Origin of the sequence: Amycolatopsis sacchari, assembly GCF_900114035.1 — a bacterium.
In the GTDB taxonomy this organism is placed as follows: domain Bacteria; phylum Actinomycetota; class Actinomycetes; order Mycobacteriales; family Pseudonocardiaceae; genus Amycolatopsis_E; species Amycolatopsis_E sacchari.
Window position 1 is genome coordinate 1 of the sequence record NZ_FORP01000008.1, and the last position, 110289, is coordinate 110289.

Consider the following 110289-nt stretch of genomic DNA (forward strand, 5'->3'; position numbering starts at 1 on the left):
AACGTCCTCTACGCGCTCCTGCGCACCCGCCAGCCTTACCAGGCCGACTACCGACACACCACGGCTACCGCTGCTTGACATAAACATTAGGCAGCACCCTCCTACTGGTGAGTAAACCCCAGCATGGCACAAGCCGAGGCCGCACTCACCACCCCGAGCGCCCGGTGCACGCGCCGACCACCGCGACCCCGCCGAGCAACCCGGCCCAGCCGAGGTCCAGCACGACGACCGTGCCGCCGACGACGAATCCGCCGAGCAGCAGCACCGCCTGCCCTGCCCAGCAGCGTGCGGAACCCGCCGCTCAGCCCGCCCGCGACGAGGCCGGGCAGCACCACGAGCGTGAGCAGGGCGGGTGACCCGCTGCGGCTCACGACCACCAGCGCGGTCAGCGTGACCCCCGCGGACGCGAGCAGGAGGGTGAGCCCGCGGGCCGGGCCGATGCGGTCGAGCAGGCGGCCGGTGAGCGCCGTGGCGAGCAGGGTGAAGGCCAGCGGCGCCATCGCCGAGGGCAGCCGGGCCAGCTGCATCCCCGCCGACCACCGCCAGTAGGCACGGGAAAGCGTCATACGACGACTCTCGCGAAACCCCGCGCGGTGCGATACCGCCGAACCGATCGTGGCGCGGCCCTCCCGGCGGGCCTACCCTGAACCGCGACTCACGCAGAGGAGCGAATTCATGCGAATCGTCCACTATGGACACGCCTGTGTGCTGCTGGAGACCGACGGCGCGCGGATCCTGCTCGACCCGGGTTCGTTCTCACAGGGGTTCGAGAACGAGCGCGAGCTGGACGCCGTGTTCATCACGCACCAGCACTTCGACCACATCGACTCGGAGAAGCTGCCCGGCCTGCTCGAAGCGAACCCCGGTGCGCAGCTGATCGTCGACCCCGGCACCGCGGACACCGTCACGAAGCTGGGCCTGGAGTTCCGCGTCGCCAACCCCGGTGACGCCTTCGACATCGCGGGCACCGCGGTCAACGCCGTCGGCGGGCAGCACGCCGTGATCCACCAGGACATCCCGGTCATCCCGAACGTCGGCTTCCTGTTCGACCACGGCGCCTTCTACCACCCCGGCGACTCGTTCCACGTGCCCGAGCAGAAGGTCGACGTGCTCGGCCTGCCCACCGGCGCGCCCTGGCTCAAGGCGGGTGAGGCGGTCGACTTCCTCCGCGCCGTCTCCCCGCGCGTGGCGGTGCCGATCCACGAGGCGGTGCTCGCGAACCCGGCCATGCACTACGGCTTGTTCACCAACCTCGCGCCCGAGGGGTCCGAGGTGCGCGTCGCGCCGCGCGGCGAGGCCGTCAAGCTCTGATAGGTGCTGCCGAAGGCCCGGTTCTCCAGCGCCACGTCGACCGCGTCGAGCAGTGCCTGCCGGAGGCCGGGCCGCGTGAGGTCGGCCGCGTCCACGCCCAGCCGGACCAGGCCGCCACGCCGTGCCGCGCGGGCGGACGCGAGCACGAGCGCGAAGCACCGCAGTGTCTCGGTGCGGTGCGGCTGGTTCGCGAAATCGTGCACGCGGGCGCGCAGCACCCTCCTGGCGTCCAGGACGTGCACCGCGTTCGCGTCGGCGCAGAGCCGGAAACCCTGCGCCCGCACGGCGTCCAGCGTGCCGCGGGACGCGAGCCACCGCGGCGGCGCGAACCCGTCGGCGACGAGCCCGGCCCGCTCGAACGCGCTCTGCGCCGCGATCAGCCGCAGCCTCGCCTCGTGGGCGGGCAGCGCGGCGAACTCGGCCTTGCGCCCGAAATGCGCGCGGTGCGCGGGCGCCACGCGGTGGTCGAACCCGTGCAGCAGCAGGCTGTCGCCGGTGCGGACGCGGGTGCGCACCCACTCCGTCACCGCCTCCGTGCCGGCCAGCTGCGGGGTGAACAGCAGGGACAGCGGGACCTTCCGCCGGTCGAGCTCGGCGGCGAGGTCCGCGCAGCGGTGCAGTGTCCGGGGGCCGATGCCGGAGAGCGAGACCAGCAGACGGGCGTCCATGTCCCCATTGGGACAGATCGAGGTGGCGGTGTGCTTACCGTGAGGTGACGGTCCGCCACCGACCGCGCTACAGGATGGGCGCCGGCACGTAGTTCGTGGCCTCGGGGAACCGCGCCAGCACGCTCTCCACCTGCTTCGCCACGCTCGCCACCTGCTCGGCCGCCACGCCGGTGAACGACAGCTTGTCCGCGAGCAGCCGGTCCAGGTCCTCGCGGCTCAGCGGCAACCGCTCGTCGGCGGCGAGCCGGTCGAGGAGGTCGTTGTGCGTCAGCCCCTCCTCGCGCATCGCGAGCGCCACCGCGACCGCGTTCTCCTTGATCGCCTCGTGTGCCGTCTCCCGGCCCACCCCGGCGCGCACCGACGCCATCAGCACCTTGGTGGTGGCGAGGAACGGCAGGTAGCGGTCGAGCTCCCGCGCGACGACGGCGGGGAACGCGCCGAACTCGGTGAGCACGGTCAGGAACGTCTCCAGCAGGCCGTCGAGCGCGAAGAACGCGTCCGGCAGCGCGACCCGGCGCACCACCGAATCCGAGACGTCACCCTCGTTCCACTGGTCGCCCGCCAGCTCGCCGGTCATCGACAGGTAGCCGCGCAGCACCACGGCCAGCCCGTTGACCCGCTCGCACGAGCGCGTGTTCATCTTGTGCGGCATCGCCGACGAACCGACCTGGCCGGGCTTGAAGCCCTCGGTCACCAGCTCGTGGCCCGCCATCAGGCGGATCGTCTTCGCCAGGCTCGACGGCGCGGCGGCCAGCTGCACGAGCGTGGAGAGCACGTCGAAGTCCAGCGACCGCGGGTACACCTGGCCGACGCTGGTGAACGTGCGGGAGAAGCCGAGGTGCTCGGCGATGCGCCGCTCCAGCAGGTCCAGCGTGGCCTGGCTGCCGAGCAGGTCCAGCATGTCCTGCGCCGTGCCGACCGGCCCCTTGATGCCCCGCAACGGGTACCGGCCGATCAGGTCGTCGAGCCGCTCGAACGCGACGAGCAGCTCGTCGGCGGCGGTGGCGAACCGCTTGCCCAGCGTCGTCGCCTGCGCGGCCACGTTGTGCGAACGGCCCGCCATCACCAGGTCGGAGTGCTCGACGGCCAGCGCGGCGAGCCGCGCCAGCACCGCCGCGACCCGGCCGCGGATCAGCTCCAGCGACCGGCGGACCTGCAGCTGCTCGACGTTCTCGGTGAGGTCGCGCGACGTCATGCCCTTGTGCACGTGCTCGTGCCCGGCGAGCGCGTTGAACTCCTCGATGCGGGCCTTCACGTCGTGCCGCGTGACGCGCTCCCGCTCGGCGATCGAGGCGAGGTCCACCTGGCCGAGGACCCGTTCGTAGTCCTCGACCACGCCGTCCGGCACCTCGACACCCAGCTCCCGCTGCGCCTTCAGCACCGCGAGCCACAGCTCGCGCTCCAGCACCACCTTGCGTTCCGGCGACCACAGGGCGACCAGCTCGGCGGAGGCGTAGCGGGAGGCGAGCACGTTGGGAATGCGGGGCTTGTCCGTCACGCGTCCAGCCTAATGGGTTAAAAGGAGAGGTTCGGATCGGTGGCCAGCTGCAGGAACGCCGACTCGGGCACCCCCGCCCACTCCGTGGCGTCGTCGTTCCAGCGGTTGACCTCGACGAGGCTGCCGTCGGTCCGGAAGTGCGCCGCGGACAGCCCCATCTCCCACTTCGCGAACACGGTGACACTGCCGTCCGCCAGGGTCTGGCGGTTGTAGCACTGCCACCGCGCGCAGGCGCTGTCCACGCCCTCGCTGTGCGTCGGCGCGCTGATGACCAGCTCCAGCGGGTTCTCGTGCCCCTCGACCTTGACCCTGATGCCGAGCACCGGATCCCCTTCGACGCCACCCATGCCCGTCACCGACTCGACCCGCACACCGGTGAGCACCTGCGGCGCGTGCGTCCGCTCGTAGTCCACGAGCTCCTGCTCACGGCGGTTGGGCACTCGCGAGGCGGGTGCGGGTTGCGTGACGGTGACGGTGGCCTTCGGCGAGTCGGCGACCGGCAGCGCGGGCTCCTCGTCGTGGCCTGGTGCGACGATCACCGCCGTCGTCGCGACCGCCACCACCGCGGCGCCGGTTGCCCAGGTAGCCCGCCGCCGCTTCGCGGTGCGCTTGGCGTGGGCGATCAGCCGGTCGGGGTCGATCGCCAGCGGCGGCTCGTCCCGCACGGCGACCCGCAGCGCGTGGCCCAGTTCCTGCTCGTTCATGCGATCTTCAGCCCCTTCCCCGGTTCCAGCCGGTCGACGATCCGCGCGAGCGCGGCCAGCCCACGGGCCGTCTGGCTCTTCACATTCCCCTCGGAGCAGCCGAGGACCGCGGCCGTCTCGGCGACCGAAAGCTCGTCGAAGTACCGCAGCACCAGCACGGCGCGTTGTTTCGGCGGCACCTCGAGCAGCCCGCGCTGCACAACCGTCCTGGCCCACAGCCGCTCCGCCCGCGCCGCCGGGTCGAGGGTCCCGTCCGCCACCTCGGGCACCACGTCGTGCCCGGATTCCCGGCGCCGCCACGGTTTGCGCTTCTCGTCCAGCCACGTCCGCAGCAGTGTGCGGCGCACGTAGTGGGCGATCGCCTCGTCGTGCCGCAGCTTCCGCCAGGAGCGGTAGATCTTCAGCAGCGTCGTCTGCGTGAGGTCCTCGGCGAGGTGCCAGTCACCGCACAGCAGGTAGGCGAACCGCCGCAGGCCGGCGGCGGAGGTCGTGGCGAAGTCCCGGAAGCCCGCTTCGGCCGAGTCGTCCATCGGCTCCCCCTTTCACCCGATTACTCACGACGCCGGGGGTGCCGGGGTTGCACGCGTCAGCTCAGGGCATCCCGCAGCATGGCGCCCGCCGCGGCTCGCGGATCCGGATCGGCCTCGATCAGGGCGTTCACCACGGCTCCGTCGACCAGCGCGACGAGCTGCTTGAGGCGCGGCAGGTCGATCGGCATGCCGGAGCGCGCGAAGATCTCGGTGAGCAGCTCGTACAGCTCACCCTGCATCGCCCGCGTCAGTGGGCGGAGGTAGGGGCGGCGGCCGGTGGTGATCAGCCCCTCGTACCGCAGCAGCACCGCCTCGAACGCCCTGTCCTCACCCAGCAGCTGGTCCAGCACGAGCTCGACCAGCGCGTCCACGCTGCGCGGCTCGGCGCTGAGGTGCGCGAGCTGCTCCCAGCCCCGCGCCAGCTCCGCCCGGCCGCGGTGCTCGACGGCCGCGGTGATGAGGTCTTCCAGCGAGTCGAAGTAGTACGTCGTCGAGGCCAGCGGCAGCCCCGCCCGCTCGGCGACCGCGCGGTGCCGGATCGCGTCGAAGCCACCCTCGGCGAGCAGTTCGGCGGCGGCCACCACGAGAGCGGCCCGCCTGCGCTCGCCCTTCGGCGTGCTGGCGGCGGTCATCCCCAGAAGATAACCGCGACGCGCGGCGTCTCCGTGAGGGGTGGCGGTCGGACCTAAAAACTGCTTGACAACGCCAGCGCGATGCCCGGCAGCCGCGTTTCCAGCGGCGGCGCACTGCCCGGATCCGGCGTGCTCAACACGACCAGAGTCCCGCCACTCGCCGTGCGTTGCTCGACCGGGATCGAGCCGTCCCTGAGCGAGGGAAGCCGCATGGCCATCCCGGCGGGGGACAGCGTCACCGACACGAACCCGCTTCGATCACCATCCGTGACGTGGAACCCCACCGATCGGGTGGCCGTCGGACAGAGGGGGCCAGGCGAAGGCCCGGTCACCCCGGTCGCCGGGAGCTCGCCAGCGAGGGCAGTGGCGAGCTCCCGGTCGACCTTTTCGCACCCGGAGGTGCCTTCGGCCCGAGGGCCGTCCTTCCCGTTCCCGCCACTTCCCTGCAAGGACGAGGGAACGGGAAAGGTCTGTGGAGGACGCTCCGGGGCCGCCACCGGTTGCGCCGGTCCGGAAGTCGTAGACCGAAAGTAGGACACTCCGGCGATCCCGGCAGCGCCGAGCACGACGACCAGGCACGCGACGGTCAGCAGCACCGCGGACCGGCGCCGCGCGGTCGCCCTGGCGGAGGCCGCGGTCACGTCGCCGAGCGTGAAGCCGGGTGGCGGCGGCTCGCCCGGCGCGGCCCGGAACAGGGCCCGCAGCTCCTTCTCATCCACGCGTCTCCACCTCCTCGCCGAGTGCCGCGCGCAGGTGTGTCAGCCCCCGCGCCGTCTGGCTCTTCACGTTCCCTTCGCTGCAGCCCAGCGCCTTCGCGACCCCGGCGACGTCCAGCCCCTCGAAGTACCGCAGGACCAGCACCGCCCGCTGCTTCGGTGGCACCTGCCGCAGCGCGGCCAGCAGGTCCGCCCGCAGCGCCACCTGCTCGTCGAGCCGCTCGGCCGCCGGCTCCGGCTCCGGCAGCCGGTCGACCTGCTGCTCCCTTCGCCAGGGCCGCCGGGACTCGTCGATCGAGGCCCGCACCAGGGTCCTGCGCACGTAGGCGTCGAGCGCACCGCGGTCACGGATGCGGCTCCACCTGCGGTGCAGCGCGACGAACGCCGTCTGGGCGAGATCGTCCGCGCGGTGCCAGTCCCCGCACAGCAGGTACGCGGTCCGGCGCACGGAGTCCCGCCGAGCGGCGAAGTACTCCGCGAACTCCTGCTCCTCGTGCTCGTCCACCGGCCTCCCGGACGTCTCACTGTGTTGGACGGAAGCACTGCCCCTTACGGTTGCACGGCGCCTTGTAGATCAACTGGGGCATGTGATGTGATCTAACCGTGACCTCACACGACACCGCTTCGCTCGATTTCCGCTCGGACACCGTCACCCAGCCGGATGAGGCGATGCGGAGAGCGATGGCGTCCGCTGAGGTCGGGGACAACGTCCTCGACGGGGATCCGACCATCAAGGCGCTGGAAGAGCGCGCGGCCGCCGTGCTCGGCATGCCGGCCGCGCTCTGGACGCCCAGCGGGACGATGGCGAACCTCATCGCCTTGAGTGTCCACCTCCAGCGTGGTGACCGCTTCCTCGCGCCGAAGGGCGCCCACGTGCTGGTCAACGAGCTCGGCTCGGCCGCGTGGCTCGCCGGCGGCATGCCCGACCCGCTGGAACACGACGCGGGCCCCGGCAGGCCGACCCCGGAAACGCTCGCCGCCGCGATCGGCCCCCGCAGCGGCCCGTACTTCACGCTGCGCACCACGCTGTTGTGCCTGGAAAACACCCACAACGCCTCGGGCGGCGCGGTCATCCCCCCGCACGAACACGCCCAGCTGCTGTCCACCGCGCGGCAGGCGGGCCTGCGCGTCCACCTCGACGGCGCGCGCCTGTGGCACGCGGCCGCGGCGCTCGGGTTGCCGCCCGCGGCGCTCACGGTCGGCGTCGACACGGTGTCGGCCTGCTTCAGCAAGGGCCTCGGCGCGCCTGTCGGTTCGGTCGTGGCGGGCAGTGCGAACTTCGTCGAGCGCGCCAAGCGGATGCGGCAGATGCTCGGCGGCGGCGTGCGGCAGGGCGGGGTGCTCGCCGCGGCCGCGCTGGTGGCCCTCGACCGCGTCGGTGACCTGGCCGAGGACCACGAGAAGGCCCGCAAGCTCGCCGCCGGGCTGGCCGACCTCGGCTGGGAGGTCAACACCCCCGAGACGAACATCGTGCTGGCGAGGGTCGCGGACCTCGAAGTGACCCTCGCGTCCCTCGGTGCACAAGGCATCCTGGCGTCGACGCTCGGCGGGAAAGTACGGTTCGTGACGCACCGCGACCTGTCGATGGCGGACGTCGAGGAGGCGTTGCGCCGGATCAAGGCTGGGGGACATCCGTGACCTGGTACGTCTTCGACTACGGCGAGGTCATCTGCGGCCGGACGGACGCGCTGCCGGAGCTGGCCGCCACGCTGGGCGCGGACCTCGCCGAGTTCGAGCCCCACTACTGGGCGCACCGCGACGCCTACGACCGCGGCGCGAGCGACCTCGAATACTGGGGCGCCGTCGGCGAAGCGCTCGGCGTGCCCGTGGACGAGTCCACTTCGGACACTCTGACGCGCATCGACATCGAGGGCTGGTCCCGCCTCGACCCCGCGTCGCTGGAACTCGTCACGTCACTGGCGGAATCCGGTGCGTCACTGGCCTTGCTGTCCAACGCGCCGTCGTCGTTCGCCCGGTTCGCCGAACGGCAGGACTGGGCGCGGCACTTCCGGGTGCGCGTGTTCTCCGGTGACGTCGGCGTCGCCAAGCCGGACGAGGAGATCTTCGAACTGCTGCTCGCCCGCCTGGACGCGCAGGCGGGCGAGTGCGTGTTCTTCGACGACCGGCAGTCCAATGTGGACGGCGCGAAGGCGGTCGGGTTGCGGGCGCACCTGTGGCAGGGCACCGAAACCGCGGTCAGGGCAGGCGCTTCGGTTCCTTCCGCCCCTTGATCGCCCCGTAGGCGGCGCTGCCGAGGAACACCGCGCCACCGATGATCGCGACCCAGACCAGGGCCTTGACCAGGAAACCGACCACCGACCCGATCACCATGAACGCCAGCCAGGCGACGATGAGTGCCCCGACGATCTTCCAGAACATGGCATCCCTCCGGTTACCGCGCGAGCCGTGCGGCCCGCTACGAGCCAGACTCCCACCTTCTGGGTCGTGAAGCCCGCTGTCTGGCGAACGTTCAGGGGAAGACCGGGGTTCCCCCTGACTCGAGCCAGGCCCCGAGCCGCCGCACGCCCTCGGAGACGTCCTCGCTCGCGCCCGCGAAGGAAAACCGCACGTATTCGCCGCCGTGCACGGGGTCGAAGTCGATGCCCGGCGTGATGGCGAGCCCGGTGTCGGCCAGCAGCCGCTGGCACCAGCCGAGGCTTTCGGTGGTGTGCTTCGAGACGTCCACGTACGCGTAGAAAGCGCCGTCCACGGGCGCGACGCGGTCCAGCCCGATGCCGCGCAGGCCGTCGAGCAGCAGGTCCCGGTTGGCGCGGTAGTGGGCGACGTGCCCGTCCAGCTCGGCGTAGGACTCGGGCTCGAACGCGGCGACGGCGGCGTGCTGCGCGAGCGCGGGCGCGCAGATGTTGAGGTTGCCGGTGAGCACGTCGACGGCGCGGTGCAGCCGCCGCGGCACCAGCATCCAGCCCAGCCGCCAGCCGGTCATCGCGAAGTACTTGGAGAACGAGCCGAGGACGATGGCCTCGGGTGAGCTCTGCCAGGCGCAGCCGAGCTCGGCCTCGTAGGAGATGCCGTGGTAGATCTCGTCGCTGATCAGCTGCACGCCGCGGGCGGAGCACCAGCCCGCGATGGCGGCCAGCTCGCCGGGCGGCAGCACCGTGCCCGCCGGGTTGGTCGGGCTGGCGACGACGAGCCCCGCGATCGGACCGAGCTCGTCGAGCTGCTCGACGGTCGGCTGGAAGCGGGTGTTCTCGTCGGTCTGGAACTCGACGACCTCACATCCCAGCGCTGACAACAGGTTCCGGTAAGCCGGGTAGCCGGGCCGCGCCATGGCGACGCGGTCCCCGGCGTCGAAGGCGGCGAGGAACGACAGCTGGAAGCCGCCGGAGGAACCGGTCGTGACGATGACGTCCTCCGGGCTGACGTCCAGCCCGTAGCGGCGGTCGTAGTGTCCGGCGATGGCCTCCCGCAGTTCGGGGATGCCGAGCTGCACGGTGTAGCCCAGGTTCCGCTCGCGCAAGGCTCGCTCGGCTGCCTCCAGCACCGGCCGGGGCGCCCCGGCGGTGGGCTGCCCGGCGGCGAGCGAGATCACGTCCCCGTGCGTCCGCCGCCGGGCTTCCGCGGCGGACAACACCTCCATGACGTGGAAAGGCGCGACGTCCGCACGCCGCGACGGACCGGGGAAGGTGGGGGTCTGAGCCATACCCTGAGATTAGGACGTACGCGAACGACGCACGACGCATGTGGTGAAAAGCGCTGGTCCCGGCCCCGGTGTGAGGGCTACGGTGCCGGGGACTCCCTGGGGCGAGCGGAGGAGGCACCCCGTGTCGTGGGACTTCGTCATCGGAACCGACCACCCGGACGGATCGCGGTACACGGTGTACTGGAACGTCTCGTCGGGGGTCGGCAGCTGGGTGCTCGAGCAGATCTACGAGGGTGTCACCGACGAGGAGCTGAAGGCAGAGCTGCGGCCGTTCGTCGAGGGCCGGTACGGGTACATCCCGCTCGGCGCGTTCGGTGAGCCCCAGCTCGAGCAGATCGTCGCCGTCATCCTCGGGCCGCTGTCGAACGCCGCACGCCGGGAATGGCCGCCCGACGAGGATCCCTTCGCCCTGGCCGACCACATCGAAGAGCTGATCGCCGACACGCGCGACTGGCTGGAGGCGGTCAACGCCCACCGCCGTGCCGAGGGACGCGCGGAACTGCGTCCTTCCCCCGGCCCGGCGCCGGACCGCACGGCCTAGTACCCCACGTAACCGCCGCCGTGGGCCATGGCCTGCAGGCCCGGCGTGTTGGCGATGCTGCCGTAGCGGCTGATCGTGTACCGGACACCCGCGATGATGTTGTCCACCGGGTTGTAGATGTCGTCGTGCCCCGGCAGCTTGTGCGCGTTGAACGTCGAGTCGATGCACTGCATGAGCCCCTTGGACGGGTGCCCGGCGGCGGCATTTGAGTTCCCGGTGAGGAAGACGTGGTCGTCCTCCCGCGCCGTCCACGTGCCCAGCTCGGTCGTCACGCACCAGACGTCCGCCCGCCCGGCGTGCGCCAGTTCGAGGAAGGCACCGGTGACGACCGGGTTGTTGCCGTGCACCGACGCTTCCGCCTGCCAGCTTTCGGGCGCGTTCGACCGGCGGCTGTACAGCACTCGCGGGCGGCGGCCGGACAGGTACACGGCGACGGTGATCGCTTCGAGCACCGAGCCGGGTGCCTGGTAGATCGCGACGCGTGAGCCCCCGCTGCGGGTGCCTTCGGCGTCGGTCACGGCCTCCAGCCAAGCCGCGCGCTGGTCCGTCGACATCGCGAGGACCTGGGACAGCGCGTCGGCCTTCGGGTGGCCGGCGCGGGCGAGCAGGTCCTGGGCGTACTCGTGGTCGAGCCGGAACTGGTGCCGCGGCCCGCAGCCGCCCCGGTCGTCGACGTACAGCGCGTGCGGAACGCCGTCGAGCAGTTCGCGCAGTTTCGCGGCGAGGTGCGGCTTCGACTGGGCGATCGTCATCGTCGGCCGGTGCTTGCGGCGCTCCACGTGACCGTCACCCGCGATCCAGCCCAGGATCGCGGCTTCGCGGACCGAGATGTCGAGCCCGGCGGGTGTCTCGGCAGGCGCGGCGAGCACGAGCCGGTCCCGGCTGCGGACGTCCTGCGTCCGCACGAACGACGGTTCTGTCGAATACTCGTTGCGCTGCTCCGGGCACGTGGTGGGCCCGGCGGGGCCGAGCACGTGCCTGCGCGGCAGGTTGACCCACTTGTGGTTCGGCGTGGTCGTCGCGTGCCAGCGCGAGTTGTGCAGCCGCACGAGCGGCGCGTCCGCGTGGTGGACGACGCGGGTGATCGGGGTCCACTCGCTGCGGCCGGTCGCGGGGTTGAAGCCGATCGTGCGGTCACCCACCACGACCTCGTCGTGCTTGAGCCAGCCGCGCTGGGTCAGGATCGCGGTGTCGAGCGGCACGCAGTCCCACAGGTTGATCGCGTGCGGGTTGCCGCCCGACTCGTGCTGGATGATGGCCCAGATGTTCTTGATGTCGGCTTCCGAGACGTTCACCCCGGCGGCCTGCAGCTCCTTGATGGCCTCCTCGATCCACTGCTGCACGTTGCCGGGCGGCTGACCGACGGGCGGGCCGCCGCTGGGGCCGAGGCCACCGGCGCCACCGCCCCCACCGCCGCCTCCGCCACCGCCGCCGGAGTGGTGTGACGAACCACCGCCACCGCCGTGGATGCCGCCCGTGCTCTTCATCGCCTGCGGGGTGGTGCCCAGCGGCGGCACGGACGAGTACCCGCCCTCGACGTCCTTCTGCACCAGGCCCATCACGCGCTGGATCTCCTGGTTGGCGGCGTTGAGCTTGTCGCTGATCTGGCTCGCCGCCTCGCTCGCGACCGCGCTCGTCGCCTGCGTGTTCTCGGCGATGATCTGGTCCGGCGTCTTGGCGGGCGGGGCGGCGCCCTCCTTGTGCGCGGCCACCGCGTCCAGCTGCGCCTGCGCCGCGTCGGCGGCCGACTGCGCCTGCTGGTTCATCCCCTCGATCTTGCCGTGCGCGTCGTCGCGGAGCTGCTGGACCTCCTTCTGCGTGCGGTCCAGGAAGGACTGCAGCGTGCCCAGCTCGTTCGCGACCTCGTCGAGGTGGTCGTTGACCTTCTGGCCCGCGTCACCGATCTTCTTGACGTAGTCGAAGAACGCGTCGGCCTGCGGGCCGGTCCACGTGCCGCCGCCCAGTACCGCCGTGGCGTTGCGCAGGGCGGCGCTGTGGTCCGCCGAATCCTTCGACGCCTGCCGGAACTGGTCCGCGACCCCCTGGATCGCGGCCGGGCGCACGTTCTCGACCTGCTGCGTCTTCGTCTCGACGTCGTTCCAGTTCGGGGGGAACTCTGCCTTGGCCATCAGTCGAGGCTTCCGTCCTTGACGGTGATGCTGTCCGCGGCGGCGGCCTCGGTCTCCCGCAGCACCCGCGCCGCCTCGCGCAACGCGCCACCGGTCGAGTTCATCAGGTGGGCCGCCGCGTCGAACTGGCCGTGCATGCGGTCGCGGAACGAGTGCAGCGCGTTGACCGCGTGCTCGGACGGGTGCGGCTCACCGGGCCGCTCGTCCGGGTGCCGGATGTCGCCGAAGGGGTTCGGGCCGGCGACGCCGACCATCTTGTCCTTCGACTGCTTGAAGTGGTCGTGCAGGGCCTCGACCCTGCCCGCGACGTGCTCCAACGAGTCCGGATCGTTCTGCGGCACCTCGTCATCCCCCTTCGCGAAGCCTCGTTCCGCCTGTTCGGACGCCTGCCCGGGGCCAGCGGTTCCCCGATCTTCCCAGCACCGCTCAGACCTCGTCGAGCAACTCCCAGATGCGCGCCGCGAGCAGCTGGTTGTCCGCCGGCGCGACGGTCACCCAGTCCTGGCCGTCACCGCCGCCGCCGAGCTGCACCAGGTACCGCCCGGCGTCCGTGTCGGAGAAGCCGATCACGCGCCCGGCCCGGTGCATGACGCCGTCGCGGCCGAGCCGCTCCACCCCGAACTGCCCGCGGGCGACGAGGCCGACCATCATCCCCGCCAGCTCCTGCGCCTGCCACAGCTCCACCCCCCGGTCCTCCAGTGCGGTGACCAGCGCTTTCGGGTCGCCCTGCGCGTCGGCGTCGGCGGCACGCAGGACGTGGTGCGGCACGCTCACCGACCGGCCGACACCGGCGGGCAGCTCCCCGGCGACCGACACCGCGGACTCCGGCAGCGACGTGTCACGCGCCGGGATCAGCCACACCTCGTCGCGGTCCACGACGCCCAGCAGCGCCTGCCTGCCCGTGCTGACCGCGAGCCCCTTGATCTCGCGGTCGGTCCACACCCACACGTCGATGGACACCTTGGGCTGCGCCAGCAGGTTCAGCTGGTCGACCAGCCCGGCCGAAGCGCGGCCGCCGGCGGCCAGCCCGCGTGCCTCCAGCGACCGCCACGCCTGCTCGACGAGCGCGCGGCGTTCGGTGTGCGTGCGGCCGGGGCTCGGTACGCGCAGCGCCGGGTGCAGTGGAGGCAGCCGTTCGGCCTCCCACAGCACGTCGAACTCCAATGTGGACAGCACCAGGCTGCCGCGCGTGCTCACTCTTCCGGCAGGGGCTTGCCGCCGATGAGGTCCGTGGAGACCTCACGCGGGTCGCTGAACAGGTCGCGGTCGTCCACGCCGTACCGCCGCACGTGCAGTGCGTCCTCGTCGCCGTCCTGCGTGGCGGCGGGTTCGAGGATCGAGCGGGTGTGCTCCGCGCTGGGCGGCTCCGGCGCGGCCTTGCGGGCGAGCAGCGCCTCCTCTTCCTCGGGCAGGTCGCCCACCGGCAGCTGCCGCACGCGCTTCCCCGCCTGGTTGCGGCCGGGGCGGCGGTCCCGTTCCCGCTCACCGCTCGTGGCACCGGCCGCGCCCGCCGCGCCGATCGCGGGCGCACCCTCGGCGAGCGCGCTCACCCCGCCCGCGGCCCGCACGTTCGCGAGCCCGGGGCCGACGTTGACGCCGCCGCTCGCGCCGCCCGGCACGGAACCGAACACCTTTCCCTTGCCCAGCACGGCTTCCCCGCCCGCCGCCGGGCCTCGCGCCGTGCCTTCGACGGCGCCTGGACGACCCGGCGATCCGGCCGTCCGGTCCCCGCCCGCGGGCGCTCCCGCCGTCCGGTCCCCGGCGCGGGTTTGTGGTTGCTCGGCGGTCGATCCGGGCACGCCGGTGGCCGAGGGCGGCAGGGCGGTGGCCGATCCCGGGCGGGCGAAGGACTCCTGCTGCTGTTGGCTCTGCTGCGCCGAGCGCTGGTGCCCGACGACGTTCGGCAGCGGCTCCGTGATCGGCGCTCGTGCGGCCGGGGAGGTGGAGCTGGGGGTGGTCACCTGCGAAGGCGGGGTGACCACGGCCGCGCTGCGGTGCGCGGCGGGGATGCCGAGCGGCGGGGTCGGCGCGGACGCCGCGGCGGGCGGCGGGGCCGCCGCCGCGACGGGGGCGTGGTGCGCGGGGGCGTTGCGGACTGGCGCGTCCTTCGCGCCCGCCGCGATCGTCGGATCGGCGTCGGGCACTGACGAGACCGGCGGCACCTGCGTGAGGTTCGGGCCCGCGACGGACTCGACGCCGCCGCCGAGCGAGGTGTGCAGGTCCATCGACTGCGGGTCCTCGACGGGCTGCGACGCGGCCAGGTAGTTCCCGCTGTCGTGGGCGTAGGCGTTCAGCGCGTCGATCGCCTGCGCCTTCGCCTCCAAGCCCTGCCGCACGCTCGCCGCGTGGTCGGTCTCGAAGCCGAACAGGCTGAAGAACGAGTCCGCCATGGTGAAGTGGCCGTCGCCCTGCCGCAGCGCCTCGGGGTCGGGCAGCTTGTTCTTGGTGCGGTTGAACGCCTCGCCCTGCTCGAAGATCAGCTGGGCGGCCTCGGCGACCTTGGTGTTGGCGTCCGCGGAGAACCCGGCCTGCCCGGCGAGGACGGTGCTGGCCTGCCCGCCCGCCTTGCTCTGCCAGGAAACGCCGAGCGCGCCGAGCTGCTCGCGCAGCGTCGTGTCGGTTTCGGAGAGCGCGGCCGCGATCCGCTTGAGCGCGTCCACCGCGTCACCCATGGCCGCGGTGCCGCCGCCGGCGCGGAACTTCTCGACCTCGGCCGCGAGCGAGGCCGCGTCGTAGCCGTCGAACCGCTGGTCGCGGAGTTTCTCCACGAGCGTCGGCACGTCGTAGCGGCTGCTGTCGAAGGTGCTCACTTCACCGTCTCCAAGGTCTCGACCGCCATCTTCGCCACGGTGGTGGCCATGTCGCACAACTGCCACTGCGGGAACGACCCGTCGTCCGGCGCGACCTGGGCCCGCAGCGTCTGCCCGTCGGCGACGCCGACGAGCGTCTCGCAGCCCTCGTCGCCGGGAGCGTAGTTCAGCAGGGCGGGGAAACCCGGCACGTCGGCCGGTTCCCGCACCAGGCTGGACCGGTGGTGCGCGCCGGTGAGCCAGTCCCGGATGTCGGCGGTGGGGATGGTTTCGAGGTAGTAGGTGTACGTCGGGGTACGGGCGTCGACGTCGAAGGCGCACGTCGGGCCGTCCCGCTGCACGTCCTCGGCGAGCTGCCGCGGGGCGCCGTTCTCGCCCAGCTGGTCGAGCTGAGCCGGCGTGAGCAGCGCACACGGATCTTTGCCCAGCAGGGAGAGGTCCTTGGCGCGCGGAGGCAGCTCCGGGGTGCGCGACGTGGACGGCGCCGGCGCGGCGACGCCGCCGATGCTCGACGTGCAACCACTCAGCGTGAGCATCGCGAGGAACACCGCACTACCTCTCGGCGGCATGGCGGTCCCCGAGCGCCGCGACCTTCTCGTCCTCGCCCGCCTGGTACGTCTCGGCGGCCTTGCGCAGCTGCGTGGCGAGCTTGCGCAGCTGTTCGATGTAGTGCCGGACCCTGGCGGCGTACGAACCGTCGCCGTGAGCGACCAGCCTGTTCCACGCGTCGACCGCGGTGGCGCTGACCACGTCCTGCGCCGGGGGTTCGAGCGTCAGCGCGCCCAGCGACTGGTTCACGCGGTCGGCGAGCGCGTCGGCCTGGTCGTTGATGATCTTGGCGACCTTGAGCACGTCGTCCGGGTCGATCGTGAGGTCCATCGCCCCGGGCACTCCGGGCACGGACGTGCTCAACGCGCTCACGGTGCTGTCTGCCATGGTGCGCACTCTCCCGGGTACGGACGGTAGCCGTCTCCAGCAGGCTACCAACGTCACGCCGGTCGTGGGCCCGGTTCCGGCGATCAGGCCGGGACGGTCACGCCGCCCTCGGCCGCCCGCAACGCGATGTCCGTGCGGTGGTGGGAACCGGCGAGGTGCACCTTCGCGACGCGCTCGTACGCCTGAGCCCGGGCCGCGGCGAGGTCCGGCCCGGTGCCGACGACCGACAGCACGCGGCCACCGTGGGCGACCACCGCTCCGTCGTCGCGACGGCGGGTGCCCGCGTGCAGCACGCCCTCGGCCTCCGCGCCGGTGATCACGTCACCCGCGCGCGGCACGCCGGGGTAGCCGTCGGCGGCGACCACGACGGTGACCGCGGCGCCGGGGTGCCACTCCAGCGGCGGGTGCTCGGCGAGCGTGCCGGTGGCGGTGGCGTGCAGCAGCCCGGCGAGCGGCGTGGCCAGCAGCGCCAGCACCACCTGGGTCTCGGGGTCGCCGAAGCGGCAGTTGAACTCGATGACCTGCGGGCCGTCGGCGGTGAGCACCAGCCCGGCGTAGAGCAGGCCGGAGAACGGGGTGTCCCGTGCGGCGAGCTCGTCGACGACGGGCTGCACGATGTCGGCGACGATCCGCTCGGCGAGGCCTTCGGGCGCCCACGGCAGCGGCGCGTAGGCGCCCATCCCGCCGGTGTTGGGGCCGGTGTCGCCGTCGCCGACGCGCTTGAAGTCCTGCGCGGGCAGCAGCGGCACCACGGTGCGGCCGTCGACGAGGCAGAACAGCGACACCTCCGGACCGTCCAGGTAGGACTCCAGCAGGACGGGGTGGCCGCCGTCGAGCAGGGTCATGGCGTGTGCGCGGGCGGCGTCGTAGTCGCTCGTGACGACCACGCCCTTGCCGGCGGCGAGCCCGTCGTCCTTGACCACCCAGACCGGGCCGAAGCGGCCGAGCGCGTTGTCGAGGCGGGCGGGGTTGTCCACGGTCTCGCTGTGCGCGGTGGCGACCCCGGCGGCGGCCATCACGTCCTTGGCGAAGGACTTCGAGCCCTCGATGCGGGCGGCGGCCGCGGACGGGCCGAAGCACGCGATGCCGGCCTTGCGCACGGCGTCGGCGGCACCGGCGACGAGCGGCACCTCGGGGCCGATCACGACGAGGTCGGCACGCCAGCTCTGGGCGAGCGCGGCGACGGCGTCCGGGTCGGCCACGTCCACGCCGAGCTGCTCGGCCACCGCCGCCGTACCCGCGTTGCCGGGGGCGCACGCGAGCGCGGTCACCGCCGGGTCGTGGGACGCGGCGAGGACAAGGGCATGTTCGCGGGCACCGGACCCGATGACTAGGACACGCACGCCCAGAGACTACTGGGCGCGGAGCGCCTCGATGAGGGGTGGCGGTCGGGCGACGGGTGGGCCTAGCCAGCGGCATTCCGCACGTTCCGTTCACCCGCCCGACAACACGACGTCGGCCCGTTGTGCCGTGCCCGACGCCATCCCCCGCCAGAGTGGCGCGATGAAGATGCGGAAACGAATGGTGGTGGCGCTGTTGTCCGGGCTCGCGCTGGTGGGCGTGGCCAGTCCGTCGAGCGGCGCCGTGGAGGTCACCCGCAGCGGGGATTCGGGCCCGGTCGTCGTGGGTCACCGCGGCGCCCCCGGTTACCGCCCCGAGCACACGCTCGCGTCCTACGAGCTCGCGTTCCGGCAGGGTGTGAACTGGGTGGACGTCGACCTCGTGCCGACGAAGGACGGCCAGCTCGTCGCGCGGCACGAGAACGAGATCGGCGGCACCACGGACGTCGCGCGGCACCCGGAGTTCGCGTCGCGGAAGACCACGAAGGTCATCGACGGGGTCAGCCTCACGGGCTGGTTCACGGAGGACTTCACGCTCGCCGAGCTGAAGACCCTGCGGGCCACCGAGCGCATCCCGGACGTGCGCCCGCACAACACGATCTACAACGGACGGTGGCAGATCGCCACGTACCAGGAGGTCCTGGACCTGACGCGGCGACTGGGCCGCGAACTGCACCGGACGCTCGGCACCTACCCGGAGGTCAAGCACTCCACGTACTTCAGCTCCATCGGCAACCCGACCGAGCCGAAGCTGGTGGCGCTGCTCAACCGCAACGGCCTCAACCGCCCGAACGCGCCGGTGGTCATCCAGTCGTTCGAGGTGAGCAACCTCAAGGCGCTGAGCAAGCAGGTGCGGGTGCCGCTGCTGCAGCTGACGTCCGCGACGGGCGCCCCGGCGGACTTCGTCGCGAAGGGCGACAAGCGCACGTACGCGGACCTCGTCACCCCCGCCGGTCTCAAGGAGATCTCCACGTACGCGGACTACCTCGGCCCGGACAAGAACCAGATCATCCCGCGCGACGCGGCCGGAAACCTCGCCGCACCCACGACGCTGGTCCGTGACGCGCATCACGCGGGCCTGAAAGTGGCGCCCTACACCTTCCGCAATGAAAACAGCTTCCTGCCCGCGAACCTGCGTTCGTCCGCGGACCCGGCGGAATGGGGCGACATCTTCGCCGAGGAATCCGCTTTCCTGGCAACGGGAATCGACGGTTTCTTCGCGGACCAGCCGGACACGGCGTTGCTGGCGGTGAGCGGTGCGTAGCGCTCGGTCCGGCGCTGCTGTCGCTCTCCGTGATGGATTCGTCGCGGAATCAGCTGCTCGCGAAATTCTGTAGCGTCTGCTTTTTCCGTTTCGATACCCTCAACGACAGTTGAGGGGGTTCGCAGGGCGGCGGTGCTTCTCATGGCCTGCCGCCCTGCCCTTTTTTCGTGACTCGGAACGGGATCTGATGACTACTGCTGAGCCAAGACCCGCGGACTCGGACAAGCTCGACTCCGGGGTGCTCAAGATCGCCGGGGTCGTGGTCCTCGGCGCCGTCATGGCGATTCTCGACACCACGGTCGTCAACGTCGCGATCCAGGCGCTGACACTCGAGTTCAAGACGTCGTTCGACACCATCCAGTGGGTCGTCACCGGCTACATGCTCGCGCTGGCGACCGTCATCCCGGTCACCGGCTGGGCGTGTGACCGGTTCGGCACCAAGCGGCTGTACCTGCTGTCGATCGGGCTGTTCCTGCTCGGCTCGATGCTCGCCGGCATGGCGTGGAACATCGAGTCGCTCATCGCCTTCCGCGTGCTGCAGGGGCTCGGCGGCGGCATGCTGATGCCCGCGGGCATGACGATCATGACCAAGGCCGCGGGCCCGCACCGGGTCGGCCGGGTGATGGCCGTGCTCGGCGTGCCGATGCTGCTGGGCCCGATCGGCGGCCCGATCCTCGGCGGCTGGCTGGTCGACGCCGTGAGCTGGCGCTGGATCTTCTACATCAACGTGCCGATCGGCGCGATCGCGTTCCTGCTGGCCCTGCGGCTGCTGCCCAAGGACGAGTCGCGTCCCGCGGAGAAGTTCGACTTCCCCGGCATGCTGATGCTCTCGCCCGGTCTCGCGCTGCTGATCTTCGGCGTGTCGAAGCTCCCGGCGGAGGGTGGCATCTCGTCGACGAGCGTGTGGCTGCCCGGGCTGCTGGGGATCGTGCTGATCGCGGTGTTCGTGCTGCGGGCCACCCGGATCGCGAACCCGCTCGTGGACCTGAAGCTGTTCAGGGACAGGACGTTCTCGACCGCGATGATCACGATGACGTTCTTCATGGCCGCCTTCCTCGGCGCGATGCTGCTGCTGCCCACGTACTTCGTGCTCGTGCGCGGGGAGTCCGCGCTGCAGGCGGGGCTGCTGATGGCGCCGCAGGGGCTCGGCGCGATGCTGACGATGCCCATCGGCGGCCGGCTGGCCGACAAGATCGGCGCGGGCAAGATCGTGGTGCCCGGCATCGTGGTGATCCTCGTGGGGCTCGCGTTGTTCACCCAGGTCGGCGCCGACACGCCGTACCCGCTGCTGATGGCCGGGCTGTTCGTGGTGGGCCTGGGCATGGGCTTCACGATGATGCCGATCAGCGCGGCGGCGCTGCAGACGCTCACCCAGCGCACGGTGGCCAAGGCGTCGACGACGATGAACATCGTCCAGCAGGCGGCGGGCGGTATCGGTTCGGCCGTGATGTCGGTTGTGCTGGCGAGCCTGCTCGCGGGCAAGTTCGGGGTCCCGACGAGCCAGGGCCAGCTGGCGGCCACGGCGCTGCTGATGAACCCGCAGACGCACGACACGGCGGCCGGCGCCTCGGCCGACGCGTTCGCCTCCACGTTCCTGTGGTCGCTGGTGCTGGTCGCGGTGTGCCTCGTCCCGGCGTTGTTCCTGCCGAAGCGCCCGCCGGTGCGCAAGGAGGACGACGAGCAGGTCGTCGCCCCCGTGCTGCACTGACTCCGTTCGCAACCCGCGGGTTTCCGCGGGGTGCGAACGCGTTTCCCTGGGTATGGGTCAGTGCATGGAACTCGTGACCCTGATGGCGGTGCTCGCCGGGGCCCTCGGGCTGACGGCCGTCGCGCGGCGGTACAACCTCTCGGCCCCGCTGCTGATCGTCGTGGTGGCGCTGGCGGTGTCGTACCTCCCCGGGGTGCCCCGGATCGAGCTCGAACCGGAGCTGATCCTCACGCTGGTCCTGCCGCCGCTGCTGTACTCGACGGCGCTGGACAGTTCCTTCGCGCAGTTCCGCGCCGCCTCCCGGCCCATCATCGCGCTCGGGGTCGTCCTGGTCGTCGTCACGGCGTTCGTCGTGGGGTTCGTGGTGCACCTGGTGCTGCCGGAGCTGCCGCTGGCCTCCGCGCTGGTGCTGGGTGCCGTGGTCGCCCCGCCCGACGCCGTCACCGCGGTCGCGATCGGGCGGCGGCTCGGGTTGCCACGCCGGCTGATGACCGTGCTCACCGGCGAAAGCCTCGTCAACGACGCCGCCGCGCTGACCCTGTACAAGATCACGCTGGCCGCCGTGCTGGGCGCCGCGGGCTCGATCGGCCACGGGTTCCTGATCTTCCTGGTCGCCGCGGTGCTCGGGATCGCCGTCGGGCTGGTGGCCGGGGTGCTCGTCGGCTTCATCCGCCGCAAGCTCGACGACCCGCTGATGGAGTCGGTGTTCGGGATCATCGTGCCGTTCGCCGTGTACGTCATCGCCGAGCACATCCACCCGTTCTCCGCCGACTTCAGCGGTTCGGGCGTGCTCGCCGTCGTCGCGGCCGGGCTGTACCTCGGCAACCAGTCCCTGCGGTCCGGTTCCGCGACGCGCGTGCAGGACTCGTCGGTGTGGGCGTCGCTCGACGTGCTGCTCGAAACGCTCGTGTTCGCGTTGATGGGCCTGCAACTGCCGTTCGTGCTGGAGAACATGGACAGCGCCGCGCCCAGCAACGGCGCGCTCGTGCTCGCGGCGGTCGTCGTGCTCGTGGTGACGATCGGGATCCGCATCCCGTACGTGTTCCTGACCGGTGTCCTGCCGCACGCGCTGCGCCTGTTCGGCGGCGAGCGCACGAGACCACCGCTGCGGTACTTCACGATCCTGTCGTGGACGGGGATGCGCGGCGTGGTGACCCTCGCCGCCGCCACCGGTGTGCCGCTCGTGACGAGCACCGGCGCCCCGTTCCCCGGCCGCGAGGAGATCCAGCTGTTCGCGTTCGTCGTCGCCGTCGGCACGTTGCTGATCCAGGGGCTGACGCTGCCCGTGTTGATCCGCCGGATCGGCATCGACCCGGAACTGGAGGCGGAACACGACGAGGAGCAGGAGAAGTACGCGAGGGAACAGGCGATGCACGCGGCGATGCGGCGCCTCGACGACCTGATGCCCGAGGTGCTGTCCAAAGTGGACATCCCGAAGGAGCGGGCGGACCGGCTCGTCGCGAGGCTGCGCGGGCTCGTCGAATCCCGTTACCAGGCCGCGATCGCCGGGATCTCGCTCAACAGCGAGGAACGCGAAGCCAGCCCGCACGCCGCGTTCGTCCGCGCGAGACGGGAACTCCTGCTGGCACAACGGGAAGCGGTCCTCGCGTGCCGGGAGGCCGGCGACCTGGACGACGACGTGCTCCGCAAGGTGCTGCGTGAACTGGACCTGGAGGAGCTCTCGCTGTCGGCGACGCTGAACCCGCGCCTCAGCTGAGGCCGACGAGCACGGCGTCCCACGACCTGGGAGCGCTGGCTTCCCACCGAGGACAGGCGCCATCGTGGGATTTCCGCGAACGGCCGAAGAACTGGAGCGACCATGTCCCTGACCGACGTCATCGAAGGCACCCGCCAGGCGACGGAAGCCGACCCCGCCAACGCCGCCGTCTCGTTCAGCGTGGCGAACGCCCTCGTGCCCGGCACGGCCACCCAGGTCGAGGTGCGGGTGCGCGACCACGGCTTCACCGTCGACGAACCCCAGCCCCTCGGCGGCACCGACGTGGCGGCCAACCCGGTCGAGTACGCGCTCGCCGCGCTCGGCTCCTGCCAGGTGATCACGTACCAGTTCTGGGCGGCGAAGCTCGGCGTCCCGCTGGAGGGCGTCAAGGTGACCGTGGACGGCGACCTCGACCTGCACGGGTTCTTCGGCTTCAACGGCACGCGCCCGGGCTTCACCGACGTCCGCGTCTCCGTCGAGCTGACCGGCCCGGCGGACCGCGAACGCTACGAGGACCTCAAGCGCCAGGTCGACGAGCACTGCCCGGTGCTCGACCTCTTCCGCAACCCGACGCCGGTGACGACGACGCTCAAATGAACTCGTGCCGGACGATGGTCTGATCGCGGCCGGGGCCGACGCCGATGGCGGAGATCCGGGCGCCCGACAGCTCCTCCAGGCGCTCGACGTACGCGCGGGCGTTCGCCGGGAGCTCCTCGAACGTGCGGCACTCCGACAGGTCCTCCCACCAGCCGGGCAGCTCCTCGTAGACCGGCACGGCGTGGTGGACGTCGGTCTGGGTCATCGGCATGTCCTCGGTGCGGAAGCCGTCCACCTCGTACGCGACGCACACCGGCACCTTCTCCAGCCCCGACAGCACGTCGAGCTTGGTGAGGAAGTAGTCGGTGATGCCGTTGACCCTGGCCGCGTACCGCGCGATCACCGCGTCGAACCAGCCCGTGCGCCGTGACCGGCCGGTGGTGACGCCGAACTCGCCACCGGCCTTGCGCAGGTGCTCGCCCATCTCGTCGTGCAGCTCGCTCGGGAACGGGCCCGAGCCGACACGCGTCGTGTACGCCTTGAGGATGCCCAGCACGGTCGTGATCCGCCCCGGCCCGATGCCGGACCCGGCGCTCGCGCCACCGGACGTCGGGTTCGACGAGGTCACGAACGGGTAAGTCCCGTGGTCCACGTCGAGCAGCGTGCCCTGCGAACCCTCCAGCAGCACGGTCTCGCCGCGCTCCAGCGCCTTGTTCAGCTGCAGCCGGGTGTCGGCGATGCGGTGCGCGAACTTCTCGCCCGCGGCCAGCACCTCGTCGGCCACCTGGTCGGCGTCGAGCGCCTTGCGGTTGTAGACCTTGACCAGCACCTGGTTCTTGAACTCCAGCGCGGCCTCGACCTTCTGGCGGAAGATCTTCTCGTCCAGCAGGTCCTGCACGCGCACGCCGACGCGCGCGACCTTGTCCTGGTAGCACGGCCCGATGCCGCGGCCGGTGGTGCCGATCTTGCGGCTGCCCAGGTACCGCTCGGTGACCTTATCGATCGCCACGTGGTACGGCATGATCAGATGGGCGTCGGCCGAGATGAGCAGGCGGCTGGTGTCGACGTCGCGCTTCTCCAGCCCGTCCAGCTCCTCCAGGAGCACCCCCGGGTCGACGACGACGCCGTTGCCGATCACGTTGGTCACCCCGGGGGTCAGGATGCCGGAAGGGATCAGGTGCAGGGCGAAGTTCTCACCGCCGGGCAGCACGACCGTGTGCCCGGCGTTGTTCCCGCCCTGGTAGCGGACGACCCACTGGACGCGGTCGCCGAGCAGGTCGGTGGCCTTGCCCTTGCCCTCGTCGCCCCATTGGGCACCGATCAGCACGATGGCCGGCATGTGACACTCCAGGTATTCGGCGAAGATTTGGCAATTGCCGATGCATGAGCGTAACGGAGGGCCGCGACGTGCGGGGACAGGTACTGGTTTGCGGTGCGTCGGCGCCGGAGCTGCCGGAGGTCGACGGGCTGACCGTGCACCGGGTCGGGGAGCGGCCGGGCAAGGACGTGGTCGACCCGCTGCTGGACGACGGGCAGCTCATCGTCGTCGGCACGGACGCCGACCTCGCCGCGGTCGCGCTTCGCTTGCTGCGCAAGGAAAAGCTCGCCACGACGCGCGTCGGTTTCGTGCCGGCGGACCCGGCGTCGGAGGTCGCCGCGCTGTGGGGGCTGCCGACCGATCCGGCCCGTGCGCTGAAGGTCGCGTTGCACGGTGACGCGGACCCCGTGCCGCTGATCCGCGACGACAACGGCGGCGTTTTAGTGGGGAGAGGCACATTCGGCGCCATCCGCGGCGTTGCTTACTGTGACGACGATGTAGCTCTGCGTGGGACGGCGCGCTCGATCGAGGTAACGCCGGACACCGAGGGCGGTCCCGGCCTGGTCGTGCGGGTGGTGAAGGGCCTGGTGTTCAAGCGCCCGATGACGCTGGCCGGCCGCGCGTTCCAGCTCGGCTGCGTGCCGACGCGCCCGACGAGCGACGGCGTGCCCTTCCCGCGCGCGATCACGCGCTGGACCTGGTACCGGCACACCGAGGACCTGCGACTGGTCCGCGGTCTCGGCTGACTACTGCTCGTAAACCTACGGACGTCGGTAAATCACCCACGGGTATTGCCGGTGTTCACCTGGTCCAGTCACGCTCGCCGCATGGCTGGTTCCCGTACGTTCACCGTCCTGCTCGCCGCCGCCGTCGTCACCGCCGGGCTCACCGGTACCGCGCTCGCCACCCCGCCCGGCATCCCCTCGGAGACCACCGCCCGTTCGGAGCTCGCCGCGCTGACCGTCAAGGCCGACGGTTCGCTCACCGGCTACTCACGCGACAAGTTCCCGCACTGGATCGACCAGGGCGGCAGCTGCAACACCCGTGAGGTCGTGCTGAAGCGCGACGGCACGAACGTCGTCACCGGCTCGGACTGCGCGCCCACGTCCGGCCGCTGGTACAGCCCCTACGACGGCGCGACGTGGACCGCCGCGTCGGACGTCGACATCGACCACGTCGTGCCGCTCGCCGACGCGTGGCGCACCGGCGCGTCGTCGTGGACCACGGCGCAGCGGCAGGCGTACGCGAACGACCTGTCCGACCCGCAGCTGATCGCCGTCACCGACAACGTCAACCAGGAGAAGGGCGACGCGTCGCCGGACGAGTGGAAGCCGCCGCTCACGAGCTACTGGTGCACCTACGCCGAGATGTGGATCGCGGTGAAGTACAGGTGGAAGCTGACGGTGAACTCCGCCGAGAAGGCGGCGCTCACGGACATGCTCGACCGCTGCTGACGACCAGCAGCCGCTTCCCCACCACCACCCTCAACGGACTCGCTTCGCGAGGCTGAGTATCTCTCGTGCCACGGCGTCGTTCTGCCGCAGTGGCAAGGCGTTGATCCGCGGTCGCGTGAACGCGGCGGCGGAGCGGGCGCTGGTGTGCGGGCCGAGGGAGAACCACCGCTCGTGCGGTGTGCCGTCCGGCTTGAGCAGCCTGCCGTCGGACAACCGCGTGTGTATGCGCCCGGAGGGCTGACCGAGGACCAGTTCCTCGGTCAGCTCCCCGGAATCGCGCAGTGTGCGGATGAGCTCGTCCGACGCGAGGCCGACGCTCGCGTTCGGCAGCCGCGCCTCGACGAGCGTCCGCGCCTCGAGTTCGCCGGGGAAGCTGCTGGTGGTCGCGACGAACCGGCCGCGTTCGGAGGTCACGCGCAGTTCCGCGCCCGCGAACGACACCACGCCCGCCTGCTCGAGCGCCAGCAGCTCCCGCAACCGCCGTGGCGGCGGGCCGCTGGCGTAGAAGCTGAAGAACCCGTGGAACCAGCCGTCCACATCGGACACCTGGGAGATCGGGTCGAGCCGCCCGGAGTCGGCGAGCCCCGGCAGGTGGTGGTAGACCGACAGCAGGGCCATGAACCCGCCGAGATCCGCGCTATAGGCCGGATCCGCGCGCCGCGCGAGGTCCGCCTCGACGTACTCGCGCAGGTGCTTGCCGAAGCTCTCCGCGTCCTCGAACCGCTCGCCCGCCAACGGCCGGTCGAGCCGGTTCAGGTCGAGCCGGTCCTCCTCGGCGGGCACCGCACCCTCGATCAGGGCGCGCATTTCCTCGCTGTCCCAACGGTGTTCGGCGAAGCGCTCGGCGAACTCGGGAAAGCCGAGCCGCACGCGGTCGGGATGCCCCGTCCACAGCTCGCTGTAGTAACCCCACGCGATTTCCTTGGCCACCAAGGGCCACACGTCGGCGAAGAAGTCGAGCGGCCCCTCCGGCAGCGCCTCGATCACGGCCGCGTCGAAGAACTTGGGCAGCTGCAACGGTTCGCCCTGCAGCCGGTACCCGGGCTTCGAGTGGTACGGCACGCCGCGCCGGGAACCCACGTGCAGCACGGGTTCCGCGCCGCTCGGCGTGTAGACCAGCGACCCGTCGTCCCGTTCGTCGAACCGGCCGCCGCGGCCCTCGGTGAGCAGCAGCATGAGGTCGACGAACGCCAGCCCGAACCCACGCACCAGCACGTGCTCGCCCGCCGGGATCGCCGAGTAGTCGATGTCGGCGGTGTACCCCGCGGGGTAGTAGGAAAGGCCGTGCTCGCGCGCGTACTCGACCAGCCCGGCCGACGCGGCGTCCGGCTCGGCGTCGAGGTGACCCACGGTCAGCAACAGCAGGTCCGCGGGGACGGAGGTGCCGTCGGCCAGCCGCACGTGGTCGTCCTCGACGCGCACCGCCCGCGCGCGGTGCTCCACGACCTCGATGCCTTCGGGCAGCTCGTCCAGCACGCGCCGGTACACCCACGCCAGGTAGGTGCTCTGCAGCCGCCGGGTCGGGAACGACGTGGTGAGCAGGGCGGCTAGCTCGTCGTGCAGGTCGGCGGCGATCTCGTGCCGCAGCTCGCCGCGCCGCAGCTGGTCCGCCCACTCGGCCAGCGAAGGCCCCGGCCGGACCGGGCCGTCCATCCGCACGGTCTCGTCGGTGAACATCGTGACGTCCTCGGTCATCGAGTTCATCCGCAGCAGCGGCGACTGCTCGTACCGCCAGATCCGGCCCGGCCCCGGCGGGAACGGGTCGATCAGGTGCACCACCAGGCGGGTGGTGCCGAGCAGCTCGGCCGCGTTCGCCGAGATCCGTTCCAGGACACCGACCCCACGCGGCCCCGCCCCCACGATCGCGAGGTGACACGGCGCCATGCTTCCGAAGTTACGGGGATCTCCCGCGCCGGGGGACGGGGTTCCGCGATGTGGACGTTGCGACGAAACCGCGACACGACCTGGACGCCGGTCGGACGGCGCCTGCCGACAGTGTGGTCCATGAAGACGAAAACACTGGTGGTCGCCACCGTGCTGGCGGGCTCACTGGCCGGGACCGGCAGTGCGTCCGCCACAGCGGGTCCGAGCGGTGACTTCGACGTCACCGGCTACGACATCACGATGGACTACCGGCCGGACAGCCGGAACCTGCAGGGTGTCACGGTGGTCAGCGCGGTGTCCGCCGAATCGTTGCGCAGCCTCACGCTCGCCCTCGACGGCCCACGCGTCCGTTCGGTCGAGATCGACTCGCAAGCGGCGCGGTACACGCAGAGCGGGGAGGACCTGGTCGTCGAGCCTGCGACGCCCATCGGCCGCGGCGCCCGGTTCACCGTCCGGATCTCCTACGACGGCACGCCCGGCGCCGCGTGGCTCCCCACCACGTCAGGCGGGGCGACGGCGTTCGAAGGCGGCTCCAGCGCTTGGTTCCCCGCGCACGAGGACGGCCACGACAAGGCCCGGTTCCACCTGGTGGCGACCGTGCCGGACGGCTGGGGCGTCGTGTCGATCGGGCGGGAGGGCGCGGTGCGGCACGAACCGGGCGCCACGACGTACGACTGGACGGAGCCGGCTGCCGACCCCGACTTCATCGCCGTGTCCGTCGACCGCTTCACCATCGACCGCTCGGCGCTGGCCGACGGGACCCCGGTGGTCAACGCGTACGCCCCCGGCCTGGAGGCGGCGACCAGACCACTGGCCGACCGCCTGCCCGAGATCCTCGGCTTCCTGTCCGGGAGGTTCGGCCCGTACCCGTTCGACGCGGCGGGCAACGTGTTCGTGGACGTCAACGACGACGGGCCCGGGACCTCGCCGCAGACCCGGCCGGTGTACCTCGGCGCGGGCAACAGCCAGTACATGAACATCCAGCAGGTCGTCCACGAGCAGGCCCACCAGTGGTACGGGGTGTCGGTCGCGCCCGGCCAGGCGGAGGACGGTTGCCTGGCCGAGTGCTTCGCGAGCTACGCGACGTGGCTGTGGGACGAGGCCGAAGGCGGCGCCGACCTGGACGCCCGGTACCGCGAGCAGGTCGAGGCCGCCAAGGGGGACAGCGCTTTCTGGCAGCCGCTCTACCGCCCGGGGCAGCTGCCGGGGCTGAACATGTACAGCAAGGGCCCGCTCGCCCTGCACGCACTGCGCCGGCAGATCGGCGACGAGGCGTTCGGCCGGCTGCTCAAGGGATGGGCGCAGGCGCACCGAGGTGAGTACGTCGGCTGGCCGGAGTTCGAAGCCTTCGCCGGGAGGATCTCCGGGCAGGACCTCACCGGCTTCTTCCAGGCCTGGTTCCGCGGCGCCACGGTCCCCGCGGACGGATACCTCTGACCCGGCGTCACCGCACCCGGTCGATGACCTCCGGGGTCTGGCCGTGCAGCCGCAGGACCCCGCCGATCGTGAACTCGGTGAGCAGGTCGATGAGCGCCTCGCGGTCGGGCGGTTCGCCCGGCCAGGACAGGTTGACCAGCGTCTCCGTCATCGCGAAGTACATGGCCACCAGCGCGACGTCCGCGCGGCCCGGCTCGACGCCGTACGCGGCCCAGCGCCGGGCGCTGGCCTCCTGGTAGACCTCGGCGAGCCGGGCGCGCAGCCGCGTCAACGCCGGGTTGCCCGCGCGCTCGGCCTCCTGCAGCAGGGGCATCGCCTCGGGGTGCTCGGCGACGAAGGCGAACAGGTTCGCGTAGTTCTTGCGCGCCCACGACTTCAGGTCGAGGTCGGCATCACCGGAACCGCGCTCGGCGATCGTGCGGTACGCCTGCTCTTCGAGGTCGGCGACCGCCTGCTCGAACAGGTGGGTCTTGTCGCCGAACAGCTCGTAGACCGCCTGCCTGCTCAGCCCGGCCTGGCGCGCGATCTGCTCGATCGTCGCGCCCTGCACCCCGGCGGTCGCGAACACCTGCCGGGCGGCGGCCAGCACCAGCGCGCGCTGGTCCTCCACGGGCAGCTTCCGCGGCCTGCCCGGACCACGCTTCCGGGGGATTGCCATCGCGGTGCCCTCACCTCGATCCTTTTTCCGACAGTGATGTCGGAAAATAGCTCACTGGGGAGCGAGCATGCGTCTGACCCTCCGCCGCGCGGTCGCGGCACTCCTGGTCCCGGTCATCGGCCTGGTCTCGCTGACTGTCGGCGCGGCACCGGCCGGTGCCGCGGATTTCTACGACCCGCCGTCGCCCCTGCCGGCGGGCTCACCCGGCGACATCATCCGTCACCAGGAGGCGCGGTTCTTCCTCGACCCGGCGAAGCTCGTGCCCGCCCCGGCGCGGGTGCAGCGGATCCTGTACCGCAGCACCGACACCCACGGGAACCCGGTCGCGGTCAGCGGCACGGTGCTCACACCGACCGTGCCGTGGACCGGGCCGGGGGTCCGCCCGATCATCGGCTACGCGGCCGGGACCCAGGGCCTCGGTGACCAGTGCGCCCCGTCGAAGGCGCTCGCGATGGGGCAGGAGTACGAGGGCCCGTTCCTCGCCGGCCTGCTCTCCCGCGGTTACGGCATCGCGATCACCGACTACGAGGGCCTCGGCACACCCGGCGTGCACACCTACGTCAACCGCAAGGCGGAGGCGTACGCCGTGCTCGACGCGATCCGCGCCGCGCAGCGGCTGCCCGAGGCGGGCCTGCCCGCCGGCGGTCCGGTGGCGCTCGCCGGGTACTCGCAGGGCGGTGGGGCCTCCGCGGCCGCGGCCGAACTGCAGGGCAGCTACGCCCCGGAACTGGACCTCAAGGCCGCCTACGCCGGCGCGCCGCCCGCCGATCTCGCCGCCGTCGCCGAGAACCTCGACGGGCACTACGCGGTGGGCTTCCTGATGTTCGCGGTGGCGGCCATCAACTACGCCTACCCCGAACTGGACATCCCGGCCGTGCTCAACGACAAGGGCCGGGCACTGGAGGAACAGGTCGAATCAGAGTGCACCGGGGACGCGATCCTCAAGCACGCCTTCACGCGCACCGCGGACCTCACCGCCGACGGGCGGCCGATCACGGCCTACCTCGGCGAGGAGCCCTACGCGTCGGCGGTGGCGGAGCAGCGGATCGGCACGATCCCGCCGAAGGCGCCGGTGCTGGTGCTGCACTCCGGGCTCGACGACATCGTGCCCTACGCGCAGGGCCGCGAAATGGCTCGCGACTGGTGCGCGGAGGGCGCGGCGGTGCGGTTCGAAACGCTCGCCGCACCGACGCACGTGGGAGGCGCCGTGGCCGCCTACCCCCTCGCCTACGCCTGGCTGGACGGGCGCCTGCACGGCGCCCCGGCCACCACCAACTGTGGAGACTTCTGATGGTCCGACTGACTTTTCACTTCAGCCCGGTGGCCTCCGCCGCCTCGGGGTCCGAGTCGGCGAGGAAGGTGCGGCAGCGCTCGTACTCCTCGGTCTCGCCGATGCGCTGGGCGGCGCGGCCGAGCGCGGCCAGCGCCCGCAGGAAGCCCTGGTTGGGGCGGTGGCTCCAGGGCACCGGGCCGAAGCCCTTCCAGCCGGAGCGGCGCAGCTGATCCAGGCCGCGGTGGTAGCCGGTGCGCGCGTAGGCGTAGGCGGCGACGATCTCGCCGGCCTCCAGCGCGCGCTCGGCCAGCGCCGCCCACGCCTCGCTGAAGTCCGGGTGCTCCGCGGCCACGTCGGCGGGGTCGGTCCCGGCGTCGAGCGCGGCCTGTGCGTCGGGGCGGTCGGGCAGCCGCGTCGGTTCGGGGCCCAGCAGGTTCGCGTGCGTCATGCTCCCATCCTGCCCCGGCTAGAAGATCAGGCTCGCCAGCACCCCGCTGCCCAGCAGCACGAGGCAGGCGACGAGGACCGCGGCGACCAAGCGTTTCGGCATCACGGGCCGACACCCTGCCCGGTCCGGGCCGCCCGGGGCAAGCCCGGTGCCGCCTCAGGGTGAACCCTGATTTCCGGACATACCCGTCCATGTCGCCGAAACGACAAGTCATGATGTGCCCATGACGAACGCGATCACCGTCCCCCGCGGCCCGGTGGCGAAGACCAGGCTGTTCTTCCGCACCCACTGGGAGCGGGGCGCACCGGGGCAGCCGACCCCGGCGTGGGTCCTGCGCTTCGCGTACATGACGTGGCTGGTGGCGTTCGCGTTCAAGCTGCTCGGCTCGTCGTGGGACGTGTCGTGGCACTTCAAGTTCATCCGCGACGACTTCGCGCCGCCGCACCTGATCAACACCGTGGGCACCGGGATCGTGATCGCGCTCGTCGCGATCCACACCTACACCGGCCTCGGCTGCGACCGCCGCTCGCTGCGGCTCATGCAGTGGGGGCTGGGCCTGTTCCTGATCGCGGCGCCGCTCGACGTGATCAACCACCGCGTCAACGGGCTCGACCTGACCGCGTGGAGCCCCACGCACCTGCTGCTCTACATCGGCACCGGGGTGATGCTCGCCGGGGTGATCGACGGGTGGCTGAAGTTCGCCGAGCCGGGCCGGGTGCGCACGCTCGTGCTGACCGGGCTGTGGGCGTTCTTCCTGGAAAACGCTTTCTTCCCGAACGGGCAACAGGAGTACGGCATCGTCGGCCTGCGGGCCTGGGAGCGCGGCGAGCCCGAGGCGGAGCCCTCGCTGCTGAACTTCGCGGCGCAGCAGATCGGGCACCCGGTCGACCGCGCGGCCGTCCTGCACTTCACGATGCCCATCGCGGACTGGGTGTACCCCCTGTGGGGCATCGGGATGTCAGCGGTGGTGCTGCTGCTGGCGCGCCGCACGATCGGCCACGCGTGGGCCGCCACCGCGGTGGCGGGCGCCTACGTGGCCTACCGGATGCTGATCTGGCCGCTACTGGTCGCGGGCACGTTCCCCGCCTCGACGATCCCGTTCTACCTGCTGTTCGTCGGCCTCGCGGTGGACCTCGCCGCCCGGCGCGGGGTGCTCACGGGCGTGCTCGTGGCCCTGCTCGGCTACGGCGTGCTGGAGGTGCAGAGCCTCCTCGGCATCGCCCCGCCGTTCGCCTGGTGGACGCTGCCGGTGGTCCTCGTCGCCGTCACCGCCGCGTGGTGGGTGACGGCGACGAGGAGCCGGATCAGAGCTTCTTCCCAGCCGACTTGAGGTGCTCGGCGGCCTCGACGACGCGCGCGGCCATCCCGGTCTCGGCCTTCTTGAGGTAGCTGCGCGGGTCGTAGGTCTTCTTGTTGCCGACCTCGCCGTCGATCTTGAGCACCCCGTCGTAGTTCTTGAAGAAGTGGTCCGCGACCGGGCGGGAGAACGCGTACTGCGTGTCGGTGTCGACGTTCATCTTCACCACGCCGTACGACACCGCCTCGTGGATCTCCTCCAGCAGCGAGCCGGACCCGCCGTGGAACACCAGCTCGAACGGCTTCGAGCCCTCGGGCAGGCCCAGCTTCTCCGCCGCGGCGGCCTGGCCGCGCTTGAGCACGTCCGGGCGCAGCTTGACGGCACCCGGCTTGTACGCGCCGTGCACGTTGCCGAAGGTGGCGGCGAGCAGGTAGCGGCCCTTGTCGCCCGAGCCGAGCGCGTCCACCGTCTTCAGGAAGTCGCCCTCGGCGGTGTACAGCTTCTCGTTGATCTCGTTCGAGACGCCGTCCTCCTCACCGCCGACGACGCCGATCTCGACCTCGAGGATGATCTTCGCCGCGGCCGCGCGCTCGAGCAGCTCGGCCGCGATCTTGAGGTTCTCGTCGAGGTCGATCGCCGAGCCGTCCCACATGTGCGACTGGAACAGCGGGTTCTCGCCCCGGTCCACCCGCTCCTGCGAGATCGCGATCAGCGGGTTGACGTAGGAGTCGAGCTTGTCCTTCGGGCAGTGGTCGGTGTGCAGCGCCACGTTCACCGGGTACTTCTTCGCGACCACGTGTGCGTACTCGGCCAGCGCGGTCGCGCCGGTCACCATGTCCTTGACGTGGAGACCGGACGCGAACTCCGCGCCGCCGGTGGACACCTGGATGATGCCGTCGCTCTCCGCGTCGGCGAACCCCTTCAGCGCCGCGTTGAGGGTCTCCGACGAGGTCACGTTGATGGCCGGGTAAGCGAACTCGCCTCCCTTGGCCCGGTCGAGCATCTCGGCATAGACCTCGGGGGTGGCGATGGGCATCGTTGGTCCTCCTAGCGGGTGGTCGCCTTCTTGCCCGAATCGTACGAGGTCCGCCGAGTCCCAGCTACGACAGCAGGGCCTCCGCCACAGCGCGGTACACGGGCAGCGGGTCCTCGTTGAGGACCTGGATGCAGACCTGGTCGGCACCCGCGTCCCAGTGCGCGCGCACGCCGTCGGCGATCTGCTCGGCCGTCCCGTGCAGGACCAGCGCGTCGACGAGGCGGTCGCTGCCGCCGTTGGCGAGGTCCTCGTCGGTCCAGCCGAGGCGCTTGAGGTTGCTGACGTAGTTGGTCAGGTGCAGGTACGGGTTCTCCACCCGGGGCCGCCCGATCGAGCGGGCGCGCTCGGGGTCGGTGTCGAGGACGACCTTGTGCTCGGGGACGAGCAGCTTGCCCTCACCGAGGATCTCGCGCGCCTGCCGGGTGTGCTCGGGCGTGGTCAGGTACGGGTGCGCGCCGGCGGAGCGCTCGGCGGACAGCTTCAGCACCTTCGGGCCGAGCGCGGCGAGCGCCCTGTCCTCGACCGGCACGCCGGCCTCGTCGAGCTGGTCGAGGTACTCGACGATCTTGTCGTAGGGCTTCTGGTAGACCTTCGTCGCTTCGGGGTGGCCGATGCCGACCCCCAGCAGGAACCGGCCGGGGTGCCTGCCCACGATCCGGTGGTAGGACTCGGCGACCGGCGCCGCGTCGTCCTTCCACATGTTGACGATGCCGGTCGCGACGACGACGCGGTCGGTGACCCCCAGGAGCCGGTCGACGTCGGAGAGGTCGGCGTCCGGCGAGCCCCCGAGCCAGATCGCGCCGTAGCCGAGTTTCTCCACCTCCTGGGCGAGCTCGTCGCTCACCAGTGAGGGATGTGCCCAGATGCCGAGTTTGCCGAGTGCGTTCACCATGCCCCGCACAACCCCGCCGACCCGCGGGGGCATTCCGGGTTAGCGTGGAATTCATGAAAATCGGGAACAGCGACCTGGACGTGTACGGGCTCAACCTCGGCGGGAACGTGTTCGGCTGGACGGCGGACGAGCAGCGGTCCTTCGAGGTCCTCGACGCCTACGTGGCGGCGGGCGGCAACTTCATCGACACCGCGGACTCGTACTTCCACCGCGCTCCCGGCAATTCGGGCGGGGAATCCGAAACCATCATCGGGAACTGGCTCGCGAAACGCGGCCGCCGCGACGACGTGGTGATCGCCACGAAGGTGGGCAGCTGGCCGAAGCGCCCCGGCGTCTCCGCGAAGAACATCCGCGAGGCGGCCGAGGACTCGCTGCGGCGCCTGCGCACCGACCACATCGACCTCTACTACGCGCACCGGGACGTCGCGGACGTGCCGCTGGAGGAGACGCTGGGCGCGTTCGACGAGCTCGTGCGCGCGGGCAAGGTCCGCTACCTCGGGGCGTCGAACTACAGCGCCGAGCGGCTCGCCGAGGCACTGTCCATTTCGGACCGCGAGGGCTTCGCCAGGTACGTGGCGGTGCAACCGCACTACAACCTGGTGGAGCGGGGCTTCGAGCAGGACCTGCTGCCGCTGGTGCGCGAGCAGGGGCTGTCCACGATGCCGTACTTCGGCCTGGCGAGGGGGTTCCTGACGGGCAAGTACCGCTCGCGGGAGACCGACACGGGCAGCCCGCGCACCGAAGCCGCCGTCGCCTACCTCGACCACCGGGGCGAGCGGGTGCTGGAGGCGCTCGACGACATCTCCGCCGCGTACGGCACGACGCCCGCCGCGGTCGCGCTCGCGTGGCTGGCCTCCCGGCCGACGGTCGCCGCCCCGATCGCGAGCGCCCGGAACGTCGAGCAGCTGGCCGACCTGCTGGCATCGGTCGAGCTGCGGCTCACCGAGGCCGACATCGCCGCGCTGGACGAGGCATCCTCCTGATCCTTACTCAGGAGTAGCTTACTCGCGGTAGGGTGCGGTACGGTGCTGGTCATGGCCAACGTAACAGGCAAGGTCGTGCTCATCACCGGAGCTGCGCGCGGCATCGGGGCCGGGCTGGCCGAACGGCTCGCCGCCCGTGGCGCCAAGGTCGCACTCGTCGGGCTCGAAGCCGAGGAACAGCGCAAGGTCGCCGAGCGCATCGGTGACGCGGCCCGCTCCTGGGAAGCCGACGTCACGGACTGGGACGCGCTCGAGAAGGCGACCGCCGGGGTGGTCGAGCACTTCGGCGGCATCGACATCGTCATCGCCAACGCGGGCATCGCCACCACCGGCTTCGTCCGCTCCATCGACCGCGAGGCGTTCGAGAAGGTCCTCGAAGTCGACCTGCTCGGCGTGTGGCGCACGTTCCGCGTGACGCTGCCGCACGTCATCGAGCGCAAGGGCTACCTGCTGGCGATCTCGTCGCTCGCGGCGATCACCCACGCGCCCGGCATGGCCAACTACGCCGCCGCCAAGGCCGGGGTCGAGGCGTTCTGCAACAGCCTGCGCGCCGAGGTCGCGCACCTCGGCGTGAAGGTCGGCGTCGCGCACCCCACCTGGATCCGCACGGACCTGGTGGAAAGCGCCGACGCGCACCCGGTGTTCGGCAAGCTGCGGGGCGGGATGCCGGGCTTCCTCGGCAAGACCTACCCGCTCGACGTCGCGCTGGACCACCTGGAGGCCGGCGTGCTCAAGCGGGCCAGGACCATCCACGTGCCCAAGTGGGTGCTGGCGATGAAGCTGCTGCGCGCGTTCCTGCCGCCGATCATCGAGCTGGGCTCTCGCACGCGCATCCCCGCCGCGGACCGGGCCGCGATCGAGGACATCGCGGCACGCGGGTCGAAGGCGGCCGCGGTCACCGGCCACGGCGGCCGCGCGGCCATCCGCTGACCGGTCAGGGCACCCAGGCGCCCAGCACGGGCTTGAACTCGCGCACCCTGCGCTCCTCCAGCGCGCCCTCCAGCGAGTACGGGTCGGCGTCGAGGAGTTTCGTCACCGCCTCCTCGTCGTCGGCCCGCACCAGGAACACGCCGCCGGACTCGTCGGCGAACGGGCCGGCCACCGCCACCACGCCCTGATCGGCCAGTTGCCCCAGGTACTCGCGGTGCCGCGGGCGCACGTCGCGGAACTTCTCCTGCACGTACCGCGTCTCGACCAGGAACCAGGCCACTGCGTTACCTCCCCGTACTCCGTTTACTGCCCGCAAGGTACCCGTTCGCAAGCTATGGCCGCCCCGGTGCAACCGGATACCCTGTGCGCGCGTGGAAGCAGTTGTGTTGACCAAGGCCGAGGACGGGCAGGACTACATGCCGGAAGGCAGCGCGGAGCGCAGCGTCGAGCGCACGCTCGGGCACTTGCGCACGATCGACGGGTTCGAGCAGGTCCCCGCACAGCCCTCTGCACCACTGACGCTCGAGGACCTCTACCGCACGCACCGCATGCGGCTGGTCCGGCTCGCGATCCTGCTGGTCGACGAGCCCGCGACGGCCGAGGACGTCGTGCAGGAGGCGTTCACCGGGCTGTACCGGAACTGGGGGAAGCTGCGGGACGCCGCGGCCGCCGTGGGCTACCTGCGCACGGCCGTCGTGAACGGCTCGCGCAGCGTGTTGCGGCGGCGCAAGACCGCCCGCGAGTACGTACCGCCGCACGCGGTCAACGCGCGCTCGGCGGAGAGCCTCGCCATGCTGTCCAGTGAGCACCAGGCGGTGGTGAGCGCGTTGTCGAAGCTGCCGCCGCGGCAGCGCGAGGTGCTGGTGTTGCGGTACTACGGCGGGTTGTCGGAGGCGGAGATCTCCGAGGCCGCCGGGATCTCGAAGGGCACGGTGAAATCGACCGCGAGCAGGGCGCTTGAATCGCTTCAGAAGGCGATGAGCGGCTGAGCGTTGCGAGATATGGTTTAGACCAATATATGCTGGAGCGCGTGACGGACTTCGTGCTGACCGGCGGCAGACTGGCGCTACCCGAAGGGCTCGTGGACGACGGCTGGCTGGCCGTGGCCGACGGGCGGATCTCCGGCATCGGCACCGGCACCCCGCCGCCGGGTGAGCACGTGGAGCTGGGCGGGGCGCTGGTCGTGCCCGGGTTCGTCGACACGCACTGCCACGGCGGTGGCGGCGGCTCCTTCTCCAGCGGGGACCCCAAGGAGATCGCGCGCGCGATCGCCGCGCACCGCCGTCACGGCACCACGACGATGCTGGCCAGCCTGGTGTCCGAGCCGATCCGCACGCTGGTGGACCAGCTGTCCGCGCTGCGTGAGCTGGTCGAGGACGGTGAGCTGGCCGGGGTCCACCTCGAAGGCCCGTTCATCGCCGAGGCCCGGTGCGGGGCCCACGACCCCGGCGTGCTGCTGGAGCCGGACACGGCGTCGGTCGACGCCTTGCTGCGGGCGGGGCACGGGCACGTCCGGATGGTGACGATCGCGCCCGAGCTGGCGGGCGGGGTCCGCGCGGTCCGGCAGCTGACGGAGGCCGGGGTCATCGCGGCGATCGGGCACACCGACGGCACGGAGGAGCAGATCCGCCCGGCGATCGACGCGGGTGCGACGGTCGGCACGCACCTGTTCAACGGGATGCGCCCGCTGCACCACCGCGAACCCGGCCCGATCGGCGCGCTGCTGGACGACGAGCGCATCACGGTCGAGCTGATCTGCGACCTCGTGCACGTCCACCCGACGGTGCTGCGGCTGGCCGCGAAGCACGCGGGCCGCGGCCGGACGGTGCTGATCACCGACGCCATGTCCGCCACCGACGCCGCCGACGGCCGCTACCACCTCGGGCGGCTGGAGGTGGACGTGCGCGACGGCGTCGCCACGCTCGCCGACACCGGCTCGCTGGCCGGCAGCACGCTGACCATGGACGTCGCCTTCCGCAACCTGGTGCGCGGCGCGGGCCTGAGCATCCCCGACGCCGTGCGCGCCACCTCCGGCCGCCCGGCCGAACTGCTCGGCATCGACGACCGCACGGGCTCGCTGGAAGCCGGGCTGGCCGCCGACCTCGTCATCCTCGACGACGACCTGCGGCTGAGCCGTGTCCTCCGGCAAGGGGAATGGCTGTCTTGACCAGATGCTAGTTGTGACTAGCATCTGCTGGTATGGATGAGCAACTGCTCGACTGGGTCGAGCGGGTCTCCGCGTTCCTCACCGAGCAGTACGGCCAGCCGCCGATCGCGGGCCGGATACTGGGCTGGCTCATGATCTGCGACCCGCCCGAGCAGTCCGCGGCGCAGATCGCCGGGGCGATCGCCGCCAGCCGCGCCTCGCTCACCAGCAACATGCGCCTGCTGGTGGGCGCCGGCCTGGTCAGCAAGCGCACCCGCCGGGGCGAGCGGACCACGTACTTCCGGATGGAGGACGACGCGTGGGAGCGCGTGATCCGGGCGCGGATCGCCTCGCTGGCGTCGTTCCGGCAGCTCACGAAGGCGGGGCTGGACCTCGCCGGGCGCGCTGACCCGGCGCGCCTGCGGGACGCGGACCGGGCGTTCGCCTGGATGGCCGAGGTCTTCGAGCAGGCGAAGGGGCCCGGCGATGCCTGACGCGGTGGTGGTCGGCGGCGGGATCGGCGGCCTCACGGCGGCCATCGCGCTGCGGCGGATCGGCTGGTCGGTGACCGTGCTGGAGCAGGCGGCCGAGCTGCGGGAGGTCGGGGCGGGGCTGTCGCTCGCGGAGAACGCGATGCGCGCGCTCGACGTGCTCGGCATCGGGGACCGGGTCCGCCGCCACGCGGCGTCCTCGCAGGTCACCGGCAACCAGCGGCTGCCGTCGGGCCGGTACCTGCGGCGGTTCCGCGAGGGGCGTGACGTCCCGCTCGCCGCCTTCCACCGCGCCGAGCTGCACCGGGTCCTGCTCGACGAACTGCCCGCGGACCGCATCCGGACGGGCCGGCGGGTGACGGCGGTGCCGGAGGCGGATCTCGTCGTGGCGGCGGACGGGGTGCACAGCACCTTCCGTGACCTGCTGTGGCCGGACGCGCCGCGGCCGCGCAAGCGGTACACCGCCTGGCGAGGTGTCGTGGCGGGGATCGACGTCGAAGGCAGCTTCACCTTCGGCCGCGGCCGGTACTTCATGATCCACCCGTTGCCCGGCGGCCGGGCGTGCTGGGCGCTCGGGTCGAGCTCGGGCGGTCCGGAAACGGTGCGGGGGTGGCATTCGCCGATCCCCGAACTGCTCGCCGCGACGGACGCGGTCCTGCGCAACGACATCCTCGACCTCGGCCCGCTGCCGGCCTACACGCACGGCAACGTCGTCCTGCTCGGCGACGCCGCCCACGCCGTCACCCCCGACCTCGGGCAGGGCGCGTGCCAGGCGATCGAGGACGCGGTCACCCTCGCGGCGGCCCTGCGGAGCGCGCCGGTGCCGGACGCGCTCGCCCGCTACGACCGGGAACGCCTGCCGCGCACCAGGAAGATCGCCCGCACGGCCCGCCGCAAGGGGCGCGTGTCGGTCTCGCCGAGCCCGCTCGTGCACCGCCTCGTCGTCGCCGGCACCCGGTGGGTCCCGGACGCGGCGGTGCGCCGAAGCACCGCAGGGGTCTGGGACTGGTGGCCACCCCGACTAAGCTGAAGGGGGTGAGCGACCGTCCCGATCCGGAGCGCCTGCTGGCCGAGGCGTTGCGTGCGCAGGCGAGGAGCGCGCCACCCGCCGCGCGCGCCCCCGAGCTGCCGCCGCAGTACGGCCTGCTGTCCGGCACCGGCGACGGCGCGCTGGCGCGTGAACAGGCCGCGCTGGAGCCGCCCACGGTGCGGCACCCCGCCGTCCGGCCCAAGCCGCAGCCGGGGTCGTTGCCGACGCACTGGATCCTGTTGCTGTCGGTGCTGCTGGGGCTGGCGACCGGCGCGGTGATCGGCCTCATCACGCTGCTCTGAAGCCCACACAGGCAACACAGGGTCACCCTGTACCGTTTTGGTGTGATCCTCGCCGAGACCACGACCACGCTCGCCCTGATGCCGAAGTGGTTCAACCCGGAGTACCTGCTGACCCAGTTCGGCGCGTACGTGATCGTCGGGCTGTGCCTGGTCATCTTCATCGAGAGCAGCATCTTCCCGGTGCTGCCGGGTGACTCGCTGCTGTTCACCGCCGGCCTGTTCGTCGCGCAGGGCTCGATCCACGCGCCGCTGTGGCTGGTGTGCCTGCTGGTGAGCGTCGCCGCGCTGCTGGGGAACGTGGTCGGGTACTTCATCGGCTACAAGGCGGGGCCCGCGTTGTTCAAGCGGCCCGACTCCCGCTTCTTCAAACAGGAGTACGTCGACAAGACGCACGCGTTCCTGGAGAAGCACGGCCCGAAGGCGGTCGTGCTGGCGCGGTTCGTGCCGTTCGTGCGCACGTTCATCACGTGGATCGCGGGCGTCGGCCGGATGGACGCGAAGAAGTACTTCACCTACACGATCATCGGCGGCATCCTGTGGGCGGGCGGGATCACCGCGCTGGGGCACGTGCTGGGCAACATCTCGTTCATCAAGAACAACATCGAGGCGATCTTCATCCTGATCGTGCTCGTGTCGGTGGTGCCGCTGGTCGTCGAGTACGCCCGCAACCGCCGCGAGCGCAAGCACGCGGCCGCGAAGGCGCCGGCGGAGTCGGACGCCGAGGTCACGCAGCGGATCCCGCGCGTCGAGCGCTGACCGACCACGCACGCGAAGGCCGCCGCACCAGCTCGGTGCGGCGGCCTTTTCGCGTCAGGCGCCCGGGCTGCGGGTTGGCAACCCGAGGGCCACCAACGCCGCCAAGCCGAGGCACACCATCAGTACCGTTCGTCGTCCCGCATCCGCCGGAGCAGTTCTCCGCTTCCTGGTCCGTCCTGAGCGGGCCCTTGGGACGGGGAACCGGCTCTACGCTGCGGGCGACCACGGAGCCCCGCCCCTACTCCATCGAGAACATCGAGCCCGGGTTGAACAGGTTGTCCGGGTCCAGCGCCCGCTTGATCTGCCGGTGCACGCGGATTCCCACCGGGCCGATCTCGCGTTCCAGCCACTCGCGCTTGATCTTGCCGACGCCGTGCTCCCCGGTGACCGTGCCGCCCAGCGACAGCCCCACCTCGAGGATGTCGTCGAACGCCTTGCGGGCCCGCGCGAACTCGTCCTCCGAATCGGGCGCGTAGACGATCGTCGGGTGCATGTTGCCGTCGCCCGCGTGGCCGACGACGGCGATGCGCAGCCCGACCTCCCGGCTGATCCGCTCGCACCCCTGGATCAGCTCGGCGATCCGCGTCCGCGGCACGGACACGTCGTCGGTGAGCCACACCCCGTACTCCTCCAGCGCGGTGAGCACGACGCGCCGGGCCTGCATCAGCATGCGGCCCTCGGCCAGGTCGTCGGTCGCGTACGCCATCGTGGCGCCGCAGTCGTTGCAGATCTGCTCGATCGCGCTCAGCTCCCGCTGCGCCACCTCGCCACCCGAGTCGGACTGGCACAGCAGCAGCGCCTGGCAGTCGGAACCGGCGCCGAGATCGGTGTTGAGGTAGTGCTCGGCGGCCTTGATGGAGCTGGCGTCCATGATCTCCATCAGCGACGGCACGAGCCCCTCGCGCACCACCCGCGCGACCGCTTCGCCCGCCTTGTCGGTGTGGTCGAAACCGGCGACGAGCGTGCCCGGCGCCTGGGGCAGCGGGCGCAGCGCGACGGTGGCCTGCGTGATCACGCCGAGCGTGCCTTCGCTGCCGATGAACAGCTTCGTCAGGTCGTAGCCCGCGACCCCCTTGACCGTCCGGCGCCCGGTCTTCAGCAGCGAGCCGTCGGCCAGCACGACCTCCAGCCCCAGCACCGAATCGGTGGTCACGCCGTACTTCACGCAGCACAGCCCGCCGGCGTTGGTGGAGAGGTTGCCGCCGATCGTGCACCAGTCGTAGCTCGACGGGTCGGGCGGGTAGAACAGCCCGTGCTTCTCCACGGCGTTGCGGAAGTCGAGGTTGACGACCCCAGGCTGGACGACGGCGAGCCGGTTGCCGGGGTCGACCTCGAGGATCTTGTCGAACTTGGTCATCACCAGCACGACGCAGCCGTCGATGGCGTTCGCGGCGCCGGACAGCCCGCTGCCGGCGCCGCGGGGCACGATCGGCACCCCCGCCTCCGCGCAGGCGCGCACCGTCGCCTGCACCCCTTCGACGTCGGAGGGCAACACCACCGCCAGCGGCCGCCCGGACGGTGCCAGCGGCATCATGTCGCGCGAGTAACTGTCGACCACGTCGGTGTCGGTGAGGACGGCGTCCTTCCCGAGCGCTTCACGGAGTTCCGTCAGCAGTGCGTCGTTGCCCATGGACTCATCGTAGGACGACGGAGTCCGCAGTGCGGAAGAAAATTTCCGAACTTCAGCGGACGAAGCCGATGACCCGCTCGACGGGGATGCGCAGCACGAGCCGCCGGTCGGCGACCATCGCCTCGCGGTACTCCGTCCAGTCGGGGTGCTCGCCCGCCACCCTCCGGTACAGCTCGACCAGCTCCTCGACGGTCGCGTCGTGCGGGTCGGCGGCGACCGGGGTCAGTTCGGCGGTGCCTTCGACCACCGCGTACGACCAGCCGTCGGTGCTGCTGACGTGGTAGGTGGCGCGCGGGTCCCGGCGCAGGTTCTTCGTCTTGGCGCGGCCGTCGGTGATCGACACCAGGATCCGCCGCGTTTCGGCGTCGAAGAAATGGGTCACATTGGACAGCTGGGGCCGGCCGTCGCGGCGGATGGTGGCGAGTACCCCGAACGGGCGGTTCGCGAGCAGGTCGAGCAGGGCGGGATCAGGCGTCATACCGAGATTGTCGTACCCCCGGTCTACCGTCGGCACCAGGCGCGAGGGGTGAACGGTGCGAAACGGACAGATCACCCCAGAGTAATTCACTTGCCTAAGGCAACTAAAGTGTTCTACGACACAGGACAGTTATTTGAGTGGCGCAACCAACCACTTCAGGTGCATCCTTGCTTAGGGCAACTAGTTGCAGCGGCCAATTAAGCGTGCGAAGAGAGTGATGACATGGCACCTGCCACGACGGAAGCGGCCCGCACCGCGGCCGAGCTCGACGTCGCCGACGAACTCGGGGTGCAGCTCGTCCGCTTCGTGCGGCTGATCAACAAGGCCAAGTCCCAGGTGGCCAAGCAGGGGCCCGACGGGATCGAGCGGGCGGCGTACGCCATCCTGTTCCACCTCATCCACGACGGTCCGCAGCGCACCAGCAAGCTGGCCGAGGCGCTGCACGCCGAGATCTCCACGATCAGCAGGCAGAGCAGCTCGCTGGTCCAGCACGGACTGGTCGAGCGCCAGTCCGACCCGGAGGACGGCCGCGCGTGCCTGCTGGCACCGACGGCAGAGGGGCTGCGGGTCTTCGAGGAGAACCGCAGGCAGCGCAACCGGTGGCTGGCCGACGTGCTGGCCGACTGGCCGGAGGAGGACCGGCAGACGCTCAACCGGCTGCTGGACCGGCTCAACTCCGGTATCGAGACAAGCATTCCGCAGGTGGCCGACCAGGGGTCGGCTCAGAGCAAGGGGGCTGACGCATGACGAGTTCCACCCGACAACCGGCGGCACCCACGGGGGGTGCGGTGCCCGCCGGCGAGGCGAGGCTGAGCCACCGGCAGATCATGACCGTGCTGAGCGGTCTGCTGCTGGGCATGTTCCTGGCCGCGCTCGACCAGAACATCGTGAGCGTGGCGATCGTGAAGATCGCCAATGACCTCAACGGGTTCAGCGAGCAGGCGTGGGCGACCACGGCGTACCTGATCACCGCGACCATCGCGACGCCGCTGTACGGCAAGCTGTCCGACATCTACGGCCGCAAGCCGTTCTACCTCACCGCGATCGCGTTGTTCGTGGTCGGTTCGGCGGCCTGCACGTTCGCCACCTCGATGTACGAGCTGGCCGCCTTCCGCGCGTTCCAGGGTCTCGGTGCCGGTGGCCTGATGTCGCTGGCGTTCACGATCATCGGCGACATCGTGCCGCCGCGTGAACGCGTGCGCTACCAGGGCTACTTCATGATGGTCTTCGGCTCGGCCACCGTGCTCGGCCCGGTGCTCGGCGGGTTCTTCTCCGGCTTCGAGACGCTCGGCGGGCTGCACGGCTGGCGCTGGGTCTTCCTGATCAACGTGCCGATCGGCGTCCTCGCGCTGTTCGTGGTCGCGCGGGTGCTCAACATCCCGCACCAGAAGCAGCCGCAGCGGATCGACTGGTTCGGCGCGATCGCGCTCGCGGTCGCCGTGGTGCCGCTGCTGCTGGTCGCCGAACAGGGCCGCACGTGGGGCTGGGGCTCCACCCGCGCGGTCATCTGCTACGCGGTGGCGGCGTTCGGCGTGGTGCTGTTCATCTTCGTCGAGTACGTCATGAAGGACGCGGCGCTCATCCCGCTGCGCCTGTTCCGGAACTCGACGTTCAGCGTGGTCATCGCGGGCGGCACGATCGTCGGTGTCGCGATGTTCGGTGGCATCACCATGGTCCCGCAGTACTTCCAGGTGGTGCGTGGTTACTCGCCCACCGAGGCGGGTCTGCTGATGCTGCCGCTCGTGCTCGGCATCATGATCGGCTCGCAGCTGTCGGGCCGGATCACCGCGAAGACGGGGCGGTACAAGTTCCTGCCGGTCGTCGGCACGCTGATCATCGCGATCGGCGCGGTGCTCTACGCGCAGGTCCACTTCGACAGCGCGCTCTGGCAGCCGCTGGTGTACGCGCTGATCATCGGGCTCGGCCTCGGTGGCTGCATGCAGACGCTGGTCATCGCGGCGCAGAACGCCGGCCCGCGCAGCGACATGGGTGTGTCCACCGCGTCGGCGACGTTCTTCCGCCAGATGGGCGGCACCCTGGGTGTCGCGGTGTTCCTGACGATCCTGTTCAACCTGCTGCCGGGCCGGATCGCGGACGCCTTCGGCGGCACCCTGCCGCCGCAGTTCAACGGGAACCAGCTCAACGCGCTGCAGTCGAACACGAGCGCGCTGGCGAACCTGCCCGAGGCCATCAAGAACCCGATCCTGACCGGGTTCACCAACTCGATGCACGGCGTGTTCTACGTGGCCGCCGGGTTCGCGCTGCTGGCGTGCCTCGTGCTGCTGTTCATGCGGGAGATCCCGCTGAGCGGCGGCCCGAGCCCGGCCGCGGCGCCGGCCGAGGGTGGCGCGGTGCCGCCGGAGGCGGCGCAGGCCGCGGCCGAGGCCGACAACGCGACCTGGGCCGACGCCGACGCGGCGCTCGAGGCGGAGGACCGTGAACCGGCGCTCGTCGGCGGCAGGCACGCCGCCCCGAGCGAGACCAACGGGCACGGCAACTACGAGCTGGCGGCCCAGACGGCGCCGTTCGCCACGGCGACGACCGGGATGAGCAGCCCCGTCGACACCGACGGCCAGCCCATCAGCGGGCACATCCGCCGCCAGGACGGTTCGTCCGTGCTCGGTGCGGCGCTCACGCTGATCGACCAGCGCGGCCGCCAGGTCGCGCGGGCCACGGCGGGTGCCGACGGCGGCTACACGATCAACGCGCCCGGCGCGGGCACGTACGTGCTGATCGTGTCGGCGGGCGGGCACCAGCCGCAGGCCTCCAGCGTCGTCGTCGGCCAGGGCCCGGCGCGGCTGGACCTGACGCTGATCGGCTCGGGTGAGGTGAGCGGCATCGTCCGGGTCGCCGGGCGGGAGACCCCGCTCGCCGGTGTGACGGTCACGCTGACCGACTCGCGGGGTGAGGTCACCGGTGCCTCCATCACCACCGCGGAGGGTGCGTACACCTTCCACGGCGTCGGTGCCGGGACGTACACGCTGGTCGCGAGCGCCGAGCGGATGCGCCCGGTCGCGTTGATGCTGACCGTGCCCGAAAGCGGCGTGCTGCGGCAGGACGTCGAGCTGGCCTCGGCGGTCGTGCTCGCCGGTACCGCCCGCACGGACGGCGACCGCGTCGTCCCCGACGCCCGCATCACCGTGCTGGACGCGGAGGGCAACGTCGCGGCGGTCGCCCGCACCGACTCGGAGGGCCGCTACGTGGTGAGCGACCTCCCGGAGGGTGATTACACCGTGGTCGCGAGCGGGTACCCCCCGGCGACCAGCCAGGTGAACCTGCTGGGCGGCGAGGCCACGCACGACGTGCGCCTCGGGTACGAGCAGGTGATCGACGAGTTCGGCGGCGAGCAGGCATGAGTAGCGGATTGCACGCGCAGATCCAGACGGCCGAGGGGTGGGCCGTGTCGGGTGCGGTGCTGACCGTCACCGACATGACCGGCCAGCAGGTCGCGAGGGCCGAGTCCGACGCGAAGGGAGTGGTGGACACCCCGCCGCTCCCGCCGGGCCTGTACACCGCGGTGCTCACCGCCGCGGGGTACAACCCGGTGGCGCGCACGGCGCAGATCGGCTCGGACGGCACCGGCTCGCTCGGGGAGATCCCCCTGGCGCCGATGGCCGGTTCGGTCGAGCTGCCCCCGGCGGGCCCGTGGACGATCGACCCGGTGCACTCCACCGTCGTCGCCACGGCCCGGCACCTGGGCATCGCGAGCATCCGGGCGCGCTTCTCCGAGGTCAGCGGCCGGATCGTGGTGAGCAGGCCGGTCGAGCAGTCCTCGGTGCACGCCGAGATCAAGGCGGCGAGCCTGGACAGCGGCATCAAAATGCGGGACGACCACCTGCGGTCGCCGGACTTCCTGGACGTCGAGTCGTACCCGACGATCGCGTTCGAGAGCACCGGCCTGCGGCAGCGGGGCACGGACAGCTGGAAGCTGGCCGGGTACCTGACGCTGCACGGCCAGCGCCGCGAGGTCGAGCTGGACCTGACGTACGGCGGCTGGGGCCCGGACCCGTGGGGCGGCGTCCGCGCCGCGTTCCACGCCGAGACCCAGCTGCACCGGAACGACTTCGCGATCAACTACAACGCGATGGTCCGCGCCGGGGTGGCCGCGATCGGCACCACGGTGAAGGTCGAAATCGACGTCGAAGCGGTGCAGGGCGAGTCGCTGCCGCAGATGTAGTACCTGGTGGGGCGCCCCGGACGAGCCGTCCGGGGCGCCTCGTCTTTGATAACGGATACCGCAATTCCACCCTTCGGCTGACTGCCGCTTGCGTTCGCCACGTAGGCTTCGCCGGGTGAGTTCCGTCTACGCCGCCTCCGAAGGCTTGGGTGTGAGCTGGCTGGACACCGCCGGCCCGGTGCTGGTGTGGGTGATCGTGCTCAGTTTCGTGTTCGTCGAATGCGCGCTGATCATCGGCCTGTTCCTCCCGGGCGACTCGCTGCTGTTCGCGGCGGGTGTCGTGCTGGCCTCCCACGGCGCCGACGCCAACGCCTGGCTGCTGTCCCTCGCGGCACTGGTCGTCGCGGTGGTGGGCAACCAGGTCGGCTACTACATCGGCAGGCACACCGGCACCCGGTTCATCGCCCGGCGCGGGGGGCGCGTGCTCAACCGCGGCAACCTGGAACGGGCGCGTGCCTTCCTGGACCGCAAGGGCTTCTTCGCGATCGTCGCCGCCCGCTGGATCCCGTGGGTGCGCACGCTGGCGCCGCTCATCGCGGGTGCCGCCAGGATGGATCCCCGCCGGTTCATGGCCGCGACGACGCTCGGCGGCCTGCTGTGGGTGCCGACGCTGGTGTTGCTGGGCTACTACGGCGCCGGCCTGCTCGACGCGCTGCCGTGGGTCAAGACGGTCGTCGTGTGGCTTTCGGTGGCGTTCTTCGTCGGCGGCACGGCGTTCGGCGTGATCCGCTACCGCCAGGAGATGCGCCGCCCCGTCGACGACCCCGGCCGCGGCGAACCCGGTTCCGAACTCCGCGAAGCCGCCTGAGGCTCGCGCCTGGGCAGCAGGAGCGGTGTGGCGAGCAGCAGGACGCCGGAGACGGCGATCGCCGCGAGCGCGCTGGTGAGCGTCGCGAGGACGCCCCAGACGACCATGAGCGCCGCCTGGGCGAGTTTGCCGCTGACACTCCACGCGGTGAGCACCCGTGCGGCGCGTTCCGCGGGCGTGCGCTGGAGGCGTTCCGTGGCGTAGAGGGGGTTGAACACCCCCATGCACGTGATCAGCAGCCCTTCGACGGCGATGACCGTGAGCAGGCCTGCGAGGCCCGGCCGCGTGAAGGCGAGCCCAAGCGGGGAGAGCGAGCGCAGCCACCCCGAGACGACCATGACCCGGTGCCTGCCGTAGCGGGTCACAAGGCGGGATGACAGGCGGGCGCCCGCGAACCCGCCGACGGCGGGCAGCCCGAAGGCGAGCCCGTACTGCCAGGCCGGGAAGTGGTACTCGCCCAGCAGCAGGACGGCCAGCAGCGGGAGGGTCGCCATGATCAACCCGCCGACGGCCACGGAGTTGAAGAACAGGCGCCGCAGCACGGCGTCGCGGAGGATGAACCGCCAGCCGTCCAGGAGTTCCGCCGCGCGCAGCCTGCCGTCCCGTGCCCTGGGTGCCGCGACGTCGCCGGCGCGGATGCGGAGGATGCCGAGCGCGGACAGCAGGTAGCTCACCGCGTCCGCGGCGACAGTGACGACCGGGCCGAACAGCCCGACCAGCGCGCCGCCCAGCGGCGGTCCCGCCGCGGTCGCCACCCAGCTCGTGCCCTCGAACCGGGCGTTCGCGACGAGCAGGTGATCGCGGTGGACGAGGTGCTTGAGGTACGCGCCGGACGCCGCGGTGAAGGCGATGTTCGCGGTCCCCGTGACGACCGAGACGAGCAGCAACTGGCCGTAGGACAGCAGGCCCAGCAGGTACGCGAGCGGCACGCTCGCCATCGCGAGGAAACGGAGCAGGTCCATCGTGATCATCACGGGGCGTTTGGCGCGGTGCTCCACCCACGGCCCGAGCGGGACCGCGGCGAGCGCCGCGACGGCGAGCCCCGCGGCTTCCAGGAGCGAGACGGCGAACGCGGGCGCGTCCAGGACGCGGACCGCGAGGAGCGGGAACGCGCCGAAGGCGATCCAGGTGCCGTAGGTGCTCACGGCGTAGGCCGACCACAGCAGGCCGAAGCCGGTCCCCAGTTTCACGTGCACAGTCCAGCAGTGAGCAGGAACCTGGATCAAACAACCGGCCCACCGGCGAGCCACAACCTCCAGTTGGGGCTTCTAAGCTCGCGGCGTGGACACCGAGGCGCTGCGGTCGTTCGTCAGGGCGGCCGAGCTGGGGCAGCTGCAGCACGCGGCCGACGAGCTGGGCGTGACGCAGCAGGCGGTCTCGAAGCGCATCGCGGCCCTGGAACGGGAGCTGGCGGTCCGCCTGTTCACCCGCACCGCGCGGGGTGTCGAGCTGACCTTCGACGGCCAGGCGTTCCTCCCCCACGCGCGGACCGTCGTCGCGGGCGTGGAGCGTGGCATCGCCGCGGTCAGACGGGAGTCGCGGGCGCTGCGGATCGACGTGCTCGGCTTCCGCAGCGCGCAGGCCGTCATCCTCCACGACTACTGGCGGGCACATCCCGAAACCGAACTCGACGTCGTCACCCTGCGGGCCGACGACCCGCACGTGGCGGTCGCCGCCGTGCGGGCAGGCGACATCGACGCCTCGTTCCGCAGCGTCACCGATCCGGCCACGCTGCCCCGCGACGTGCGGATGGTGCACGTGCTGGACTTCCCGCTGGAGCTGCTCGTCGGCCCGGCGCACCCGCTCGCCTCCGCGCGCACCCTCACCCCGGCGCAGCTGCGCGGGCACCGGATCTGGGTGCCGGGCATCGCGCCGCGCAGCGAGTGGGCGGAGTTCTACGAGGAACTGGCCGCCGACCTCGACCTCCCCATCGACGGCACCGGTCCGAACTTCGGCGTCGAAGTGCTGCTCGAAACCCTCGCCGATTCCCCGGAGGTGGCCACCCTCGTCGGCGCGCGCGACCGCCTCGTCTGGCCTGCGACCTACGGCCTGCGCCGCATCCCGGTCGAGCGGCCGACGATCGCGTACCCGCTCTCGCTCCTGTGCCGCAGGGCCGATCCGCACCCCGGGCTACGCGCGATCATCGACCACTTCCGCGGCCTGGCAACGGTTCCCGCACCGGCCTGGCGGCCGTCCTGGCGTGGCCGCTAGGACTCGGGATCCGCCCAGACCTCCAGCTGGATGCCGTCCGGATCGCGGAACACGACGACCGCGGACCCGGGCAGCGTGCGCGACGCCTTCGCCGGGGTGTACGTCACGCCGTACTCCGCCAGCCGGCTTTCCCACTCCTTCAGCTCCCCGTAGGAGTCCACGGTGAAGGCCACGTGGTCCAGGCCCGTGCGCCGCTCGTCGAAGTCACCGCGTTCGGTGTCGGGGTGCTGCACCAGCACCACGGAGAACTCACCGGGGCCACCGCGCAGCACGACCTTCCTGATGCCGGTTTCGGCGTCCTCGCGGCGGGCCACCTCCTTCAGATCCAGCACCCGCTCGTACCACGGGACACTGCGATCCACGTCCGTCACCGTGAGTGCCAGGTGGTGCACGCCGGTCAGCGTGGACATATCGGCAGCCGTCCTTTCTCTTCCCCACGGGCAAGGCTACCGAGGACGCCGAGCTGTAAACGCTTTCTCGCGGATCTGTGGACAACTCCGCGAATTACTCACATCTTGTGGACAACTTCAGCGTCCGCCGCCCACCGTCAGCACCGCCCCCGTGACGTACGAGGCCGCCGGGGACAGCAGCCACAGCACGGCTTCCGCGATCTCCCCGGGCTGCCCCGCCCGGCCGAGCGGGATCGTCGGCGCGAGGCGCGTGATCCGGTCCGGTAGGCCGGCCGCCGCGTGCAGGCCGGTGTCCACCAGCCCCGGAGCGACCGCGTTGACGCGGATGCCCTCGCGCGCCACCTCGTTCGCCAGGCCCACGGTGAGCGTCTCGACGGCGGCTTTGCTGGCGGCGTAGTGCGTCCACTCGCCCGGCGAACCCGTGCGAGCAGCCGTGGAGGACACGTTCACGATCACGCCACCGGAACCGCCGTACCGCGTGGACATCCGCCGCACGGCCTCCTGGCAGCTGAAGATCACGCCCGCCACGTTCACGTCCAGCACGCGGCGCACGACCTCGGGACTCTGTTCGTCCAGCCGTCCCGGCGTGTTCCCCGTGACAGCCGCGTTGTTGACCACGCCGGTCAGGGGGCCCAGCTCCGCCGCCGCGTCGAACAGCTCCGCCACGTCCTCCGCGGAGGCCACGTCGGCACGCACCGTCAACGCCTGCCGCCCGTGGGTGCGCACCGCGGCAGCCACCTCTTCCGCGGCCTGCCCGTCGGAGGCGTAGTTCAGCACCACGTCGTGCCCGCGTTCGGCCGCCAGCACCGCCAGCACCGCCAACGCCGCCCCGACGCCCCGGCTCGCGCCGGTGACCAGGAGCGTCATATGGCGAAGTTGACCAGCGGCATGTTCTCCAGCACGAGGTCCGCCCGCTGCGCGCTCGGCGCGATCAGGTCCGCGTTGCGCTGGTCGCTGCCCAGCGCGCGCTTGCGGGCCTCCACCAGCGAACGGCCGTACCGCCGGTGCCGCGTCACCAGGCGCTCGATGCGGTCGTGCTCGTCGGGCGCCAGGAACCACGCCTCGTCGAGCAGCGGGCGCACCCCGCTCCACGGCTCCTCGTCCAGCAGCAGGTAGTTGCCCTCGGTGATGACGAGCCGCACCTCCGGCGCCACCGGCACCGCACCGGCGATCGGCTCCTCGATCTCCCGCCGGAATTCGGGCGCGTACACCAGCTCGGTGCCCGCCTTGATCCGCGACAGCAGGTTGACGTAGCCGTGCGCGTCGAACGTGTCGGGCGCGCCCTTGCGGTCCGTGCGGCCCAGTCGGTGCAGTTCGGCCTGCGCCAGGTGGAACCCGTCCATCCCGACCACGGTCGCCCGGTTGCCGAGGGCGTTCGCCAGCCCCCACGCGAGCGTGGTCTTGCCCGAAGCCGGCGCCCCGACGATGCCCAGCACCGTCCGCCCGCCGCGCGCCACCAGCGCCTCGGCCCGCTCCAGCAGCTCTTCGAACGACGTCATCGCTTTCCCATCCTTCCCACCCACGCCCGCGGGCCGACGTGCCGCACCCGTTCGGCCGCGACCTCGTTGGCGTACCGGATCAGCTCCGGCAGTTCGAACCTCCCGACACCGTAAGCGAGTGCCCCGTGCCAGACGTCGCCTGCACCGAGCGTGTCCCGGGCATCGACCGCGGGCACCGGCACCTCGCCCGCACCCGTCGCCGTCCGCCAGCGCACCGGCTCCGGCCCCGCCGTGGTGATCACCGTGTGCACCCCGCGTTCGAGCAGGTCCGGCGCGGGGGCGCGGAAGTGCGCCGAGCACGCCGCGATGTCGACCAGCGGCAGCAGGTCGTCGAGCACCGGTTTCCAGCTGCCGGCGTCGAGCACCACGGGAATCCCGCGTGCCCGCGCCCACCGTGCGGTGCGCAGCGCCAGCGCCGGGTGGTGCCCGTCGACGAGCACCGCGCTGACCTCCTCGACCACCCACGGCTCGCCTGTCACGGCAGGACTGTGAGCCGCGTTGCGTGAAACGACCGTACGCTCGCCGTCGCGATCCCGGACGGCGACGGCGCTCAACGCGGGCGGCTCGGCGAAATCCGGGGCCACGTCGACGACCTCGACCCCGCACGCGGCGAGGTCCGCGCGGGCGAGACCGGCGAGCGGGTGCGAGCCGAGCACGGTCAGCAGCGTGGCCTTCCCGCCCAGCGCCGCGACCGTCACCGCCGCGTTCGTCGCCGGGCCGCCCGCCGCGACGGCCACCGACAGCGACTGGACCTTCTCGCCGGGTGCGGGCAGCTCGGCCACCCGCTGCACGACGTCGATCGTGCACAACCCGGCGAGCAGCACCGTCATGCCGACAGCCCCCGCGACACCGCCGACTCGACCACCTCGCCGTTCTCGTCGACCTCCAGCGCGCCGGTGATCAGCCCGACGACCTGGTTCATCGACGTCGTCTTCGGCGACACCACCGCGACCCGCCGCCCGAGGCGGTGCACGTGGATCCGGTCGGCGATGTCGAAGACGTGCGGCATGTTGTGGCTGATCAGCACGACCGGCAGCCCGCGCTCGCGGATGCGGTCGATCAGCGCGAGCACGCGCGCCGACTCGGCGACACCGAGTGCCGCCGTCGGCTCGTCCATGATCACGGCCTTGGTGCCGAAGGCGGCCGCGCGCGCCACCGCGACGCCCTGCCGCTGCCCGCCGGACAACGTCTCGACCGGCTGCGTGATCGACTTGATCTTGATGTCCAGCTCGTCGAGGACGCGCTGCGCCTCCGCGCGCATCTTCGCGGTGTCGAGCTTGCGGATCAGCCCGAGCGGCCCGCGGCGCCGGATCTCCCGCCCCAGGAACATGTTCGACGCGATGTCCTGCGCCGGGGACAGCGCGAGGTCCTGGTACACGGTCTCGATGCCGTAGCGGCGGGCGTCGATCGGCGTGCGGAAGTGCACGGTCTCGCCGTCCACCTTGATCTCACCGGCGTCGGGCACCAGTGCCCCCGACAACGCCTTGATCAGGCTGGACTTCCCGGCGCCGTTGTCGCCCACGACGGCCAGCACCTCGCCGGGCAGCAGGTCGAAGTCGGCGCCGTCGATCGCCGTCACGTGCCCGTAGCGCTTCACCAGGCCACGGGCGGAGAGGGTGGGAGTGGTCATCGCTGCCTCCTCGCGATCCGGTCGACGGCCACCGCGGCGATCACCAGCGCACCGGTCGCCAGGTCCTGGTACAGCGAGTCCACCCCCAGCTGGGACAGCCCGGACTGCAGCACCGTCACGATCAGCGCGCCGACCATCGTGCCCAGCACCGAACCACGCCCGCCGAACAGCGACGTGCCGCCCAGGACGACCGCCGTGATCGACTGCAGGTTGCCCAGCTGGAAGGCGTTCGGGTCGGCGTTGGGGATGCGCCCCAGCGCCTGCCACGCGGCGATCCCGAAGACCACCCCGGCGACGACGTACACCGAGATCAGCGTGCGGTTGACCTTGATGCCGGACAGCCGGGCCGCCTCGGCGTTGTCCCCGACGGCGTAGACGTGCTTGCCCCACGCCGTGCGGGTGAGCGCGTACCACACGCCCAGGTACATCAGCAGCGCCACGGTCATGCCGTAGGTGACCGGGATGCCGCCGAACAGGTAGCGCTGCGTCCCCAGCCAGGTGAGCACGCCGTGCTCGGTGACGGGCACGGCCTGGCCGCTCGCGACGAGCTTGTCGCCCGCGGTGAGCATCGTGAAGAAGCCCAGGGTGACGATGAACGGCGGCAGCTTGACCTTCGTGACCAGCGAGCCGATCACCAGCCCGAGGCCCAGCGTCACGAGGACCCCGATGACCAGCGCGAAGATGCCGGGCATCCCGCCGGCGAACAGCTTCGCCATGATCAGCGTCGCGAGCACCATCGCCGAGGCGTTGGACAGGTCGATGCCCGCGGTGAGGATGATCAGCGTCTGCCCGAGCGCGAGCGTGCCCACGACGAGCGCCTGGTTGACCATCAGCGACAGGTTGTCCAGTTCCAGGAACCGGTCCGTGGACACCGAGAATACGATCATCGCGACGACGAGCGCGAGCGCGGGCCCCGCGGCGGGCGCGCGCAGGAAGAACTCGCCGACGGTCTCCCGCTGCCGGACGGGTGCGGTGGTGGCGGTCATTTCGTCCCCCAGCAGTTCTCCAGGCCCCACGCCGTCGTCTGGCTGGGCACCCCTGGCATCGGCTTGTCCGTGATCACCGCGGAACCGGTGTCGATGAACCCGCTGGGCTTCTTGCCGGTCTTGGCGTACTCGATCGCCGCCTTGACGCCCTCCTCGGCCATCTTGCGCGGGAACTGCATGACTGTCGCGGCGTACTGCCCGTCACGCACGTTCTCCACGCCCTGGCAGCCGCCGTCGATGGAACCCATGACCACGTGCAGGCCGCGGGCCTGCAGCGCCGCGAAGGCGCCCCGCGCGGTCGGCTCGTTCATCGTGTAGACGGCGTTGATGTCGGTCGAGCGCTGCAGCAGGTTCTCCATCTTCTGCTGCGCGATGCTCTGGTCGCCGTTGGCGGGTTCGCGCCCGACGATCGCCGGGTCCCCGTCCTTGAGCCCGATCCCTTCGAGGAAACCGTTGTGGCGGTAGGTGTCCACGGTGCTGCCCGCGGTGCCGTCGATCATGATCAGCTTCGGCGGGGTGCCGCCGAGCGCCGCCTTCACGTACTGGCCCTGCTGCCTGCCGGCGGCGACGTTGTCGGTGGCGAACGTGGCGTCCACCGCGCTCGCCGGTTCCGTCGCCGTGTCCAGCGCGATCACGAGGATGCCGGCCTTGCGGGCGCGGTCGATGGCGTCGAGCACGCCGGTGGAGGAGTTGGGCGTGATCAGGATCGTGGTCGCGCCCTGCTGCATGAGGTTCTCGATCGCGCGGACCTGGCCGTCGTTGTCCCCGTCGAACTGGCCGGCGAGCGCGACGAAGTCGGCGCCCCCCGCCTGCGCGGCCGCGCTCGCGGCGTTGCGCAGTTCGACGAAGTACGGGTTCGTGTTGGTCTTGGTGACGAGGCCGACCTTGGCCTTGCCGCCGCCACCGCCACCGGAACTGCCGCCCCAGTGGCGCTCGACCGTGCACCCGCTCGTGGTCACCGCCAGCGTGGCGGCCACGAGCAGGCACAGGAGACTGCGGTGTCTCACGTGACCTCCCCATCGAGGCTGGACCTTGCTGAACCCGGAACCTAGAGATCTTTATGCTGTTCTCGCAAGCGTTTGCGCAAACGCTTGCCGGAAGATCTTGACAGGAGCACGGATGCCGCAGCCGAAGTCCGCGAGGCCGACCCAGCGGGACATCGCCGAGCTGGCCGGAGTTTCGATCACCACCGTCTCACACGTGGTGAACGGCACGCGTCCGGTGGCGCCGGAGACGAAGGCCGCGGTGCTCGCGGCGATCGAGAAGACGGGCTACACGGGTGACGCGATCGCCCGTTCCCTGGTCACGGGTGGCACGCGGTCGATCGGGGTGGCGATCTCCCTGTTCGCCAACCCGTACTTCGCGGCGCTGATGCAGGCCATCGAGCGCGAAGCCGCGTCGGCGGGGTACACGGTGCTGCTCGCCGACACGCACGACACGGTCGCCACGGAGCAGGACACCGTACGCACGCTTCGCTCGCGACGCGTCGAGGGCCTGCTTCTCACGCCGTCACCGGGCGACGGGGCGGTGATCAGCGAACTGGTGTCGCTCGGGGTGCCCGTGGTGCTGGTGGACCGGCTCACCACCCGCACCGACGTGGACCAGGTGGGGTCGGAGAACATCCAGGCGACGTCCGCGCTGACGGAGCACCTGGCGTCGCTGGGGCACCGGCGCATCGGGCTGGTCGCCGGCGCGCCGGGGCTGAGCACGAGCGAGGAGCGGACGCTGGGTTACCGGCTGGGGCTGGGGCGCGCCGGGTTGTCGTGGAACCCGGAACTGGTGGTGAGCGGCCAGTCCTCGAAGGCGGGTGGCTCGGCGGCGCTGCGGCGGCTGATGGAGCTGTCGGACCCGCCCACGGCGCTCGTGGTCGCCAACGACGTGATGATGGTCGGCGTGCTGCACGAGGCGCGGCAGCGGGACCTGCGCGTCGGCCGGGAGTTCGGCATCGTGGGCTACGACGACGCCGAGTGGGCGGATCTGGTCGAGCCGCCCCTGACGACGATGGCCCAGCCGATCGAGGAGATCGGCCGCCGCGCGGTGCGGTTGCTGCTGTCGCGGATCTCGGACCCGAACCGCCCGCCGGAGACGCTGCGCCTGCCGCCGCGCCTCATGCACCGCCACTCGTGCGGCTGCTGAGCGGAACGGCGAACGACGCCGCTCGACTGCGCGGCACCAGGACGAGCCGGATCGCGCCGGCCGGGTGGCGCCCGTGCTCGCTCGCCCACGCCCGGAACGCTTCGATGGCCGCCTCGGCGGCGGCCCCACCCTCGCCCACGCACGGCAGGAACGCCTCCTCGTGCGCGGCTTCCACGCGCAGCGTGAGATCCGGGAACTCCGCGGCGATGTCCCGCGCGTCGTCCGGCGGGACGGGCCAGCACCACTCGACCGGTCCGTCGCTGTCCTCGCTCACTTCGCCGTGGTAGATCAGGAAGGGGTCGCCGTCGCGCGGCACCCCACGGCGCAGCCGGGAGATGAACAGTTCCCGGCCCACGGGCACCAGTTCCGCCGGCCGCACGTGGCGGATGGACGTGAGCAGCGTGCGTGCGGGCAGCTCCCGGACGGTGACCTCGGGCATCTCGGTTTTCCTTCCGCGCAGGCGGTTCACGAGGTGACCGGCCAGCTCACGCCGTGCCGCGTGCTCGGCCTCGACGTCGCCCCAGTGCGCGGCGATCGCCTCGCCCGCTTCCGCCGTGCCGCGGCGTACCACCGGTAACCGCTTTCCGGCACGACGTGGGCGGAATGCTGCACATGACGTCACTGTGCGCCCTGCCCGAAGGGGAAGGTCAAGCCAGCGTCGCCGCTGCTTCGAACAGCAGCCACGCGCCCACCTGCACCGACAGGTCCCGCGAGTGCTCGTCCGGCGCGGGTTGTGACCACTCCGACGGGAACAGCGGGCCGCCCAGGGCTTCCGCCGCGTGTTCACGGCAGGCGCGCGCCGAGTCGAGCACGAGGGTCCTCGCCGCGTCGGCCTCGGGGCCCGTCAGTCGCTGAGCCGCGAGCGCCAGGTAGCGCGCCAGGATCCCGGCGAACAACCCGCCGTCGCCGCCGCCCTGTCCACGGAGGACACCGCCGGGCGCGCAGTGCGCGGCAACCGCGCGCACCGTCCGCGCGGCGGCGTCCACTTCGGACAGTTCCAGCGCGGCGCCGAGGAAAACTCCTTGGCAGTACGTGTAAATCGCCTTCACCAGTTCGTGGTCGTCCACCCGGAGGCCGTCCCACACCAGCCCCGTGTCCGGGTCCACGAGCGTGGAATCGAGCCAGGAGAACAACTCCCGCGCGCGCTCGGTCTCTCCGACACGGGCGTGCAGTATCGCGGCCGGACCGTTGGAAGGCGCGTTCTTGAAGCGATCCCCTTTTCGCCACCAGATCCCGCCGCCACCGTCCGGCGTCCAGGCGCTCCGCAGCTCGGCGAGGATCGGCTCGACGTCCCGGCCCGCGCGCTGCAACGCCAGCCCCAGCCACGCCATGTCGTCGTAGTAGTCGTTGGTCCACTTGCCGAAGTTGCGCAGCCGCACCGACGAGGAGAACCGCCCGATCACCGCGTCACGGGCGGGAGTGGGGTCACGGTGCTGGGCGTCGACCAGGCAGTCCAGCAGGTGCGCCTGCCACCAGTAGTTCCAGTGCCAGTGCACGCGCTGGTCCGGGGTCGGCGGCCAGCCGCTGCGGCCCAGGATCGTGCCCGGCAGCAGCCACACGCGCCGCAGGTGACGCGTGACGATCGCCCGTTCGGCTTCGGCGGCCCACTCGCGGTACATGCCCCCATCTCACCAGGAGCGGGACAGGTCCGCGTGCTGACGGATCCACGCGTGCATGACGATCCCGGCGGCCACCCCGGCGTTGATCGACCGCGTGGTGCCGAACTGGGCGATGGACACCACGAGCGACGCGGCCTCCTGCGCCTCCGCCGACAGCCCCGGCCCCTCCTGCCCGAACAACAGCACGCATTCCCGTGGCAGCTCGGCGGTTTCCACCGGGACCGAGCCGGGGGTGTTGTCCACGGCGACGACCGCCAGCCCGCGCCCGGCGGCGAACGCCGTCAGCGACGCGACGTCCGGGTGGTGTTCGAGGTGCTGGTAGCGGTCGGTCACCATCGCGCCGCGCCGGTTCCAGCGGCGGCGGCCGACGATGTGCACGGCGGCCGCGGCGAAGGCGTTGGCGGTGCGGACGACCGTGCCGATGTTGTGGTCGTGCTGGAAGTTCTCGATCGCGACGTGGAACGGGTGCCGCCGGGTGTCGACGTCCGCGACGATCGCCTCGCGCCGCCAGTAGCGGTACGCGTCGACGACGTTGCGGCGGTCACCGTTCGCGAGCAGCTCCGGGTCGTAGCGCTCGTCGTCCGGCCAGGGGCCCTGCCACGGGCCGACGCCGACCTCCTCGCGGGCGGTCCACTCGGTCGGCCCGGCCTCGTCCAGTTCCACCCCGCGATTTTCGCTCAGGCCTGGCGCATGCGGTGCGCCGGCGCGGAGTCGCGGTGCTTGTACCGGGTCCACGCGCCGACGTAGGAGAAGATCACGATGGCCAGCGCCGTCACCGCGACCAGCGGCAGCAACGAGCGCGGGATGACCGTGCCGTACAGGTAGTAGGCGTTGAACCCGCCGGGCAGCGGGCCCAGCCCCTGCAGGCCGCGGAAGTAGTCCTCGAGCGCGGTCAGCGGGCACGGGATCGGGAAGACGTTGACGGCGACGCCCCAGAGCGCGAAGAAGACGTGCACGAAGATGCTCTTCGGCCACCGCCACGCGAGGAACCCGCCGAGCCCGATGTAGAGCAGCGCCATGATGTGGATGGCGACCGTCACGTCCGCCAGCACCCTCGCCGTCGACACCCCGACCTCCCCCTTTCACAGTCCCCTTACCTGCGACGGTACTCCGGGTTCCCTGAGAAAGGTCGACTAAAAGATGTGACGCTTGATCGACGAGGCGTCAGGCGAGGCCGAGATCGTCGGCGGTGAGCAGGTACCGGTACGGCAGCCCGGCCTTCTCGATCGCCTCGCGGGCGCCGGTGTCCCTGTCCACGACGGTGGCGACGCCGACGACCTCGGCCCCCGCTTCGCGCAGCGCCTCGACGGCGGTGAGCACGCTGCCCCCCGTCGTGGACGTGTCGTCGACGGCCAGCACGCGCTGCCCCGAGACCTCGATGCCCTCGATCCGGCGCTGCATCCCGTGCTGCTTGGCGGCTTTGCGGACGACGAACGCGTCGAGGACCATCCCGTCGCACGCCGCGGAGTGCAGCATCGCGGTGGCGACCGGGTCGGCGCCGAGCGTCAGCCCGCCGACGGCGACGTAGTTCCAGTCCTCGGTGAGCTGGCGCAGCAGCTTGCCGATCAGGGGGGCGGCGGCGTGGTGCAGCGTGGCGCGCCGCAGGTCGACGTAGTAGTCGGCCTCCTTGCCCGAGGAGAGGGTGACCTTGCCGTGCACCACCGAGAGCTCCGTGACGAGCCGGGCCAGTTCCAGTTTCGCGTCCTGATCGATCCCCACGGGGGCAGTCTCGCACACGCGCTCAGATGCGGCGGGCGACCAGTCCGCTGATGCGCCGGATCAGGGCACGGGGCACGAGCCGTCCGCCGGCGACGACGGCCTTGTACTGCGGGGCCGGGACGGAGATCACCTTGCCGCGCCGCAGGTCCGCGAGCCCTTCGGCGGCGACGCGGTCGGCTTCGAGCCACGCCCAGCGCGGGCCGGTCTTCTCGATCCCGGCGCGTTCGTGGAACTCGGTGTGCATGAACCCGGGGCAGAGCGCCATCATGCGCACGCCGCGCGGCAGGACGGCCGCGAGGCCCTCGGTGAAGGCGGTGACCCAGTTCTTGCTCGCGCTGTAGGTGGTGCCGGGGAAGAACCCGGCGACGCTGGAGACGTTCACGATGTCGCCGGAGCCGCGTTCGATCATCCCGGGCAGTGCGGCGCGGGTGAGGCGTTGCACGGCGGTCACGTTGAGGTCGAGCTGGCGCTGCAGGTCCTCGGGTGGTGTGGTCCAGAAGTCCCCGCCGAGGCCGGTGCCGGCGTTGTTGATCAGCAGGTCCACCGGGTCGGCGGTGAGCCGGTCCTCGACGGCGGCGCGGCCGTCCACAGTGGCGAGGTCGGCGGGCAGCACGGCGGCGGTGACGCCGTGCCGCCCGGTGAGTTCGGTGGCGAGTTCCCGCAGCCGGGCTTCGGTGCGGGCGACGAGCACGAGGTCGGTGCCCTCGGCGGCGAGCCTGCGGGCGAAGGCGGCACCGAGGCCGGAGCTAGCGCCGGTGACGAGCGCGACGGTCACGCCTGGCCCGGCGTGGTGCCGGGAGTTTCCGGCTGCCAGTGCCTGCCGGCGACGGCTTCCTCATCGAAAGGGTCGACGATGTCGGCGATCTCACCGAGGTCACGCAGCAGCCGCTCGAGCCGCGAGGGCCCGGCCTGCGGGGCGACGCTCGCGAGCACCCACTCGTTCTCCAGCCACGCCACGCCGACGTCACCGCCGAGCGCGTCCGCGGCGTCGACCAGCTCCTGCGTGATCACGCGGCGGGCGGCCTCGGGCTCGTTGGCGAAGGCGTAGCGCTGGCCGACGGGGCCGAGCAGCTCGGGCATGTCGGCGCGCTGGAACGGCACGCTGGCGAGCCACAGCTCGACGAGCGCGGGGTGCACGCGGTTGCAGCGCACGGCCACCACGACGGCCGGGATCTGCCCGTCGGCCTCGATGTCGAAGACGAACACCGGGCGCCGCCCGTCGGAGGTGAAGGTCGACCCGGCGACGACGTTGACGGCGGCCTCGGCGCCGAAGTAGCCGATCGCGCCGCCCGACCACTGCTGGGCGAGCCGCTCGTCCTCCTCGACAAACTGCCACCCGCGCAGGTCGGCCCAGCGCATGCGCTCCCGGTTACGGGAGCCCTCGCGCGTCCGGTCGGCGGCGAGCAGCACGAGCCCGACCACCAGTGCGATGGCGGCGATGACGAACCAGACCCACGCTGGAATACCCACGGGCTCAGGGTATCGCCACGAGGCGCCCAGCCAAGCCCACCAGCCCGTGTCGCCCTGACCCGATTGAGTGTGCCTTGGTCACCGGCCCTCCCCGTCGTGGAACAGGTCGTCGAGGCGGGCCAGGGCGCGCATCGCGTCGAAGGCCCGCCGGTGGTGGAGGTCCGAGAAGACGGCGACCGACTCCCGCAGCGCGGCGCGGGCGCGTTCGTAGTCCACCCCGAGCGTACCGAGGGTCTTGCCGAGCTGGAGGAGCGTCTCCGCCAACCCCCACCGCTCACCCATCGACCGGCGCACCTCCAGCGCGTACCCGAAGTGGCGCACCGCCCCGGTCAGGTTCCCCTGCCTGCCGCACAGGACCCCGAGCTGGTGGTGGGTCAGCCCGAGTAGTGGGACGTTGCCCGATCGCTCGGCGATCGCCACGGCTTCTTCCGCGGCCTGCCACGCTTCGTCGGTGCGCCCGGACCGGCCGAGGAGGGGTGCCTTCGCCGACAGCACGATCGCCACGCCGAAGTCGGAGCCCTTGACGCGGAAATGACCGAGGGCGTCGTTGAAGCACGCGTGTGCCTCATCGATGGCACCTTTCGCCGAGAGCACCTCGCCGTACGTGTACAGCGTCCAGGCGTGACCCCGGTCGTCGTGGATGCTGGCGTGCCGCTGGAGGGCGCGCTCCAGATCGGCGACGGTCTCCTCGCCGTCCCCCAGCGCGTACTGGACCCACGCCAGGATGTGCTCGCACCGGGCTCTCCCCAACGGATCCCGCGCCGTGTTCGCGTCCTTCACGCCGAGGAGGGCCAGGTCAAGGCACTCCCGCTGAGGACGGTCGAGGAACAGCTGGGGCAGGAACTGCACCGCCAGCTTCCAGGCCCCGCGCCGGGTCCCGCCGAGCGTCCGCATCAGGGTGAGGGCGTGCGGCAGCTGACGCTTCAGCCAGGCGAGAGCCTGCCGGGGACGATCAGGGGCGAAGGTGAGCGGGCGGATGTCCGTGGTGTCCACCTCGATGCCGCTCCCGGCCCAGCCGGGCGCCAGCAGGTCCCCGGCCGCCCCGGCGGAGGCGATGGTCCACCGGAGCAACCGGCTCCAGGCGGCGGCGAGTTCCTCCGGCTCCTCGTGCTCGGCCCTGGCCTCCGAGTGGGCGCGGATCGTCGCGTGCTGGTGCACGAAACCGTCGTCGTCCACGGTGATGAGGAGGCAGTCCTTGAGCTTCTGGATGACCGCGGGCCCGAAACCCTCGGAGTGCCCTGCGAAGGCCTCCAGTGCTTCGACGGACAGCGGTGCGCCTGGCCAGGCGCCCAGCAGCGTGAACGTTTTCCGGGCGTGGGGGCCGAGGCGGTCGCAGCACAGGTCGAGCAGCTGGGCGAGCTTCTGCTCGCTCGTCGCCTGAGCGTCGTCCGGTCGCCGCAGGCTGTCCACCAAGTCCGCGATGGTCAGTTCCGGATGGGCCGCCAGCAACCGGCCGGCGATCTGCAGGGCGAGCGGGTGCCCGGCGAACCAGCGCACGAGGGCGTCGGCGGCGGCGCGCTCGGACGCGAGCCGGTCCTGACCGGTGAGCCGGGTGAGCAGGTCTTTGGCGTCACCGCGGGACAGCGGCGTGAGTTCGATCGGCCGGCAGCACTGGAACGGGAGGTTGGGCAGCGGTGCGGCGCTGGTGACCACGACGTCGTTGCCGTGGCCGGGCAGCAGCTTCACCACCTGCTCCAGGGACTCCGCGTTCTCGATGATCACGACCAGGTGCCTGCCCGCGCTCTCCGTCCGGAAGAACTGGGGCAGTTCGGCGGGTGGCACGCTCGCGAGCGTCGCCTGCGGGACGCCGAGCTGCGACAGGCCCTGCTTGAGCAGTTCCTCCAGCTGTTGCCCGCCGCTGAGGTCGAGCCGGATGACCTGCCTCGAGTACTCGCGGTTGACCGTGGCCGCCCAGTACGACACGAGTGTCGTCTTGCCCGTCCCCGGGCCGCCGACCACGGGGACGACGCGGGTGAACGACGTCGGTGAGCAGAGCACGTCCAACTGGTCCAGGTGCCGCCTGAGGCCGACCACCGGCTCGTGGACCCGGGGCAGCTGCTCCGGCCAGCGCAGGTGGACCGGGGGGAGCAACGGCCCGCGGTTGAACAACCGCCTGAGCCGCTGCGTGATCCGCCGCCTGAGCGACCGCCGGGAGTAGGAGTTGGTTCGCTTGCGGGACACCGGTTCCTCGCCTCCACCTCGCAGTAACGAAACATCAGTTTCGCCGGGTGGTCCACCCTACACAGGACGCGGCGGGGTGCGCCAGTGCGCGGTTTGGTGCGCTCACAAGCAAGAAAGCGCTTTCAAATTGCACAACTCCGGGTGCGGCCCGTACTTGCGTGACGACCGTCAGTTCGCTCGTTCCTTCTCGAACACGACGATCCGGAAGGGGAGCGTCGGGGCGCCGACGACCTTCACGCGCGTGCGGAAGCCGTGCGCCTCCGCGGCCTTGCGCAGCAACGAAACCGGCGCCGCGCTCGTCATGTCCGTGTTGCCCGCCATGTAGCCGTCGACCTCTTTTTCGGCCAGGCCGTAGCGGATCATCCACTCGCGCCACTTCTCCATGGCCGACGCGCCCTTGCGGTCGCCGTTCACGCCGAACACGTCCGCGAACACGAGGGTGCCGTCCTCCGTCGTGTGTTCGTTGCAGTTGGCGAAGAACTCGTCCAGCCTCTCGTCGGTCGGGTCGGGGCCGACGAGGAAGTGCATCACCAGCGAACCGAACACGACGTCGTACCGGCCGTCGACGTCCTCCCACGCCGTGCCGCGCACGAGCCGCATGTCCAGGCCCGTCTGCTGTTCCGGCTTCAGCAGCTCCCGCGCGTACCGGGTCATCTGCTCGGCGCGGTCGACCCCGCGGTACAGCCGCACGGGCCCGTGGTGCTCCAGGTCGTAGAAGGGCCGGTTGATGTTGCGGATCCACGGCACGATCTCGCTCGTCAGCCTGCCCGTGCCGTACCCGATCTCCAGCACGTCGACCGCCCGCATCTTGTCCGCGTAGATGCGCAGGATCTCCCGGAACACGGTCGCCGCGCAGTCGCGGATCAGCTGGGCGTAGCGCGGGATCCAGCACCGGATGTGCCGCTCGTAGGAGTCGAAGTAGTCGGGTGAGCGGAACTCGGTCTCGCTCGTCCAGTCCTCGTCCCAGCGGCCGATCCCGTTGCGCGCCACCCACGCGCGCCGCAGGTCCACCACCTTCATCGCCGGGTCGAACCGGACCGCGCGTGCCTTGATCGAGTCGTAGAACTGGGTCGCGCCGGCGTACCGCAGCGAGTTGCGTTCGATGACCAGCTGCCGCCCGTCGACGCGGCCGGGGTTGGGGCGGTAGCCGCCGATCAGGTCCGGTTCGAGCAGCAGCAGGTGGTGCCCCACGGCCGTCGGCCCCAGCGGGTGCACCTCGCCGACCCGCAGCTCCTCCTTGGCCGCGATGAAGATCTCGTACGGGCCTTCGCGGTGCCTCGCCTGGTGCCGTTTCCACAACTCGATCTGCCGCGCGAGCCGGTCCTCGTTCTCGAAGAACCACGACCAGTCGATGAGGAAGACGCGCTCGCTGACGTTCGCGGTCATCTCCTCCGGGTGGTCCGGCGTCCAGAACTGCTCGGTCTCGTCCGTGAGGTCCGCGATCGCGCGGATCGTGCCGCCGTTCCACTCGCGCAGGCTCGAAAAGCTCGGCAGGTAGTAGTCGGCGTCCACCACGAGCTGCGACGCGCCACCGGAGTCCAGCTCACGCGCGAGCGCACCCGCCCAGCCGCCGAGCAGGTGCAGGCTCGCGTGCTCCTCGGGGTAGCCGTCGATGAACTTGTTGATCTGCTCGGTCAGCGCGTTGCGGCCCTGCCGCGCGGACCGCTGCCCCGGCGACAACGTGGTGAGCGTCAGCTTGCGCAGCCAGTCGGCGAAGCGGGTCTCGAACGTTTCGAACCCCGCGTCGTCCGTGACGTCCGACGGGTACGACAGGTAGTCCGGCTCGCCGAAGTTCTCCGGCAGGCGCTCGGAACCGGCTTGTTTCACGACCACCAGCGGCAGGTGCAGCGCGTGCGCGAAACCCACCTCGTACGCCAGGTTCGGCCGCTGCTTGCTGCCTTCGAGGATCACCAGGTCCGACTTGAGCAGCTCGTCACTGACCTTCGCGCCGATGTCCTTGTTTACGCTCTGGTTCTCGTTCCAGTCGTAGTAGTCGAACCCCTGCTCGTTCAGTTTGCTCTTCATCACGGACAGCGCCTTCTCGACGGCGTCCGGGGAACCGGCTTGGGTGGACCAGGCGAGGAAGGCGGCGAGCCGGGTCAACGAGACCTCCCGGGGTGACGGTGCGGATCAGCAGTGTAACCGCCGGAGCCCCTCGTCCAGGGCGTTTCGACGAAGCTCAGCGGCGCCGGATCAGCGCCGGGACCACGAACCACAGCACGCAGAACGCGATCGCGACCAGCCCGCCGACGACGCCCATCGCGACCGGCCCGTACACGACCTTCGCGATGAGGGCGACCACGTCCGAGACGGCCGCGGCCAGGCACACCAGACCGGCCAGCACCGTCTTGTTGCCCACCCGCAGGATGTCGTCGCGGCGGCCCTCGCGGAACAGGATCCGGTGCCACGCCGCCGGCGACGCGAGCAGCGCCGTCGCCAGCGCGGCGAGCACCACCGCCACCAGGTGCATGGACTTCTCGAAGCCGCTGGCCTCCCGGAACGGGGACGTGAACACCACGGACAGCAGGAAACCGAACAGGATCTGCACCCCGGCCTGCGCCACGCGCAGCTCGCTCAGCAGATCGCTGACGTTGCGGCTGAGCCGTTGGTTCGGGGTCTCCCCGGTGTCTTCACCGCTGGTCACGGCGCTCAGCGTACGTGGTGCCGCGTCGAATCGCGGACCACGAGCTCGGGCTTGAACACCACCTGCCGGTGCTCCACGGGCTCGTCGTCGCCGCGCGTTTCGGCGATGAGCAACTCCGCCGCCGTGCGGCCGAGCCGCTTCGCGGGCTGGCGCACCGACGTCAGCGGTACGGCGGCGGCCGCGGCGAACTCGATGTCGTCGTAGCCGACGATCGCCATCTCCGCGGGCACGCGCACCCCGGCGGCGACCATCGCCTGCAGCACGCCCAGCGCCAGCAGGTCGTTGGCGCAGAACACCGCAGTCGGTCGCGGGCTCATCCCCAGCAGCCGCGCGCCGGCGTCCCGGCCGGACGCCACGTCGAGCGCGCTCGTTTCCAGCACCGACAGCTTCGCGCCCGACCCCTCCAGCGCCGAGCGCACGCCCTGCTCGCGGTCGCGGCACTGCTCCAGCACGGGCGGCCCGTTGACGAACGCGATGCGCCGGTGCCCCGACTCGAGCAGGTGCCCCGCGGCCAGCGCGCCGCCCGCCACGTCGTCCACCGACACCGAGCTGGCCTCCTCGGGCGGCACCTTGCGGTCGACCAGCACGTACGGGATGTTGCGGCGGCGGAAGGTCTCGTCCGTGCCGTCCACGGGGCTGAGCAGCACACCTCGGACGCGCTGCTCAGCGAGCATCGACAGGTACGACGCCTCCAGGTCGCGGCTCTGCCCACTGTTGCACGTGATCACGTTGAGGCCCTCGTCGTGCGCCGCCTCCTCCGCGCCGCGCGCGAGGTCCACGAAGAACGGGTTGCCGAGGTCGAGCACGAGCAGCGCCATGATCCGGCTGCGGCCGGCCCGCAGCTGCCGCGCCGACTCGTCGCGGACGTACCCGAGCCGCTCGATCACCGAAAGCACGCGGGTGCGCGTCTCCGGTGAGACCACGTGCGGGCGGTTGACCACATTGGACACGGTGCCGATGGAAACCCCGGCTTCCCTCGCCACGTCCTTGATGCCGACCATGTGTCCCCTTGCTCCGCGACCGGGCACACTTTATCATGCTCGTGAAACGTTTCAGACCTAACAGTGGCGGTTCTCTCCCCTTCGAGGAGACCCCATGGTCACGCCTTCCGCGGTCAAATCCCGCCTGCGCACCCAGCAGATCGAAACCCCTTCGTGGGCCTACGGGAACTCCGGTACCCGGTTCAAGGTCTTCGCCCAGCCGGGCGTGCCGCGGACCCCCGAGGAGAAGATCGACGACGCCGCACAGGTCCACGCCGTCACCGGGATCGCGCCGTCGGTCGCGCTGCACATCCCGTGGGACCGGGTGGACGACTACGCCGCGCTCGCCAAGTACGCCGAGGCGGCGGGCGTGCGGCTGGGCACGATCAACTCCAACGTGTTCCAGGACGACGACTACAAGCTGGGCAGCGTCACCAACCCCGATCCGCGCATCCGCCGGAAAGCGCTTGCCCACCTGCTCGAGTGCGTCGACATCATGGACGAGACCGGCTCGCGCGACCTGAAGCTGTGGTTCTCCGACGGCACGAACTACCCGGGCCAGGACGACATCCGCGCCCGCCAGGACAGGCTCGCCGAAGCGCTCGCCGCGGTGTACGAGCGGATCGGCGCGCACCAGCGGATGGTGCTGGAGTACAAGCTGTTCGAGCCCGCGTTCTACACGATGGACGTGCCGGACTGGGGCACCTCCTACGCGCACTGCGTGCGGCTGGGCGAAAAGGCGACGGTCTGCGTCGACACCGGGCACCACGCGCACGGCACGAACATCGAGTTCATCGTCGCCTTCCTGCTGCGTGAGGGGAAGCTCGGCGCGTTCGACTTCAACTCGCGCTTCTACGCCGACGACGACCTGATGGCCGGCGCGGCGGACCCGTTCGGGCTGTTCCGGATCATGTACGAGGTGGTGCGCGGCGGCGGGTTCGAGCCCGAATCCGGGGTCGCGTTCATGCTCGACCAGTGCCACAACATCGAGGCGAAGATCCCCGCGATCATCCGCTCCGTCCTCAACGTGCAGGAGGCGACGGCGAAGGCGCTGCTGGTGGACCGGGACGAGCTGGCGAAGGCGCAGGACTCCGGTGACGTGCTGGGCGCCAACGAGGTGCTGATGGACGCCTACCACACGGACGTCCGCCCGCTGCTCGCCGAACTCCGCGCGGAACAGGGGCTCGACCCGGATCCGCTCGGCGCGTACCGGCGGTCCGGCTACGGGGAGCGCATCGTCGCCGAGCGCGTCGGCGGCGAGCAGGCGGGGTGGGGCGCGTGATCGAGGAGCTGATCGCCCGCGCCAACCGGCTGGGCTCCGATCCGCGCAACACCAACTACGCCGGCGGCAACACCTCCGCCAAGGGCAGCGAGCTGGACCCGGTGACCGGGCAGCCCGTGGAGTTGTTGTGGGTCAAGGGATCCGGCGGTGACCTCGGCACGCTGACCGAAGCCGGGCTCGCCGTGCTGAGGCTGGACCGGCTGCGCGCGCTCGTGGACGTCTACCCCGGTGTCGAGCGCGAGGACGAGATGGTCGCCGCGTTCGACTACTGCCTGCACGGGCGTGGCGGTGCCGCGCCGTCCATCGACACCGCGATGCACGGGCTGGTGGACGCCGCGCACGTCGACCACCTGCACCCGGATTCCGGCATCGCGCTGGCGACCGCGGCGGACGGGCAGAAGCTCACCGAGCAGTGCTTCGGCGACCGCGTGGTGTGGGTGCCGTGGCGGCGGCCGGGTTTCCAGCTGGGACTGGACATCGCGGCCATCAAGGCCGAGAACCCGAGGGCGATCGGCTGCATCCTCGGCGGGCACGGCATCACGGCGTGGGGTGACACCTCCGACGAGGCGGAGGCGCACTCGCTGGAGATCATCCGCACCGCGGAACGGTTCCTGGCCGAACACGGCCGTCCGGAGCCGTTCGGTCCCGTCGTGCACGAACCGCTCCCGGAGGCCGAACGCCGGGCGCGTGCGGCGGTGCTGGCGCCGGTGCTGCGGGGGCTCGCCTCGACCGACCGGCGGCAGATCGGGCACTTCACCGACAGCGACGTGGTGCTGGACTTCCTGTCCCGCAAGGAACACCCGCGTCTCGCCGCGCTCGGCACGTCGTGCCCGGACCACTTCCTGCGCACCAAGGTCCGCCCGCTCGTCGTCGACCTGCCGCCGACCGCGCCGCTCGACGCCGTCATCGAGCGGGTGCGGGAACTGCACGCCGAATACCGCGAGGAGTACCGCGCGTACTACGAGCGTCATTCCACAGTGGACTCACCGCCGATGCGGGGCGCGGACCCGGCGATCGTGCTCGTGCCGGGTGTCGGCATGTTCTCCTTCGGCGCGGACGCGCAGACCGCACGCGTGGCGGGTGAGTTCTACGTCAACGCGATCAACGTGATGCGGGGCGCGGAAGCGGTGTCCAGCTACGCGCCGATCGACGAGAGCGAGAAGTTCCGCATCGAGTACTGGTCGCTCGAAGAGGCCAAGCTCCAGCGCAGGCCGAAACCGAAACCGCTCGCGACGCGCGTGGCGCTCGTGACCGGTGGTGGTTCCGGCATCGGCAAGGCCATCGCGCGGCGGCTCGTCGCCGAGGGGGCGTGCGTGGTGGTCGCGGACCTCCAGGACGCGAGCGAACTCGCCGGGGAACTGGGCGGTCCGGACAAGGCGGTGTCGGTGGTCGCCGACGTGACCGACGAGGAGCAGATCGCCGCCGCGGTCCGCGCCGCGGCACTCGCGTTCGGTGGTCTGGACCTCGTGGTGAACAACGCGGGGCTCTCGATCTCCAAGCCACTGCTGGAAACCTCGGTCCGCGACTGGGAGCTGCAGCACGACGTGATGGCACGCGGCTCGTTCCTGGTGTCGCGGGAGGCGGCGCGGTTGATGATCGCGCAGGGCATCGGCGGGGACATCGTGTACATCGCGAGCAAGAACGGCGTCTTCGCGGGCCCGAACAACATCGCGTACGGCGCGGCGAAAGCCGACCAGGCGCACCAGGTCCGGCTGCTCGCGGCAGAACTCGGCGAGCACGGCATTCGCGTCAACGGCGTCAACCCCGACGGCGTCGTGCAGGGTTCCGGCATCTTCGCGGGCGGCTGGGGTGCGCAGCGCGCCGCGGTCTACGGCGTGCCGGAGGAGGAACTGGGCGCGTTCTACGCGAAGCGAACGCTCCTCAAACGCGAGGTGCTGCCCGAGCACGTGGCGAACGCGGTGTTCGCGCTGACCGGCGGCGAGCTGTCCCACACCACCGGCCTGCACGTGCCGGTGGACGCCGGGGTGGCCGCGGCGTTCCTGCGGTGACCGCGTTCGCTGCGGTGGACCTCGGTGCGTCCAGCGGGCGGGTGATGGTCGGCGACCTGTCCCGCGGGCTCGACCTCACCGAGGTCCACCGGTTCCCGAACCAGCCCGTGCGCGCCGGAAACCGCCTGTACTGGGACATGCTGGCGCTGTACCGGGAAGTGCTGACGGGTCTGCGTGCGGCGGGGCCGGTGGCGGCGATCGGCATCGACTCGTGGGCGGTCGACTACGGCGTCCTCGACGACGAAGGTGAGCTGCTGGGCAATCCCGTGCACTACCGCGACGGGCGCACCGAGGCGGTGCTGGACGACGTGCTGGCGAAGGTCCCGCGCGAGCAGCTGTACGCGGAGACCGGGATCCAGTTCCTGCCGTTCAACACGGTGTTCCAGCTGGCCGCCGACTCGCGGCTGCGCTGGGCCGAGCACGTGCTGCTGGTGCCGGACCTGCTGTCGTACTGGCTGACCGGGGTCGCGGGCACGGAGCTGACGAACGCGTCCACGACGGGACTGCTCGACCCGCGCACCGGGCAGTGGTCGGCGGAGGTGGCGAAGCGGCTGGGGCTCGACACGGGACTGTTCCCGCCGCTGCGCGGTCCCGGTGACTTCGCGGGGATGTACGACGGGACACCGGTGTACGCCGTGGGCTCGCACGACACGGCGTCCGCGGTGGCGGCCGTACCGGCGACGAGCCCGAACTTCGCGTACATCTCGTCGGGCACGTGGTCGCTGGTCGGGCTGGAACTGGACGAACCGGTGCTGACGGAGGAAAGCCGGGCCGCGAACTTCACCAACGAGCTGGGTGTCGACGGCAAGGTCCGGTACCTGCGCAACGTGAGCGGGCTGTGGTTGTTGCAGGAATGCCTGCGGGAATGGGAGGTCGAGAGCCTGTCACCGCTGCTCGCGGCGGCTGCGAAACTGCCGCGGCGGTCGGTGGTGGACGTCGACGACCCGCGGTTCCTGCCGCCCGGCGACATGCCGTCGCGGATCGCCGCGGTGTGCGCGGCAACCGGGCAGCCCGTGCCGGAGACGCCAGCGGAGTTCACGCGGTGTGTGCTGGACAGCCTCGCGGAGGCGTACCGGAAGGCGATCGACGACGCGGTCCGCCTGTCCGGCAGGCGGGTGGACTGCGTGCACATCGTCGGCGGCGGGGCGCGCAACGAGCTGCTGTGCCGGTTGACGGCGAACGCGTGCGGGCTGCCGGTCGTCGCGGGCCCGGTCGAGGCGACGGCGCTAGGCAACGTCCTGGTGCAGGCGCGGGCGGCCGGCGCCTTCGGCGGCGGGCTCGGGGACATGCGGGAGCTGCTGGCCAGGACGCAACCGCTGCGGGAGTACCGGCCGGGCTAACGTGGGCCTCCTCAAGATCGAGGAGGCAACACGTGGAACTGATGCGGCTGGGCGAGTTCGGCAGCGAACGGCCGGCGGTGCGGCACGAGGGCGCGGTGTTCGACCTGGGCGGGCTCACCGCCGACGTGACGGGGGACTTCCTCGCCGACGGTGGGCTCGCCCGCGTCGCCGACGCACTCGCCGCCGGTTCACTGTCTACTGTGGACGTCGAGGGGCAGCGGATCGGCGCGCCGGTGGCGAAACCGGGCGCGGTGGTGTGCATCGGGCAGAACTACGCCGCGCACGCCGCCGAGTCCGGGTCGACGCCGCCGGAGCGGCCGATCATCTTCTTCAAGCACCCGAACACGGTCGTCGGCCCGAACGACGACGTGCTCATCCCGCCCGGCGCCGCGAAGGTTGACTGGGAGGTGGAGCTGGCGGTGGTGATCGGCAGGCAGGCGCGGTACCTGTCGTCGCCGGAGGAGGCGCTCGCGTGCGTCGCGGGCTACACGATCGGCAACGACGTGTCGGAGCGCTCGCTGCAGATCGAGCAGTCCGGCGGGCAGTGGTCGAAGGGCAAGTCCGCGGAGACGTTCAACCCGCTGGGCCCGTGGCTGGCCACGGACGTCGAGGACCCGCAGAAGCTGGGCCTGCGGTCGTGGGTCAACGGCGAGCCCCGCCAGGACTCGACGACGGCGGACATGATCTTCACGGTGGCGCAGCTGGTCTTCGACCTGTCGCAGTACCTGGTCCTCGACCCGGGCGACGTGGTGAACACCGGTACGCCGGAGGGCGTGGCGCTGTCGGGCAAGTTCCCGTACCTGCGCCCGGGCGACGTGGTGGAGCTGGAGATCGACGGCCTCGGCCGGCAGCGCCAGGTCTTCCGGTGACGGTCGAATGGCCCGGCCGCCGGCCGCCGCGTCCGCAGTCCGGGTGATGATCGAGCCGCGCGAGGCGGGGTGAGCCCCGATACTGGGGCCATGAACCAGCCGGAGCCGTTGTTCAGCTCGTCCAGGGCCTTCCGCGTGTGGCGTTACGACGTCGAGCACTCGGAGCTCACCCTCCGCGCGGACGACAACCCCGACGAACCGGTCGAGCTGCTCTTCGAGTCCGTCCTGTCCCTGCACTTCGACCAGCTGTCCTTCACCGGCCTGGTGGTCGGCAGGGCCGAGGACGTCGTCCTCAAGAGCCCGACCGTGCGCATCCCGTACCTGACGATCGAACTCGGCACCGCGGGCCACAGCGGGCGGGTCGTGTGCCGCCGGCTGACGTGCGTCGGCGGCACCTCCCCCGACGGCAAGGTCCTCTGGACGGTCTCGGCGCCGCGGCCCCGCTCCCGCCGGGCGGCCGAGATCCCCGCGGTCGAGCAGGCCTAACTGCGGGTGCCCGGGATCACGGGGGACAATGGAGCCCGTGACCCAGACCCTGACGAAGCCCGCACTGAAGATCGGCCCCTGCGAGGTCGATCCGCCGGTCGTGCTCGCGCCGATGGCCGGGATCACGAACGTGGCGTTCCGGCAGCTGTGCGCCGAGTACGGCGCCGGCATCTACGTGTGCGAGATGATCACCGCCCGCGCCGTCGTCGAGCGGCACCCCGGCACGATGCACATGATGACCTTCGCGGCGAACGAAAAGCCCAGGTCGATGCAGTTGTACGGGGTGGACCCGAAGACGATGGCCGAGGCCGTCCGGATCATCGTCGGGGAGGGGCTGGCCGACCACATCGACTCGAACTTCGGCTGCCCCGTCGCGAAGGTCACCCGCAAGGGTGGCGGCGCGGCGCTGCCGTTCAAGCGGCGCCTGTTCGGCCGGATCGTCGCCGAGTCGGTGAAGGCCGCGGAGTCGGCGGGGGTGCCGTTCACGGTCAAGTTCCGCATCGGCATCGACGACGACCACCACACGTTCCTCGACGCGGGCCGCATCGCCGAGGCGGAGGGCGCCGCCGCGGTGTCCCTGCACGCCCGCACGGCCGCGCAGCGGTACTCGGGCAAGGCCGACTGGAGCGCGATCGCCCGGCTGAAGGAGGCCGTGACCAGCATCCCGGTGCTGGGCAACGGCGACATCTTCACCGCGGACGACGCGCTGCGCATGGTCGAGCAGACCGGCTGCGACGGCGTCGTCGTCGGGCGCGGCTGCCTCGGGCGGCCGTGGCTGTTCGGTGAGCTGGAGGCCGCGTTCGCGGGCCGCGAGATCCCGCAGGGCCCGAACCTCGGTGAGGTCGCGCGCGTCCTGCGCCGGCACGCGGAGCTGCTCGTCCAGCACGACGGGCACGACAAGGCCATGCGTGACCTGCGCAAACACATGGCCTGGTACTTCATGGGCTTCCCCGTCGGCTCCGAGCTGCGCCGCCGGTTCGCGATGGTCTCCTCGCTGACCGAGCTGGACGACCTCATCGGCCAGCTCGACCCCGAGGCCCCGTTCCCCGCCGACGCGCTCGGCCCGCGTGGCCGCCAGGGCTCCCCCGGCAAGGTGACGCTGCCGCACGGCTGGCTCGACGACCCGGACGACGACCTGGTCCCCGAGACCGAGGACATGCACTCCGGGGGCTAACCCCGTGAGTTCTGCCCGATATCGGGCAGAAAACTTGCCCCCTACCGCCGCCGCTGGGAATGTCGAAGCATGGACCAGCAGCTGGTGCACCACGTCGCGGGCTCCACGGGGCTGCCCGTACCGGTCGCCGAGCGCGTGATCGCCGACGTCGTCGCGTACTTCAGCGAGACGACGGAGGAGTTCGTGCGCCGGCGGCACGCGGAGTTGCAGCGGCGCGGGCGTAAGAACGCGGAGATCTGGCAGGTCATCTCGGAGGAGCTCGCGCAGCGGCCCGTGGGGGCCGGCGAGCTGACCGAGCGCCAGCTGCGGCGCATCGTCTACGGGTGAGGAAGGCGGAGTATGTGCGGAATCGTGGGGTACGTCGGGGCGCGGGCGGCGACACCGGTCCTCCTGGAGGGCCTGCACCGGCTGGAGTACCGCGGGTACGACTCAGCGGGCCTCGCGGTCGCGGCCAGGAACCGCCTGAAGATCACGAAGGCCGCGGTGCGCGTGGACGAGCTGCGTGAGCTGGTCGAGGAGCAGCAGCCGGCGACGGTCGGCATCGCGCACACGCGGTGGGCCACGCACGGTGAGCCCACGGACGCCAACGCGCACCCGCACGTGGACGGCGCGAAGCGGATCGCCGTGGTGCACAACGGGATCATCGAGAACGCGGGGCGGCTGCGGGACCGGCTGACCGAGCAGGGCGTGGAGTTCACGTCGGAGACCGACACCGAGGCGCTGGCGCACCTGATCGCGGCGGCGCTGGCGGACGGCGCGGAGTCTCTCGAAGACGCCGTGCGCGCGACGTTGCGGGAGGTCAACGGGGCGTACGGGATCGTCGTGCTGGACGCGCAGAACCCGGGCCAGCTCGTGGTGGCGCGCAACGGCAGCCCGATCGTGCTGGGCATCGGCGACGGGGAGATGTTCGTCGCCTCGGACGTGGCGGCGCTGGTGCGGTACACGCAGCGCGTCGTGTACCTCGACGACGGCGAGCTGGCGACGCTCACGCCGGACGATTTCGTGACCAGCACGCTGCAGGCGCACCGCACGGCGAAGACGCCGATGACGGTGGACCTCGACGACGAGGACTACCAGCTCGGCAACTACGCGAACTTCATGCACAAGGAGATCTGGGAGCAGCCGGAGTCGGTGCGGCGGGCGCTGCTGGGCAGGCTCGACGAGCGGTTCGGCACGGCGCGGCTGGGTGGCATCAACCAGGATCCCCGTGCGCTGCGCGGAATCCGGCGGGTGAAGTTCTTCGGCTGCGGTTCGGCGTACTACGCGGGGCAGCTGGGCGCGAACCTGGTGGAGGAGTGGGCGCGGCTGCCCGCGGACGCCGAGCCGGCGTCGGAACTGCGGTACCGCAACCCCGTCGTCGAGGACGACACGCTGTACGTGGCGATCAGCCAGTCCGGTGAAACGGCGGACACGCTGGCGGCGGTGCAGGAGCTGCGGCGCAAGGGCGGCCAGGTGATCGGCATGGTCAACACGGTCGGCAGCGCGATCGCCAGGGAGTGCGGCAAGGGCGTGTTCCTGCACGCGGGCCCGGAGGTCTCGGTCGCGTCGACCAAGGCGTACACGAACATGGGCGTCTGCTTCGCGATGCTGGCGCTGGCACTCGCGCGGATCCGCGATCTGTCCGTTTCGGACGGTTCGAGGATCGTTGCCGGGCTGGACGCGCTGCCGTCGTTGATCACGGAGGTGCTGGCGGCGGAGGACGAGATTTCGGCTGTGGCCAAGGAACACAGCGGTGCGGAGCGGATGTTCTTCATCGGCCGGGTGCGGGGCTGGCCGGTGGCGCGGGAGGGCGCGCAGAAGCTGAAGGAGATCTCGTACGTGCACGCCGAGGCGTACCAGGCGGGCGAGCTGAAGCACGGCCCGCTGGCGCTGATCGAGCCGGCGATGCCGTCGGTGGTCATCGTCCCGGACGACGAGTTGCTGACGAAGAACATCGGCACGATCGAGCAGATCAAGGCCCGCGGCGGCCCGGTGATCGCGGTGACGAACGCATCGCTGCCCGAGGGCCTGGCGGATTCGGTGATCCGCGTGCCGCGCGGTGAGCCGGAACTGGACCCGATCCTGTTCACGATCCCGCTGCAGGTGTTCGCCTACCACCTGGCGCACCACCTCGGCAGGGACATCGACAAGCCGAGGAACCTGGCGAAGAGCGTGACGGTGGAGTAACGACCGACCGGCTCCGGGCGACCCTCTGGCGAGGGGAGCTTGGAGCCGGTGATGCGCATGAGGATCGTTGTCGCGGCAGTGATGCTGGGCGGGCTTGCCGGCTGTACACAGGTGGTTCCGTCAGCCCCGACCGCTCCTCCGCCGGCGGTGACGACGACCGTCGCCACGACCGGCGAACCCACGCCGTCGCCCTCGTCCGCTTCAGCGACCACGAGCAAGCCGAAGCCGAGTAGCAGCAAGCAGAAGACGTCCACGCCGAGGAGGTCCACCCGGCCGGCGCCACAGTACGGCTACCAGTGCCGCGACGGTGACGAGAAGCTGTACTCGGTGTGCGCGGGCCACAAGCAGTGGGTGGAAGGTCAGCTGGAGTACACGAACTGCCTCGACAGCGGCGGTACGTGGGACATCGACGCCCAACGCTGCGTCCGGCCCAGTGCGACCACGCTACGGTCCTCGCCGTGACCGAGCCCGCCTTCGTGACCGAGACCCGCGCCGCGTACGACACCGTCGCCGTCGACTACGCCGAGGTGCTGCGCGACCTCCTCGCCGACAGCACCTTCGACCGCGCGATGCTCGGCGCTTTCGCCGAGCTCGTACCGGAAGGACGCGTCGCCGAGATCGGGTGCGGTCCGGGGCGCATCGCCGCGCACCTGGCGTCGCTGGGGCTCGACGTGTTCGGCGTCGACCTGTCCCCGCGGATGGTCGAAGTCGCGCGGCAGAGGTATCCCGGCCTGCGGTTCGAGGTGGGCACGATGCTCGCGCTCGACCTCCCGGACGCGAGTCTCGACGGGCTCGTGGCGTGGTACTCGATCATCCACACGCCGCCGGGGCGCCTGCCGGAGGTCTTCGCCGAGTTCGCGAGGGTGCTCAAGCCCGGTGGGTACCTGCTGCTCGCCTTCCAGGCCGGTGACGATCACCGCCACCACATCGAGCACGCCTACAACCACGACGTTTCGCTGGACGCGTACCGCCTGTCGCCGGACCGCACCGCGGAGTTGTTGTCGGCGGCCGGTTTCGAGGAAACGGCTCGGTTGCTGCGGAAGCCGGAAGGTTTCGAGAAGACCCCGCAGGCGTACCTGCTGAGCCAGAGGGAGCACTGAACCCGCCTCGGTGCGTACCCTCGGGGCCATGACCGTTTTCCTCGTGACGGCGGCATTCTTCGCCGTGATCCTCGGCGGTCTGCCGTGGCTGGCGTGGCGGGTCCGCCGCACGGGCGTGGGCGCGGGCTTGATGGGCCCGTTCGAGGAGGTCTGGGGTTATCCGGAGGCCCACCGGGCGCGCTTCGAGATCGAGGTCCAGGCGGAACGGCGCGCCCCGGCCCCGTCCCCGGGCGATCCGCCGGAGTGATCAGGCGAAGTCGGCCCGGTACTTGCCGTTGACGAGGTGGACCCAGGCCGGGGCCCAACCATTGGAAACGGCGATTTCCTCGAGCGCGCCGGTCGGCAGGCAGAGGAGCTTCAGGCGTTCACGCGCCTCGTCCTCGTCGATGCGCTCACGCAACTGCTCCAGCTCGCTGACCACTTCGGCCGTGGAGCGGTACCGGGTCCAGCTGACGTCGTGCTCGCCGGCCCGCAGGATGGCCAGCAGGTCGTCGATCAGCTCGCGGAACGCCATGCTTCGATGGTTCCATGCCGGATTTGCGGTGGGAAGAAGCGAAGAACTTCTTCGACGCCGATTTGATGGGCAGCCTCCCGGACGTGTGGGTGGAGGGCGCGTCCCGCCGGGATTGGCAGGCAGTGTTCGACCTCGTGCGGACCAGCGGGTGGAGCTGGGAGTACCGAGTGGGCGAGGTCATCACGGCGCTTCCACGGACCGCGTGGTGCTGATGGCGGATCCACAGATTCCGGGCGAGTGATGTTTTTGAGAGCCTCGGCTTTGCGCCGCACGCTGCCCGACCCGTACACGAGTTCTCAACGGTTCCCGGCGGCGTTGACGTTCGACTGAGCCTATCGGCAGGATCTCGCCATGCTAGTAGGCGTGAACAGACCGGACCGAAGCGAATGAGCGAAAACCTGCTTCACGTCGTCCCCACCGATCCGTTCTGGCGACCCAGCGCTGACGTCGCCGATCGCGCCGCGGCGGTCGTCGCCCGGCTCGTCGCTGCGGACAGTGTGGTGACCGTCGAATTTCACCGAGCGGCCGCCTTCATCCACAGCGGCTCGAACCTCGAACGAGTCGAATGCCCCCACTGCGGCGCAAATCTCGAACGGTGGGCAGACCTCATGCCGGACGACTACGACGACGGCTTCGACGACCTGGCCGTGCGCCTCCCGTGCTGCGGCGCCGACACCTCGCTGGACACCCTCCGCTTCGACTGGCCATGCGCCTTCGGCTGCATCGACATCGCCGCCCGGAATCCCGGCCGCAGCTGGCTCACCGACGACGAACTGGCAACGATCGGCGATGCACTGGGCCATCGAGTCCGCCAGGTCATGCAACACCTCTGACGCCCCACACAGCAGAAGGGGCGCCTCCCGAACCCCGGGCGGCGCCCCTTCTGACCTGCGAAGAGCGGATGACGGGAATCGAACCCGCGTTCTCAGCTTGGGAACCGTAGCCGGAGCGCAGGAAAACGGGTCTGACCTGCGGTTCTTGATCCGCGCGGGCTACCCCTGTTGACCCTGGTTGACCGGGGCAATTGCTGCGGGCTGCCCCGCACAGGCTCCTGCTGAGGAGGTGCCGCAGGTCCGAGGAGTGCCAAGATGGGCACATGACGATCTTCCGAAAGGACGATGCCGCGTAGGTCCGCAGGCGCGGTACGAGCCGCGCCCCCAGCCGCCCACGCCGTTACCGGCCGTCGCAGATCCGGGGGCTGTCTCCAGCGGTGCGCGATTGCATCGCACGGGTTGAGCCTTCGCCGGGCTGGACAGTTCGGATGCTCGACGACTGGCGCGAGGCCGCTCGACACGGCCGGCCGGGGACCGACCATTCCGACTGCTGTGGGATGCCGTACTGCCGATCGGAGCTGGACGAGGTCATGCGGCACCTACCTGCGTTCGCCGCCGACCGCTTGAGACGCCTCATCGACCCGCTGGACCGTGAATATGCGAAGCGCACCCTGCCGTATCCGCTCGCGCCCCTCGGTCTGGCTTGGTGGTACCGGCGATGCCCCGACATCGACCATCGCTGGCCGGACGTCGTAGGAGCGCGACCCAGTGGCGCGCCCTGATGGCCCACGACCGAGGACGACGAAGGCCCAGGTCCGAAGTAGACACCTTCTGACCTGGGCCTTCGCCGCAAGAGCGGATGACGGGAATCGAACCCGCGTTCTCAGCTTGGGAATCAAGTGGATCATAGAGGGAAAGCGGCTCTGACCTGCGGTGCGATGTGTCCTCGGGGTGCCACTGTTGACCGTGGTTGACCGCCCCTAATGGCCCACTAATGGCCCGCGCTGCCGTTCCCGGCATTTCTCCTCGCGGTACGCAAGGACTGAACCATCTGATCCAGATCGGGCGTCAGATGATCTTCGCCGTCCAACCCGAGCCCCTGCGGTAGTGGTTCGATGTAATCACGTATCACCATTAGCAAGGCGACGACCCAGGCGGCTCGCTCGGCTGACATCTGTCCGCCTTGGGCAAGCTCATCGATGGCTGCGGCAATCTGAATCACGGCGTCGAGCGCGTCCTGCGTGCCGACCACTCCTCGTGGTGAGACCTGCTCAAGATCTTCTGCGTGGGCAACAGCAACAAGTAGACGCTGCATCATCCCATAGAGGCGCATCTCCAACGGTGCCGTCATGGGGTCTCCTTTGAGAAGGTGTTTCTAAGCAAGTCGCGACAACACGGGAAAATGTTGCATCGCACCGTCCCGGCCACACCTCCCCGTCCCCTTCGTCCTTGCCGCAGCTTTGCGCCGGGTCGGCTGCGTCAAGGGTGAGCGCAGCTCATCGCGCAGCGACGGCGTAGCCGCCCTTGATGCGGGCGGCCCGGCGTAAGACGATCGCGGAGGAAGGGGTACCTCGTGACGCGCCTCTGCCACGCGGTATCGCTGCTTGTCGCGTGTCTGGTCGGCGCGCTGCCAGCGGCGGCGTGCTGCCTGCCACCTCCGGTGGCCTTGCCGCGCGGCACGCCGGGCCGGAGCGGAGCGGCAGGCCCGGATGGGTCGCGTCGCCCAAGTCGGGTACGGCCGCCAAGGTGACGGGGCGGACCGCGCGCCGCCGCTGGCGGCGCGCCTTGATCCCATAGAGGCAAGTTCGGCAGCACAATCGAGAATTCTTACCCGAAGAAAATTGCATCGTTAGTGTTAGCCGATCATCGGAAATTTACGCCCGACAAGATGTCGGTCCGAAAGTTGCTAATTTGTTGCTCTAGGGTACTCGAACGGGATCTTAATAAAGTTGATATCGACGTGGAAAAGGGTACACGAGGCGAGTCACGAATCAAAAGTGTCGCGGCAGTGCCAGCGTGGCTGCCCCCATAGTGGCAGCGATAGTAACTGGCTTAGTTAATATCTTCGGCAAATAAAATTTGCCAGCGAGTCTCGCGCTTTATCGACACCAAAGGGATTTGGCGGAGTAAGACTTTTTACTCGCACGATGGGCCGAACAGCTGACCAGCGCGGTACGCCGCTGCTATCCTTGTGGTCATGCGAGGTGAGACGGTACGGCTGACCATCGGAGAGCGAATCTCCTGGTACCGGCGTCGGCGTGGGCTCTCGCAGCGCGTGTTGGCTGAGCTCGTCGGCCGCTCCGAGGACTGGCTGAACAAGGTTGAGAACAATCGGATTCAGCTCGACCGGTTGTCCGTCATCGCCGCGGTCGCCCAAGAGCTTGACGTCACGCTGAACGATCTCCTGGCGGAACCGTCGTTCGTTGACTGGGGTCCTGATACCGGCCAGAGGACCACGCCGTCATTGCGGGCCACGCTGCTGACCTATCGTCAGCTCGTTCCTGCTCGCAAGAAGGTACGCGACCTTCACCCACCAGAGGCACTGCTGGAGCGGGTCACGGCGGTTTGGGACGCCTACCAGTCTGCGCGATTCGGGTACATGACGGGCGCCCTCCCCGGTCTGATCGAGGATCTTGCCTATGCCGTCGACCAGTACGACGGGGACGAGAAGCGGCGGTGCCAGCGGCTTCTTGCCTTGACCTACCAGGCAAGCACGGGCGTGTTGACGAAGATCGGTGAAGCTGACTTGGCCTGCGTCGCGGCGCAGCGTGGCTATGACCTGGCTGAGCAGGCAGACGAGCCCGTGGTTCTCACCTCGCTGACTCGGTCTGTGTCACATGCCTTGCTGTCCGCTGGTCGCTACTCGGACGCGGTCGATCTGATCGACAATGCGCCATCGACCGTCGGAACGCTCGATTCGACATCCAGCCGGGCCTTCACCTCCGTCTACGGCACGATGTACCTGACCGGCGCCATCGCCGCTGCCAGAGCAGATGATGCTGCGACGACGAACGACTTCCTCGCACAGGCTGACGTGGCCGCTAGAAGACTCGGACGGGACGACAACCTCTTGTGGACTGCGTTCGGACCGACCAACGTCGCTATCCATCGTGTGTCCACTGCGATGGAACTCGGCAACGTGCCGCTTGCGCTGGATCTCGGCCCGCGGGTGGACCCGAGTCCGTTGCCCACTGAGCGGCAGGTAAGGCACCGCCTGGAGGTGGCGCGGGCGCACAGCGCCAGGAACCAGCGTGACGAGGCTCTGCGGCTGGTTCTCGATGCGGAGCAGCTCGCTCCCGAGCAGGTTCGGCACCACTCGTTGAGCCGGGACCTGGTGCTGACTTGGATACGTCGGAGCCACGGGCCACAGAACGAACAGCTTGCTGGGCTCGCGCAGCGGCTCAACGTGGCGTAGCTGCCGGTGCCGTACGCTGTGGCCGTGAGCAGCACGGAACCTCCGATGGCCACACCGCGGACCGCAGCGGGCGTCCTCTTCACCGACAGGCAAGCGCGGGTCCTGATGGTGCACACCACGTACAAGGACTACTGGGACATCCCCGGCGGCTACATCGAACCAGGCGAGTCACCCCATCAGGCGGCAGTGCGTGAAGTCCGCGAAGAACTCGGCCTCTCGGTCCCCGTGGGCGAACTGGTGGCTGTGGACTGGGCGCCGTCCGACTCCGAAGGTGACAAGCTCCTGTTTCTATTCGCAGGACCCGAGCTGCCCGACGATGTGACGTTCCGCTTCGTCGACGGAGAGATCGACGAAGCGCGTTACGTCGCCGTCGATGAGCTGCCGCAGTACACGATCGACCGGCTGGCACGCCGTCTCCGGTCGGCTCTGACCAGCGGTAGCGCGTACCTGGAGAACGGGGAGCCGGTAGTCAGTCCCTGACCTGTTCGGCTCATCAACTCGAAGACCCCGGAAATTTCTTCCGGGGTCTTCTTGCTGTTCGGGTGTCTCCTGGGTTGTACCGCGTCCGACCGGACGAGGGAGCAGCAAGGACCGACAGGGGGTTGGGCGGCCGTCGATGCGATCCCTCCGCATGATGCTCGCCCCACCTGGCGTGGCCTTTCTGTCGAAGCAAGGCACAACCGAGGGGTTATAGACATGGCTATTTCTAAGGGGCACAGGTTCCCGATCGATTTTGATGAGGCGTTTCCGCAGGGTTTGGTGATGGTGGGCGAGGTGTCGCCGGACAACGAGTATCAGTCTCGTGAGGACCGGTCGGTGGGGCGTCCGGCTCGTCAGCGGGTGGATGAGCTGACGGGGAAGCGGCAGTGGAAGGTCGCGGTGACCGATCCGTCGGAGCCCAACGCGAAGCGGGCCTCGTTCGAGATCACGTTCCTTGCCGACGTACAGCCGGTCCCGACGACGACCGAGGTGCTGCCGGGGATGCGCCCGATCGAGCTGGAGGGGCTGACGGCGGAACCGCGCGTGGCGGGCAACGGGGAGTTCAAGTACCAGTCCTACGTTTTCCGCGCGACCGGGTTCAAGACGGCTGGTGGCGGTCGGTCGGCGAAGCCGTCGGGTGAGCAGTCGGCCAAGGCGGCGTGAGGGATCCGGTGATGATGACGCGTGAAGTGGGTGCCCGCCCTTCGGTGGAGCCGGTGAAGGGGCAGCGGGGCGGCGCGCCGGGTTACGTCTATGAGTGGGTGGCCGAGGATCTGGCAGCCCGGATCGAGTCGGGTGAGCTGGCGCCGACAGAGGCGTTGCCCAGTGAACGAGACCTCGCACAGGAATATGGCGTGTCGCTGGGCAGTGTGCGGCACGCAACGCGTCTGCTGCGTTTTCGCGGTCTGGTGATCACGCTGCGGTCGAAGGGCACCTATGTGGCTCCCCGTCAGACCACAAAGGACGGTGTCTGATCGATGGCGCCATTGGTACCAGGACGCGAGAAAGGCAAGCTGACAATGAGCGATACGGCGGAGTACTACACGAAGCTCCGTGACCGGGCGGCCAAACTGGCGCAGTCGCTTGATGACGCTGTGGTTGCCCTGGCGGTGACGCACATCGATGTGGAGGAGATCGGAAAGGGTGATATCGGCGACGAGGCCGAGATGAGCGAGACCAGTCTGGAAGACCTCCGTCGGTGCGTCGCCAACGCGGCTTTCCATGTACGGATGGCTGAACAGATCAACAATTCGTATCTCCGAGATCTGAGCGGCTATCTCGAAAACCTCGGCCTCGACGTGACACGGGCTTCGTCGGGACGAGCGGGGTGAGGGGGATGGCTCGTCGTTGGCGCGTCTGCTGGTCTAGCCCGCGCGCCGAGTTGCGGCGGATGCGGAAGCGGCGGCGTGCGTTCACGTGGCGCCGCTGCACTCGGTGCGGCCGGGAAGGTTTCGTATTGGCGAACCGGCCGCGCGTGTGCGCTCGCTGTGCGCATTCGTAGAACAGAACTGCACGAAGTTATTAGGCGCAGAAGCGGAATCCCTGGCTACCAACCTGTTTCCGCTTCTGCGCTGTTCACCCTCATGGGAGTAGACAAGTGGGAACGATAGACGATGCGCACCGCCGTGTGTCAACGGACCGCGTCCCGCAGCGGTGCGCCGCATGCAAGAAATTCACTCGGCTGGCCCCGGGCGACACGGAATGTGCCGCCTGCGCGGGCCGTCTTCCACTGCCGATTCCGGCCCAGGGCGGTGATGCCCGATGAACGCGCACCTGGTCGGAGTTCTGTTCCTCGGCGCGGTGGGACTGGCGGTCGTGGTGTGGGTGCTGCACAAGATCGGCCACGTCCTCGCGTCGGTGGCGGAAGCGCTGGCGGCGGCTGCGGTGGTGTTTCTGGCGCTGTGGTGGCTGGTCAAGGGCCTGGGCTGGGTGGTCAGGGAGATCGTGACGCACCCGCGCACCAGCATCGGAGTGCTCGCCCTGGCCGCGTGGGTGCACTGGGTGGGGTGGCCATCGCTCGTGATCGCCACGGTGGCCACGACAGCCGCTTTGCTGGCGTGGCGGCGGTGTCATCTCGTGTCCTTCGACCAGTGGGCCGGGCACTTGTTGCGGTCGTGGTGGCAGCGGTGGATGGTCTATGTCCCGAAGCTGCCCGGCTGGCTCCACGCGTGCGGCCTAAGCGTGCGTGACGACACGATCCCCGTCGACGTGACGGTGAGCTTGGTCGGGCGGAAGAAGATCATCCGCGACCGGCGCAACCCCACCGTGCGTCTTCCTCGCGTGCGTGGGGTGAAGTCGGGGCCGTCGTGGGACGAGGTGCGGGTGGAACTCGTGCCCGGCCTGAAGCCCGAGGACTTCGACGAAGCAACTCGCGCGCTCGCCTCGGCCCGGAAGGTGTCCCGCTGTCAGGTGCGGGAGATCGCCCCGAACGTCGTGTCCATCGACTTCCAGCGCCGCGACCTGCTGGCCGCTCCGGTGCCCGTGCCTGCCCTGGGTGAGTCGTTCGATGTGCGGCACGTGTGGGCCGGGCGCACGGAGTACGGGCAGGATTGGCACGTGCCGCTGCACGGCTCGGGCAGCCACACCCTGACAGCGGGTGCGTCGGGTGCGGGGAAGAACTCGATCATGTGGTGCCCCCTGGTGTCGATCGCCCCGGCCATCCGGGACGGGCTGGTGCGGGTGTCCGGGATCGACCCGAAGGGGATGGAGCTGGCCTACGGGCGGGGGATCTTCCATCGGTATGCCGTGACCGCGCGGGACGCGCTCGCGCTGCTGGATGACCTGGTGGCCGCGATGGATCAGCGCAAGGCCGCATTCGCCGGCCGGGTCCGGACCGTGCCGGTGTCGCAGGAACACCCACTGGAACTGCTGGAGTTCGACGAGATCGGGGCACTCACGCGCTATACCGACCGCAAAACCCGCGACGCCATCGTGGAAAAGGTGGCGCTGCTGACCACGCAGGGCCGGGCGCTCGGCTTCACCGTGCGCGGGTATGTGCAGGAGCCGACGAAGGAGACCGTGCCGGTGCGGGAGCTGTTCCCACGCCGTATCTGCCTGCGGGTGACCGCGAAGTCGCATGTCGGGATGGTGCTCGGGGACCAGGCGTACGAGCGCGGGGCATGGGCCAACCGCATCGAGGAGTCCGCGGCTGGTGTCGGCTACGTCTGGGGCGAAGGGCTGCGCGAACCCCTGCGGGTACGGGCCGGCTGGGTGCCGGACAAGACCGTCAAGGCACTGGAAGCGTTCGTGACCGGCGGTGGCCTGCTGGGGGTGGCGGCGTGAACGGCCGTTCCGAGCTGCACCGGCTGTTGGGCGCGGTGTGGGGGCACCTGGAGGAGCACCGGCTGCCGGAGCCCTGGTCGGTCACCTGCGAGGTGTACCGCTCCGAAGTGCAGGTGCAGATCGGGCCGGGATCACCGGTGGCACGGTTGGCGGACTTGCTGGTGTGGGCCTACTCGTTGGAGGAGGCCACGGTGCGGTGGCGGCGCCTCGACCTCCGCTCCCTGCACACCACCGTCCATGGACGGACACGGGCGGGGGTGTGGTTCCGGGTGTTCGGCGGTATCGACTTCACCGTCACCCGTGGCTTGGTGCCCCTGGCGCCCGGGGAGACCGAAGTCGTCTCGGTGGAGGAGCTGCACATCTTCCACGACCTCCTCACAGAACACGAGGTGCAGTCATGAGCACCCGGGCCGAACGGATGCGGCTCCCGCTGTCCACCGAGGTCATGAAGGCCACCGCCGAGAAGTACGGCGTGTGTGTCCGGCCGTTCACCATGGAGGTCGGCGACCCCGACACCGGCGAACTCCGCTACGTCGCCGTGCCCTGCGGCTCGACAGTCGAGAGCGTGTGTGCGCCGTGTGCGAAGAAAGCCAAGGCGTTGCGGATGGCCCAGTGCCGGGAGGGCTGGCACCTGACCGAAGAACCCGACTTCACTCCCACTCCGCCGACCGAGGATCAGAAGGAGCTGATGGCCTTCCGGGCTGACCTCGTAGCGCGGTATCGGGAGGCGGTCCAGGCCGGAGAACAGGGCCAGGCGGACGAACTACGCGACGAGATCCGGGGAGTCGACGAAGAACTTAGGCAACTCGGGATACGGGGTCGTCTCCCGTCGCCGGACCTGCCGGGCAGGAAGCCTGCGAAGCGGTCGACGAAGCGGCGGCAGGATGCGCCGAACCTGCCCCGGCGCAAGGTCACCAAGACGACGCTCGGGCGGGAGTACGCCGGGAAGTTCCGGCCGTCGATGTTCGTCACGCTCACCTGCGACACCTACGGCCGGGTCCGCGAGGACGGCACACCCGTGAACCCGGCCGAGTACGACTACCGGCGAGCGGCACGGGACGCGGTGCATTTCTCCTCCCTGGTGGACCGGTGGTGGCAGAACCTCCGCCGCGTCGTCGGCTGGGACGTGCAGTACTTCGCCACCGTCGAACCCCAGAAACGCACCGCACCACACCTGCACGCCGCGTTGCGAGGGTCGATCCCGCACGAGGTCATCCGCCAGGTCACCGAAGCCACCTACCACCAGGTGTGGTGGCCCCGGCACGGCGAACCGGTCTACGGCGGGGACCACCTGCCGGTGTGGGACATGCCAGCCAAGTCCTTTGTGGATCCGCAGACGCGGGAGCCGTTGCGGCAGTGGGAGGACGCGGTAGAGGACGTGGAGGAACCCGCGCATGTGGTGACCTTCGGTCGGCAGGTGCACTCCAAGGGCATCCTCGGCGGCACGGAGGAAGCCGGGCGGCACATCGGCTACCTGACCAAGTACCTCACCAAATCCACCGGCGAAGTCGTCGAAGCCACGAGCGCGAGGCAGCGGGAACACCACGACCGGCTTCACGCTGAACTGTCCATCACCCCGTGCAGCCCGAGGTGTGCGGTGTGGCTGCTCTACGGCATCCAGCCCCTCGGAGCCACCAGCCGGACCACCCCTGGGCACTGCACAGGCCGGGCACACCGGCGGACCACGCTCGGGCTCCCCGGCCGCCGGGTCCTGGTCTCTCGCAAGTGGTCCGGCAAGACGCTCGTCGACCACAAGGCCGACCGCAAAGCCTTTGTGCGGGACATGCTCGCACGCGTCGGCATCGTTAAGCCGGAGCCGGACACCTCCCGGCTGATCTGGCGCAAGGTCGACCCCAGCGACCGCGACGCACCACCCCGCGCGCACCTGCTCATGCACGCCATCGCCGAACGGGTCACCTGGAAAGCCGAGTACGACCGGGCACTCCTCGCGGCCCATCCACCGGGTCCGGAAACTTCGGCAATTCCACAAGCTGCCTGATCACCTGGGGGAGGAAGACACCTTGAACACGCACTACCTGAACGTCGAGCAGGCGGCCGAGTACCTGAACACCTCGGTGCGCTTCGTCCGTCGGCTGATCGCCGAACGCCGGATCGCCTTCCACAAGGTCGGCGCTCACGTCCGGCTGGCCGTCGAGGACCTGGAGGCATTCGTGCAGGCAGGTCGGGTCGAGCCGATCACGGCATCGTTGATGCGCGGCTTCGGAAGGGCGGCCTGACATGGGGAACAGGAAGGGGCGTCGGAGCTTCGGAAGCGTTCGGCAACGTGAGTCGGGGCGGTGGCAGGCTCGCTACCCCGGTCCGGACGGCCGAATCCACACCGCGCCGAACACGTTCAGCACGAAGAGGGACGCTGAGCGCTGGCTGTCACTGATCGAGACGCAGATCAGCCAGGGTGACTGGCTCAATCCGGAGCAGGCGAAGGTGCCGCTCGGGCACTATGCGGATCAATGGATCACGCAGCGTCCGAGTCTGCGGCCACGGACGGTCGAGCTGTACCGGTGGCTCCTGCGGAAGCACATCGCGCCCTACCTCGGCGGCATCGAGATGGGCAAGCTCTCCACAGCCCTCATCCGTCAGTGGCGGGCTGACCGGTTGGCGGCAGGCGTGTCCGAATCGGTGACGGCCAAGGCATACCGGCTGTTGCGGGCGGTGCTGAACACGGCCGTCGAGGAGGACAAGATCCTGCAACGGAACCCGTGCCGGGTCCGCGGTGCCGACCGCGAGGAGCCCGAGGAACGTCCGGTCCTGTCGGTTGCCCAGGTGTTCGACCTGGCTAGCCGCATGCCGGAGCGGTTCCGGGCGCTCGTCCTGCTCGCGGCCTTCGGGTCTCTCCGGTGGGGTGAGGTGACGGCGCTGCGCCGCTGCGACATTGCCGAGGATGCGAGTTGGGTGCGGGTGTCTCGGTCGTTCGTCGAGATTTCGGGAAAGGGGCTTGTGGCCGGTCCGCCGAAGTCGCGCGCCGGGGTACGGACAGTGATCATCCCGGCCGCCGTCCGGCCAGACGTGATCAAGCACCTGGACACCTATGTCGGCCCTGATCAGCTCGACCTGTTGTTCACCGGCGAGCGGTCCGGGGCGGCGCTTCGGCGGCCCAACTTCAACCAGCGTTCCCAGTGGACGGCGGTCGTGGCGAAGATGGGGCTCAAGGGATTGCATTTCCACGACCTGCGGCACGCGGGCAACATTTGGGCGTCCAAGGCGGGTACCTCGACCAAGGACCTGATGGCCCGGATGGGGCACGACGACATGCGGGCGGCCCTGATCTACCAGCGGGCGACCAGCGACGCCGATGAGCGGATCGCGGACCGGCTCTCCAAGCTCGTCGACGAGCACCGAAAGGGCAAGACGACCGAGGACGACGATCCGGACGACGACCAGCCCGGCGCGCTGGCTCCGGTGCCCTAATGGCCCGCTAATGGCCCGCCGCCCCACCTGACCCCGCACACGACGAAGGCCCAGGTCCGAAGTAGACACCTTCTGACCTGGGCCTTCACCACAAGAGCGGATGACGGGAATCGAACCCGCGTTCTCAGCTTGGGAAGCTGATGTTCTACCATTGAACTACATCCGCAGCGCCACAGATCATACACAGCGCAACGCACCCCCCGCACCCAGCCCTCCCTTCTCCTTGACGTGGCCGCCCTGAACTGACAACACTTGTTGTCATGGACGATCCCGAGCTCTTCCGGCAGGGCGGGTTCGCGCTCGCCGCGAGGTTGTTCGGGCCTGGCAACAGCTTCCGCGGCGACGAGGCGCAGGTCCGCCGCTTCCGGGCCTTCGCGCAGGCCGAGGACCCGCTGGCCGACGCGCTCGTCGCGGCGCCCGGCGCGAAACAGGCCTTCGAGGAGGCCCTCGCCCACGGCATCGCACACGTGCAGGACCCGCCGGAGGCCGTGCGCGCGTTCTTCGAGGCCGTCGAGGCCGTGCCGTACTGGCTCGACCACGAGCGCGTCGAGCGGGGCGCCCGCGCCATCACCCGCACCGGGCTGCTCGGGCTCTTCCCCCTCGGCGACATGGCGCTGATGGGCGGCTACCTCGCCTCCCGCGCCACCAAATCCCTCGTCGGCACCGGCGAAATCGAGCACCTCGCCGGGCGGCGGCTCATCGAGACCGCCGCGTGGTGGATCGACGTCACCACGCCCGGCAACCTCCGGCCCCACCGCCCCGGCTACGCCGCCGCCCTCCGCGTCCGCCTCGTCCACGCCCACGTCCGCGCCGCCATGAACCGGCGCCCCGACTGGGACTACGAAGCGTGGGACCGCCCCGTCAACCAGGTGCAGACCGCGGGCACGCTCCTCCTGTTCTCGCTCGTCTTCGTCGTCGGCACCCAGTTCCTCGGCATCCGCTACACCGACCGCGAACGCGCCGACATCCTGCACCTCTGGCGCTACGTGGGCTGGCTCATGGGCGTCGACGACGAGCTGCTGCCCGCCGGCGAGGACGACGCCTGGCGCCTGCTGTGGCTGCTCGCCGCCACCGAGTTCATCCCCGACGACGATTCGCGGCGGCTCGCGAAAGCCCTCCTCGAAACCCACGAGGCCAGCCCCGTCGGCAAGGTCCTCTCCCGCGTCCACTCCGCGATCAGCCGCCTGGTGCTGGGCCGCGACAACGCCGATTTCCTCGGCCTGCCCGACGACCCCGTCGCCCAGGCCGCCGTCCTCGCCGCGGCCGCCGCGAACTTCGCCGCCGAGACCGCCCGCCGCCACATCCCCGGCGCGACGCTCCTGCAGGAGCTCCTCGGCGGCCTCGAACGCCGCCACTACGTCGGCCGGCTGGCGAAAATCGTCCACCTCGACCCGACCTACTCCCGCCACATGCGGGCCGCATAGTGTGAACCCGTGCTGCTGAGTGACCGTGACCTCCGCAAAGAAGTCGAAGCCGGACGCCTCGGGATCGACCCCTTCGACCCCGCCATGGTGCAGCCGTCCAGCATCGACGTGCGGCTCGACCGCTTCTTCCGGGTCTTCAACAACAGCCAGTACACCCACATCGACCCGTCGAAGCAGCAGGACGAGCTGACCTCGATGGTCGAGAAGACCGGAGACGACCCGTTCGTGCTGCACCCCGGCGAGTTCGTGCTCGCCTCGACGTTCGAGCTGGTCACGCTGCCGGACGACCTCGCGGGCCGCCTGGAGGGCAAGTCCTCCCTCGGCAGGCTCGGGCTGCTCACGCACTCCACCGCCGGGTTCATCGACCCCGGCTTCTCCGGCCACATCACGCTGGAGCTGTCCAACGTCGCGAACCTGCCGATCACGCTGTGGCCCGGCATGAAGATCGGCCAGCTGTGCCTGTTCCGCCTGACCAGCGCGGCCGAGTTCCCGTACGGCTCCACCGAGGTCGGCTCCCGCTACCAGGGCCAGCGCGGCCCGACGCCCAGCCGCGCGTACCTCAACTTCCACCGCGTCGACACCTGGCGCTAGGACACCCACTCGACGCGGTGGTCCCACAGCCAGCGCTGCTCGTCCCGGTTCGGGTCCTTGAGCGCCCGCGCGATGAAGAAGTCCCGCAGTAACCGGCCCACCGGTCCTGGCGCCTTCTGGTCACCGTTGCGCTTCCCCTGCGCCACCACGGCTTCCACGCGTTCCCGGCGCAGCGACTCGTACTCCGCGAACGCCCGCTCCACGTCCGCCGCGTCGCGGAGACAGCGCCCGAGGGTGACCGCGTCCTCGATCGCCATCGAGGCACCCTGACCGGAGGCGGGGGACGCGGCGTGTGCGGCGTCCCCGATGATGATCATCCGGTTGCGGTGCCACGTCGGTACCCGAGGGAAGTCGTACGTGGCCCACGGGGCGTAGATCTCGGGTGTCGCCTCGATGAGGCTGCGTGCCGGGGTGCGGTCGCGGGCGAACAACCGCAGCAGTTCCGCGCGCCACTGCTCCGGCGTCGCGTCGGGGACCTCGTCCGCCGCCGGGTTCGCGAACCACCAGACGTCGCCGTCGGGGTTCAGCACGTACCCGAGGAAGCACCGCCTGCCGAACACCATGTGCATGACGCCGGGTTCGGTGTCCACGGGGACGCCCCGCGCGATGCCGCCGGTGTTCAACAGGCCGACGTAGCGGGCCTCCGGCGCCCGCGGGTCGATCAGCCGCCGCACGCGTGAGCGCAGGCCGTCGGCGCCGATCAGCAGGTCACCCTCGGCCTCGGTGCCGTCGGCGAACCGGGCTCGCGGGCCTTCCGCGTCCACCAGCCGCTTGCCGTACTCGATCCGGATGCCCCGGCGCGCCGCTTCGTCCCGCAGCGTCACGTACAGGTCCGAGCGCGGCACCGTCCGCATGCCCGGCGACTCGAACTCGCCCAGCAGCCGGGAGTTGCCGTTCTGCACCACCATGCGGGGGGTGGCGAAACCGTGCACCACGTCCCGGATGCCCAGCGCTTCGAGCCCGTTCATCCCGTTGGCGGCGAGGCTCAGGAAGGCGCCCACTCCCTCGGCCGTTCTGTCATACGCCTCGTATACAACCGGTGTGAAACCGGCCTTGTCCAGGGCGATCGCGGTGACCGTGCCCGCGATGCCACCGCCGATCACGAGTGCTCGCACCATGTCTTTCCTTCCATCGAAAAGTTGCAAAGTCATTAGTTCGATCGAAAGAAAGGATGCGTTAGGCTCTGCTGCGTGTCAAGCGAGCGGGAAGAACTGGTGGCCAGGCTGATCGACGCCTCGCGGGCGCTGTCGACGGAGACGGTCATGTTCCACACCGCCATCGCCGAGCGGCAGGGGTTGTCGGCGGTCGAGACGAAGGCGATGGACTACCTCGCCCGGTTCGGTCCGCTGACCCCGAAGCAGCTCAGCGAGCGGTCCGGGCTCGCGCCCGCGTCGGTCACCGCGCTCATCGACCGGCTCGAGCGCAAGGGCACCGTGAAACGGACGCCCCATCCGCGGGACCGCCGCCGGCTGCTGGTGGAGCTGAACCCGGAGTACGCGCGCTCCATCGCGCCGCTGTGGGACCACCTGATCCAGCAGGTGCGGGAACTCTGCGCCACCTACAGCGACGAGCAGCTCGCGCTGGTAGCGGACTTCACGGTCGAGGCGGCACGAATCACCCACGAAGCCGCCGCACGCCTGACAGATCGCTGACCTGGGTGAACCATCTCACCCGGTGGTCCGGTATGGACTGGACCACTCTCCTGGTTGGCCCCTTTCGGAGGCACAACCAAGGAGGCAGGGGACATGAGCGTGCCCACGACCGGGGAGCGAGCCGGTCAGCAACATCTCGCCCACGTGGTGTTCATCGCCGGGGCGGCCGCGGTCGGCGGCTTCCTGTTCGGCTACGACAGTTCCAACATCAACGGTGCCGTGCTCGGCATCCAGCACCACTTCGAGGTGGGCGACGGCGTCACCGGCCTCACGGTCTCCAGCGCGCTGATCGGGTCCGCGGTCGGCGCGTGGTTCGGCGGGCTGCTGTCCGACCGCATCGGGCGCATCCGCACGATGCAGCTCGCCGCGGTGCTGTTCCTGGTCAGCGCACTAGGCGCGATGTTCCCGTTCAGCGTGTGGGACCTCGCGATCTGGCGCGTTGTCGGCGGGATCGCGATCGGCGTCGCGTCGGTCATCGGGCCCGCCTACATCGCGGAGGTCGCGCCACCCGCCTACCGCGGACGGCTCGCGTCACTGCAGCAACTGGCGATCGTGCTGGGGATCGGCGTTTCCGCGCTGGTCAACTGGGTCATCAAGGACCTGGCGCCGGTCGGGGCCGACGGTTCGCACGACCTCAACGGCTCGCTGGGCGGCATCGAACCGTGGCAGTGGATGCTCGGCGCCGCGGCCGTGCCCGCCATCGTGTACTTCGTGCTCGCTTCGGTGATCCCCGAATCGCCGCACTACCTGCTGTCCATCGGCAAGACGGCCAAGGCGCGCAAGGTGCTCGCGCAGGTCGAGGGCGGTGACGTCGACGCGAAGCTGGAGGACATCCGGCGCGGCCTGCGGGTCGAGAAGCGCTCGAAGGTCCGCGACCTGGTCGGCGGGAGGTTCGGGCTGCTGCCGATCGTGTGGGTGGGCATCGCGCTCGCGGTGTTCCAGCAGTTCGTCGGCATCAACGTGATCTTCTACTACTCCGACACGCTGTGGCACTCGGTCGGCCAGAACACCGACTCGCTGCTGATCTCGATGGTCAGCCCGGTCATCAACATCATCGGCACCTTCATCGCGATCGCCTTCATCGACCGCGTCGGCCGCAAGCCGCTGCTGCTCATCGGTTCGGTCGGGATGGCGATCGGCCTCGGCGTCGCCGCCATCGCGTTCGGCAACGCCGAGACCGTCGACGGGGAGCTGAGCCTGCCGGGGGCGTGGGGACCGGTCGCGCTGGTGTTCGCGAACGTCTTCGTGATCTCGTTCGCCCTGTCGTGGGGCGTGATCCTGTGGGTCATGCTCGGCGAGATGTTCCCGCTGCGCATCCGCAGCGCCGCGCTCGCCGTCGGCACCGCCGCGAACTGGGTCGCCAACTGGGCCGTCACGGTCAGCTTCCCGAGCATGGCCGCGTGGAACCTGGCGACGACGTACTGGATCTACGCCGCCTTCGCGCTCCTGTCCATCCCGTTCGCGCTGAAGTTCGTGCGGGAGACCAAGGGCACCGCGTTGGAGGACGTGGCCTGAGAAAAGGGCGGGCGCCCGAGGGTGCCCGCCCTTTCCGCATCAGGCGTTGGTGCGACGACGCTTGAGCGCGTAGCCGCCGCCGAGGACGAGCAGACCACCGGCGACAGCCAGCGACACCATCGGCACGATCTCGGTCGTGACCTGGTTGGAGGTGTCGTTGGTCGGGTCGGTGTCGATCTCGTTGGACTTCACGACCGCCGAGTTGTAGAGCGTCTTCACGCTGCCGTCGGCGATACCCGAAACCTCGATCACCGCGCTGTCACCCGCGGCGAGTTCGCCGCCGGTGCAGGCGAGGTCCAGACCAGTGACAGTGCAGCCCGGGGTCGTCGTGGTGATGTTGGTCAGGCCGGCGGGCAGCCGGTCGTTCACGGTGTAGCCGGTCGAGTTGCCGGGGCCGTGGTTGGTGACGATCAGCCGGTACGTCACGAGGTCGCCGGGCGCGGCGGATGCCGGACCCTCCTTGGCGAGGCTCAGGTCCGTCTTCTGCCCTGTGTTGGTCAGGGTGCAGGAGATGTCGTCACCCGGCTGCGGGGAGACCTGCACGCTGGTGCCGGTGCCCGAAGGCAGGGGCGTGATGCTGCCCGTGGTGGCGTTGGTGCAGGACCAGGACTGGTCGTAGTTACCGGTCAGGCCGGTCTCGCCAAGCGTGTAGCCCTGCCCGGCCGCACGCGGCAGGACGGTCAGCGCGCCGGTGGTGGCGGTGTTCGACAGGCCGGTGCTGGCCGTGCCCACGGTCGTGCCCTCCGGCGAGGTCACCGAGATGTCGAACGAGTCGTTCGCCTGGCGGCGGTCCGTGATCTGCTTGTTCAGCGTCAGCTTCGAGGTCTGCACCGCGAACGCGACTGCTTCGATGCCCGCGGTCGACCGCAGGGTCTGGGAGAACGGTGGCGGTGCTCGCCTGACAGCCCTGCGCCCCGGAAACCGAGGCCACCTGGTTGATCGGCTGGTTCGACGTCCACGTGATGCCTTCGGCGGACGAAGTGTTCTCGGCATCGGCACCCACCAGCGCGTAGCCGCTCACGCGCGCGCCGCCGTGTAGACGCTGTTGCCCATCGCCGACGCAGTTCCGTTGGTCGGCACGGCGAAGGCCGCCACCGGAATGTTCGTGCTGGTCGCGGGCCGGTTCACGATGTTGAACGTCATCGTGTAGCCGCCTGGCAGCGTCACGCTCATGTCCTGGCCAGCGGCCGTGTGCGCCTGGGTGTCGTTGTAGGCGCTCATGTCCAGCCAGCACAGCGTGGAGGCGCTGGGCCCGCCGGTGCCGTAACCGCAGCCGACCGGGGCGTCCGCGGCCGAGGCCGGTGACGCGCCTCCTCCTGCTGGAGGATGCGGGCAAACGGAGCAAGCAGATTGGGCCGTTCGAGGGGTCGGGACCGTTACCGTTCGGTGATAATTTCTGGCCTCGTGCCCGTCCCCCATCCCCGGCTCAGACCCGTGCTCGTCGCGTTCGGCGTGCTCACCGGCGTCGCCCTCGCGGCAGGCAGCCTGCTCGTCACCCGCGAGCACCAGGAATCCACGCTGCAGGTGGCGCTCACCGACGCGACCGCGCGCCCGACCAGCACGGTCCACCACCCGTCGCCGACCAGCCCGACCACGTCGGCGCCGACGACGAGTTCTCCCGCGCCGTCCAGCACTTCGGCGTCCCCCGCGCCGAGCACGACCAGCTCCCCGCCCTCCCCGAAGTCCTCGTCCAGCCCGAAACCCTCGACGAGCAGCAAGGCTCCGACGTCCAAGGTGGCCCCCGACACCTCGGTCGCCGGGCAGGTCCTCGCGCTGGTGAACCAGGAACGCGCGAAGGCCGGCTGCGGTGCGCTCGCCGAGGACAGCCGCCTCGACACCGCCGCGCAGAAGTTCAGCGAGGACATGTCCGCGCGCGACTACTTCGCCCACAGCACGCCCGAAGGCGTCACGTTCGACCAGCGGATCAAGGCGGCCGGCTATCCCAGCCCGGCCGCCGAGAACATCGCGAAGGGGTCGACCACCGCGGCCCAGACGATGCAGATGTGGATGAACTCCGACGGGCACCGCCGGAACATCCTCAACTGCTCCTACCAGAAGCTGGGCGTCGGGCTCGACAAGGACGGCTGGTACTGGGTTCAGGACTTCGGGTTCTGACGCGCCCGCTCGACGATCGCCTTGGTGTCCACAGTGGACGGCAGGGTGCCGAAGGCGATGCCCCAGTCCCCGCCGAGGCGTGAGGCGCAGAACGCGTCGGACACCGCGGCCGGGGCGTGCCGCACCAGGAGTGAACCCTGCAGCACCAGCGCCATCATCTCGACCAGGCGGCGGGCGCGGAACTGGAGCTCCTCCGGGTCGGACAGCTCCTTGCGCAGCCGGGCGGCCGCGTCGTCGAGCCGGGCGTTCGCGCCGGCGGCCAGTTCGACCTCGCCGAAGAAGGCGTCCACGGTTTCCGGCTGCTTCGCCATGGCGCGCAACGCGTCCAGCGCGGCGACGTTGCCCGAACCCTCCCAAATGGACAGCAGCGGTGCCTCCCGGTACAGCCGCGGCATGCCGGAGTCCTCGACGTAACCGTTGCCGCCCAGGCATTCCAGCGCCTCCGCCGTGTGTGCGGCGCCGCGCTTGCACACCCAGTACTTCGTCACGGCGAGCGCCAGCCGCCGGAACGCGGCCTGCTCGGGATCCGCGGTCGCGCCCGCGAGCCGCAACGCGACGACGGTCGCGGCCTCGGACTCGACGACCAGGTCGGCCAGCACGTTCGCCATCGCGGGCTGGTCGACGAGGTTCGCGCCGAACGCCCGGCGGTGCGCGGCGTGGTGGGTGGCCTGCACGACCGCCTGGCGCATCAGGGAAGTGCTGCCGAGCACGCAGTCGAGCCGGGTGTTGTTGACCATCTCGATGATGGTCGGCACGCCGCGGCCCTCCTCACCGACGAGCCAGCCGACCGCGCCGTCGTACTCGATCTCGGACGAGGCGTTGGACTTGTTGCCCAGCTTGTCCTTCAGGCGCTGCAGGAAGATCCGGTTGCGGGTGCCGTCGGGCAGCACGCGGGGCAGCAGGAAGCACGACAGGCCGCCCGGCGCCTGCGCGAGCGTGAGGAACACGTCGGACATGGGCGCCGAGGTGAACCACTTGTGCCCGGTGAGCACGTAGCTGCCGTCGCCGTTCGGCGTCGCCGTGGTGGTGTTGGCGCGGACGTCGGAACCGCCCTGCTTCTCGGTCATCGACATGCCCGCGATGAGGCCGCGCTTCGTGCTCGGCACGCGCAGGCCGAAGTCGTACTCGCGCGAGGCGAGCAGCGGCTCGTACACGGCGGCGAGTTCGGGGTTGTAGCGCAGGGCGGGAACGGCGGAGTAGGTCATCGAGATCGGGCAGATGTGCCCGGCCTCGGCCTGGTTCCACACGAGCAGCTTCGCGGCGCGGGCGACGTGCGCGCCGGGCCGGTCGTCGCGCCAGGGGGCGGCGTGCAGCCCGTGCCCCACGGCGACCTGCATCAGCTCGTGCCACGCCGGGTGGAACTCGACCTCGTCGATCCGGTGGCCGTACCGGTCGTGGGTGTGCAGCTTGGGTGGGTTCTCGTTGGCCTGGCGGCCCCATTCCTGCCCCTGCGCGCTGCCGGCGAGGCGGCCCAGCTCGTGCACCTCGTCCTCGGCCCAGCCGCCGCCCTCACGGCGCAACCCGTCCAGCAGGGCCGCGTCGTCGGCGACGTCGTAGTCCACCAGCGGGGGGACCTGGTTGAGCACCTCATGCGTGTCGGGCATCGGAACCTCCTAGTGCGCGCAGGACGAACGTGCGCAGCTCGGCGACTGCGCCGGTGTGGTCGGTGGTGAGCGGGCCGATCAGGACCTCGGTGGCGGCGCCGACGAGCGCGGCCGCGGTGAGCACGGAGTCCTGCGGCGGCAGCAGCCCCGCGCGGACCCCCTCGCGGATGTGCTCCGCGGCGACGTCGCGGAACACGCGACGGAAGACGATGCGCTCCGCCTCGACCGGTGGGTCGACGGGCTCGGCCAGCAGCGCGTACGCGCGGCGCGGCGCCTTCAGCGCGCGTACGGCGAAGGTCTCGAAGAGGGCGACGACGCGTTCCGCCGGGGTGCCGGGCTCCGCGGCGGCGGCCTTGACGGCGTCGACCTCGTGGTTCACGACGTTGCGGAACAGTTCGACGACCAGCTCGGCCTTGCCGGGGAAGTGTTTGTACACGCTGCCGGTCGCGACCCCGGCCCGTTCCGCGACGGCCGAGACGGAGCACGCGGCGTACCCGCGCTCGGCGAGCAGCTCGTCGGCGGCGTGGAGGATCGCGGCGCGCTGGGCGTCCAGCCGCGCCTGGACCTGGGGCGTGCGTCGGTAGGGCACGCAAGAAGTGAACCACTGATTCACGCCTTCAGGCAAGGTGCCTGGAGGAGAATCGGGGCGTGCTGGAGCGGACGCCGGAGTTCTGGGACGCGCAGGCCGCCACGTTCGACGAGCAGCCCGACCACGGGTTGCGTGACCCGGCGGTGCGGGCGGCCTGGGCCGGTGTGCTGTTGCCGCTGCTGCCGGTGGCGCCGTCGTCGGTCGTCGACCTCGGGTGCGGTACGGGAAGCCTTGCCGTGTTGCTCGCCGGGGCGGGGCACGGGGTCCTCGGTGTGGACCTGTCCGCCGGAATGGTGGCGGCCGCTGAGGCGAAGGCCCGGAGCGCGGGCGTGCCGGCGGAGTTCCGCCGGGGCGACGCCTCCCATCCGCCGGTACCACCCGCGTCGTGCGACGTGGTCCTGGCGCGGCACGTGGTGTGGGCGCTGCCGGACCCCGCAGCGACCGTCGGCCGGTGGGTTCGGCTGCTGCGTCCCGGCGGCCTGCTGGTGCTCGTCGAGGGCCGGTGGAAGACGGGAGGCGGCTTGACGGCCGCCGAGTGCCAGTCACTCGTCCTCGGCCATCGGCGGCACGCTGCCGTGCGGCCGCTGCCGGACCCGGCCCTCTGGGGCGGCCCGATCGAGGACGAGCGCTACCTGGTGCTCAGCGCCTCCTGACGCTCCTACTGCTGCCCGCCATACCGCGTCGCGGCCTCGCCGTAGCGGGCCAGGACCGCCGCGCGCAGGTCCGGGTCCGTCCGCGGCACCGGCTCGATGAAGACCTCGCTCACGTCCGGGTACCGCTCCCGCAGCTCACCGGCCAGTCGGACGCACGCGCGCTCGACGTCGGCCACGTGCAGCGAATCGTCGAAGTCCACGCGGGCGCACACCAGGATCAGGTCGGTCCCCAGCAGCATCGTCTGCAGGTCGACGACCGCCTCGATCTCCGGGGCGTCCCGCAGCAGCTCACGGATGCCGCGCACCACCACCGGGTCGGCCTGCCTGCCGATGAGCAGCCGCAGGTTGGTCAGCCCCAGGCTCCACGCCACCACCGCCAGCAGCAGCCCGATCAGGATCGACGCGAGCCCGTCGTACAGCGACGAGCCGGTGAGCTGGTGCAGCAGCAGCCCCAGGAACGCCAGCACGAGCCCGATCAACGCGGCCGAGTCCTCGAAGAACACCGACTTCGGCGCGGGGTCGTCGACGAGCCGCAGGTACTGGGCGATCGACCGCTCCTGCTCCCCGGACTCGCGCCGCACCTGCCGCATCGCCTGCAGCCACGAGATGCTCTCCAGCACGAACGCGATCGCCAGCACGACGTAGCCGACGATCGGGTTCTCCTGCTCCTCGGGCTCGCCGAAGACCGTCGAGAAACCCTCGTAGAACGAGAACATCGCGCCCGACGCGAAGATCGACACAGCGGCCAGCAGCGACCAGAAGTACCGCTCCTTGCCGTACCCGAACGGGTGTACGAGATCGGCCGGTTTGCTCGACCGCCGCAGCGCCGTCAGCAGCAGGATCTCCGTCATCGTGTCCGCGACGGAATGCGCCGCCTCGGACAGCAGTGCCCCGGAACCGGTGAGCACGCCCGCGATGGCCTTGAGGATCGCGATGGCCAGGTTGACCGAACCCGCCAGTACGACGGTGACCGTGCTCTCGCCCTTGGGGGACTCGCCCTGCTCGCTCACCGGCCGATCTTAAAGCCGTTGCAGACCATCCAGCACGCGACGCATGAGCGCCATCGGGGGCCTGCCCTCCGCCGTGCGCTCGGTGCCGTGGATGTGGAGCAACCCCAGTTCGGCCATATCGGACAGCAGTACGCGGGCCACGCCGAGCGGGATCGACAGCGTCGCCGCGACCTCGGCGACCGACACCGTCCGCTGGCACACCGCCCGCACCGGCTGGTACTCGCTGTTCAGCGCCGTACCGGTCCAGCGGGCGTCGGCCCGCACGTTCACCAGCGTTTCGAGCGCCAGCTCGTAGGTGGACTGCGTGCGGCCGCCGGTCAGCACGTACGGGCGGACGCGGGGGCCGGACGCGTCCTCGGACGCCACCTGGTCGTCGAACCGCGGCAGCCGGGGCGCCTCGGCGACGGGCTCGTCGAACTCCCCGGCGAAACGGGCACCGGCACGGGCGATCGCCGGCTTGTCAGCCGGTCCACCGCCAGCGGGTACACCCATCTCTCGCCCCAATTCGCGCAGGTCGAACTGCCTCGCGGACACCTGCGGCTGCGAGAGAACAAGGATAACGCGGCTGTCGAGCCCGTCGGGGGGTTCGCGGGCGAACCCCCCGACGGTGTGGACTACTTGTCCTCGTCCGGCAAAGGCGTGCCCGAGGGCACCTTGTCGGTGGGCACATCCGCGGACAACGGGTCGGAGTCGACGGCGGGCAGACCGGCCGCCGCGGGCTCCGGCACCGGCTGCGGGCGCCGCTTGACGGCCTGCAGCAGCAGCTGCGAGACGTCCACGACCTCGACCTTCTCGCTCGCCTGCCCGTCGTTCTGGCGCGCGGTCACGCCGTCGGTGAGCATGACGCGGCAGAACGGGCAGCCCGTCGCGATCTTCGTCGGCGCCGTGCCCAGCGCCTCGTCGACGCGGTCGAGGTTGATCCGCTTGCCGATCTTCTCCTCCATCCACATGCGGGCGCCGCCGGCGCCGCAGCACATGGACCGGTCGCCGTGCCGCGGCATCTCGCGGAACTGCGCGCCCGACGCGCCGACCAGCTCACGCGGCGCCTCGTACACCTTGTTGTGGCGGCCGAGGTAGCACGGGTCGTGGTAGGTGACGTCGTCCGCGATCGGGGCGACGGGCACCAGCCGCTTCTCCCGCACCAGCCGGTTCAGCAGCTGCGTGTGGTGCACGACCTCGTACTGCCCGCCCAGCTGCGGGTACTCGTTCGCGATCGTGTTGAAGCAGTGCGCACACGTGACGACGATCTTCCGGTCCAGCGGCGCGCGGTCCTCGAACACCGAGTTCAGCACCTCGACGTTCTGCTGCGCGAGCATCTGGAACAGGAACTCGTTGCCCGCGCGGCGGGCCGGGTCACCGGAGCAGGACTCCTCCGGGCCGAGCACCGTGTACTTCACGCCCGCGATGTGCAGCAGCTCCGCCACCGCACGCGTCGTCTTCTTCGCGCGGTCCTCGAACGCACCGGCGCAGCCGACCCAGAACAGGTACTCGGCGTCGCCCAGCTCGCCGTCGAACACCGGCACCTCGAAGTCGAGGTCCTCCGCCCAGGCCATCCGGTCCTTGGCGTTCTGGCCCCACGGGTTGCCCTTGTTCTCCAGGTTCTTGAACATCCCGTTCAGCTCGGACGGGAAGTTCGACTCGATCATGACCTGGTAGCGGCGCATGTCGACGATGTGGTCGACGTGCTCGATGTCCACCGGGCACTGCTCGACGCAGGCGCCGCAGGTGGTGCAGGACCACAGGACGTCGGGGTCGATGACGCCACCGTCGTCGCCGACCAGCGGACGCTCGGCCTCGGCCAGCGCCAGCACGTCGATGCCCGCGTACGGGTTGTCGCCGGTCAGGCCGACCTCTTCGCCCGTGACGTCCTTCTTGCCGCCGGCGAGCAGGTACGGGGCCTTCGCGTACGCGTGGTCACGCAGCTGCGTGATGACCAGCTTCGGCGACAGCGGCTTGCCGGTGTTCCAGGCGGGGCACTGCGACTGGCAGCGGCCGCACTCGGTGCAGGTGGTGAAGTCCAGCCAGCCCTTCCAGCTGAAGTCCTCGATCTTCCCTGCCCCGAAGACGTCCTTCTCCGGGTCGGCCTCCTCGAAGTCCAGCGGCTTGCCGCCGCTCATCATCGGTTTGAGCGCGCCCAGCGCGACGCCGCCGTCGGCCTCGCGCTTGAAGTAGATGTTGAAGAACGCGCTGAACCGGTGCCACGCGACACCCATCGTGAGCGTGCGGCCGACGACGTAGAGCCAGATCATCCCCGACAGCAGCTTGACCAGCGCGGTGATCGTCACCGCCGCGGTGCTCGCGGGCAGGATCTCGCCGAGCGGCTTGGTGACGAAGCTCGTCCACAGCGCCGGGTCCTCGATGCCGCTGGAGATCTTGAACGCCTTCACGCCGAGGATGCCGAGGCCCTCGATGACCACGACGCTCTCGACGAAGTAGGCCTGCTTGAAGTTCGAGCCGGCGAAGCGGGACTGGCGGTCGGCGCGGCGCGGGTGGTTGGCCTGGCGGATGATCGCCAGCGCGATCCCGCCGACGACCGTGCCGAGGCCGAGCAGTTCGGTGATGAACAGCCAGACGCTCCAGGCGCCGAAGACCGGCCAGTGGAAGTGCGGGTCGAACGTCTCGCCGTAGGCCTCGAACCAGGACAGCGAGCCGATCAGGAAGCCCCACATCACCAGCCAGTGCCACGGGCCGACGTGCCGGAACTTGTTCATCCGGGTGTGTGCGGCGAACTCCTTGACGAGTGTGCCAAGCCGCGGCCAGAAGGGGCCGTTGCGCGTCGAGTCCGGCTGTCCGAGGCGAATGATGCGCACCATGCGCCAGACGCCGGCGACGAACATGATCCAAGCGACGATGCTTATGGCGACGCCGATCACACCGAGCGTGATCTGCAGAGCACCCATGATCGGGGCCTTTCGTCCGTGTGTGGTGGTTGTCGGGAGACTAACTGTTCTTACCCGTGGGTAACCAATCGGTGTGGCGCACGACTCCCTCGGAAGCGGGACGATCGTACAGGTAGTTTGGTGAACATGGCCTATCTCCTGCTCGCGCTCGCGATCGTCGCCGAGGTCGCCGGGACCGTCTCGCTCCGGTTGTCCGAGGGGTTCTCGAAACTCGGGCCGTCAATCGTCGTCGTGGCGGGCTACGGGGTGGCGTTCACGGCGTTGTCCTTCGTGCTCAAGCTGGGGCTGCCGGTCGCGGTCGTGTACGCGATCTGGTCGGCGGCCGGGGTCGCGCTCGTGGCGGTCATCGGGGTGCTGTTCCTGCACGAGAGCCTCAACCCGGCGATGATCGCGGGGCTGGCGCTCATCATCGCCGGGGTGGTGCTGCTGGAGCTGGGAGCGGCGAAGTGAAGGCGCAGCGGGACGGCCGCAAGGCGCGGGGCGACCGGCGGCGCCAGGAGATCATCGACGCGACGCTGCGCGTCATCGAGCGCGACGGAGTGGCGGGGGTGACGCACCGGACGGTCGCGGCGGAGGCCGGGGTGCCGACGACGTCCACGACCTACCACTTCGCGACGCTGAACGACCTGCTCGTCGCCACGCTCATTTCGTGCGCGAAGGACATGGCGACCGAGGTCTACTGGATGATTGACCGCGCCCGCTCGCGCGGCAGCCTAGGCGCGGACGAGGTCGCGAACCTGCTGGCGGAGGCGCTGGGCCCGCGGCGCGGGCGGACGATGGCGGAGTACGAGCTGTACCTGCTCGCCGCCCGCCGTCCCGAACTGCGCCCCGCCGCGCGGCGGTGGCTGGACGTGCTCACGTCGATGGTCCGGCCCGATGACCTGGTGGCGCTGCGGGCGTTCCTCGCGGGTATCGACGGCCTGCTGATCCAGGGCCTGATCGACGACGAGCCGCCCACCGCCGAGGAGCTGCGGCCCGTCGTCGAATACCTGCTGCGCCCCCGCTAGCCCTTGTTCTCGTACACCGGGACGACGGCCGCGCGGGCGAGGGTGTGGCTGAACAGGTTGAAGCCGAGGAACGCCGGGGTCGCGTCCTCCGGGACCTCCAGCTTCTCGACGTCCACGGCGTGCACCGTCACGAAGTAGCGGTGCGGGCCGTGCCCGGGCGGCGGGGCCGCGCCCAGGAAGCGCTTCACGCCGGCGTCGTTCTTCAGGGTCACCGCCTCCGGGGGCAGCCCCGAGCCGTCGCCCGCGCCGGAGGGCAGCTCGGTCACCGACGCGGGGATGTTGAACACCGCCCAGTGCCAGAAACCGCTCGCGGTGGGGGCGTCCGGGTCGTACACCGTGACGGCGAAGCTCTTCGTCTCCGCGGGGAAGCCCTCCCACGCCAGGTGCGGGGAGCGGTCCTCGCCGCCCGGCACGCCGAAGATGCCCGACAGGTGCGGCGCGGCCAGCGTCTGCCCGTCGGCGACGTCGTCGCTGCGCAGCGTGAAGCCCGGCACCGGGGGCAGGAAGTCGTACGGGTTGGGTGGCTGAGCCATCGATCCTCCCTGAACCTGAACTCGATCACTGCGAGGTTAGGTCGGGGACACCCCAGGGTCGAACCGGGGGCGTTCCCTGATGCCTCCCAGTCCTACCCGGTTCTAGCGTCTGTCGCAGACGGGAAACCTGACTGGGGAGGACTCAATGGGCAGGGCGGCACTCGCGGTCGGTGGGGCGGCGCTGATCGTCGCGGGGGTGGCGGTCGCGAGCGGCTGGTGGTGGCACTCCGATGACACGCGGGACCACGTCGTCCCCGGCCGCGTCGACAGCGTGGTGATCGCCACGGAGTCGGGCAGCGTCCGCGTGACCAGCAGGGACGTGGCCACGGCGTCGGTGCACGAGCGGTTGCGCTACCACCGCTCCCGGCCGGACGACGCGTTCCGGGTGGAGGGCACGCGGCTGGTGCTGAGCGGCTGCGGGCACAACTGCAGCGTCGACTACGAGGTCGTGGTGCCGCGGGGGACGGCGGTCACCGGCCGGGCGAACTCGGGCGACGTGCTGCTGGACGGCGTCGGGGCCACCGACGTGGGCGCCAACTCCGGTGACATCCGGGTGGTCGGCCCCGCCGGGCCGGTCAAGGCGAACGTCAACTCCGGCGCGATCACCGTCGAGCTCACCGCCCCGCAGGACGTGCGGGCGGAGAGCAACAGCGGCGACATCGACGTCACCGTGCCGCCGGACCGGTACCGCGTCCAGGCCGAGGCCCGCTCCGGGGAGGAGCAGGTCCGGGTGGCCGACGACCCGGCGGGTACCCACGTCATCGACGTCCGCGCCAACAGCGGCGACGTGCTCGTCAAATCGGCCTGACGGCCCGGGAACAACTCGCCGGCGCCGGTCGTTGGCAGTGTCAGAAAGGTTGAGCGCCCCCGGCTCAAGTTCTGGTTGACGGAACTGTCGGGCAGGAGATAGAACTTGAGCGACACCCGCTCAAGACGGGCGCGACACCGCAGCTCAAGCAGCGTATATCAGGAGGAGAACCACCATGGCGCGAGCGGTCGGCATCGACCTCGGCACGACGAACTCGGTCGTCGCCGTCCTGGAGGGCGGCGAGCCGACGGTCATCGCCAACTCCGAGGGTTCCCGGACCACCCCGTCCATCGTCGCCTTCGCGAAGAACGGCGAGGTGCTCGTCGGTCAGCCCGCGAAGAACCAGGCGGTCACCAACGTGGACCGCACCATCCGGTCGGTCAAGCGGCACATGGGCACCGACTGGAAGACCGAGATCGACGGCAAGGCGTACACGCCGCAGGAGATCAGCGCGCGCGTGCTGATGAAGCTCAAGCGCGACGCCGAGGCGTACCTGGGCGAGGACATCACCGACGCCGTGATCACCGTCCCGGCGTACTTCTCGGACGCCCAGCGGCAGGCCACCAAGGAGGCCGGGCAGATCGCGGGCCTCAACGTCCTGCGCATCGTCAACGAGCCCACCGCCGCCGCGCTGGCCTACGGGCTGGACAAGGGCGAGAAGGAGCAGACCATCCTGGTCTTCGACCTCGGTGGCGGCACGTTCGACGTCTCGCTGCTGGAGATCGGCGAGGGTGTGGTCGAGGTCCGCGCCACCAGCGGTGACAACCACCTCGGTGGTGACGACTGGGACGAGCGGATCGTGCAGTGGCTGGTCGACAAGTTCAAGGCCTCGCACGGCATCGACCTGACCAAGGACCGGATGGCGCTGCAGCGCATCAAGGAGGCGGCGGAGAAGGCGAAGATCGAGCTGTCCAGCTCGTCGAGCGCCAACATCAACCTGCCCTACATCACGGTCGACGCGGACAAGAACCCGCTGTTCCTCGACGAGACCCTGTCGCGGGCCGAGTTCCAGCGCATCACCAACGACCTGCTGGAGCGCACCCGCCAGCCGTTCAACAACGTCATCCGCGACGCGGGCATCTCGGTCGGCCAGATCGACCACGTGGTGCTCGTCGGTGGCTCGACCCGCATGCCGGCCGTGTCCGACCTGGTCAAGGAGCTGACCGGCGGCCGCGAGCCGAACAAGGGCGTGAACCCGGACGAGGTCGTCGCCGTCGGCGCGGCGCTGCAGGCCGGTGTGCTCAAGGGTGAGGTCAAGGACGTCCTGCTGCTCGACGTGACCCCGCTGTCGCTGGGCATCGAGACCAAGGGCGGCGTGTTCACCAAGCTCATCGAGCGCAACACGACCATCCCGACGAAGCGGTCCGAGATCTTCTCCACGGCGGACGACAACCAGCCGTCGGTGCAGATCCAGGTGTTCCAGGGCGAGCGCGAGATCGCGGCCCACAACAAGAAGCTCGGCATGTTCGAGCTGACCGGGCTGCCGCCGGCCCCGCGCGGCGTGCCGCAGATCGAGGTCACCTTCGACATCGACGCCAACGGCATCGTGCACGTCACGGCGAAGGACCTGGGCACCAACAAGGAGCAGTCGATGACGATCACCGGTGGCTCCGCGCTGCCGAAGGACGACATCGAGCGCATGGTCAAGGACGCCGAGGCGCACGCGGAGGAGGACCGCAAGCGCCGCGAGGAGGCCGAGACCCGCAACCAGGCCGAGTCGCTGGTCTACCAGACCGAGAAGTTCGTCAAGGACAACGACGACAAGCTGCCCGAGGACATCAAGGGCAAGGTCAAGACCGCGATCGACGAGGCGAACGAGGCGCTCAAGGGTACCGACTCCGCCAAGATCAAGGAAGCGATCGAGAAGCTGAACACCGCTTCGCAGGAGCTGGGCACGGCGCTGTACGCCAACGCGCAGCAGGCCGGTGGTGACGCCGGTGCGGCCGGTGCCACCGGTGCCGCCGGTGGCGACGCCAAGGCCGACGACGTGGTGGACGCCGAGATCGTGGACGAGGACGAGAAGAAGTGACCGGCAAGCACTCCCGGGAAACGGACGAGGTGGACCGCGAGGTCGTCGAGCCCGTCGTGGTGCGGGACCGCCGCAAGATCGACCCGCAGACCGGTCAGGTGCGCCAGCCCGAGGCTGCGACGGCGGAGGCCCCCGAGGCCCCCTCCGGCCCGAGCCTCGGCGAGACGATCGTCGACGACGCGGTCGGCGTCCAGTCGGACGTCGAGAAGCAGCTCGCCGAGCGCACCGCCGACCTGCAGCGGCTCCAGGCGGAGTACGCCAACTACCGCAAGCGGGTCGACCGCGACCGCGAGGCCGTGGTGCTCGCGGCGAAGGCGGCCGTGGTCAGCGACATGCTGCCGCTGCTGGACGACCTCGAGCGGGCCGAGCAGCACGGTGACCTCACCGGTGCCTTCAAGGCGGTGGCGGACAAGCTCGTCGCGAGCCTGCAGCGGGCCGGGCTCGAGCCGTTCGGCGCCGAGGGCGACGCCTTCGACCCGAGCGTGCACGAGGCGGTGCAGCACAGCACCTCCCCGGACGTGAGCGGCCCGACGGTCACCACGGTCCTGCGCCGTGGTTACCGCTTCGGCGAGCGCACCCTGCGGCCCGCGCTGGTCGGCGTGACCGACCACGAGCCGGCCGCGGCCGCACCGCCGGCCGACACCCCGGTCGAGGGGGAGCTGCCGGTGGAGCAACTTTCGGATGAGCAGCAGAAGTAGTTCGAGCGAGGAAGGAGGAGACGTCCGGTGAGTGCACGGGAGTGGATCGGCAAGGACTTCTACCGCGAACTGGGCGTCTCCTCTGACGCGTCGCAGGACGAGATCAAGAAGGCCTACCGCAAGCTGGCGCGCGAGAACCACCCGGACGCCAACCCGGGCAACGCCGACGCCGAACAGAAGTTCAAGGCGGTGTCCGAGGCGTACGGCGTGCTGTCGGATCCGGCGAAGCGCAAGGAGTACGACGAGGCGCGGCGGCTGTTCGGCTCGGGCGGTGCCGGTGGCTTCGGCTTCCCCGGTGCCGGCGGTTCGGGCACGTTCGACATGAGCGACCTGTTCGGCCAGGCCGCCGGCGGCGGTGCCGGCGGGTTCGGCGGGCTCGGCGACATCCTCGGTGGCCTGTTCGGCCGCCGGGGTTCGGCGGGCGCGGCGAACGCGCGGGCCCAGCGGGGTGCGGACGTCGAGACGGACGTGCGGATCGACTTCGCCGAGGCGGTCAAGGGCGCGACCCTGCCGCTGCGGCTGTCGAGCCCGGCGACGTGCCGGACGTGTGGCGGCAACGGCGCACGGCCCGGTACGAGCCCGCGGACCTGCCCGGTGTGCGCCGGGTCGGGTCTGGTGAGCCGGAGCCAGGGCGCGTTCGCGTTCTCCGAGCCGTGCCGGGAGTGCCGTGGCCGCGGCAAGATCATCGACGACCCGTGCCCCGAGTGCGCCGGTGAGGGCGTCAGCACCCAGACCAGGACGCTGACGGTCCGGGTGCCCGCCGGGGTCGACGACAACCAGCGGATCCGGCTGGCCGGGCAGGGCGAACCGGGCCGTGGCGGCGCCACGGCCGGTGACCTGTACGTGCGCGTGCACGTCAACCCGCACCCGGTGTTCGGCCGGTCGGGCAACGACCTGACGATCACCGTGCCCGTCAGCTTCACCGAGCTTGCGCTGGGCGCCACGCTGGCCGTGCCCACGCTGGAGGGCAAGGTGTCGGTGAAGGTGCCAGCGGGCACGGCGAGCGGCCGGGTGCTGCGGGTGCGCGGCAAGGGCATCCAGCGGCGTGACGGTGCGCAGGGCGACCTGCTGGTCACCCTGCAGGTGGCGGTCCCGTCCCGGCTGGACGGGGCGGAGAAGCAGGCGCTGGAGGCGTTCGCGGCGGCGTCGGAGAAGCACGATCCCAGGCCGGAGATCACGGAGATGCTCAAGGAGCGGTGATGGCTTTCGGTGGGTTGCCCGCGGGGGCGG

At 70.6% G+C, this 110289-nt stretch carries 119 protein-coding genes, 1 tRNA gene and 2 pseudogenes (1 of these 122 only partly in view); 63 read left to right on the forward strand and 59 right to left on the reverse strand.

The genetic code is table 11. The features are described 5' to 3' along the window. Positions 1-101 precede the first annotated feature (101 nt). The gene (locus tag BMZ92_RS37380; RefSeq protein ID WP_177228717.1) at positions 102-566 is read right to left on the reverse strand and encodes a hypothetical protein; all 465 of its coding nucleotides are present in this window, start codon (positions 564-566) and stop codon (positions 102-104) included. Positions 567-675: 109 nt separating this feature from the next. Between BMZ92_RS37380 and BMZ92_RS15445 the strand changes: the two genes are divergently transcribed. Continuing rightward, positions 676-1311 carry an MBL fold metallo-hydrolase gene (locus BMZ92_RS15445; protein ID WP_091507847.1) on the forward strand — a complete coding sequence of 212 codons (636 nt, stop codon included), beginning with the start codon at positions 676-678 and terminating at the stop codon, positions 1309-1311. Here BMZ92_RS15445 and BMZ92_RS15450 read toward each other — a convergent pair. The 7 genes from BMZ92_RS15450 to BMZ92_RS15480 form a co-directional block, all read right to left on the reverse strand. Next, on the reverse strand, positions 1233-1979 hold the full coding sequence (locus BMZ92_RS15450; RefSeq protein ID WP_091507848.1) for a DUF2334 domain-containing protein: 747 nt from the start codon (positions 1977-1979) through the stop codon (positions 1233-1235). The two genes, BMZ92_RS15445 and BMZ92_RS15450, sit on opposite strands and share 79 nt — an antisense overlap. Positions 1980-2046: 67 nt before the next feature. Next, positions 2047-3477: an adenylosuccinate lyase gene (gene purB / locus BMZ92_RS15455; RefSeq protein WP_091507851.1), complete on the reverse strand. Its 1431-nt coding sequence runs from the start codon at positions 3475-3477 to the stop codon at positions 2047-2049. Between the two features lie 17 nt (positions 3478-3494). After that, the gene (locus BMZ92_RS15460; protein WP_091507852.1) at positions 3495-4181 is read right to left on the reverse strand and encodes a hypothetical protein; all 687 of its coding nucleotides are present in this window, start codon (positions 4179-4181) and stop codon (positions 3495-3497) included. Beyond that, positions 4178-4711, reverse strand: a complete 534-nt coding sequence (locus BMZ92_RS15465; RefSeq protein WP_091507855.1) for an RNA polymerase sigma factor — start codon at positions 4709-4711, stop codon at positions 4178-4180. The genes BMZ92_RS15460 and BMZ92_RS15465 overlap by 4 nt, the downstream gene beginning before the upstream one ends. 56 nt (positions 4712-4767) lie before the next feature. Then, positions 4768-5343, reverse strand: a complete 576-nt coding sequence (locus tag BMZ92_RS15470) for a TetR/AcrR family transcriptional regulator (RefSeq protein ID WP_091507857.1) — start codon at positions 5341-5343, stop codon at positions 4768-4770. A gap of 53 nt (positions 5344-5396) precedes the next feature. Beyond that, entirely contained in the window at positions 5397-6062 is a 666-nt protein-coding gene (locus BMZ92_RS15475) for a hypothetical protein (protein ID WP_091507859.1), read from the reverse strand. Beyond that, positions 6055-6564 (reverse strand): SigE family RNA polymerase sigma factor, encoded by a 510-nt coding sequence (locus BMZ92_RS15480; protein WP_091507861.1) that lies wholly within the window; start codon positions 6562-6564, stop codon positions 6055-6057. The genes BMZ92_RS15475 and BMZ92_RS15480 overlap by 8 nt, the downstream gene beginning before the upstream one ends. Positions 6565-6740: 176 nt before the next feature. On the opposite strand from BMZ92_RS15480, the gene BMZ92_RS15485 reads away from it, so the two are divergent. Next, a complete protein-coding gene (locus tag BMZ92_RS15485) occupies positions 6741-7697 on the forward strand; it encodes a threonine aldolase family protein (RefSeq protein WP_245783091.1) in 957 nt (318 codons plus the stop codon). Then, positions 7694-8290, forward strand: coding sequence for an HAD family hydrolase (locus BMZ92_RS15490; protein ID WP_091507865.1), 597 nt, complete (start codon positions 7694-7696; stop codon positions 8288-8290). Before BMZ92_RS15485 ends, BMZ92_RS15490 begins: the two co-directional genes overlap by 4 nt. On the opposite strand, the gene BMZ92_RS15495 is transcribed toward BMZ92_RS15490, so the two are convergent. Both BMZ92_RS15495 and BMZ92_RS15500 read right to left on the reverse strand, forming a co-directional pair. Further along, entirely contained in the window at positions 8256-8438 is a 183-nt protein-coding gene (locus tag BMZ92_RS15495; RefSeq protein WP_091507867.1) for a hypothetical protein, read from the reverse strand. The two genes, BMZ92_RS15490 and BMZ92_RS15495, sit on opposite strands and share 35 nt — an antisense overlap. 91 nt (positions 8439-8529) lie before the next feature. Next, entirely contained in the window at positions 8530-9720 is a 1191-nt protein-coding gene (locus BMZ92_RS15500; protein ID WP_091507869.1) for a pyridoxal phosphate-dependent aminotransferase, read from the reverse strand. 121 nt (positions 9721-9841) lie between these two features. Between BMZ92_RS15500 and BMZ92_RS15505 the strand changes: the two genes are divergently transcribed. After that, positions 9842-10261, forward strand: a complete 420-nt coding sequence (locus tag BMZ92_RS15505; RefSeq protein ID WP_091507871.1) for a hypothetical protein — start codon at positions 9842-9844, stop codon at positions 10259-10261. Here the strand turns inward: BMZ92_RS15505 and BMZ92_RS15510 are convergent. The 8 genes and pseudogenes from BMZ92_RS15510 to purD form a co-directional block, all read right to left on the reverse strand. Further along, positions 10258-10473, reverse strand: a pseudogene (locus BMZ92_RS15510) (transglycosylase SLT domain-containing protein); the annotation flags it as partial. The gene BMZ92_RS15505 and the pseudogene BMZ92_RS15510 overlap by 4 nt on opposite strands. Positions 10474-12114: 1641 nt before the next feature. Next, positions 12115-12390, reverse strand: a pseudogene (locus BMZ92_RS38170) (WXG100 family type VII secretion target); the annotation flags it as partial. Continuing rightward, on the reverse strand, positions 12390-12731 hold the full coding sequence (locus BMZ92_RS15520) for a hypothetical protein (RefSeq protein WP_091507874.1): 342 nt from the start codon (positions 12729-12731) through the stop codon (positions 12390-12392). The pseudogene BMZ92_RS38170 and the gene BMZ92_RS15520, both read right to left, overlap by 1 nt. 85 nt (positions 12732-12816) lie before the next feature. Further along, complete coding sequence (locus BMZ92_RS15525) at positions 12817-13587, reverse strand: ESX secretion-associated protein EspG (RefSeq protein WP_091507876.1); 771 nt, start codon at positions 13585-13587, stop codon at positions 12817-12819. After that, positions 13584-15200, reverse strand: coding sequence for a hypothetical protein (locus BMZ92_RS15530; protein WP_091507879.1), 1617 nt, complete (start codon positions 15198-15200; stop codon positions 13584-13586). The genes BMZ92_RS15525 and BMZ92_RS15530 overlap by 4 nt, the downstream gene beginning before the upstream one ends. Then, positions 15197-15748, reverse strand: coding sequence for a DUF3558 domain-containing protein (locus BMZ92_RS15535; RefSeq protein ID WP_245783076.1), 552 nt, complete (start codon positions 15746-15748; stop codon positions 15197-15199). The genes BMZ92_RS15530 and BMZ92_RS15535 overlap by 4 nt, the downstream gene beginning before the upstream one ends. Positions 15749-15752: 4 nt before the next feature. Beyond that, on the reverse strand, positions 15753-16136 hold the full coding sequence (locus BMZ92_RS15540; RefSeq protein ID WP_091507884.1) for a PE domain-containing protein: 384 nt from the start codon (positions 16134-16136) through the stop codon (positions 15753-15755). Positions 16137-16219: 83 nt separating this feature from the next. Beyond that, positions 16220-17479, reverse strand: a complete 1260-nt coding sequence (gene purD, locus BMZ92_RS15545) for a phosphoribosylamine--glycine ligase (protein WP_091507886.1) — start codon at positions 17477-17479, stop codon at positions 16220-16222. Positions 17480-17645: 166 nt separating this feature from the next. Here purD and BMZ92_RS15550 point away from each other — a divergent pair, with 166 nt between their 5' ends. From BMZ92_RS15550 to BMZ92_RS15565, 4 genes are all read left to right on the forward strand, one after another. Beyond that, complete coding sequence (locus BMZ92_RS15550) at positions 17646-18740, forward strand: glycerophosphodiester phosphodiesterase (protein WP_425425817.1); 1095 nt, start codon at positions 17646-17648, stop codon at positions 18738-18740. A 187-nt stretch (positions 18741-18927) separates the two neighbouring features. Further along, entirely contained in the window at positions 18928-20448 is a 1521-nt protein-coding gene (locus BMZ92_RS15555) for a DHA2 family efflux MFS transporter permease subunit (RefSeq protein ID WP_091507891.1), read from the forward strand. A 64-nt stretch (positions 20449-20512) separates the two neighbouring features. Then, complete coding sequence (locus BMZ92_RS15560; protein WP_091507892.1) at positions 20513-22165, forward strand: Na+/H+ antiporter; 1653 nt, start codon at positions 20513-20515, stop codon at positions 22163-22165. A 102-nt stretch (positions 22166-22267) separates the two neighbouring features. Then, the gene (locus BMZ92_RS15565) at positions 22268-22762 is read left to right on the forward strand and encodes an OsmC family protein (RefSeq protein WP_091507895.1); all 495 of its coding nucleotides are present in this window, start codon (positions 22268-22270) and stop codon (positions 22760-22762) included. On the opposite strand, the gene BMZ92_RS15570 is transcribed toward BMZ92_RS15565, so the two are convergent. Beyond that, entirely contained in the window at positions 22755-24041 is a 1287-nt protein-coding gene (locus BMZ92_RS15570; RefSeq protein ID WP_091507897.1) for an adenylosuccinate synthase, read from the reverse strand. The two genes, BMZ92_RS15565 and BMZ92_RS15570, sit on opposite strands and share 8 nt — an antisense overlap. A 44-nt stretch (positions 24042-24085) precedes the next feature. On the opposite strand from BMZ92_RS15570, the gene BMZ92_RS15575 reads away from it, so the two are divergent. Both BMZ92_RS15575 and BMZ92_RS15580 read left to right on the forward strand, forming a co-directional pair. Beyond that, the gene (locus BMZ92_RS15575) at positions 24086-24766 is read left to right on the forward strand and encodes a hypothetical protein (protein WP_245783077.1); all 681 of its coding nucleotides are present in this window, start codon (positions 24086-24088) and stop codon (positions 24764-24766) included. A gap of 81 nt (positions 24767-24847) precedes the next feature. Further along, on the forward strand, positions 24848-25474 hold the full coding sequence (locus BMZ92_RS15580; protein WP_091507901.1) for an HNH endonuclease family protein: 627 nt from the start codon (positions 24848-24850) through the stop codon (positions 25472-25474). Positions 25475-25504: 30 nt separating this feature from the next. Here BMZ92_RS15580 and BMZ92_RS15585 read toward each other — a convergent pair whose 3' ends face one another. Continuing rightward, entirely contained in the window at positions 25505-27358 is a 1854-nt protein-coding gene (locus tag BMZ92_RS15585) for an FAD/NAD(P)-binding protein (RefSeq protein WP_091507904.1), read from the reverse strand. A 120-nt stretch (positions 27359-27478) separates the two neighbouring features. Here BMZ92_RS15585 and BMZ92_RS15590 point away from each other — a divergent pair, with 120 nt between their 5' ends. Then, positions 27479-28795, forward strand: a complete 1317-nt coding sequence (locus BMZ92_RS15590; RefSeq protein WP_177228718.1) for a M1 family metallopeptidase — start codon at positions 27479-27481, stop codon at positions 28793-28795. A 7-nt stretch (positions 28796-28802) separates the two neighbouring features. On the opposite strand, the gene BMZ92_RS15595 is transcribed toward BMZ92_RS15590, so the two are convergent. Continuing rightward, positions 28803-29453 (reverse strand): TetR/AcrR family transcriptional regulator, encoded by a 651-nt coding sequence (locus BMZ92_RS15595; protein WP_091507908.1) that lies wholly within the window; start codon positions 29451-29453, stop codon positions 28803-28805. Positions 29454-29520: 67 nt separating this feature from the next. On the opposite strand from BMZ92_RS15595, the gene BMZ92_RS15600 reads away from it, so the two are divergent. Further along, the gene (locus BMZ92_RS15600; protein ID WP_091507911.1) at positions 29521-30744 is read left to right on the forward strand and encodes a lipase family protein; all 1224 of its coding nucleotides are present in this window, start codon (positions 29521-29523) and stop codon (positions 30742-30744) included. A 16-nt stretch (positions 30745-30760) separates the two neighbouring features. Here the strand turns inward: BMZ92_RS15600 and BMZ92_RS15605 are convergent, their stop codons facing one another. Next, on the reverse strand, positions 30761-31174 hold the full coding sequence (locus BMZ92_RS15605) for a DUF3151 domain-containing protein (protein ID WP_091507912.1): 414 nt from the start codon (positions 31172-31174) through the stop codon (positions 30761-30763). A gap of 223 nt (positions 31175-31397) precedes the next feature. On the opposite strand from BMZ92_RS15605, the gene BMZ92_RS15610 reads away from it, so the two are divergent. Next, complete coding sequence (locus BMZ92_RS15610) at positions 31398-32504, forward strand: hypothetical protein (RefSeq protein ID WP_091507915.1); 1107 nt, start codon at positions 31398-31400, stop codon at positions 32502-32504. Here BMZ92_RS15610 and fbaA read toward each other — a convergent pair. Together fbaA and BMZ92_RS15620 are read right to left on the reverse strand one after the other, a co-directional pair. Continuing rightward, positions 32479-33507: a class II fructose-bisphosphate aldolase gene (fbaA, locus tag BMZ92_RS15615; protein WP_091507916.1), complete on the reverse strand. Its 1029-nt coding sequence runs from the start codon at positions 33505-33507 to the stop codon at positions 32479-32481. The two genes, BMZ92_RS15610 and fbaA, sit on opposite strands and share 26 nt — an antisense overlap. Before the next feature lie 64 nt (positions 33508-33571). After that, positions 33572-34399, reverse strand: coding sequence for an LLM class F420-dependent oxidoreductase (locus tag BMZ92_RS15620; RefSeq protein ID WP_091507919.1), 828 nt, complete (start codon positions 34397-34399; stop codon positions 33572-33574). Between the two features lie 53 nt (positions 34400-34452). Here BMZ92_RS15620 and BMZ92_RS15625 point away from each other — a divergent pair, with 53 nt between their 5' ends. Beyond that, the gene (locus BMZ92_RS15625; RefSeq protein ID WP_091507921.1) at positions 34453-35382 is read left to right on the forward strand and encodes an aldo/keto reductase; all 930 of its coding nucleotides are present in this window, start codon (positions 34453-34455) and stop codon (positions 35380-35382) included. A gap of 51 nt (positions 35383-35433) precedes the next feature. Further along, positions 35434-36312 carry an SDR family oxidoreductase gene (locus BMZ92_RS15630; RefSeq protein ID WP_091508390.1) on the forward strand — a complete coding sequence of 293 codons (879 nt, stop codon included), beginning with the start codon at positions 35434-35436 and terminating at the stop codon, positions 36310-36312. 4 nt (positions 36313-36316) lie between these two features. Here BMZ92_RS15630 and BMZ92_RS15635 read toward each other — a convergent pair whose 3' ends face one another. Continuing rightward, positions 36317-36592: a YciI family protein gene (locus BMZ92_RS15635; protein ID WP_091507924.1), complete on the reverse strand. Its 276-nt coding sequence runs from the start codon at positions 36590-36592 to the stop codon at positions 36317-36319. Between the two features lie 136 nt (positions 36593-36728). Here BMZ92_RS15635 and BMZ92_RS15640 point away from each other — a divergent pair, with 136 nt between their 5' ends. From BMZ92_RS15640 to BMZ92_RS15665, 6 genes are read left to right on the forward strand one after another with little or no spacing between them, the layout of a single operon-like run. Then, positions 36729-37301, forward strand: a complete 573-nt coding sequence (locus BMZ92_RS15640; RefSeq protein WP_091508391.1) for a SigE family RNA polymerase sigma factor — start codon at positions 36729-36731, stop codon at positions 37299-37301. Positions 37302-37354: 53 nt separating this feature from the next. Further along, entirely contained in the window at positions 37355-38479 is a 1125-nt protein-coding gene (gene nagA, locus BMZ92_RS15645; RefSeq protein ID WP_091508393.1) for an N-acetylglucosamine-6-phosphate deacetylase, read from the forward strand. A gap of 32 nt (positions 38480-38511) precedes the next feature. After that, entirely contained in the window at positions 38512-38952 is a 441-nt protein-coding gene (locus BMZ92_RS15650) for a GbsR/MarR family transcriptional regulator (RefSeq protein WP_091507927.1), read from the forward strand. Beyond that, positions 38945-39979 (forward strand): FAD-dependent monooxygenase, encoded by a 1035-nt coding sequence (locus BMZ92_RS15655; RefSeq protein WP_245783078.1) that lies wholly within the window; start codon positions 38945-38947, stop codon positions 39977-39979. Before BMZ92_RS15650 ends, BMZ92_RS15655 begins: the two co-directional genes overlap by 8 nt. 5 nt (positions 39980-39984) lie before the next feature. Then, the gene (locus tag BMZ92_RS15660) at positions 39985-40281 is read left to right on the forward strand and encodes a hypothetical protein (protein ID WP_091507930.1); all 297 of its coding nucleotides are present in this window, start codon (positions 39985-39987) and stop codon (positions 40279-40281) included. A gap of 42 nt (positions 40282-40323) precedes the next feature. After that, a complete protein-coding gene (locus BMZ92_RS15665) occupies positions 40324-41037 on the forward strand; it encodes a DedA family protein (protein WP_091507931.1) in 714 nt (237 codons plus the stop codon). A 238-nt stretch (positions 41038-41275) separates the two neighbouring features. Here BMZ92_RS15665 and BMZ92_RS15670 read toward each other — a convergent pair whose 3' ends face one another. Both BMZ92_RS15670 and BMZ92_RS15675 read right to left on the reverse strand, forming a co-directional pair. Further along, positions 41276-42667 carry an FAD-binding oxidoreductase gene (locus BMZ92_RS15670; RefSeq protein ID WP_177228719.1) on the reverse strand — a complete coding sequence of 464 codons (1392 nt, stop codon included), beginning with the start codon at positions 42665-42667 and terminating at the stop codon, positions 41276-41278. Positions 42668-42719: 52 nt separating this feature from the next. After that, positions 42720-43145: a PPOX class F420-dependent oxidoreductase gene (locus BMZ92_RS15675; RefSeq protein ID WP_091507936.1), complete on the reverse strand. Its 426-nt coding sequence runs from the start codon at positions 43143-43145 to the stop codon at positions 42720-42722. 222 nt (positions 43146-43367) lie between these two features. Here BMZ92_RS15675 and BMZ92_RS15680 point away from each other — a divergent pair, with 222 nt between their 5' ends. The 4 genes from BMZ92_RS15680 (at position 43368) to BMZ92_RS15695 (ending at position 48130) form a co-directional block, all read left to right on the forward strand. Beyond that, a complete protein-coding gene (locus tag BMZ92_RS15680; RefSeq protein ID WP_091507939.1) occupies positions 43368-43892 on the forward strand; it encodes a MarR family winged helix-turn-helix transcriptional regulator in 525 nt (174 codons plus the stop codon). Continuing rightward, a complete protein-coding gene (locus tag BMZ92_RS15685) occupies positions 43889-46501 on the forward strand; it encodes an MFS transporter (protein WP_091507941.1) in 2613 nt (870 codons plus the stop codon). The genes BMZ92_RS15680 and BMZ92_RS15685 overlap by 4 nt, the downstream gene beginning before the upstream one ends. Next, positions 46498-47322, forward strand: a complete 825-nt coding sequence (locus tag BMZ92_RS15690; protein WP_091507943.1) for a YceI family protein — start codon at positions 46498-46500, stop codon at positions 47320-47322. Before BMZ92_RS15685 ends, BMZ92_RS15690 begins: the two co-directional genes overlap by 4 nt. 115 nt (positions 47323-47437) lie before the next feature. Beyond that, positions 47438-48130, forward strand: coding sequence for a DedA family protein (locus tag BMZ92_RS15695; protein WP_091507946.1), 693 nt, complete (start codon positions 47438-47440; stop codon positions 48128-48130). Here the strand turns inward: BMZ92_RS15695 and BMZ92_RS15700 are convergent. Beyond that, a complete protein-coding gene (locus BMZ92_RS15700) occupies positions 48052-49314 on the reverse strand; it encodes an MFS transporter (protein WP_218153473.1) in 1263 nt (420 codons plus the stop codon). The two genes, BMZ92_RS15695 and BMZ92_RS15700, sit on opposite strands and share 79 nt — an antisense overlap. 97 nt (positions 49315-49411) lie before the next feature. Here BMZ92_RS15700 and BMZ92_RS15705 point away from each other — a divergent pair, with 97 nt between their 5' ends. Beyond that, entirely contained in the window at positions 49412-50341 is a 930-nt protein-coding gene (locus BMZ92_RS15705; protein ID WP_091507951.1) for a LysR family transcriptional regulator, read from the forward strand. On the opposite strand, the gene BMZ92_RS15710 is transcribed toward BMZ92_RS15705, so the two are convergent. From BMZ92_RS15710 to BMZ92_RS15740, 7 genes are all read right to left on the reverse strand, one after another. Next, positions 50338-50751: a VOC family protein gene (locus tag BMZ92_RS15710; RefSeq protein WP_091507954.1), complete on the reverse strand. Its 414-nt coding sequence runs from the start codon at positions 50749-50751 to the stop codon at positions 50338-50340. The genes BMZ92_RS15705 and BMZ92_RS15710 overlap by 4 nt on opposite strands. A 117-nt stretch (positions 50752-50868) precedes the next feature. Further along, complete coding sequence (locus tag BMZ92_RS15715; RefSeq protein WP_091507956.1) at positions 50869-51618, reverse strand: SDR family oxidoreductase; 750 nt, start codon at positions 51616-51618, stop codon at positions 50869-50871. Beyond that, on the reverse strand, positions 51615-52250 hold the full coding sequence (locus BMZ92_RS15720; RefSeq protein ID WP_091507958.1) for a nucleoside/nucleotide kinase family protein: 636 nt from the start codon (positions 52248-52250) through the stop codon (positions 51615-51617). The genes BMZ92_RS15715 and BMZ92_RS15720 overlap by 4 nt, the downstream gene beginning before the upstream one ends. Beyond that, complete coding sequence (locus BMZ92_RS15725; RefSeq protein WP_177228720.1) at positions 52247-53080, reverse strand: PfkB family carbohydrate kinase; 834 nt, start codon at positions 53078-53080, stop codon at positions 52247-52249. The genes BMZ92_RS15720 and BMZ92_RS15725 overlap by 4 nt, the downstream gene beginning before the upstream one ends. After that, entirely contained in the window at positions 53077-53880 is an 804-nt protein-coding gene (locus BMZ92_RS15730) for an ATP-binding cassette domain-containing protein (RefSeq protein ID WP_091507961.1), read from the reverse strand. Before BMZ92_RS15730 ends, BMZ92_RS15725 begins: the two co-directional genes overlap by 4 nt. Continuing rightward, positions 53877-54866, reverse strand: coding sequence for an ABC transporter permease (locus BMZ92_RS15735; RefSeq protein WP_091507964.1), 990 nt, complete (start codon positions 54864-54866; stop codon positions 53877-53879). Before BMZ92_RS15735 ends, BMZ92_RS15730 begins: the two co-directional genes overlap by 4 nt. After that, complete coding sequence (locus BMZ92_RS15740) at positions 54863-55873, reverse strand: substrate-binding domain-containing protein (protein WP_091507967.1); 1011 nt, start codon at positions 55871-55873, stop codon at positions 54863-54865. The genes BMZ92_RS15735 and BMZ92_RS15740 overlap by 4 nt, the downstream gene beginning before the upstream one ends. Before the next feature lie 112 nt (positions 55874-55985). Here BMZ92_RS15740 and BMZ92_RS15745 point away from each other — a divergent pair, with 112 nt between their 5' ends. Beyond that, on the forward strand, positions 55986-57002 hold the full coding sequence (locus BMZ92_RS15745) for a LacI family DNA-binding transcriptional regulator (RefSeq protein WP_091507970.1): 1017 nt from the start codon (positions 55986-55988) through the stop codon (positions 57000-57002). Here BMZ92_RS15745 and BMZ92_RS15750 read toward each other — a convergent pair. The 11 genes from BMZ92_RS15750 to BMZ92_RS15800 form a co-directional block, all read right to left on the reverse strand. Next, entirely contained in the window at positions 56974-57573 is a 600-nt protein-coding gene (locus BMZ92_RS15750) for a GyrI-like domain-containing protein (RefSeq protein ID WP_091507972.1), read from the reverse strand. The genes BMZ92_RS15745 and BMZ92_RS15750 overlap by 29 nt on opposite strands. A 76-nt stretch (positions 57574-57649) precedes the next feature. Continuing rightward, positions 57650-58621, reverse strand: a complete 972-nt coding sequence (locus BMZ92_RS15755) for a glycoside hydrolase family 76 protein (RefSeq protein WP_091507975.1) — start codon at positions 58619-58621, stop codon at positions 57650-57652. 9 nt (positions 58622-58630) lie between these two features. Beyond that, positions 58631-59284: a TrmH family RNA methyltransferase gene (locus tag BMZ92_RS15760; RefSeq protein ID WP_091507977.1), complete on the reverse strand. Its 654-nt coding sequence runs from the start codon at positions 59282-59284 to the stop codon at positions 58631-58633. Positions 59285-59298: 14 nt separating this feature from the next. Next, on the reverse strand, positions 59299-59688 hold the full coding sequence (locus BMZ92_RS15765) for a DUF2784 domain-containing protein (RefSeq protein ID WP_281245175.1): 390 nt from the start codon (positions 59686-59688) through the stop codon (positions 59299-59301). Positions 59689-59785: 97 nt separating this feature from the next. Then, positions 59786-60334: an orotate phosphoribosyltransferase gene (pyrE, locus tag BMZ92_RS15770; RefSeq protein WP_091508399.1), complete on the reverse strand. Its 549-nt coding sequence runs from the start codon at positions 60332-60334 to the stop codon at positions 59786-59788. A gap of 28 nt (positions 60335-60362) precedes the next feature. Then, positions 60363-61115 (reverse strand): SDR family NAD(P)-dependent oxidoreductase, encoded by a 753-nt coding sequence (locus BMZ92_RS15775; RefSeq protein WP_091507979.1) that lies wholly within the window; start codon positions 61113-61115, stop codon positions 60363-60365. Beyond that, entirely contained in the window at positions 61112-61810 is a 699-nt protein-coding gene (locus BMZ92_RS15780) for a type III secretion system chaperone family protein (RefSeq protein ID WP_091507982.1), read from the reverse strand. The genes BMZ92_RS15775 and BMZ92_RS15780 overlap by 4 nt, the downstream gene beginning before the upstream one ends. Positions 61811-61888: 78 nt before the next feature. Continuing rightward, positions 61889-63991: a tetratricopeptide repeat protein gene (locus BMZ92_RS15785; protein WP_091507983.1), complete on the reverse strand. Its 2103-nt coding sequence runs from the start codon at positions 63989-63991 to the stop codon at positions 61889-61891. A gap of 168 nt (positions 63992-64159) precedes the next feature. Further along, positions 64160-66094, reverse strand: coding sequence for a class I SAM-dependent methyltransferase (locus BMZ92_RS15790; RefSeq protein ID WP_091507986.1), 1935 nt, complete (start codon positions 66092-66094; stop codon positions 64160-64162). Between the two features lie 76 nt (positions 66095-66170). Continuing rightward, a complete protein-coding gene (locus tag BMZ92_RS15795; protein WP_091507988.1) occupies positions 66171-66635 on the reverse strand; it encodes a DUF6328 family protein in 465 nt (154 codons plus the stop codon). A gap of 5 nt (positions 66636-66640) precedes the next feature. Further along, positions 66641-67636, reverse strand: coding sequence for a LacI family DNA-binding transcriptional regulator (locus tag BMZ92_RS15800; protein WP_091507991.1), 996 nt, complete (start codon positions 67634-67636; stop codon positions 66641-66643). A gap of 94 nt (positions 67637-67730) precedes the next feature. Between BMZ92_RS15800 and rhaI the strand changes: the two genes are divergently transcribed. The 11 genes from rhaI to BMZ92_RS15855 all read left to right on the forward strand — a co-directional run bounded on the left by rhaI (position 67731) and on the right by BMZ92_RS15855 (position 78288). Next, entirely contained in the window at positions 67731-68897 is a 1167-nt protein-coding gene (rhaI, locus tag BMZ92_RS15805) for an L-rhamnose isomerase (RefSeq protein WP_091507992.1), read from the forward strand. After that, entirely contained in the window at positions 68885-70906 is a 2022-nt protein-coding gene (locus BMZ92_RS15810; protein WP_091507995.1) for a bifunctional aldolase/short-chain dehydrogenase, read from the forward strand. Before rhaI ends, BMZ92_RS15810 begins: the two co-directional genes overlap by 13 nt. A gap of 44 nt (positions 70907-70950) precedes the next feature. Next, positions 70951-72246, forward strand: coding sequence for a rhamnulokinase (locus tag BMZ92_RS15815; RefSeq protein WP_245783092.1), 1296 nt, complete (start codon positions 70951-70953; stop codon positions 72244-72246). A gap of 32 nt (positions 72247-72278) precedes the next feature. Next, positions 72279-73115, forward strand: a complete 837-nt coding sequence (locus BMZ92_RS15820) for a fumarylacetoacetate hydrolase family protein (protein ID WP_091507999.1) — start codon at positions 72279-72281, stop codon at positions 73113-73115. A gap of 90 nt (positions 73116-73205) precedes the next feature. Beyond that, complete coding sequence (locus BMZ92_RS15825) at positions 73206-73601, forward strand: hypothetical protein (RefSeq protein ID WP_091508002.1); 396 nt, start codon at positions 73206-73208, stop codon at positions 73599-73601. A 28-nt stretch (positions 73602-73629) separates the two neighbouring features. Continuing rightward, on the forward strand, positions 73630-74775 hold the full coding sequence (gene dusB, locus BMZ92_RS15830) for a tRNA dihydrouridine synthase DusB (RefSeq protein ID WP_091508005.1): 1146 nt from the start codon (positions 73630-73632) through the stop codon (positions 74773-74775). Positions 74776-74844: 69 nt separating this feature from the next. After that, entirely contained in the window at positions 74845-75102 is a 258-nt protein-coding gene (locus BMZ92_RS15835; protein WP_091508007.1) for a hypothetical protein, read from the forward strand. A 12-nt stretch (positions 75103-75114) separates the two neighbouring features. Further along, on the forward strand, positions 75115-76941 hold the full coding sequence (glmS, locus tag BMZ92_RS15840) for a glutamine--fructose-6-phosphate transaminase (isomerizing) (RefSeq protein WP_091508010.1): 1827 nt from the start codon (positions 75115-75117) through the stop codon (positions 76939-76941). 147 nt (positions 76942-77088) lie between these two features. Then, positions 77089-77403, forward strand: coding sequence for a hypothetical protein (locus tag BMZ92_RS15845; protein WP_091508012.1), 315 nt, complete (start codon positions 77089-77091; stop codon positions 77401-77403). After that, a complete protein-coding gene (locus tag BMZ92_RS15850) occupies positions 77400-78041 on the forward strand; it encodes a class I SAM-dependent DNA methyltransferase (RefSeq protein WP_091508015.1) in 642 nt (213 codons plus the stop codon). The genes BMZ92_RS15845 and BMZ92_RS15850 overlap by 4 nt, the downstream gene beginning before the upstream one ends. 28 nt (positions 78042-78069) lie before the next feature. After that, entirely contained in the window at positions 78070-78288 is a 219-nt protein-coding gene (locus BMZ92_RS15855; RefSeq protein WP_091508017.1) for a hypothetical protein, read from the forward strand. Here BMZ92_RS15855 and BMZ92_RS15860 read toward each other — a convergent pair whose 3' ends face one another. After that, the gene (locus BMZ92_RS15860; RefSeq protein ID WP_091508020.1) at positions 78289-78555 is read right to left on the reverse strand and encodes a hypothetical protein; all 267 of its coding nucleotides are present in this window, start codon (positions 78553-78555) and stop codon (positions 78289-78291) included. A 14-nt stretch (positions 78556-78569) separates the two neighbouring features. On the opposite strand from BMZ92_RS15860, the gene BMZ92_RS15865 reads away from it, so the two are divergent. Beyond that, the gene (locus BMZ92_RS15865) at positions 78570-78767 is read left to right on the forward strand and encodes a hypothetical protein (RefSeq protein WP_091508022.1); all 198 of its coding nucleotides are present in this window, start codon (positions 78570-78572) and stop codon (positions 78765-78767) included. A 174-nt stretch (positions 78768-78941) separates the two neighbouring features. Continuing rightward, positions 78942-79388 (forward strand): hypothetical protein, encoded by a 447-nt coding sequence (locus BMZ92_RS15870; RefSeq protein WP_091508024.1) that lies wholly within the window; start codon positions 78942-78944, stop codon positions 79386-79388. Positions 79389-80319: 931 nt separating this feature from the next. On the opposite strand, the gene BMZ92_RS15875 is transcribed toward BMZ92_RS15870, so the two are convergent. Then, positions 80320-80679, reverse strand: coding sequence for a hypothetical protein (locus BMZ92_RS15875; protein ID WP_091508026.1), 360 nt, complete (start codon positions 80677-80679; stop codon positions 80320-80322). Between the two features lie 846 nt (positions 80680-81525). On the opposite strand from BMZ92_RS15875, the gene BMZ92_RS15880 reads away from it, so the two are divergent. From BMZ92_RS15880 to BMZ92_RS15925, 10 genes are all read left to right on the forward strand, one after another. After that, positions 81526-82743: a helix-turn-helix domain-containing protein gene (locus BMZ92_RS15880; protein ID WP_091508400.1), complete on the forward strand. Its 1218-nt coding sequence runs from the start codon at positions 81526-81528 to the stop codon at positions 82741-82743. A 24-nt stretch (positions 82744-82767) separates the two neighbouring features. Then, positions 82768-83223: an NUDIX domain-containing protein gene (locus BMZ92_RS15885; RefSeq protein ID WP_218153470.1), complete on the forward strand. Its 456-nt coding sequence runs from the start codon at positions 82768-82770 to the stop codon at positions 83221-83223. Between the two features lie 216 nt (positions 83224-83439). Beyond that, complete coding sequence (locus BMZ92_RS15890; RefSeq protein ID WP_091508031.1) at positions 83440-83886, forward strand: hypothetical protein; 447 nt, start codon at positions 83440-83442, stop codon at positions 83884-83886. A gap of 11 nt (positions 83887-83897) precedes the next feature. Next, positions 83898-84197, forward strand: coding sequence for a winged helix-turn-helix domain-containing protein (locus tag BMZ92_RS15895; protein ID WP_091508402.1), 300 nt, complete (start codon positions 83898-83900; stop codon positions 84195-84197). 3 nt (positions 84198-84200) lie between these two features. Beyond that, positions 84201-84554 carry a hypothetical protein gene (locus BMZ92_RS15900; RefSeq protein ID WP_143249863.1) on the forward strand — a complete coding sequence of 118 codons (354 nt, stop codon included), beginning with the start codon at positions 84201-84203 and terminating at the stop codon, positions 84552-84554. Between the two features lie 430 nt (positions 84555-84984). Further along, positions 84985-86505, forward strand: coding sequence for an FtsK/SpoIIIE domain-containing protein (locus BMZ92_RS15905; RefSeq protein WP_091508037.1), 1521 nt, complete (start codon positions 84985-84987; stop codon positions 86503-86505). Continuing rightward, positions 86502-86906, forward strand: coding sequence for a hypothetical protein (locus BMZ92_RS15910; RefSeq protein WP_091508039.1), 405 nt, complete (start codon positions 86502-86504; stop codon positions 86904-86906). The genes BMZ92_RS15905 and BMZ92_RS15910 overlap by 4 nt, the downstream gene beginning before the upstream one ends. Continuing rightward, positions 86903-88504, forward strand: coding sequence for a replication initiator (locus BMZ92_RS15915; protein ID WP_091508041.1), 1602 nt, complete (start codon positions 86903-86905; stop codon positions 88502-88504). The genes BMZ92_RS15910 and BMZ92_RS15915 overlap by 4 nt, the downstream gene beginning before the upstream one ends. A 22-nt stretch (positions 88505-88526) precedes the next feature. Next, the gene (locus BMZ92_RS15920) at positions 88527-88742 is read left to right on the forward strand and encodes a helix-turn-helix domain-containing protein (protein WP_091508044.1); all 216 of its coding nucleotides are present in this window, start codon (positions 88527-88529) and stop codon (positions 88740-88742) included. Between the two features lies 1 nt (position 88743). Beyond that, positions 88744-89931, forward strand: coding sequence for a tyrosine-type recombinase/integrase (locus BMZ92_RS15925; RefSeq protein ID WP_177228721.1), 1188 nt, complete (start codon positions 88744-88746; stop codon positions 89929-89931). 95 nt (positions 89932-90026) lie between these two features. Here the strand turns inward: BMZ92_RS15925 and BMZ92_RS15930 are convergent. Beyond that, positions 90027-90097 (reverse strand) — tRNA-Gly (locus BMZ92_RS15930). Positions 90098-90191: 94 nt separating this feature from the next. Between BMZ92_RS15930 and BMZ92_RS15935 the strand changes: the two genes are divergently transcribed. Together BMZ92_RS15935 and dcd are read left to right on the forward strand one after the other, a co-directional pair. Continuing rightward, positions 90192-91355 carry an oxygenase MpaB family protein gene (locus tag BMZ92_RS15935; protein WP_091508046.1) on the forward strand — a complete coding sequence of 388 codons (1164 nt, stop codon included), beginning with the start codon at positions 90192-90194 and terminating at the stop codon, positions 91353-91355. A 9-nt stretch (positions 91356-91364) separates the two neighbouring features. After that, a complete protein-coding gene (gene dcd / locus BMZ92_RS15940) occupies positions 91365-91946 on the forward strand; it encodes a dCTP deaminase (RefSeq protein WP_091508049.1) in 582 nt (193 codons plus the stop codon). On the opposite strand, the gene BMZ92_RS15945 is transcribed toward dcd, so the two are convergent. Continuing rightward, on the reverse strand, positions 91943-93064 hold the full coding sequence (locus BMZ92_RS15945; RefSeq protein WP_091508052.1) for an FAD-dependent oxidoreductase: 1122 nt from the start codon (positions 93062-93064) through the stop codon (positions 91943-91945). The genes dcd and BMZ92_RS15945 overlap by 4 nt on opposite strands. A 72-nt stretch (positions 93065-93136) precedes the next feature. Between BMZ92_RS15945 and BMZ92_RS15950 the strand changes: the two genes are divergently transcribed. Both BMZ92_RS15950 and BMZ92_RS15955 read left to right on the forward strand, forming a co-directional pair. Further along, positions 93137-93598, forward strand: a complete 462-nt coding sequence (locus BMZ92_RS15950) for a MarR family winged helix-turn-helix transcriptional regulator (protein ID WP_091508053.1) — start codon at positions 93137-93139, stop codon at positions 93596-93598. Positions 93599-93691: 93 nt separating this feature from the next. Next, positions 93692-95113: a sugar porter family MFS transporter gene (locus tag BMZ92_RS15955; RefSeq protein WP_177228722.1), complete on the forward strand. Its 1422-nt coding sequence runs from the start codon at positions 93692-93694 to the stop codon at positions 95111-95113. A 39-nt stretch (positions 95114-95152) separates the two neighbouring features. Here the strand turns inward: BMZ92_RS15955 and BMZ92_RS15960 are convergent, their stop codons facing one another. From BMZ92_RS15960 to BMZ92_RS38675, 3 genes are all read right to left on the reverse strand, one after another. Next, complete coding sequence (locus tag BMZ92_RS15960; protein WP_177228723.1) at positions 95153-95944, reverse strand: DUF11 domain-containing protein; 792 nt, start codon at positions 95942-95944, stop codon at positions 95153-95155. 186 nt (positions 95945-96130) lie between these two features. Continuing rightward, positions 96131-96334 carry a hypothetical protein gene (locus BMZ92_RS15965; RefSeq protein ID WP_091508058.1) on the reverse strand — a complete coding sequence of 68 codons (204 nt, stop codon included), beginning with the start codon at positions 96332-96334 and terminating at the stop codon, positions 96131-96133. A gap of 155 nt (positions 96335-96489) precedes the next feature. Beyond that, positions 96490-96846 (reverse strand): hypothetical protein, encoded by a 357-nt coding sequence (locus BMZ92_RS38675; protein ID WP_342743498.1) that lies wholly within the window; start codon positions 96844-96846, stop codon positions 96490-96492. A 1-nt stretch (position 96847) separates the two neighbouring features. On the opposite strand from BMZ92_RS38675, the gene BMZ92_RS38680 reads away from it, so the two are divergent. Beyond that, complete coding sequence (locus tag BMZ92_RS38680) at positions 96848-97228, forward strand: CAP domain-containing protein (protein WP_342743499.1); 381 nt, start codon at positions 96848-96850, stop codon at positions 97226-97228. Here BMZ92_RS38680 and BMZ92_RS15975 read toward each other — a convergent pair. Both BMZ92_RS15975 and BMZ92_RS15980 read right to left on the reverse strand, forming a co-directional pair. After that, complete coding sequence (locus tag BMZ92_RS15975; protein ID WP_091508064.1) at positions 97210-98832, reverse strand: acyl-CoA dehydrogenase family protein; 1623 nt, start codon at positions 98830-98832, stop codon at positions 97210-97212. The two genes, BMZ92_RS38680 and BMZ92_RS15975, sit on opposite strands and share 19 nt — an antisense overlap. After that, a complete protein-coding gene (locus tag BMZ92_RS15980) occupies positions 98816-99421 on the reverse strand; it encodes a TetR/AcrR family transcriptional regulator (RefSeq protein ID WP_091508066.1) in 606 nt (201 codons plus the stop codon). The genes BMZ92_RS15975 and BMZ92_RS15980 overlap by 17 nt, the downstream gene beginning before the upstream one ends. 59 nt (positions 99422-99480) lie before the next feature. On the opposite strand from BMZ92_RS15980, the gene BMZ92_RS15985 reads away from it, so the two are divergent. Next, positions 99481-100074: a class I SAM-dependent methyltransferase gene (locus tag BMZ92_RS15985; RefSeq protein WP_091508069.1), complete on the forward strand. Its 594-nt coding sequence runs from the start codon at positions 99481-99483 to the stop codon at positions 100072-100074. 5 nt (positions 100075-100079) lie between these two features. On the opposite strand, the gene BMZ92_RS15990 is transcribed toward BMZ92_RS15985, so the two are convergent. The 3 genes from BMZ92_RS15990 to BMZ92_RS16000 all read right to left on the reverse strand — a co-directional run bounded on the left by BMZ92_RS15990 (position 100080) and on the right by BMZ92_RS16000 (position 103984). Next, positions 100080-101084, reverse strand: coding sequence for a cation diffusion facilitator family transporter (locus tag BMZ92_RS15990; RefSeq protein WP_091508071.1), 1005 nt, complete (start codon positions 101082-101084; stop codon positions 100080-100082). A 9-nt stretch (positions 101085-101093) separates the two neighbouring features. Then, on the reverse strand, positions 101094-101576 hold the full coding sequence (locus BMZ92_RS15995; protein ID WP_091508074.1) for a DUF742 domain-containing protein: 483 nt from the start codon (positions 101574-101576) through the stop codon (positions 101094-101096). A gap of 122 nt (positions 101577-101698) precedes the next feature. Then, positions 101699-103984: a (Fe-S)-binding protein gene (locus BMZ92_RS16000; RefSeq protein WP_091508077.1), complete on the reverse strand. Its 2286-nt coding sequence runs from the start codon at positions 103982-103984 to the stop codon at positions 101699-101701. Between the two features lie 126 nt (positions 103985-104110). Between BMZ92_RS16000 and BMZ92_RS16005 the strand changes: the two genes are divergently transcribed. Together BMZ92_RS16005 and BMZ92_RS16010 are read left to right on the forward strand one after the other, a co-directional pair. Continuing rightward, positions 104111-104434: a DMT family transporter gene (locus BMZ92_RS16005; RefSeq protein WP_091508078.1), complete on the forward strand. Its 324-nt coding sequence runs from the start codon at positions 104111-104113 to the stop codon at positions 104432-104434. Beyond that, the gene (locus BMZ92_RS16010; protein WP_091508079.1) at positions 104431-104991 is read left to right on the forward strand and encodes a TetR/AcrR family transcriptional regulator; all 561 of its coding nucleotides are present in this window, start codon (positions 104431-104433) and stop codon (positions 104989-104991) included. The genes BMZ92_RS16005 and BMZ92_RS16010 overlap by 4 nt, the downstream gene beginning before the upstream one ends. Here BMZ92_RS16010 and BMZ92_RS16015 read toward each other — a convergent pair. Continuing rightward, positions 104988-105524 carry a YbhB/YbcL family Raf kinase inhibitor-like protein gene (locus BMZ92_RS16015; RefSeq protein ID WP_091508080.1) on the reverse strand — a complete coding sequence of 179 codons (537 nt, stop codon included), beginning with the start codon at positions 105522-105524 and terminating at the stop codon, positions 104988-104990. The genes BMZ92_RS16010 and BMZ92_RS16015 overlap by 4 nt on opposite strands. Positions 105525-105669: 145 nt before the next feature. Here BMZ92_RS16015 and BMZ92_RS16020 point away from each other — a divergent pair, with 145 nt between their 5' ends. The 5 genes from BMZ92_RS16020 to BMZ92_RS16040 form a co-directional block, all read left to right on the forward strand. Continuing rightward, on the forward strand, positions 105670-106332 hold the full coding sequence (locus BMZ92_RS16020) for a DUF4097 family beta strand repeat-containing protein (RefSeq protein WP_091508081.1): 663 nt from the start codon (positions 105670-105672) through the stop codon (positions 106330-106332). A 175-nt stretch (positions 106333-106507) separates the two neighbouring features. Continuing rightward, positions 106508-108361, forward strand: coding sequence for a molecular chaperone DnaK (gene dnaK, locus BMZ92_RS16025; protein WP_091508082.1), 1854 nt, complete (start codon positions 106508-106510; stop codon positions 108359-108361). Then, positions 108358-109059 carry a nucleotide exchange factor GrpE gene (gene grpE, locus BMZ92_RS16030; RefSeq protein ID WP_091508083.1) on the forward strand — a complete coding sequence of 234 codons (702 nt, stop codon included), beginning with the start codon at positions 108358-108360 and terminating at the stop codon, positions 109057-109059. The genes dnaK and grpE overlap by 4 nt, the downstream gene beginning before the upstream one ends. A gap of 27 nt (positions 109060-109086) precedes the next feature. Further along, on the forward strand, positions 109087-110259 hold the full coding sequence (gene dnaJ / locus BMZ92_RS16035; RefSeq protein ID WP_091508086.1) for a molecular chaperone DnaJ: 1173 nt from the start codon (positions 109087-109089) through the stop codon (positions 110257-110259). Further along, on the forward strand, positions 110259-110289 hold the 5' portion of the coding sequence (locus tag BMZ92_RS16040; RefSeq protein ID WP_091508089.1) for a heat shock protein transcriptional repressor HspR. 398 nt of this gene lie beyond the right edge of the window; 31 of the gene's 429 nt are visible here — the first part of the coding sequence; the start codon lies at positions 110259-110261; its stop codon lies beyond the right edge, outside the window. Before dnaJ ends, BMZ92_RS16040 begins: the two co-directional genes overlap by 1 nt.

Excerpts from the sequence above, each read along its gene's own strand:
- BMZ92_RS15710 (WP_091507954.1), bottom strand. The coding sequence starts at position 50,751 with ATGTCCACGCTGACCGGCGTGCACCACCTGGCACTCACGGTGACGGAC.
- BMZ92_RS15965 (WP_091508058.1), bottom strand. The coding sequence starts at position 96,334 with ATGAGCGCCTACAACGACACCCAGGCGCACACGGCCGCTGGCCAGGAC.
- BMZ92_RS15680 (WP_091507939.1), top strand. The coding sequence starts at position 43,368 with ATGGCACCTGCCACGACGGAAGCGGCCCGCACCGCGGCCGAGCTCGAC.
- BMZ92_RS15670 (WP_177228719.1), bottom strand. The coding sequence starts at position 42,667 with ATGGGCAACGACGCACTGCTGACGGAACTCCGTGAAGCGCTCGGGAAG.
- BMZ92_RS15935 (WP_091508046.1), top strand. The coding sequence starts at position 90,192 with ATGGACGATCCCGAGCTCTTCCGGCAGGGCGGGTTCGCGCTCGCCGCG.
- BMZ92_RS15625 (WP_091507921.1), top strand. The coding sequence starts at position 34,453 with ATGAAAATCGGGAACAGCGACCTGGACGTGTACGGGCTCAACCTCGGC.
- BMZ92_RS15800 (WP_091507991.1), bottom strand. The coding sequence starts at position 67,636 with ATGGTCGGCATCAAGGACGTGGCGAGGGAAGCCGGGGTTTCCATCGGC.
- BMZ92_RS15825 (WP_091508002.1), top strand. The coding sequence starts at position 73,206 with ATGAACCAGCCGGAGCCGTTGTTCAGCTCGTCCAGGGCCTTCCGCGTG.
- BMZ92_RS15925 (WP_177228721.1), top strand. The coding sequence starts at position 88,744 with ATGGGGAACAGGAAGGGGCGTCGGAGCTTCGGAAGCGTTCGGCAACGT.
- BMZ92_RS15745 (WP_091507970.1), top strand. The coding sequence starts at position 55,986 with ATGCCGCAGCCGAAGTCCGCGAGGCCGACCCAGCGGGACATCGCCGAG.
- BMZ92_RS15855 (WP_091508017.1), top strand. The coding sequence starts at position 78,070 with ATGACCGTTTTCCTCGTGACGGCGGCATTCTTCGCCGTGATCCTCGGC.
- BMZ92_RS15620 (WP_091507919.1), bottom strand. The coding sequence starts at position 34,399 with ATGGTGAACGCACTCGGCAAACTCGGCATCTGGGCACATCCCTCACTG.
- BMZ92_RS15860 (WP_091508020.1), bottom strand. The coding sequence starts at position 78,555 with ATGGCGTTCCGCGAGCTGATCGACGACCTGCTGGCCATCCTGCGGGCC.
- BMZ92_RS15815 (WP_245783092.1), top strand. The coding sequence starts at position 70,951 with ATGGTCGGCGACCTGTCCCGCGGGCTCGACCTCACCGAGGTCCACCGG.
- BMZ92_RS16005 (WP_091508078.1), top strand. The coding sequence starts at position 104,111 with ATGGCCTATCTCCTGCTCGCGCTCGCGATCGTCGCCGAGGTCGCCGGG.
- glmS (WP_091508010.1), top strand. The coding sequence starts at position 75,115 with ATGTGCGGAATCGTGGGGTACGTCGGGGCGCGGGCGGCGACACCGGTC.
- BMZ92_RS15730 (WP_091507961.1), bottom strand. The coding sequence starts at position 53,880 with ATGACCACTCCCACCCTCTCCGCCCGTGGCCTGGTGAAGCGCTACGGG.
- BMZ92_RS15690 (WP_091507943.1), top strand. The coding sequence starts at position 46,498 with ATGAGTAGCGGATTGCACGCGCAGATCCAGACGGCCGAGGGGTGGGCC.
- BMZ92_RS15945 (WP_091508052.1), bottom strand. The coding sequence starts at position 93,064 with ATGGTGCGAGCACTCGTGATCGGCGGTGGCATCGCGGGCACGGTCACC.
- BMZ92_RS37380 (WP_177228717.1), bottom strand. The coding sequence starts at position 566 with ATGACGCTTTCCCGTGCCTACTGGCGGTGGTCGGCGGGGATGCAGCTG.
- BMZ92_RS15955 (WP_177228722.1), top strand. The coding sequence starts at position 93,692 with ATGAGCGTGCCCACGACCGGGGAGCGAGCCGGTCAGCAACATCTCGCC.
- BMZ92_RS15890 (WP_091508031.1), top strand. The coding sequence starts at position 83,440 with ATGGCTATTTCTAAGGGGCACAGGTTCCCGATCGATTTTGATGAGGCG.
- BMZ92_RS15905 (WP_091508037.1), top strand. The coding sequence starts at position 84,985 with ATGAACGCGCACCTGGTCGGAGTTCTGTTCCTCGGCGCGGTGGGACTG.
- fbaA (WP_091507916.1), bottom strand. The coding sequence starts at position 33,507 with ATGCCCATCGCCACCCCCGAGGTCTATGCCGAGATGCTCGACCGGGCC.
- BMZ92_RS15650 (WP_091507927.1), top strand. The coding sequence starts at position 38,512 with ATGGATGAGCAACTGCTCGACTGGGTCGAGCGGGTCTCCGCGTTCCTC.
- BMZ92_RS15580 (WP_091507901.1), top strand. The coding sequence starts at position 24,848 with ATGGCTGGTTCCCGTACGTTCACCGTCCTGCTCGCCGCCGCCGTCGTC.
- rhaI (WP_091507992.1), top strand. The coding sequence starts at position 67,731 with ATGGTCACGCCTTCCGCGGTCAAATCCCGCCTGCGCACCCAGCAGATC.
- BMZ92_RS15470 (WP_091507857.1), bottom strand. The coding sequence starts at position 5,343 with ATGACCGCCGCCAGCACGCCGAAGGGCGAGCGCAGGCGGGCCGCTCTC.
- BMZ92_RS15460 (WP_091507852.1), bottom strand. The coding sequence starts at position 4,181 with ATGAACGAGCAGGAACTGGGCCACGCGCTGCGGGTCGCCGTGCGGGAC.
- BMZ92_RS15725 (WP_177228720.1), bottom strand. The coding sequence starts at position 53,080 with ATGACGGTGCTGCTCGCCGGGTTGTGCACGATCGACGTCGTGCAGCGG.
- dnaK (WP_091508082.1), top strand. The coding sequence starts at position 106,508 with ATGGCGCGAGCGGTCGGCATCGACCTCGGCACGACGAACTCGGTCGTC.
- BMZ92_RS15605 (WP_091507912.1), bottom strand. The coding sequence starts at position 31,174 with ATGACGCACGCGAACCTGCTGGGCCCCGAACCGACGCGGCTGCCCGAC.
- BMZ92_RS15555 (WP_091507891.1), top strand. The coding sequence starts at position 18,928 with ATGACTACTGCTGAGCCAAGACCCGCGGACTCGGACAAGCTCGACTCC.
- BMZ92_RS15915 (WP_091508041.1), top strand. The coding sequence starts at position 86,903 with ATGAGCACCCGGGCCGAACGGATGCGGCTCCCGCTGTCCACCGAGGTC.
- BMZ92_RS16000 (WP_091508077.1), bottom strand. The coding sequence starts at position 103,984 with ATGGGTGCTCTGCAGATCACGCTCGGTGTGATCGGCGTCGCCATAAGC.
- BMZ92_RS15465 (WP_091507855.1), bottom strand. The coding sequence starts at position 4,711 with ATGGACGACTCGGCCGAAGCGGGCTTCCGGGACTTCGCCACGACCTCC.
- BMZ92_RS15590 (WP_177228718.1), top strand. The coding sequence starts at position 27,479 with ATGAAGACGAAAACACTGGTGGTCGCCACCGTGCTGGCGGGCTCACTG.
- BMZ92_RS15560 (WP_091507892.1), top strand. The coding sequence starts at position 20,513 with ATGGAACTCGTGACCCTGATGGCGGTGCTCGCCGGGGCCCTCGGGCTG.
- BMZ92_RS16015 (WP_091508080.1), bottom strand. The coding sequence starts at position 105,524 with ATGGCTCAGCCACCCAACCCGTACGACTTCCTGCCCCCGGTGCCGGGC.
- BMZ92_RS16020 (WP_091508081.1), top strand. The coding sequence starts at position 105,670 with ATGGGCAGGGCGGCACTCGCGGTCGGTGGGGCGGCGCTGATCGTCGCG.
- BMZ92_RS15540 (WP_091507884.1), bottom strand. The coding sequence starts at position 16,136 with ATGGCAGACAGCACCGTGAGCGCGTTGAGCACGTCCGTGCCCGGAGTG.
- BMZ92_RS15675 (WP_091507936.1), bottom strand. The coding sequence starts at position 43,145 with ATGACGCCTGATCCCGCCCTGCTCGACCTGCTCGCGAACCGCCCGTTC.
- BMZ92_RS15685 (WP_091507941.1), top strand. The coding sequence starts at position 43,889 with ATGACGAGTTCCACCCGACAACCGGCGGCACCCACGGGGGGTGCGGTG.
- BMZ92_RS15880 (WP_091508400.1), top strand. The coding sequence starts at position 81,526 with ATGCGAGGTGAGACGGTACGGCTGACCATCGGAGAGCGAATCTCCTGG.
- BMZ92_RS15835 (WP_091508007.1), top strand. The coding sequence starts at position 74,845 with ATGGACCAGCAGCTGGTGCACCACGTCGCGGGCTCCACGGGGCTGCCC.
- BMZ92_RS15900 (WP_143249863.1), top strand. The coding sequence starts at position 84,201 with ATGGCGCCATTGGTACCAGGACGCGAGAAAGGCAAGCTGACAATGAGC.
- BMZ92_RS15995 (WP_091508074.1), bottom strand. The coding sequence starts at position 101,576 with ATGGGTGTACCCGCTGGCGGTGGACCGGCTGACAAGCCGGCGATCGCC.
- BMZ92_RS15495 (WP_091507867.1), bottom strand. The coding sequence starts at position 8,438 with ATGTTCTGGAAGATCGTCGGGGCACTCATCGTCGCCTGGCTGGCGTTC.
- BMZ92_RS15595 (WP_091507908.1), bottom strand. The coding sequence starts at position 29,453 with ATGGCAATCCCCCGGAAGCGTGGTCCGGGCAGGCCGCGGAAGCTGCCC.
- BMZ92_RS15575 (WP_245783077.1), top strand. The coding sequence starts at position 24,086 with ATGAGCGTAACGGAGGGCCGCGACGTGCGGGGACAGGTACTGGTTTGC.
- BMZ92_RS15895 (WP_091508402.1), top strand. The coding sequence starts at position 83,898 with ATGATGACGCGTGAAGTGGGTGCCCGCCCTTCGGTGGAGCCGGTGAAG.
- BMZ92_RS15720 (WP_091507958.1), bottom strand. The coding sequence starts at position 52,250 with ATGACGTCGTTCGAAGAGCTGCTGGAGCGGGCCGAGGCGCTGGTGGCG.
- dusB (WP_091508005.1), top strand. The coding sequence starts at position 73,630 with ATGGAGCCCGTGACCCAGACCCTGACGAAGCCCGCACTGAAGATCGGC.
- BMZ92_RS15975 (WP_091508064.1), bottom strand. The coding sequence starts at position 98,832 with ATGCCCGACACGCATGAGGTGCTCAACCAGGTCCCCCCGCTGGTGGAC.
- BMZ92_RS15450 (WP_091507848.1), bottom strand. The coding sequence starts at position 1,979 with ATGGACGCCCGTCTGCTGGTCTCGCTCTCCGGCATCGGCCCCCGGACA.
- BMZ92_RS15755 (WP_091507975.1), bottom strand. The coding sequence starts at position 58,621 with ATGTACCGCGAGTGGGCCGCCGAAGCCGAACGGGCGATCGTCACGCGT.
- BMZ92_RS15500 (WP_091507869.1), bottom strand. The coding sequence starts at position 9,720 with ATGGCTCAGACCCCCACCTTCCCCGGTCCGTCGCGGCGTGCGGACGTC.
- BMZ92_RS15585 (WP_091507904.1), bottom strand. The coding sequence starts at position 27,358 with ATGGCGCCGTGTCACCTCGCGATCGTGGGGGCGGGGCCGCGTGGGGTC.
- BMZ92_RS15565 (WP_091507895.1), top strand. The coding sequence starts at position 22,268 with ATGTCCCTGACCGACGTCATCGAAGGCACCCGCCAGGCGACGGAAGCC.
- BMZ92_RS15865 (WP_091508022.1), top strand. The coding sequence starts at position 78,570 with ATGCCGGATTTGCGGTGGGAAGAAGCGAAGAACTTCTTCGACGCCGAT.
- BMZ92_RS15600 (WP_091507911.1), top strand. The coding sequence starts at position 29,521 with ATGCGTCTGACCCTCCGCCGCGCGGTCGCGGCACTCCTGGTCCCGGTC.
- BMZ92_RS15715 (WP_091507956.1), bottom strand. The coding sequence starts at position 51,618 with ATGACGCTCCTGGTCACCGGCGCGAGCCGGGGCGTCGGGGCGGCGTTG.
- BMZ92_RS15485 (WP_245783091.1), top strand. The coding sequence starts at position 6,741 with ATGGCGTCCGCTGAGGTCGGGGACAACGTCCTCGACGGGGATCCGACC.
- BMZ92_RS15875 (WP_091508026.1), bottom strand. The coding sequence starts at position 80,679 with ATGACGGCACCGTTGGAGATGCGCCTCTATGGGATGATGCAGCGTCTA.
- BMZ92_RS15655 (WP_245783078.1), top strand. The coding sequence starts at position 38,945 with ATGCCTGACGCGGTGGTGGTCGGCGGCGGGATCGGCGGCCTCACGGCG.
- BMZ92_RS15735 (WP_091507964.1), bottom strand. The coding sequence starts at position 54,866 with ATGACCGCCACCACCGCACCCGTCCGGCAGCGGGAGACCGTCGGCGAG.
- BMZ92_RS15445 (WP_091507847.1), top strand. The coding sequence starts at position 676 with ATGCGAATCGTCCACTATGGACACGCCTGTGTGCTGCTGGAGACCGAC.
- BMZ92_RS15640 (WP_091508391.1), top strand. The coding sequence starts at position 36,729 with ATGCCGGAAGGCAGCGCGGAGCGCAGCGTCGAGCGCACGCTCGGGCAC.
- BMZ92_RS15630 (WP_091508390.1), top strand. The coding sequence starts at position 35,434 with ATGGCCAACGTAACAGGCAAGGTCGTGCTCATCACCGGAGCTGCGCGC.
- BMZ92_RS15610 (WP_091507915.1), top strand. The coding sequence starts at position 31,398 with ATGACGAACGCGATCACCGTCCCCCGCGGCCCGGTGGCGAAGACCAGG.
- BMZ92_RS15550 (WP_425425817.1), top strand. The coding sequence starts at position 17,646 with ATGCGGAAACGAATGGTGGTGGCGCTGTTGTCCGGGCTCGCGCTGGTG.
- BMZ92_RS15570 (WP_091507897.1), bottom strand. The coding sequence starts at position 24,041 with ATGCCGGCCATCGTGCTGATCGGTGCCCAATGGGGCGACGAGGGCAAG.
- BMZ92_RS15870 (WP_091508024.1), top strand. The coding sequence starts at position 78,942 with ATGAGCGAAAACCTGCTTCACGTCGTCCCCACCGATCCGTTCTGGCGA.